General features: G+C 46.2%; 105 protein-coding genes (2 of these 105 cut by a window edge). 81 read left to right on the top strand and 24 right to left on the bottom strand.

Annotated features, from left to right (window positions below; all coding sequences use genetic code 11):
* Positions 1-589, bottom strand: partial view of a response regulator transcription factor gene (locus NZ043_RS05235; protein ID WP_339310911.1) — the 5' portion only. The gene continues 113 nt to the left of window position 1, outside the view; the window shows 589 of its 702 coding nt (coding positions 1-589); its start codon is at positions 587-589; its stop codon lies beyond the left edge, outside the window.
* Positions 590-800: 211 nt separating this feature from the next.
* A complete protein-coding gene (locus tag NZ043_RS05230; RefSeq protein WP_076253526.1) occupies positions 801-1631 on the bottom strand; it encodes an AraC family transcriptional regulator in 831 nt (276 codons plus the stop codon).
* Positions 1632-1829: 198 nt separating this feature from the next.
* Here NZ043_RS05230 and NZ043_RS05225 point away from each other — a divergent pair, with 198 nt between their 5' ends.
* Entirely contained in the window at positions 1830-2606 is a 777-nt protein-coding gene (locus tag NZ043_RS05225; RefSeq protein WP_036606781.1) for a sugar phosphate isomerase/epimerase, read from the top strand.
* A 55-nt stretch (positions 2607-2661) separates the two neighbouring features.
* On the top strand, positions 2662-3681 hold the full coding sequence (locus NZ043_RS05220) for a Gfo/Idh/MocA family oxidoreductase (protein WP_091038428.1): 1020 nt from the start codon (positions 2662-2664) through the stop codon (positions 3679-3681).
* 271 nt (positions 3682-3952) lie between these two features.
* Here NZ043_RS05220 and NZ043_RS05215 read toward each other — a convergent pair whose 3' ends face one another.
* Entirely contained in the window at positions 3953-4900 is a 948-nt protein-coding gene (locus NZ043_RS05215) for an aldo/keto reductase (RefSeq protein WP_091038430.1), read from the bottom strand.
* Positions 4901-4920: 20 nt separating this feature from the next.
* Entirely contained in the window at positions 4921-5925 is a 1005-nt protein-coding gene (locus tag NZ043_RS05210) for a Gfo/Idh/MocA family oxidoreductase (protein ID WP_339310909.1), read from the bottom strand.
* Between the two features lie 118 nt (positions 5926-6043).
* On the opposite strand from NZ043_RS05210, the gene NZ043_RS05205 reads away from it, so the two are divergent.
* From NZ043_RS05205 to NZ043_RS05195, 3 genes are all read left to right on the top strand, one after another.
* Positions 6044-6883: a helix-turn-helix domain-containing protein gene (locus NZ043_RS05205; protein WP_091038433.1), complete on the top strand. Its 840-nt coding sequence runs from the start codon at positions 6044-6046 to the stop codon at positions 6881-6883.
* A gap of 106 nt (positions 6884-6989) precedes the next feature.
* Positions 6990-7397: an Rrf2 family transcriptional regulator gene (locus NZ043_RS05200; RefSeq protein ID WP_017692155.1), complete on the top strand. Its 408-nt coding sequence runs from the start codon at positions 6990-6992 to the stop codon at positions 7395-7397.
* Between the two features lie 165 nt (positions 7398-7562).
* Positions 7563-8012, top strand: coding sequence for a nuclear transport factor 2 family protein (locus NZ043_RS05195; protein ID WP_074096526.1), 450 nt, complete (start codon positions 7563-7565; stop codon positions 8010-8012).
* A 196-nt stretch (positions 8013-8208) separates the two neighbouring features.
* On the opposite strand, the gene NZ043_RS05190 is transcribed toward NZ043_RS05195, so the two are convergent.
* Positions 8209-9588 (bottom strand): MFS transporter, encoded by a 1380-nt coding sequence (locus tag NZ043_RS05190; RefSeq protein ID WP_339310906.1) that lies wholly within the window; start codon positions 9586-9588, stop codon positions 8209-8211.
* Positions 9589-9796: 208 nt separating this feature from the next.
* Here NZ043_RS05190 and NZ043_RS05185 point away from each other — a divergent pair, with 208 nt between their 5' ends.
* From NZ043_RS05185 to NZ043_RS05165, 5 genes are all read left to right on the top strand, one after another.
* Positions 9797-10120 carry a helix-turn-helix transcriptional regulator gene (locus tag NZ043_RS05185; RefSeq protein ID WP_249913229.1) on the top strand — a complete coding sequence of 108 codons (324 nt, stop codon included), beginning with the start codon at positions 9797-9799 and terminating at the stop codon, positions 10118-10120.
* Positions 10121-10369: 249 nt separating this feature from the next.
* A complete protein-coding gene (locus NZ043_RS05180) occupies positions 10370-10558 on the top strand; it encodes a hypothetical protein (RefSeq protein WP_074096524.1) in 189 nt (62 codons plus the stop codon).
* An 83-nt stretch (positions 10559-10641) separates the two neighbouring features.
* Positions 10642-11562 (top strand): WYL domain-containing protein, encoded by a 921-nt coding sequence (locus NZ043_RS05175; protein WP_339310904.1) that lies wholly within the window; start codon positions 10642-10644, stop codon positions 11560-11562.
* Positions 11563-11590: 28 nt separating this feature from the next.
* Positions 11591-12589 (top strand): C39 family peptidase, encoded by a 999-nt coding sequence (locus tag NZ043_RS05170; RefSeq protein ID WP_240768313.1) that lies wholly within the window; start codon positions 11591-11593, stop codon positions 12587-12589.
* 24 nt (positions 12590-12613) lie between these two features.
* Positions 12614-13636: a hypothetical protein gene (locus NZ043_RS05165; protein WP_339310902.1), complete on the top strand. Its 1023-nt coding sequence runs from the start codon at positions 12614-12616 to the stop codon at positions 13634-13636.
* A gap of 84 nt (positions 13637-13720) precedes the next feature.
* On the opposite strand, the gene NZ043_RS05160 is transcribed toward NZ043_RS05165, so the two are convergent.
* Entirely contained in the window at positions 13721-15295 is a 1575-nt protein-coding gene (locus tag NZ043_RS05160; protein WP_091038440.1) for an FAD-dependent monooxygenase, read from the bottom strand.
* Between the two features lie 390 nt (positions 15296-15685).
* Here NZ043_RS05160 and NZ043_RS05155 point away from each other — a divergent pair, with 390 nt between their 5' ends.
* Positions 15686-16396: a MarR family transcriptional regulator gene (locus NZ043_RS05155; RefSeq protein WP_091038442.1), complete on the top strand. Its 711-nt coding sequence runs from the start codon at positions 15686-15688 to the stop codon at positions 16394-16396.
* 280 nt (positions 16397-16676) lie between these two features.
* Positions 16677-16865 carry an aspartyl-phosphate phosphatase Spo0E family protein gene (locus NZ043_RS05150; RefSeq protein WP_091038444.1) on the top strand — a complete coding sequence of 63 codons (189 nt, stop codon included), beginning with the start codon at positions 16677-16679 and terminating at the stop codon, positions 16863-16865.
* Positions 16866-16929: 64 nt separating this feature from the next.
* On the opposite strand, the gene NZ043_RS05145 is transcribed toward NZ043_RS05150, so the two are convergent.
* From NZ043_RS05145 to NZ043_RS05135, 3 genes are all read right to left on the bottom strand, one after another.
* Positions 16930-17808, bottom strand: coding sequence for a carbohydrate ABC transporter permease (locus NZ043_RS05145; RefSeq protein ID WP_017692164.1), 879 nt, complete (start codon positions 17806-17808; stop codon positions 16930-16932).
* 34 nt (positions 17809-17842) lie between these two features.
* Entirely contained in the window at positions 17843-18763 is a 921-nt protein-coding gene (locus NZ043_RS05140; protein WP_091038596.1) for an ABC transporter permease subunit, read from the bottom strand.
* A gap of 307 nt (positions 18764-19070) precedes the next feature.
* The gene (locus NZ043_RS05135) at positions 19071-19349 is read right to left on the bottom strand and encodes a hypothetical protein (protein WP_339310897.1); all 279 of its coding nucleotides are present in this window, start codon (positions 19347-19349) and stop codon (positions 19071-19073) included.
* 161 nt (positions 19350-19510) lie between these two features.
* On the opposite strand from NZ043_RS05135, the gene NZ043_RS05130 reads away from it, so the two are divergent.
* From NZ043_RS05130 to NZ043_RS05120, 3 genes are all read left to right on the top strand, one after another.
* Entirely contained in the window at positions 19511-21271 is a 1761-nt protein-coding gene (locus NZ043_RS05130) for a histidine kinase (protein WP_339310895.1), read from the top strand.
* The gene (locus NZ043_RS05125) at positions 21246-22838 is read left to right on the top strand and encodes a response regulator (RefSeq protein ID WP_339310893.1); all 1593 of its coding nucleotides are present in this window, start codon (positions 21246-21248) and stop codon (positions 22836-22838) included. Before NZ043_RS05130 ends, NZ043_RS05125 begins: the two co-directional genes overlap by 26 nt.
* A 142-nt stretch (positions 22839-22980) precedes the next feature.
* On the top strand, positions 22981-24633 hold the full coding sequence (locus NZ043_RS05120) for an extracellular solute-binding protein (protein ID WP_289390421.1): 1653 nt from the start codon (positions 22981-22983) through the stop codon (positions 24631-24633).
* A 121-nt stretch (positions 24634-24754) separates the two neighbouring features.
* Here the strand turns inward: NZ043_RS05120 and NZ043_RS05115 are convergent, their stop codons facing one another.
* Positions 24755-24997: a hypothetical protein gene (locus NZ043_RS05115; protein ID WP_339310890.1), complete on the bottom strand. Its 243-nt coding sequence runs from the start codon at positions 24995-24997 to the stop codon at positions 24755-24757.
* A 298-nt stretch (positions 24998-25295) separates the two neighbouring features.
* Here NZ043_RS05115 and NZ043_RS05110 point away from each other — a divergent pair, with 298 nt between their 5' ends.
* The 3 genes from NZ043_RS05110 (at position 25296) to NZ043_RS05100 (ending at position 28846) form a co-directional block, all read left to right on the top strand.
* Positions 25296-27011, top strand: a complete 1716-nt coding sequence (locus tag NZ043_RS05110) for a DUF6138 family protein (RefSeq protein ID WP_339310888.1) — start codon at positions 25296-25298, stop codon at positions 27009-27011.
* A 90-nt stretch (positions 27012-27101) separates the two neighbouring features.
* Positions 27102-28154, top strand: a complete 1053-nt coding sequence (locus NZ043_RS05105; RefSeq protein WP_339310886.1) for a hypothetical protein — start codon at positions 27102-27104, stop codon at positions 28152-28154.
* A 35-nt stretch (positions 28155-28189) separates the two neighbouring features.
* On the top strand, positions 28190-28846 hold the full coding sequence (locus NZ043_RS05100; protein ID WP_339310884.1) for a hypothetical protein: 657 nt from the start codon (positions 28190-28192) through the stop codon (positions 28844-28846).
* A 121-nt stretch (positions 28847-28967) separates the two neighbouring features.
* Here the strand turns inward: NZ043_RS05100 and NZ043_RS05095 are convergent, their stop codons facing one another.
* Complete coding sequence (locus NZ043_RS05095; RefSeq protein WP_249913215.1) at positions 28968-30077, bottom strand: stalk domain-containing protein; 1110 nt, start codon at positions 30075-30077, stop codon at positions 28968-28970.
* 189 nt (positions 30078-30266) lie between these two features.
* Here NZ043_RS05095 and NZ043_RS05090 point away from each other — a divergent pair, with 189 nt between their 5' ends.
* Positions 30267-31151 carry a phosphotransferase gene (locus NZ043_RS05090; RefSeq protein ID WP_339310880.1) on the top strand — a complete coding sequence of 295 codons (885 nt, stop codon included), beginning with the start codon at positions 30267-30269 and terminating at the stop codon, positions 31149-31151.
* 2 nt (positions 31152-31153) lie between these two features.
* On the opposite strand, the gene NZ043_RS05085 is transcribed toward NZ043_RS05090, so the two are convergent.
* On the bottom strand, positions 31154-31360 hold the full coding sequence (locus NZ043_RS05085; protein ID WP_339310878.1) for a hypothetical protein: 207 nt from the start codon (positions 31358-31360) through the stop codon (positions 31154-31156).
* A 331-nt stretch (positions 31361-31691) separates the two neighbouring features.
* On the opposite strand from NZ043_RS05085, the gene NZ043_RS05080 reads away from it, so the two are divergent.
* The gene (locus tag NZ043_RS05080) at positions 31692-33320 is read left to right on the top strand and encodes a copper amine oxidase N-terminal domain-containing protein (protein WP_339310876.1); all 1629 of its coding nucleotides are present in this window, start codon (positions 31692-31694) and stop codon (positions 33318-33320) included.
* 62 nt (positions 33321-33382) lie between these two features.
* On the opposite strand, the gene NZ043_RS05075 is transcribed toward NZ043_RS05080, so the two are convergent.
* Positions 33383-34015 (bottom strand): nitroreductase family protein, encoded by a 633-nt coding sequence (locus NZ043_RS05075; RefSeq protein WP_339310874.1) that lies wholly within the window; start codon positions 34013-34015, stop codon positions 33383-33385.
* Positions 34016-34140: 125 nt separating this feature from the next.
* On the opposite strand from NZ043_RS05075, the gene NZ043_RS05070 reads away from it, so the two are divergent.
* From NZ043_RS05070 to NZ043_RS05020, 11 genes are all read left to right on the top strand, one after another.
* Positions 34141-34491 (top strand): winged helix-turn-helix transcriptional regulator, encoded by a 351-nt coding sequence (locus tag NZ043_RS05070; protein ID WP_339310871.1) that lies wholly within the window; start codon positions 34141-34143, stop codon positions 34489-34491.
* Between the two features lie 126 nt (positions 34492-34617).
* A complete protein-coding gene (locus NZ043_RS05065; RefSeq protein WP_339310869.1) occupies positions 34618-35067 on the top strand; it encodes a disulfide oxidoreductase in 450 nt (149 codons plus the stop codon).
* Positions 35068-35086: 19 nt separating this feature from the next.
* Positions 35087-35530 (top strand): FixH family protein, encoded by a 444-nt coding sequence (locus NZ043_RS05060; RefSeq protein ID WP_339310867.1) that lies wholly within the window; start codon positions 35087-35089, stop codon positions 35528-35530.
* A 91-nt stretch (positions 35531-35621) separates the two neighbouring features.
* On the top strand, positions 35622-36602 hold the full coding sequence (locus tag NZ043_RS05055) for a LacI family DNA-binding transcriptional regulator (protein WP_339310865.1): 981 nt from the start codon (positions 35622-35624) through the stop codon (positions 36600-36602).
* A 161-nt stretch (positions 36603-36763) separates the two neighbouring features.
* On the top strand, positions 36764-38092 hold the full coding sequence (locus NZ043_RS05050; protein WP_339310863.1) for an ABC transporter substrate-binding protein: 1329 nt from the start codon (positions 36764-36766) through the stop codon (positions 38090-38092).
* A 146-nt stretch (positions 38093-38238) separates the two neighbouring features.
* Entirely contained in the window at positions 38239-39123 is an 885-nt protein-coding gene (locus tag NZ043_RS05045; RefSeq protein WP_133387189.1) for a sugar ABC transporter permease, read from the top strand.
* Positions 39123-39950 carry a carbohydrate ABC transporter permease gene (locus tag NZ043_RS05040; RefSeq protein ID WP_133387188.1) on the top strand — a complete coding sequence of 276 codons (828 nt, stop codon included), beginning with the start codon at positions 39123-39125 and terminating at the stop codon, positions 39948-39950. The genes NZ043_RS05045 and NZ043_RS05040 overlap by 1 nt, the downstream gene beginning before the upstream one ends.
* Before the next feature lie 42 nt (positions 39951-39992).
* Positions 39993-41555: a glycoside hydrolase family 32 protein gene (locus NZ043_RS05035; protein ID WP_339310860.1), complete on the top strand. Its 1563-nt coding sequence runs from the start codon at positions 39993-39995 to the stop codon at positions 41553-41555.
* 81 nt (positions 41556-41636) lie between these two features.
* On the top strand, positions 41637-43133 hold the full coding sequence (locus tag NZ043_RS05030) for a lipase (protein ID WP_339310858.1): 1497 nt from the start codon (positions 41637-41639) through the stop codon (positions 43131-43133).
* Between the two features lie 26 nt (positions 43134-43159).
* The gene (locus NZ043_RS05025) at positions 43160-43561 is read left to right on the top strand and encodes a MerR family transcriptional regulator (RefSeq protein WP_339310856.1); all 402 of its coding nucleotides are present in this window, start codon (positions 43160-43162) and stop codon (positions 43559-43561) included.
* A 156-nt stretch (positions 43562-43717) separates the two neighbouring features.
* Positions 43718-44773 (top strand): serine hydrolase domain-containing protein, encoded by a 1056-nt coding sequence (locus NZ043_RS05020; RefSeq protein WP_249913211.1) that lies wholly within the window; start codon positions 43718-43720, stop codon positions 44771-44773.
* Between the two features lie 88 nt (positions 44774-44861).
* Here NZ043_RS05020 and NZ043_RS05015 read toward each other — a convergent pair whose 3' ends face one another.
* The 4 genes from NZ043_RS05015 to NZ043_RS05000 all read right to left on the bottom strand — a co-directional run bounded on the left by NZ043_RS05015 (position 44862) and on the right by NZ043_RS05000 (position 48201).
* Entirely contained in the window at positions 44862-45539 is a 678-nt protein-coding gene (locus NZ043_RS05015; RefSeq protein ID WP_133387184.1) for a succinylglutamate desuccinylase/aspartoacylase family protein, read from the bottom strand.
* A 96-nt stretch (positions 45540-45635) separates the two neighbouring features.
* Complete coding sequence (locus NZ043_RS05010; protein WP_249913255.1) at positions 45636-46604, bottom strand: ATP-binding cassette domain-containing protein; 969 nt, start codon at positions 46602-46604, stop codon at positions 45636-45638.
* 23 nt (positions 46605-46627) lie between these two features.
* Positions 46628-47428, bottom strand: coding sequence for an ABC-2 family transporter protein (locus NZ043_RS05005; RefSeq protein ID WP_105601914.1), 801 nt, complete (start codon positions 47426-47428; stop codon positions 46628-46630).
* Positions 47425-48201, bottom strand: coding sequence for an ABC-2 family transporter protein (locus NZ043_RS05000; protein ID WP_249913209.1), 777 nt, complete (start codon positions 48199-48201; stop codon positions 47425-47427). Before NZ043_RS05000 ends, NZ043_RS05005 begins: the two co-directional genes overlap by 4 nt.
* 305 nt (positions 48202-48506) lie before the next feature.
* Here NZ043_RS05000 and NZ043_RS04995 point away from each other — a divergent pair, with 305 nt between their 5' ends.
* The 10 genes from NZ043_RS04995 (at position 48507) to NZ043_RS04950 (ending at position 57556) form a co-directional block, all read left to right on the top strand.
* Positions 48507-49358 carry a DegV family protein gene (locus tag NZ043_RS04995; RefSeq protein WP_133387181.1) on the top strand — a complete coding sequence of 284 codons (852 nt, stop codon included), beginning with the start codon at positions 48507-48509 and terminating at the stop codon, positions 49356-49358.
* A 152-nt stretch (positions 49359-49510) separates the two neighbouring features.
* Entirely contained in the window at positions 49511-50227 is a 717-nt protein-coding gene (locus NZ043_RS04990; RefSeq protein WP_339310852.1) for a response regulator transcription factor, read from the top strand.
* Entirely contained in the window at positions 50224-51156 is a 933-nt protein-coding gene (locus tag NZ043_RS04985) for a sensor histidine kinase (protein WP_249913208.1), read from the top strand. The genes NZ043_RS04990 and NZ043_RS04985 overlap by 4 nt, the downstream gene beginning before the upstream one ends.
* Before the next feature lie 127 nt (positions 51157-51283).
* Positions 51284-52207, top strand: coding sequence for an ABC transporter ATP-binding protein (locus tag NZ043_RS04980; RefSeq protein ID WP_249913207.1), 924 nt, complete (start codon positions 51284-51286; stop codon positions 52205-52207).
* Positions 52200-52898, top strand: a complete 699-nt coding sequence (locus NZ043_RS04975; RefSeq protein WP_339310849.1) for an ABC transporter permease — start codon at positions 52200-52202, stop codon at positions 52896-52898. Before NZ043_RS04980 ends, NZ043_RS04975 begins: the two co-directional genes overlap by 8 nt.
* Positions 52899-53003: 105 nt before the next feature.
* Positions 53004-53816 carry a bifunctional hydroxymethylpyrimidine kinase/phosphomethylpyrimidine kinase gene (gene thiD, locus NZ043_RS04970; RefSeq protein ID WP_017692191.1) on the top strand — a complete coding sequence of 271 codons (813 nt, stop codon included), beginning with the start codon at positions 53004-53006 and terminating at the stop codon, positions 53814-53816.
* 248 nt (positions 53817-54064) lie between these two features.
* Positions 54065-54745 (top strand): response regulator transcription factor, encoded by a 681-nt coding sequence (locus tag NZ043_RS04965; protein ID WP_105601904.1) that lies wholly within the window; start codon positions 54065-54067, stop codon positions 54743-54745.
* Positions 54742-56490 (top strand): HAMP domain-containing sensor histidine kinase, encoded by a 1749-nt coding sequence (locus NZ043_RS04960; protein WP_091038487.1) that lies wholly within the window; start codon positions 54742-54744, stop codon positions 56488-56490. The genes NZ043_RS04965 and NZ043_RS04960 overlap by 4 nt, the downstream gene beginning before the upstream one ends.
* Before the next feature lie 21 nt (positions 56491-56511).
* On the top strand, positions 56512-57057 hold the full coding sequence (gene pssA / locus NZ043_RS04955) for a CDP-diacylglycerol--serine O-phosphatidyltransferase (protein ID WP_091038489.1): 546 nt from the start codon (positions 56512-56514) through the stop codon (positions 57055-57057).
* A 13-nt stretch (positions 57058-57070) separates the two neighbouring features.
* Entirely contained in the window at positions 57071-57556 is a 486-nt protein-coding gene (locus tag NZ043_RS04950) for a DedA family protein (RefSeq protein WP_062836407.1), read from the top strand.
* Between the two features lie 484 nt (positions 57557-58040).
* Here NZ043_RS04950 and NZ043_RS04945 read toward each other — a convergent pair whose 3' ends face one another.
* Both NZ043_RS04945 and NZ043_RS04940 read right to left on the bottom strand, forming a co-directional pair.
* Positions 58041-58694 (bottom strand): transcriptional regulator, encoded by a 654-nt coding sequence (locus tag NZ043_RS04945; RefSeq protein WP_339312660.1) that lies wholly within the window; start codon positions 58692-58694, stop codon positions 58041-58043.
* Positions 58695-58893: 199 nt separating this feature from the next.
* Positions 58894-60084: a cation:proton antiporter gene (locus NZ043_RS04940; RefSeq protein WP_289390406.1), complete on the bottom strand. Its 1191-nt coding sequence runs from the start codon at positions 60082-60084 to the stop codon at positions 58894-58896.
* 376 nt (positions 60085-60460) lie between these two features.
* Between NZ043_RS04940 and NZ043_RS04935 the strand changes: the two genes are divergently transcribed.
* The 6 genes from NZ043_RS04935 to NZ043_RS04910 all read left to right on the top strand — a co-directional run bounded on the left by NZ043_RS04935 (position 60461) and on the right by NZ043_RS04910 (position 64100).
* Positions 60461-61033 (top strand): DUF420 domain-containing protein, encoded by a 573-nt coding sequence (locus NZ043_RS04935; RefSeq protein WP_017692198.1) that lies wholly within the window; start codon positions 60461-60463, stop codon positions 61031-61033.
* A 73-nt stretch (positions 61034-61106) separates the two neighbouring features.
* Positions 61107-61850 carry a 2,3-diphosphoglycerate-dependent phosphoglycerate mutase gene (gene gpmA, locus NZ043_RS04930; protein ID WP_249913203.1) on the top strand — a complete coding sequence of 248 codons (744 nt, stop codon included), beginning with the start codon at positions 61107-61109 and terminating at the stop codon, positions 61848-61850.
* A 172-nt stretch (positions 61851-62022) separates the two neighbouring features.
* The gene (locus NZ043_RS04925) at positions 62023-62193 is read left to right on the top strand and encodes a hypothetical protein (protein WP_176873103.1); all 171 of its coding nucleotides are present in this window, start codon (positions 62023-62025) and stop codon (positions 62191-62193) included.
* Between the two features lie 180 nt (positions 62194-62373).
* A complete protein-coding gene (locus NZ043_RS04920; RefSeq protein ID WP_339310844.1) occupies positions 62374-63282 on the top strand; it encodes an aldo/keto reductase in 909 nt (302 codons plus the stop codon).
* An 85-nt stretch (positions 63283-63367) separates the two neighbouring features.
* Positions 63368-63694, top strand: coding sequence for a thioredoxin family protein (locus tag NZ043_RS04915; protein WP_017692202.1), 327 nt, complete (start codon positions 63368-63370; stop codon positions 63692-63694).
* Between the two features lie 223 nt (positions 63695-63917).
* Positions 63918-64100: a hypothetical protein gene (locus NZ043_RS04910; RefSeq protein WP_091038496.1), complete on the top strand. Its 183-nt coding sequence runs from the start codon at positions 63918-63920 to the stop codon at positions 64098-64100.
* Positions 64101-64369: 269 nt separating this feature from the next.
* Here the strand turns inward: NZ043_RS04910 and NZ043_RS04905 are convergent, their stop codons facing one another.
* A complete protein-coding gene (locus NZ043_RS04905; RefSeq protein WP_047841678.1) occupies positions 64370-65155 on the bottom strand; it encodes an undecaprenyl-diphosphate phosphatase in 786 nt (261 codons plus the stop codon).
* A 238-nt stretch (positions 65156-65393) separates the two neighbouring features.
* Between NZ043_RS04905 and NZ043_RS04900 the strand changes: the two genes are divergently transcribed.
* From NZ043_RS04900 to NZ043_RS04880, 5 genes are all read left to right on the top strand, one after another.
* Positions 65394-66026 carry a TetR/AcrR family transcriptional regulator gene (locus NZ043_RS04900; RefSeq protein ID WP_091038498.1) on the top strand — a complete coding sequence of 211 codons (633 nt, stop codon included), beginning with the start codon at positions 65394-65396 and terminating at the stop codon, positions 66024-66026.
* A gap of 114 nt (positions 66027-66140) precedes the next feature.
* Complete coding sequence (locus tag NZ043_RS04895) at positions 66141-66992, top strand: transporter substrate-binding domain-containing protein (protein ID WP_091038500.1); 852 nt, start codon at positions 66141-66143, stop codon at positions 66990-66992.
* A gap of 32 nt (positions 66993-67024) precedes the next feature.
* Positions 67025-67669, top strand: a complete 645-nt coding sequence (locus NZ043_RS04890; protein ID WP_017692207.1) for an amino acid ABC transporter permease — start codon at positions 67025-67027, stop codon at positions 67667-67669.
* 16 nt (positions 67670-67685) lie between these two features.
* On the top strand, positions 67686-68432 hold the full coding sequence (locus tag NZ043_RS04885; protein ID WP_133387173.1) for an amino acid ABC transporter ATP-binding protein: 747 nt from the start codon (positions 67686-67688) through the stop codon (positions 68430-68432).
* 278 nt (positions 68433-68710) lie between these two features.
* A complete protein-coding gene (locus NZ043_RS04880) occupies positions 68711-69133 on the top strand; it encodes an OsmC family protein (RefSeq protein WP_036606882.1) in 423 nt (140 codons plus the stop codon).
* A gap of 97 nt (positions 69134-69230) precedes the next feature.
* On the opposite strand, the gene NZ043_RS04875 is transcribed toward NZ043_RS04880, so the two are convergent.
* Positions 69231-69842, bottom strand: a complete 612-nt coding sequence (locus NZ043_RS04875; protein ID WP_091038503.1) for a TetR/AcrR family transcriptional regulator — start codon at positions 69840-69842, stop codon at positions 69231-69233.
* A gap of 142 nt (positions 69843-69984) precedes the next feature.
* Between NZ043_RS04875 and NZ043_RS04870 the strand changes: the two genes are divergently transcribed.
* The 24 genes from NZ043_RS04870 (at position 69985) to NZ043_RS04755 (ending at position 104840) form a co-directional block, all read left to right on the top strand.
* A complete protein-coding gene (locus NZ043_RS04870) occupies positions 69985-71163 on the top strand; it encodes an MFS transporter (RefSeq protein WP_339310839.1) in 1179 nt (392 codons plus the stop codon).
* Positions 71164-71381: 218 nt separating this feature from the next.
* Positions 71382-73172, top strand: a complete 1791-nt coding sequence (locus NZ043_RS04865; RefSeq protein ID WP_091038507.1) for a histidine kinase — start codon at positions 71382-71384, stop codon at positions 73170-73172.
* Positions 73165-74763, top strand: a complete 1599-nt coding sequence (locus NZ043_RS04860; RefSeq protein ID WP_339310836.1) for a response regulator transcription factor — start codon at positions 73165-73167, stop codon at positions 74761-74763. Before NZ043_RS04865 ends, NZ043_RS04860 begins: the two co-directional genes overlap by 8 nt.
* 174 nt (positions 74764-74937) lie before the next feature.
* Positions 74938-77847, top strand: a complete 2910-nt coding sequence (locus NZ043_RS04855) for a sugar-binding domain-containing protein (RefSeq protein ID WP_339310834.1) — start codon at positions 74938-74940, stop codon at positions 77845-77847.
* Positions 77848-78125: 278 nt separating this feature from the next.
* Positions 78126-79109 (top strand): sugar ABC transporter permease, encoded by a 984-nt coding sequence (locus NZ043_RS04850; RefSeq protein ID WP_036606891.1) that lies wholly within the window; start codon positions 78126-78128, stop codon positions 79107-79109.
* A 15-nt stretch (positions 79110-79124) separates the two neighbouring features.
* Positions 79125-80027 carry a carbohydrate ABC transporter permease gene (locus tag NZ043_RS04845; protein WP_036606894.1) on the top strand — a complete coding sequence of 301 codons (903 nt, stop codon included), beginning with the start codon at positions 79125-79127 and terminating at the stop codon, positions 80025-80027.
* 187 nt (positions 80028-80214) lie between these two features.
* Positions 80215-81903, top strand: coding sequence for an ABC transporter substrate-binding protein (locus tag NZ043_RS04840; RefSeq protein WP_249913195.1), 1689 nt, complete (start codon positions 80215-80217; stop codon positions 81901-81903).
* 377 nt (positions 81904-82280) lie between these two features.
* The gene (locus tag NZ043_RS04835; protein ID WP_339310832.1) at positions 82281-83984 is read left to right on the top strand and encodes an ABC transporter substrate-binding protein; all 1704 of its coding nucleotides are present in this window, start codon (positions 82281-82283) and stop codon (positions 83982-83984) included.
* Positions 83985-84317: 333 nt separating this feature from the next.
* The gene (locus tag NZ043_RS04830; protein ID WP_026081466.1) at positions 84318-86003 is read left to right on the top strand and encodes an ABC transporter substrate-binding protein; all 1686 of its coding nucleotides are present in this window, start codon (positions 84318-84320) and stop codon (positions 86001-86003) included.
* Between the two features lie 190 nt (positions 86004-86193).
* Positions 86194-88575 (top strand): glycoside hydrolase family 95 protein, encoded by a 2382-nt coding sequence (locus NZ043_RS04825; protein WP_133387169.1) that lies wholly within the window; start codon positions 86194-86196, stop codon positions 88573-88575.
* A gap of 16 nt (positions 88576-88591) precedes the next feature.
* A complete protein-coding gene (locus NZ043_RS04820) occupies positions 88592-89953 on the top strand; it encodes a GH1 family beta-glucosidase (RefSeq protein ID WP_133387168.1) in 1362 nt (453 codons plus the stop codon).
* A gap of 359 nt (positions 89954-90312) precedes the next feature.
* A complete protein-coding gene (locus tag NZ043_RS04815; protein ID WP_091038518.1) occupies positions 90313-90576 on the top strand; it encodes a hypothetical protein in 264 nt (87 codons plus the stop codon).
* Between the two features lie 318 nt (positions 90577-90894).
* Entirely contained in the window at positions 90895-91869 is a 975-nt protein-coding gene (gene cyoA, locus NZ043_RS04810; protein ID WP_339310829.1) for a ubiquinol oxidase subunit II, read from the top strand.
* A 21-nt stretch (positions 91870-91890) separates the two neighbouring features.
* Positions 91891-93861, top strand: coding sequence for a cbb3-type cytochrome c oxidase subunit I (locus NZ043_RS04805; protein WP_091038522.1), 1971 nt, complete (start codon positions 91891-91893; stop codon positions 93859-93861).
* Positions 93862-94482 carry a cytochrome o ubiquinol oxidase subunit III gene (gene cyoC, locus NZ043_RS04800; protein ID WP_091038523.1) on the top strand — a complete coding sequence of 207 codons (621 nt, stop codon included), beginning with the start codon at positions 93862-93864 and terminating at the stop codon, positions 94480-94482.
* Positions 94483-94812 carry a cytochrome o ubiquinol oxidase subunit IV gene (gene cyoD / locus NZ043_RS04795; protein WP_091019256.1) on the top strand — a complete coding sequence of 110 codons (330 nt, stop codon included), beginning with the start codon at positions 94483-94485 and terminating at the stop codon, positions 94810-94812.
* A gap of 222 nt (positions 94813-95034) precedes the next feature.
* On the top strand, positions 95035-96018 hold the full coding sequence (locus NZ043_RS04790; RefSeq protein WP_133387167.1) for a zinc-dependent alcohol dehydrogenase family protein: 984 nt from the start codon (positions 95035-95037) through the stop codon (positions 96016-96018).
* A 397-nt stretch (positions 96019-96415) separates the two neighbouring features.
* On the top strand, positions 96416-97255 hold the full coding sequence (gene kduI, locus NZ043_RS04785; RefSeq protein ID WP_091038526.1) for a 5-dehydro-4-deoxy-D-glucuronate isomerase: 840 nt from the start codon (positions 96416-96418) through the stop codon (positions 97253-97255).
* 260 nt (positions 97256-97515) lie between these two features.
* Positions 97516-98274 (top strand): DeoR/GlpR family DNA-binding transcription regulator, encoded by a 759-nt coding sequence (locus NZ043_RS04780; protein WP_165980415.1) that lies wholly within the window; start codon positions 97516-97518, stop codon positions 98272-98274.
* 77 nt (positions 98275-98351) lie between these two features.
* Positions 98352-99104, top strand: coding sequence for a 2-dehydro-3-deoxy-D-gluconate 5-dehydrogenase KduD (kduD, locus tag NZ043_RS04775; RefSeq protein WP_062836432.1), 753 nt, complete (start codon positions 98352-98354; stop codon positions 99102-99104).
* A gap of 37 nt (positions 99105-99141) precedes the next feature.
* A complete protein-coding gene (locus tag NZ043_RS04770) occupies positions 99142-99987 on the top strand; it encodes a sugar phosphate isomerase/epimerase (RefSeq protein ID WP_074096473.1) in 846 nt (281 codons plus the stop codon).
* 237 nt (positions 99988-100224) lie between these two features.
* On the top strand, positions 100225-101532 hold the full coding sequence (locus NZ043_RS04765; RefSeq protein WP_036668035.1) for a homocysteine synthase: 1308 nt from the start codon (positions 100225-100227) through the stop codon (positions 101530-101532).
* A 350-nt stretch (positions 101533-101882) separates the two neighbouring features.
* Complete coding sequence (locus NZ043_RS04760) at positions 101883-103898, top strand: heavy metal translocating P-type ATPase (protein ID WP_339310825.1); 2016 nt, start codon at positions 101883-101885, stop codon at positions 103896-103898.
* Between the two features lie 132 nt (positions 103899-104030).
* Complete coding sequence (locus NZ043_RS04755; RefSeq protein ID WP_133387164.1) at positions 104031-104840, top strand: alpha/beta hydrolase; 810 nt, start codon at positions 104031-104033, stop codon at positions 104838-104840.
* Between the two features lie 122 nt (positions 104841-104962).
* Here NZ043_RS04755 and NZ043_RS04750 read toward each other — a convergent pair whose 3' ends face one another.
* Positions 104963-105694 carry a ZIP family metal transporter gene (locus tag NZ043_RS04750; protein ID WP_036606933.1) on the bottom strand — a complete coding sequence of 244 codons (732 nt, stop codon included), beginning with the start codon at positions 105692-105694 and terminating at the stop codon, positions 104963-104965.
* A gap of 256 nt (positions 105695-105950) precedes the next feature.
* Between NZ043_RS04750 and trxB the strand changes: the two genes are divergently transcribed.
* From trxB to NZ043_RS04735, 3 genes are all read left to right on the top strand, one after another.
* Positions 105951-106892, top strand: coding sequence for a thioredoxin-disulfide reductase (gene trxB / locus NZ043_RS04745; protein ID WP_036668032.1), 942 nt, complete (start codon positions 105951-105953; stop codon positions 106890-106892).
* Between the two features lie 62 nt (positions 106893-106954).
* Positions 106955-107185: a glutaredoxin family protein gene (locus NZ043_RS04740; RefSeq protein WP_036668031.1), complete on the top strand. Its 231-nt coding sequence runs from the start codon at positions 106955-106957 to the stop codon at positions 107183-107185.
* 247 nt (positions 107186-107432) lie between these two features.
* Positions 107433-109412, top strand: a complete 1980-nt coding sequence (locus tag NZ043_RS04735; protein ID WP_339310823.1) for an AraC family transcriptional regulator — start codon at positions 107433-107435, stop codon at positions 109410-109412.
* A gap of 891 nt (positions 109413-110303) precedes the next feature.
* On the opposite strand, the gene NZ043_RS04730 is transcribed toward NZ043_RS04735, so the two are convergent.
* Positions 110304-110501 carry a hypothetical protein gene (locus NZ043_RS04730; protein ID WP_017692236.1) on the bottom strand — a complete coding sequence of 66 codons (198 nt, stop codon included), beginning with the start codon at positions 110499-110501 and terminating at the stop codon, positions 110304-110306.
* A 147-nt stretch (positions 110502-110648) separates the two neighbouring features.
* Complete coding sequence (locus tag NZ043_RS04725) at positions 110649-111815, bottom strand: ROK family protein (RefSeq protein WP_289390393.1); 1167 nt, start codon at positions 111813-111815, stop codon at positions 110649-110651.
* A 198-nt stretch (positions 111816-112013) separates the two neighbouring features.
* On the opposite strand from NZ043_RS04725, the gene xylA reads away from it, so the two are divergent.
* The gene (gene xylA, locus NZ043_RS04720; RefSeq protein ID WP_036606941.1) at positions 112014-113330 is read left to right on the top strand and encodes a xylose isomerase; all 1317 of its coding nucleotides are present in this window, start codon (positions 112014-112016) and stop codon (positions 113328-113330) included.
* A gap of 703 nt (positions 113331-114033) precedes the next feature.
* Positions 114034-115343, top strand: the 5' portion of a protein-coding gene (gene xylB / locus NZ043_RS04715; protein ID WP_339310820.1) for a xylulokinase. 184 nt of this gene lie beyond the right edge of the window; only the first 1310 of its 1494 coding nucleotides appear in the window; its start codon is at positions 114034-114036; its stop codon lies off the right edge, out of view.

The following is a 115343-nucleotide window of genomic DNA, read 5'->3' as shown; positions in this document are numbered from 1 at the left end:
TTTCATCGCCGTAGGTTGCATATCCCCAGATGGCGTCAAGCAACTGGGCTTTGGAGAACACCTGATTCTTATGGCTTGCCAGATAATGAAGTAATTCGAATTCTTTGGCGGACAGAGAAACTTCCGATCCGTTCAAAGTAACTTTATAGGCTTTTTTATCAATCACCAGGTTTCCAAGATGCAGTAGATCTGTTCTGTCCCGATCTGATGTCATACTGTCATAACGCCTGAAGTGGGCATTAATCCGTGCTAACAATTCGCTGAGCGAAAAGGGCTTCGTCATATAATCGTCTGCTCCAAAGCCAAGACCAAGTACCTTATCGGTATCACTGCCTCTGGCACTCAGAATAAGGATGGGGATATTATTGCGCCGTCTAATCTCTCGGCAGACCTCAATCCCGTCCATGTCAGGAAGCATAATATCCAGAATGATGTAGTCTGGTTGAATAAGCTCCATGATCTGAAGCCCGTCTAGTCCAGTGGCTGCGACGGCGGCTTCATATTGATTTTTGGTTAAATAATCTCGCAGAATGCGCGAAATATCTGGTTCATCCTCGATGATGAGGACTTTGCGCTGGTGGTTTAACATATGTATCGCTCCAGTATGATAGATGTTAATCGAATATATATGTATGAATTTGTAAAATGACTGTCTCTATAATTGTACAGTCTTGTTCTGTGGGAGTCACATAAAAAAATATTGAATTGAACTTCATTCTTATAAAAATGGTCTGACTTCTATTCGCACTAAAAAATAACCCATGAACCTCTTTAAGGTCACGGGTTTCTGATGCTGAATATCATACATGCTCCAGATCATCGATAGGCTCATGCTGTCTGGATTTGAGATACTCCGCCGGAGACACACCGAAGTGCGCCCGGAATACCCGGTGGAAATAGGAGTAGCTCGCAAAACCGCAGGATTCGGCAATATGCTCCAGTGTCATTTCACTGTATTTCATTCGTTCCAGCGCTGCATTCAGACGGATCTCAATCGCATATTGAATCATGGTCTGATTGTAGTGCTCCTTAAATAAACGGACTGCACGTGACAGACTGAGTCCTGCATAACGTGCCGCTTCATCAAGCTTGAACGTAACCGTGGCATGCTCCTCTATAAAACGTTTTAACTTCAGCGCAGAGGACACTGCCCGATCGGTCTGAATATTTTCTTTAATTGCCCGGTCGATATACAGACATAATCCGCGCAGTAACGCATCCTTTAGCTCCGCATTTTCCTCAAGAGGTCCGCGACGTTTCTCAAGTAACATATTTCTCCACAGGCTGATGAGTTTATCATCAAGTCCAATTCGGCTCACGGTAGATCGATGCTGCCTTTTCCACCAGTTTTCGATCCAGCTGCCCTCGCAGAACAGATAATAATCTCCGCTGGACAAGCGTCCTTCCTTATGTGGTTCATCTACAACGAGATGGTAGTCATCACCAGGCTTTAAGAGCAGCAAGTCCCCGCTTGTCATCCTGAATTCCTCATCCTGTACATACACCTTGCACGAGCCTTCAGTCTGCAGACGGAACAGATAGGTTTGCAGCTCGCCCTTCATATTATGTGTGAACGCCTTATAGTGGTATGAGTAGTCACAGATCAGTACAGATGTCTCTAACGTATCCAAAGATAAAATCCCCCAATATGTACATCCTGCATGCATTCAAATGGGCTACATTCAATAGATGCAAAATGATGGAAATAAAATTTGATCAGATAGTTCATGTTCTGACTATATTGTATATGTTCATTCTAGCCTGTTTTGCGTTAGGATGATACCAGATAGAGCAATGAAAGCAAATTTGAGAACAGAGGTGTATCCTACATGAAAAAACTTAATATTGGTTTGCAATTGTTTACACTCCGTGATGAAACTGCAGCAGATTTTCGTGGTACGTTGCGTAAGGTAGCGGCCCTTGGATATGAAGGTGTGGAGTTTGCCGGATATGGTGATATTCCAGCTGAGGAAATGAAAGCGCTACTAGATGAACTTGGACTGAAAGGATTCAGCAGCCACGTTTCACTACATGCGATGCGCGAAGACTTGCAAAAACAAATCGATTACCTGAAAACAATTGGTGCACAATATATCATTTGTCCTTACCTGATGCCAGAAGATCGTCCTGAGAATGCAGAAGGTTGGACCAAGCTATTCGCTGAGTTACAACAATATGGAGCTGAAGCAGCGAAACAAGGATTGATCTTCGGATACCATAACCATGACTTTGAATTCCACGGCCAGGTTGGCGATGCCAATGCCTTTGATGCCATGTTCGCTCAAACATCACCGGAAGCGGTAAAAGTGGAAATGGACGTATGTTGGGTACAATTTGCGGGACAAAATCCGATCGAGTATATTAATAAATATGCGGGTCGCTTGCCGCTGCTTCATCTGAAGGACTTCAGCAAAGACGAACAGGGCCAGATGAAAACACTGGAATTGGGACAAGGTTCGGTTGACCTGCCAGCTGTTATTGAAGGCGCTACGAATGCAGGTGTAGAATGGCTGATCGTGGAACAAGACGTATGTCAGAACCCTCCGCTTGAGAGCGTATCCAACAGCTACAACTGGTTGAAAGAAAACTACCTGAACCAATTCTAATGGGCCATCGAACCATGAAAAATGCTAATCTATTTGTCAAAGGAGACTTATGTACATGAGTAAAATTAAAGTTGCTGTATTCGGCTGTGGAGCCATTGCCGAGCGCAGACATATTCCAGAGTACGCTGCCAATGAGAACGTAGAACTTGTCGCTTTTGCCGATCCGATTGTGGAGCGTGCGGAGAAGATGGCCGAGACTTACGGCGGTAAAGCGTATTCCAATTACGAGGAATTGCTTGCAAACGAAACGGTGGATGCCGTTAGTGTGTGTACACCGAACTATCTGCATGCCCCAATGGCGATTGCTGCTGCAAATGCAGGCAAGCATGTATTGGTTGAGAAACCAATGGCAGTATCCACTGAAGAAGGCGAGCAAATGATCGAAGCTGCCAAGAAAAATGGCGTGTATCTGATGGTTGGACACAACCAGCGCTTGATGCCTCCTCACGTAAAAGCAAAAGAAATTCTCGACTCCGGCAGACTTGGAAAAGTTCTGAATTTCCGTACATCATTCGGTCACCCAGGTCCGGAAGGATGGAGTGTGGACGGAGCTGAAAGTTGGTTCTTCCGTAAAGAAGAAGCTATTATGGGCGCTATGGGTGACCTGGGCGTGCACAAATCAGACTTTATCCGTTACTTGCTGAATGATGAAGTATCTGAAGTGGCTGGTTTTATCAGCACACTGCACAAGGAAGGTACTCAGGTTGACGATAACGCAACTTGTTTGCTGCGCATGAAGAGCGGAGCGATCGGAACGCTGGTAGCGAGCTGGACACAATACAGAGCTGGAGACAACAGTACTGTTCTGTGGTGCGAGAATGGTGTCATGAAGATCGGAACAGTTGAAGGCGATGAAGTTATCGTTGAACTGACCAATGGCACAGTTGAGACGTACAAAGTTGGTGCCATGGCTACCAACGAGAAACAAGTGCCGAGTGGTGTAATTGACGCATTTGTAGAGTCAATTGTAACTCAAACCCCTCCAGCGATTTCCGGAGAAGAGGGGTTGCGTTCCCTGCAAGTGATCTTGGCAGCATTCGAATCCGAGAAAACAGGTCAGATCGTTAAACTGTAATCCATACGAATGACAGTGCAATTTCTAACATTCTATATGGCTTAATCTATGATATAAGGGACTTATCTTCAGAGAAGTGTTCTGGGGTAAGTCCTTCTTTATTTGTTCCCGGGCAAGTGGGGGGGAACGTGAACAGGGATACGGTAATTGTGCAATAGGGTTTACAATAGTGGATCGCTTTTGCATAACAGAAAAGGCTGATATTATGCGCTACCGCGTAATATCAGCCCCTTAGAGTCATTAAAATTAATGATATAATGATTAACTTTCTTTAGATGCCAGCCGGTACATCACTGCCCAGATCCAGCCATGTTATTTCAGCAGGAGTCAGCGTGATGCGGGAACCTTCGTCACAGGACAGCAGCTCCGCCTGATTCTGGGCACCGATCAGGGCACAGGTTGGGAACGTTTGATTCAATACATAAGCGAGTGCAATCTGAATAGGTGATGTTTTCTTCGAATTAGCCAATTGTTCAGCCCGGCGCAACCGTTCCCAGTTGCCATCACTGTAGAATACACGCACCAGGTCTTCGTTATCCCGAACTTCAGGTGTGAATCGTCCAGTGAAGAAACCACGCGCTTGAGAGGACCAGGATAGCAAGGGCAGCTTGGTTTGGTCATGCCATGCCAGCGTCTCTGCATCTGCTGACACACAACCTTCCCAGAAAGGTTCGTTTGCTTTGGCGAGACTGAGATTTGGACTGCTGAATGTGAAGCCCTTCAAGCCGTTTGCCGCAGCGTACGCATTGGCTTCCTCGAGTCGCTGCCAAGTCCAGTTGGAGGCGCCAATTGCGCCGATTTTACCGGATTCAATATGTTCGTTTAATGCTTCAAGAATGACACTGACAGGGGTATTGGGATCATCCCGGTGCAGGGCATACATCTCTACGTGATCTGTCTGAAGACGCTCCAGACTTTCCATCAAGTCACTGCGGATGGCATCAGCGTTCACACGTGGTCCATTCTGGTCATGATGCGCGCCTTTGGTGAGAATGACGATCTGGTCGCGGTTACCACGTTCTTTCATGTAACGACCAAGGACTTCTTCACTCTGTCCACCACAATAGATATGTGCTGTATCTACGGTGTTACCGCCAATCGACAGAAAAGCATCCATGTTCGTAGCTGCTTTATCGTAGGCATTATGCACGAAATAATCGGTTCCTTTAATCAATCTGGAGACACGTTTACCTGCACCAGCAATTTCGATATATTCCATAAGTCAGTTCATCCTCTCAATTATAGTGTAATTCGTGTACGTTCTTCCGCTGAACGAAGGCAAGCTTCCAGTACTTTCATATTAGCTACTGCATCGGAAGGGGCGAAGCGCAGATCCTTGCCCTGAAGTACAGCACGTGCCATATCATCTCCCTGCAATGAGTAGTGGTTCACTTGCGGGACTTCAATCTCTATGCGTTCACCACCAGCCGTTACATAGAAGTTGGAACTGCGGTCCTGTCCGCTGATAAATGCGGAAGGGACTTCTATAATCCCGTCGGATCCCAATACCTCCAGCGTGTTGCGGAAGGCTGCCCACATGCTGCTGTCAAACGTCACGCCAACGTGATTATCGAATTCCAGCAGTCCGGAAGCCATCATATCGACTTGATCATGTTGTGGGGAGAACATGCCAATCACGGTAACTGCACTTGGTTCTTGACCAAGCAGCAGACGTGCTACGCTGATGGAATAACATCCGATATCATACAGTGCACCGCCACCCCACTCTTTCCGAAAGCGGACATTGCCGGATGCATTGGAGTTATTAAATGAAAATGTGCTGTGAATACCACGGATCTCACCGATCTCACCACTGGCAATGATATCCCTGATCTGCTCATATCTTGGATGATGGCGGTACATGAATGCTTCCGCGAGATGCACACCTGCATCTGCACAAGCTTGAACCATCTCCTGAGCTTCCTGCTCTGTCAGAGCCAGTGGTTTTTCGCACAAAATATGTTTGCCTGCTTCAGCAGCCCGGATCGTCCATTCCCGATGAAGATGATTCGGCAGTGGGATATATACGGCATCAATGGAATCATCAGCGAGCAAAGCTTCATAACTGCCATAAGCCTTGTCGATCCCAAGTTGTTCAGCCGTTTGCTTGGCTTTATCTTCGTCTCGACTAGCAATCGCGGTTACTTCATTCAACTCGGATTGCTGCAGGCCTGGAATGACGGATTCCACAGCAATGCTAGCGCTACCAAGAATGCCCCAACGCAATTTTTGAACTGAATTCATGTGTTGTATCCTCCTGTGTATGAATGTATATTGTGATTATAAAGAATAGATCAATGAATTAAAATGATAATATATTGAGGTTAGTTAACACAATATTGTTGATCAAGGAGAACCGGCTATGATGAGACAAACCGTATTGCTTACCCTGCAGGATATTCCATATTTTTGTTATCCCGAGTCCGTTGGACATTATATGGACCACGTCCAGCATTCCGTGTTGCGGGAGGCAGGAGCACTGAACAACTTTAATATTCACTACGTCGCTGCGGGCAAAGGGTACGTGGAAGTGGACGGGGTGGTGCATGAGCTTCGCGCAGGTCAGGCGGTTCTATATTTCCCGCAGCAGCGACAGCATTATTATAGTAGTGAAGATGATCCGTGGGATGTACGATGGGTTCATTTTTACGGTGAACGTCTACATGATTATATGATCGAGCGGGGGTTACATCGCAATCTATTATGGACACTGCGGCAACGCAGCTCTTGGGAAGAGGCTCATCTGGCCTTGCTGACTGAAGCGGAACAGAACACGATGCTGCGTCCGGCTCAGCTATCTACATTGACCTATGCCGTACTCGCGGAGTTCGTGCAGCATGCAGTACCTTTAAAGAGTACACGTACCACAAGTAAGGCGGAGAGTCGGGTTCTTGCACTTCTTCCACAGATGCAGCAAGAGGCCTGTCAACCTTTCCTGTTACAGGACTGGGCGGATCTCGCAGGTGTGAGTTCGTATTACTTTTGCAAAATGTTCAAGAGTGCTGTGGAGATGACGCCTATGGAATTTATCACTCGTTCACGACTACAGATGGCGAAGCAATGGTTACTGGAACGGCCTGCGGCCAACATTGGACAAATCGCGGAGGAAGCGGGGTATCCCAATGCCAGTTATTTTAACCGCCAGTTCATGGCCCATGAGGGGATGACACCTACGGATTACCGCGGATTGTATCACAATTAACCCGTATCCTTTCGATGTTGCCAGTGTTTGAAATGTAGTGGTTTGACAGAGAACTCAATCAAGTCTATTATGGATAAATTAAATCCGTGTATAATGAGGTGCCCTCATGAAATATTCAAAAGCGACAAATTATGCTTTGCATACGATGCTTCATCTTGTAAGCACTGCTCCTGAGCAGCTGGTTAGTGTACACCAACTTGCAGAATTGCAGAAGGTATCACCAACCTACCTGTCCAAAATTTTGACCAAATTGGTTAAGGCGGGCATGATTGAATCTACTTCTGGTGCCAATGGTGGCTACCGACTTAGTCGTAAAAATCCGGACCCTTCTTTCCTGGAGATCATTCATGCGATTGAAGGTCAGGCGTCCCTGTTCGAATGTTCCCAGAATCATAACGCAGGCTGTTTGATCCAGCAGGTGATGGTGCAGGCGGAAGAAGAGATGGAAAGTTTTTTGAACAATAAAAAAATGTCAGAACTGGCTTCCCAGATGAAGGGTGCACATTCCCTGTAACTTGCACTAGAAGTGATCTTTCCCCAACCTCGTGAGAGGTAAGGAAAGATTTTTTTGTATCGTTGTACCTAATAGAAGGCGAATGGTACAATAAGGAAGGTATAGTATGCATACATACATGATCCTAATCTTACATCACATTTTACATCTCTGGAGGGACAACACATGAGCCAATCAACGATCACAGGACTGGAACAATTGCTCGCGCTTGAAAACATTCGGAACACCAAGGCGCGTTATTGCCGCTATATTGATACGAAGCAGTGGGATACCTTGGGTGATGTGTTTGCTCCGGATGCAGTGGCCGATTTCAGCACAGAGGGCAATCCAATTCCGGTATTAACAGGCCGTGATACGATCGTACAAGTATTCCGTGATCTTGTGGATGTTGCCGTAACTGTGCATCATGTTCATAGCGCCGAAGTTGAATTTGTATCTGAGAACGAAGCAAAGGTCATCTCCCCAATGGAAGATTGGGTCACGTTCCCGGAGGGCAATGAGAACAAATCCTTCCACGGATTTGGGCACTACCACGAGACTTTTGTCAAAATCGACGGCCAGTGGTACATCAAACATACAAGTCTGAAACGTCTTCGTTTGGACCTGTTTGAATAGTATAATCAGTGTAGAAGAATATAGAATTTGATCAACCGTAAAATAATAGCCCCGAGGAGCGTGATGAACGCATTCTTGGGGCTGTTTTGTGTTTGTGGGAGAGGGCAGCTGACACATGCACAGAAAAATGGGATAGAAAAAAGCCAGGTTCAGAACCCGAGGGTCCCTTCCTGACTTCTTTTGCTTAAATGAGATGTTAGATCCGGTTACTTGTTTCCGTAACTTTCCGTGACTGCATTCTCAGATACACCTGAGAGAAAATAACGGATGCCAGTGCAACTACGGTCATACCCCAGAAAATATTGGTGTACGCCGAGGATAGCGGCATGTTTTGCATCGCAGTTAACGCTACACCAGTGACAGCAACGCTGAAGGCACCGCTGAAGAACTGACTAAGTTGGAACAGTCCCATACCTGCGCCCACCTGATCCATGGTCAGATTGCCAGACAATTCATTGGACACGCTGGTGGTTAGGGAAGAGAAGCCTACGCTGAGCAGGACATACACGGCCATGATGGCGTATATGCTATTGTCTGCAAATAAGGCGAATAGCCCGGCAGCGGCCAGTAGCAACCATGGTGCAAATTTCAACAGCAACGTATTGCCATGTCGGTCAATCATACGGCCGATCCGGTTGGACAGCAGCATGGACACGACTGCACCCGGGAAGATGACGAGTCCCGATTGAGCAGGGGTCAGTCCATACAGATGCGCCAAAATTTGAGGTAACAGGAACAACGTTGAGAAGTTATTGATGTACGATACAATCCCCAGCGAGCTGAGCATCATATATTTTTTGTCTTTGAACAAAGCAGGTTGAACAAATGGATCTGCCGCGCGCCGAATTCGGAGCCAGAACAGAAGCAGTGCTGCAGCACCGATAACAAGCGTGAACCACTGACGGGAAGTCAGGAATAACAGCACACCCGTAGTACCAATGGCAAGAAGCACAGCACCCAGCAGGTCAAATGAACCTTTTTGCGGTGTTTCCCGAGGAAGCAGTTTGAAGAATACAGGAATCAAGAATAACGTTAATCCTGTAACGATAAACAGATCATGCCATCCCAGGAACTGGGTAATACTTCCGCCGATGACGGGACCAAGTCCAAGACCCAGTGAACTGGCGGACATGATGACAGCCATCGATTTACCCCGGCGATCATGTGGAATGTACCGGGTAATCAGCACAATGGCAAGCCCCGGAACTGATGCAGCACCCGCAGCCTGGATCAGACGTGCAATGAGCAAAATGATGAAATGATTACTGAAGAACCCGAGAACCGATGCCGCACCAAGTAAGGTAAGCCCGGTCGTGAATAATGTACGAATAGGTATGAAATCCGATAGACGTGAGAACGTAATCGAAGAAATGGCAAATACAATGGAATACCCTGTAACAATCCATGAGGAAGCGACGGATGTAAGCATAAATTCGGCTGCAATTTTGGGCAGGGCCAGATTAAACATCATTGTATTCATAACAACGAGTACAACGGTGAAACCAAGCAAGCTTACAATTAAACCTTCCTGTATTCCGGTCCGTTCCCCTGATGATGCGGTTGCGGTGTTGTTCATAAAAACCTCCTAAAGTGATGATGTGTATTTCGCAACATTTCAGAAACGGTGTGTAACATTTGCAAAATGTAGTATGATGTCAATCCCGTGCCTAACAGCAGGGGTTACATAACGAAATCATTAAAGTTCGATTGGTGTCGAACATTAGAAATATATCATGGATCTGTGTTAAAATACAATGGATAGTCTGATAAAAGGAGACTACAGTATGAAAATTTTACATCATCCACAGGTGTCAGATATTGAACTTTCCTCCGTATTGTATGCGTTAAGCGACCCGACCCGTCTTGGGATTGTTGCGGAAGCAGCGAGAAGCGGGGAGCAGCCGTGCAGTCATTTTCATGCACCTGTTGTGAAGTCAACGATGTCGCACCACATTCGCACCCTGCGGGAAGCCGGAGTTATTCGGGTCAGAGTGCAGGGCACACAGCATTTTCTCACCCTGCGATCTGATGATTTGGAAACGCGCTTTCCAGGACTCCTGCAACCGTTATTGCAGGCCGCATCTCAGTCGAGCACAGATCCTTCCTAAATGTTGTCCTTTCTTCAGGTCGAAGAGGGGACATTTTTATTTTCTGATACTGCATGTTCAAAAAGTTAACGATTTAGCACCGAGAAGGTGAACGCAAGATTCGATGTCGAGTTCGCTTCGTGGGCTACTTCGTGATCAATTGGGGACTTTTTGAACAACCTTTAAAACTGATGCGACATTCTGTGTCGTACCATGCCCTATATAATAACGGTGAACACACAAACCATATCGAAAAGAGGTTCACAACCATTGGCAAAAACTAAAAGAGGACGCGTCTTGTGGAGTCTTCCTTCCAGAGGCCGGGGAACATGCCCGGTGTGTAGCAGTACCCGAATTAAATTGTTGTATACGCAAACAAAAACAGACGGTACAAGTCTGAAAGTATGCAAGAAATGCTTCAAAGCCGTGCAATCCAGAGTGGATAAGGCACATGTATAACATAACTGGCCTGTTCTTCGGAACGGGCCATGTCTTTTGATATAATCGAATATATTAGGGATGGATGAGATGGGGGCGGGAAGATGAGTAACATGCATCGGATTCACTGGTTTGACGAACAGATTCGGGGTGGACGTTTTCCGAATAGCAGCTGGCTTGCCCGTGAGTTTGAAATCTCCCGTCGTCAAGCTCAGCGTGATATTGAATATATGGCAAGTTCCTTGCGAGCCCCTTTGGTGTATATGGCAAAATATCGGGGCTATTGTTATGAGGATCAGACTTTTCGATTGCCCCACTTGTATATGACCGAAGAAGAGCAACGAGTGCTGAAATATCTGGCGCATCGATATCGACATTACGATTATGATCAATCGGACGCGGTGAAACGTGTAGCGCATTTGCTGGAGCGTTTTACGTTGGAGGAACAGCAGATGGGGAGTAGCGAGCTTCCGGTATTTTCGGCGCAACCGAAGCAACTGCAATTCTTTGAATTATTGTCCCATGCCGTAACTGACTTGCGCAGAGTACATATTCATTACAGGGATCACGATGGAGAACGGCAGTTTTCCTTGTGTCCATTAAAGATGATATCCCAGTTTAACGCCGATTACGTGGTAGGTTATGAAGCAGACCCTGTACAGCAAGTGGCCATTCGCTTGCAAGGCATTGTTCATGTATCGATCTTGAATGAGAGATTTGAGTACAGGTCAGATGCTCTCCTAGGTGGATGGGAAGAACCACTGCCTGTGCGTAAACCGTTTGTAGCTGAGATTCGCTTGAAGGAATTGCAGCAAATGGACCTATGGCAAGGGTATCGTATCCAGGCTAGGCAAGATCAGATTTATTCAATTGAATTTTATGACACGGACGCTTTCTTGCAGCATTTGTTTATTAGCGAATGGGAGGAACTTTTGTCTCCTGGGTGGCTTAGACGCAAGCTTCAGCAAAGCGCAGAAGGATTAATTGACAGGCTCGTGATACAACGTAAGCAAAACGTGGAATAAAGCAGCATAGAGAGGAGAAGATACTTCCTTGGCTGAGAATATTTTAGATAACCTCATTATGAAGCGGGAGTCCAAATCGTACGTGGATAGTCTGCATGCGATACTCACCCATACAGGCCAGTTTAAAGGTTCCAAGGTTGTACTTGCCGGATATACGGGCATGGCTTTCAAGCTGTCGATACATCGCAGACTACTTCCCATGTCGGTTACAGCGTATGGACAATGGGGGGAGGCACATCGTCCCGGAGTCGATAACCTGGGGATATTCACGATTTGGGATGGGGGACGTACACGTCATTCCACGTTTGGTTATTACCAGCAGGATGCAGTGAATTGGGTGAGACGGAGTATTGATGAAGGCACTGGTGTGATTTACTGGATTCCTGAGTTCGGTGTTATTCATGGATATGATGACAGTGACCGCATCTTTTATGTGCAAGACGGATGGAGCAAGGAACCGCAGATTCTGTTGTATGACAATTTCGGCTTAAACTTTACCGGATTTTGGTATTGTCAGGTGTTTGGTGATCAGGTCCGCATTCCTGAACAGCAGATGCTGCTGGAATCCCTGCGACTGGCGATTGAGGATTGGGATATTCCCTATCGTCTGTTACCTGATCAGAATATTGCCTCAGGTAAAAAGGCATATGATGTGTGGGTGGAGGCCCTGCGGAGTGGGGATTTCGATGAATCCGGTGCAGGTTATATTTTGGAATCCTTCTGCCATTCGCGAACCGAAATAAGAATGTATTTGCAGGGTGTTCGAGGGATATGGAACGAACTGGACCAGGCTTGTGCATGTTATGAAAAGCTTGGGACGTTAATTGACCAAATGAAAGGATATATAGTTCAGCAGGAAAATAGACGTGTCTTGCGATCAGATACGACAGAAGATCTAGCACAGGTACTAGTGAAGGCAAAAGCATTGGAAGAGCAGGCTATTGATTATTTTCGAGTGATATCCCGGAAGTATCCTGACCGTAAAAGGTCCACTATACCACGGTGGGGAGCACATTCCGCGCGATAGGATGAGAGAGGAAGGGAGTGAAGGATGATGGCGACAAAAGTAGTATTGCAGGACTGGATTCAATCCCCGCAAGCTGTGAATTTTGCTGATGAATATAGATCATGGAGCGGTATGAGCGCGTATACAGATGCGTTGTATCGCATTTTATTACATAAACAGTGGACGGTTTTCCCACACCACATGATTGCAGGTATGACAGCAAGTGCATTCAGACTAGTGGTGGACCGGCGTCTGACGTCAGAATCAATTTCGACACACAATTGGATGGCAGAGAACTTTGTCGCAGCAGACTTCATTGGTGTGACGGCGAGCCAGGCAGCGGGCTTTTCGTTCGAACCAACCTTTCCCCTGTATCAGAAGCAGGCTCTGCTGGACATTAAAGCTTCCATTGACCGGGGAATAGGTGCGATTCTCTGGCACGATCAATTTGTCATTGTTACTGGATATGATGAGGTGGAACGTGTGCTGTTCATCTGTGAAAGTAAAGGTAATGAAATCATTCGTCTGCCCTATGATTCGTTTGGGAGGAACAGTACACCCTACTGGTATTATCAGGTTCTGGAAGCCTGTGCACCTATAGATCTATGGGAAGTCTGCAAGGAATCGTTAATACAGGCCGTCTACAAATGGGAAACCCATGACTATATGCTGCCGCCCCAAGATTATGCCTGTGGGGCGGCTGCGTATGCCGCTATTGCTGGTGCTTTGCAGTCAGGAACATATGACGCAGAACAAGCGGCAACAGTTCTTCGCTATTATGCCAAATCAAGATGGGATATTGCCTCTTATGTGGCAGGACTTAAGCATCTGTCCATTCAAATGGATCAGGTCATAGACGAGTATGAGCTACTCGCAAACCTGTATACAATGATCGTTGAGGAAATAGACAACTCCATCTCTTGGGATTCGAGAGAACCGGAATGTGTGCAAAGGGTAATTGAGCTTATATGGAAGGCAGGGGCTACGGAACAACGTGCCATTGATGCCATTAAACTTGCCTTTCCAGAGACGATAGGCAATCGTTTTAAGGATGTTGGATTAAGATAAATATAACAAGTAGTTTATCTGATGTGATACCCCCCGGGTCGAAGTTCCATTTGATGCTAGAAGCGCAGTTTAAATATTTCTCACTTAACTTGGCGGGGTAACCATGCTGACCGCATTCTCAAATTCCGCCTGCCAGTCGCCCTTGATGATGCTGCCGATGTAACCATCGGGTCGAATCAGTACCAGCGTGTCGCTGTGAATGCCATAGATTTCGGTCAGTTTTTTGGTGGTATCGTTGATAACATTCTGTTCGGCTTCATTGCCGGTACTAACGATGTATCTGTGCAATTCGGCACCGCTGGTTGGCCAGATCAACTCTGGGAGAATATGAGCGGTATTGGCTCCAAAGGCAAGCAATGTGAATTGTGGTCCACGAAGGATCTCAAATAGTCGTCTTACACCGCCTGGGCCGATGCATGGAGCATCAGGTGCTCGGTCTCCGACCTGAAGTGACTTGGTCGCTGATGCATGCTCAGAGCTAAGTGGACCACCATGATACGATAGTGCGAGCTGTCGTTCTTCGTCACCGCGTTTGAGACTGGCGAGACGTTTATTATCGAGCTTGGCGTACAACTCGCTGGATTTCCCAAGAACGCGTGCGGCAACAGGTTGACGTTCAGCTTCATAGGTGTCAAGCAGGCGATCGGGTGCGCCAGCAATGACCTGACCTATCTTCCAGCCGAGGTTGTAAGCGTCCTGTACACCGGTATTGAGCCCTTGCGCACCGGCTGGGGTATGGACGTGGGCTGCGTCGCCTGCAAGGAAGACACGGCCCGACCGATAATGCTCAGCAAGTCGCACGTTGGGACGGAATACGGAACTCCAGGTAATGTCGTAGAGTCGTAAACCAGTGAGCTTGTAGAACTGAGCGGCAAGTACAGCCTCGTCCAGATCTGGGTTCTCGTCTGCTCCCAACCTGATCATGACCTGAAACTGGTCGGAGTGTGGCAATGGGCATGCTCCTACAAATTTACCTTTTGTGCGGGGCCACATATGCCAACGATTGCGAGACAAGCCATCGATTGTACCATCAATGATGAGCATACGATCTGATTCGTTGGTCTCTCCAACAAATCGAATACCTGTACCTTTACGAACGGTGCTGGAACCCCCGTCTGCCCCCACCAGATATCTGCTGCGAATCTTTTCCCCTGAAGAGAGCGTCACCGTCACCCCAGCGTCATCCTGTTCAAAAGTATCTACCGCGTTGTTAAATCCAATATTCAGCCCCTGACGTTCGAGTAGGCGGTGCAGGATGGCATCCGTGCGGTGTTGAGCCAGCAGAAGAATATTCGGATAGGGCAGATCTGGTGTAGGTTTATTTCGCTGCTGCATGCGCCACGGCACAGTGATCGGACCTAGATGGATACCTGCGAGCGGGTAAGAACTTCCCTCTGTGTGAGCATCACTCAGCACGCCTAGATCTTCAAAAACCTCCTGGGTACGCGGCTGTACCCCCTTGGCACGAGAACCCTTAAAGGCATGGGGAGCCTTATCGACCAGCCGGACACGAAGGCCGCGGCGCAACAGATCTGCTGCTAATGTAGATCCGGTCGGGCCAGCACCTGCAACCAATACGTCGATATCGTAATCTTCCCTTGATGGACTCACATCCGGTTGTTGCTTCTCTTGCGATGGCTTGAATCGTATATCTGTCATTTGTAATGTTCCTCTCTGAATTATATAAATTGAACTAAAGATTATTTACACAGGCACTACGATGACAGAACAACCTTCCAATCGCTGTTATCCCCGGATTTTTTCGATTCCCTTTCTCAAGGGGAAATCTGGTGATAAAGAAGAAGCGTATGCTTCCGAAGTAGCTTTCTTGCAGAAAGTTTTTAGCTTCGCTTTTTCAGGTTTTTTCTGTCCTCTTCGTTATCGTGTAAATGATTAGTTCAACTTATTGTTTCTCAGAAACAATAAGTTTCCTTGCAACAATAATAATTTAAATTCTATTCTTTTGTCAATATTGTTTCCTGGAAACTTTAATTATGAACCTGTCCTTGATATACTGGGATGAAGTTCATTAGTGTTGGAGGAAAAAGGATGATCAAGCCATCAAACTATCACAATAAAGAGCACCTGATTGATGAAGTGCTGGAAGCTGTGAAAGACATACAGATTAAATTCCAAGCGGAAGATGACGAAGAGAAGGAATGGCTGCTTAAGCACAGCCCTGATCCGGAAGTTCAAGAGTTAATCGAAGAAATGACGGTTACGATGTTACATGTGCTGGATGCTATCGGAACACTTGAACCTGTAAATGGGATAACCATTTCAAAGCAATTTGGCTTTTCCAAAGGCACGGTTTCCAAAATCACCAAGAGGCTGGTACAGAAAAATATCATTTTGCCTGAATACCTGCCGGATAATAAAAAAGAAGTATTGTTTCGCATGACAGAACAGGGTCAAGACATCTATCGTTTACATCAAGCCATGCATCAACAAATTGATCTTGGCGCAAATCGTTTTTTGCAGCGATATACCGAAGATGAATTGCAGTTCTTAGCGCATGCTCTCCGTGATACGGCACAGGCGTCCTGGTTCAATTCGGAAAAAGATGGGCCATCCATCGTTTCTGGTGATGGGGGGGCTTATCCTGAAGAAGACTCAGAACTTAATGAGACCACAGGGGAGTTAACCGTTAACGAGGAAATGAATGAAATTATGGGGATGCTTCATACACTGAATACCCGTGATCTGAAGAAGGCCAAGGCCGTTCTTGAGGATGTTTTCTTTACGAAATATGAGGATTAACGTAAGTAAGCTGTTGAGCCTGCTCATATTCATCTCGGCATACGAAATTGTTCTGCAATAAATAAGCGCTATAAAACCGGACAGGCTGCAGCCGATCCGGTTTATTTGCTTTGAACATATATGCACATCAACTCATGTGATCCACGCTAATCATAACTTTTACAAGAAAAAATAACCAAAATTTTAATTTTGGGGTAATCCAAATCCCCTCTTGTTCCGAATATTATATTAGATGGTCTTTTTTGGATGATGATATTCAAGGACAACAGGGGGCGGGAGTATGGTACATAATCCGGAAACCATTCAGGAATGTATCGAACATGCACGGCAAAGGCTCTACCAGATTGCTGATCAATATGCGGAACTGTGGCATCCGGAGGTTATTCGCCAATCCATGGTGCTGGATGAGTTAATTAATGAATATAACAACGCAACTCGCGGAAGAACGAATTCGAATCAACTGAAATAATGAACGTATAGAATGCACTTATAAAATGAAGAAGAATTCCAAGAAGGGATTCCGTGTGTTTGCCTTACTCTTTTACCGCCCCGAGCACAATTCCCTTTACGAAGAAACGCTGCAAGAACGGATATACGAGCAGAATCGGCAGAGCGCCAATAAAGATCTGAGCCGCGTTAACCGTACGCTGAGACATGTTCTGAAGCTGCGTTGCATCCACGTTCATGTTGGAGAAATCCTGCTGAACGATAATGGTCTGCATTAACGTGGCTAGTGGATATTTGGAAGCATCATTCATATAGATCAACCCGTCGAACCAGGAATTCCACTGACCTACCATCGTGAATAAAGAGATCGTCGCAATGGCGGGCATGGATACAGGCAGATAAATTTTGAACAGGGTCGTAATATGGTTGGCTCCATCGATAAATGCGGCTTCTTCCAGCTCTTTCGGCACATTACGGAAAAAGTTCATCATCAGAATCAGGTTCCAGACAGCCACCGCTCCTGGCAAGATCAGAGCCCACATCGTATTAATCAATCCAAGCTTCTGAATCAAAATATAGGACGGAATCAATCCCCCGCTGAACAGCATCGTGAAGATGAAAAACCATGCATATAACGAACGTCCCTTGAAGTGCAGACTCTCCTTGGATAATGGATAAGCCGTCAGGAAGACAAGTGTCATACTGAGCAAAGTACCCAAAACCGTACGCTGGACTGAGATCCAGAGTGCACTGAGAAAGTTACTGTTACCAAATGTTTTGGTATAAGCGTCCACCGTAAAATCAATCGGCCATAGTGTCACCAGATTGGCGGATGCTGCCGCTTTACCACTGAAGGAAACGGCCAGAATATGGACCAGCGGCAGGATGCACAGGATCGAGACGGCCGCGATGAATATCAGGTTGAAACCATTAAATATACGGTACCCGGTTGTTTTGTGATACACCTTGATTCCTCCTTAATGCGTTATGCTAACTCTTTTAGAAAATGCGGTAATTGGCGATTTTGTACGCCATCCGATACGCAGAGATGACCAGGAACATCGCGACAAATGATTTGAATAGTCCAACGGCAGTCGCAAAGCTCATTTTGCCATTCAGAATTCCCATCCGGTAGACAAAGGTATCGATAATATCACCTTTCTCATATACCAGCGGATTGTACAGATTGAAGATCTGGTCAAAGCCTGCATTCAGGATATTGCCCAGCGATAACGTACCTACCACGATAATCATCGGCACAAGTGCAGGCAGGGTAATATGCAGTGTCTGTCTAAGTCGTGTTGCTCCATCTACCTCCGAAGCCTCATATAATGCCGGGTTTATACCCGCAAGTGCTGCCAGAAATACAATCGTTCCGAATCCAAACTCCTTCCACACATCACTGACAACCACCGTTACACGGAACCAGTCTCCATCTCCCAGAAAGAAGATCGGTTCAACGCCAGCCGCCGCTAACACCTGGTTTACCAGCCCGCCTTCCGGTGATAACATATCGAGCAGAATGCCGCCCAGGACAACCCAGGACAGGAAATGGGGCAGATACACCAAGGTCTGTGAGAAACGTTTGAACGTAGAGTTCCGAACCTCATTCAGCAGAATGGCGAATACCACGGGGGCCACAAGTCCGGCCACAATTTTCATCGAAGCGATCAGTACCGTGTTCCAGATGACCTGAACGCTGTCGGGATATTCGAACATGAATTGGAAGTTGTCCCAGCCGACCCATTTGGAGCCAGTGAACCCCAGCCACGGTTTGAAGTCTTGAAAAGCAATAATAATGCCGCCCATGGGCACATAGGCGAACAGCAATGTGAGCAGTACAGCAGGCAGCAGCATCAGATGCAGCGGCCACGTGCGTTTGAAATTCCAGCGGGTACGTTTGCGTGGATGGGGTGTCATTTTTCGCACCGGCGTATTGGTTGTTAACGGTTGTTCCATAGCCATCAGGGTCCCTCCTTTATCTCGTCCAACCCCGACAACATGAGGCGAGTTAGCCTCTGCACAGAGTGGAGCAACTGAATTATAGCAACGGAAAAGGGCGGACTATAGAACAACATTTCAATGCGGATGTTGAAATATTAACTTGTTGATGGAAACAGCAAAAAAGAGCATCCGACTGTAAAGTCCAATGCCCCTGTCTTCAGGTTGTGCTCCTGCCATATGTTATTTTGCTTCCGATATGCCCTTCATGCTGAACGTGCCTATATTATTTCACAATCGAGCCATCATACTGCGCATCAACGGTACGAACCGCTGACTGCACCTCGGCCACTAAACGTTCCCGTTCTTCATAGAGGGGGGATTCCTCTGCCTCAAAATCAAACTGAATCGCTCGTACGCTACCTTGTGGCAACGTTAATCCCTGAAGCTGTAATTCAAACAATAATGAAGCATCAAAGGCCATGCCATCCAGGTCCCTGTAACAGTATAAGCTAGAAATATCATCTTCTTTAATATGCAAAATGCCTTGTTCTGTCAGTTGCATCACAGAGCCCCCTCACGAAATGTTGATTCACTCCCAGTATAAGGGGATTACAAGTTGCAGGAAAGCAGGCGAATATAAAATCATATAGAAATGTAAGGGTTTTCAATATAAAATAGGACTTCGGTGTAGAAGGACTTCAAATTCAGGAACAGGGTGAAACGATGAAATTCACAGTATTTGCGAAGACGGTCATTCTTTTAATCTGCCTGCTGGTACCCATTCTGCTGCTCTATACATACGCGAACCAGGCAAATGTGGACATGGTCGTTGAAGAGAAACAGCAGTCGAGTCTGAACCAGTTCAATTATTTCAGCTCCCAGGTGGATAAAAATATCGAGCAGCTCTCGCTGTATGGCCTGACATTGCTGCGAGATCCGAGTATTCTGCATTACCGTTACATGACGGACTCCACCAGCCAATATGAGAAAAACAGCATCTATCTGGATATTCTCGACAAATTATCATTGTACCAGTCCACCAGCCGCTGGAAGAACGATATTACGATTGTCCTGCCACAAGCGGAACTGGTGTTATCCACCATGTCCAGCCGGACAGTCTACGATGAGAAAATGTTGACGTTTCCGCAACCTGGACAATGGCAGCTGGAGCAGGGGAGTTTCACCTACTTTTTCACAGATAACTATGAGTGGAATGAAAAACCGGTGAACACAGGTGTGCGAACCGTGATGGAGATTAATTTTGACCCGATGAACGTGGTTGCCATGTTGGATGATTTTAAAGAAACGCAGGGAGGAGATCCTTTCTTGCTAGTACCGGGCAATGATCCGTTGCTGAACCGTACGGCAGACCGCGAACTGGTCGAAGCGATTATGCGAGATATCCCCTTTGACGGACCGGAGAGGGAAGGTAATCATCAGCTGGAGGTGGGTGACAAACAATATTTGGTCAGTTACGTGCACTCCAAACAACTGCAAGCGGTATACGTGAACCCGGTGGTATTGGATGATTTGTTAACCCCGATGGACAAGAGCCGAAATATGTTTATTACCTCCATTCTGTTACTGCTCGTGCTGAGTATCGGGGCTGCACTGCTTTTGTATCGAAAAGTCCAGGTGCCCATCCATCGTTTGATGAGAGGGCTGCAACAGATTCGCAAAGGCCAGTTGTCCACTCGGATTCCAGTCGATCACTCCCGTGATGAATTCGCGTATCTCACCCAGAGTTTCAACCATATGGCGGAACAGATTCAGGAATTGATCGAGAAGGTATACGAGGAACGTATCCGCTCACGGGAAGCCACACTGAAACATCTGCAATCACAGATCAATCCGCATTTCCTGTACAACTGCCTGTTTTATATCAAAAATATGACCCAGCTTGGCAACCGTGAAGCGGTTATTGCCATGTCGCTAAGTCTGGGAGACTACTATCGCTACATTACGCGGGGCGAGAATGACATGACGACAGTAGAAGAAGAGATTCGGCTGCTGGACCATTATCTGTCCATTCAACAGATGCGGACCAACCGACTGACCTACGAGATCGCGGTACCGCAGCAACTGATGCAGCTTCACATTCCGCGACTGCTCATTCAGCCCATCGTAGAGAATGCGGTGATCCATGGCATTGAGCCGATGGAAGGCAGTGGGCATGTCGTCGTAACGGGGATGGCGGTACCCGAACATATTGAGGGTCGGAAATATACAAGATATAGCCTGTTTGTTGATAATGATGGTGTCACGCTGACAGCGGAAGAGATTGCCGAATTGGAACGGGAGATCAATGAACCAATGGGTGAGGAGATTGGAACAGGAACGTGGAATGTGCACCAGCGTCTCGTTACGCGATATGGGTTGTCGTCGGGGCTTCATTTTGGAGCGATTCCCTATGGTGGACTTAGTGTAGAAATTCGATGGTTTGAGGAGGAACAAATGTATGATGAATCTGATGGTCGTGGATGATGAACATTCGGCAGTGGAGTCGATCGCTGTCTCGATACCGTGGAGAGAACACGGGATTGGTCAGGTATTCAAAGCCTATTCAGTCAAAGAAGCCCTGGAGCATATGGCATCACATCAGGTCCATATTATTATCACGGATATCCGCATGCCGGGTCTGTCCGGTCTGGATCTGGTCAGTCACATCAGGCAAAAGTGGGAACAGACGAAATGTATTATTTTATCGGGGCATGCCTCCTTCGATTATGCGAAGCAGGCGCTCAAACATGGGACGGTTAGTTATCTGCTCAAACCGGTCCGGGATGAGGAACTGATCGAATCCGTGCAGCAGGCTGCAGTGCAGATTCGCCTGGAGGGTGAGAAACAATTGCTGCATCAGCGGGCCATGTATTCGGTAAGGGAACATCTGCCTGAGAAGCGGGCGGAGCTGATGAAGGATGTACTGTTAGGGCATAAATTTGCGGATGCTGAACTCGAAGGGAAGCTGGAGCAACTGGAGATCGGGTTCCGTCCACAAGATAAAATGCAACTGCTGCTCATCCGGTATGATGACCATCAACCTACACATAAAGCGTTTCGATTGATGAAGTACGCCATCTCGAATGTAGTGGAAGAGATCTACGGCAGTACCTATCATCTCTGCCATACGGATGATGCCTATGATGATCTGGTCTTCATGGCCAGTCCCAAACAAACTCAGGCCGAACCTGAAATGTTAATGGGCCGACTTGGAGAGCGGTTGATCCACAGTGTGAGGCAGTATCTGAACGCGACCATTTCCCTATCCGTTAGTCGTATGGGGCGTTTTCCAGATCAGGTGCCGCAGCTATATCATCAAGCCGTCAGTGCACTTCGCAAGCAGGCCGAGGCGGGCAAAGGATTACATCTGAATGCGGCTGCGGGAACCAATGGGGCCACGTTGAAGTCACTTGCAGCACTGTATGAACCGCCGGGTCTAACGGCGTTGCTGGAAGCCGGGCGCATGGAGGATGCACACCGCAAGATTGATCAGATCTTTGCCGAACTGTCGAACAGTGTGTTCCCGGAGCATGTGTATGTGGCCTTTCATTATCTGGCGGCGGCATTCTCATATATGGCTCATCGGGAAGGAAGACAGTTAGCCGAAGTGCTTGGCGAGCAGTACCAGCAGTTGCTCAAGGATGGTTATGGCATCTCGCTGCGCAGTCTGGAAACGTGGACCAGAAGTGTGATGCAGCAGTGGGCAGAGAGTACAAGCGATGCGGGACAGGATGCCGGATCAACGCTGATCCGGCAGGTTCAGCAATGGATTGACCATCATCTGGGTGAGGATCTATCGTTGCAGGTCATTGCCGGAGAGGTGCATTTGCACCCCGTATATCTGTCGAAAATGTACAAACAATCCACAGGTGAAGGCATTAGTGATTATATTATCCGTTCCAGAATGGAACGTGCGGTTCATTTGCTCAAGCATACGGCAATGAAGATCTATGAAGTCGGTCAGGAAGTGGGGTACAATAACACGCCTTATTTCATTCAGGTGTTCCGCAAACATTATGGACTGACCCCGCAGGATTTTCGGAACGGTTAACAAATCAATATGAACATTGAAATTGTGATATATGTTTGCCTCCCCGGCTGCACTATCCTTTTCATGTAAGGTGCATAATGCCACATGCAGAGGTGCATTTGGCATATAAGGGTATCCAAGTTACCTGAGGAGGGGTTAGTTCATGTATAGAAAAATGATGACGGCATTACTCGCAATAACGATGGTTGCTGTAACGGCATGCAGTTCGGGGGCCAAGGAAGAACCGGCCAAGGAAGCCGCTGCACCACTTGCTCTGCAAGACGGGAAATATGAACCGGCGGTACAGATGAGTTATTTGCGGGCCTGGAATGATGATACGAAATTCAAGAATGGGGAAACGGCACAGAACAATGTGCATACCAAATGGGCCAAGGAACGACTTGGCATCGATCTGACCACGCCGTGGGCTGTATCGGTGACCAATGATGCATTTTACACGAAATTACGCTTGTCGCTGTCTGCTAACGAAGAACTGCCGGATATCGTATCCATTCGGGGAGACTACAATCTGGTACGGGAATTAATTGAGTCCGGCAAGTTTGCGAATGCAGGCGAGCTGTTTGACAAGTATGCTTCGGACACATGGAAACAGGCATCTGAATCGGCGCCGGAGGAATGGTATCCGTACATGTATGAGGGCGAGCGTTATGGCATTCCAATCTTCGATTATGCCTACAACGGCGATTCGGTCATGTTCATTCGGGAAGACTGGCTGAAGAAATTGGGACTGGAAGAACCAAAAACCATGGATGAGCTGGTTATGGTCATGGATGCTTTTACAAATCAAGACCCGGATGGGAACGGCAAGAAAGATACGTATGGTCTCACTGTCGGCATGAAGAATGCGCTCAATACGTGGATGACGGAATCGGGCTGGATCTTCGGCATGTACAACACGATGCCTGGACAGTGGAATGATGCCGGAGACGGAACACTGCAATATGGCTCCATCCAGCCAGGTGTGAAGGAAGGCCTTGCAACGATGAAAGATTGGTTATCCAAAGGTTACCTGCCGAAAGAAGCAGGCGTCTATGACGAGATCAAGGCAGCAGAACTGTTCACCGCAGGTAAAGCTGGCATTATCGTAGGGCCGCACTGGATGCCAAACTGGCCGATTGATGATGTGAAGAAAAATGTGGATGGTGCCACGTATAAGGCCATTGCCTTACCTACAGGACCAACAGGCGAGAGCCATCAACATGGTTCTGGTGCAAGCAACGGGGTGGTGCTGATTAACAAAGACATGGCGAACCCGGAAATTTTCTTCACGTATCAAAATTATCTGTTCGACAACTTTGCCAATCCGGAAGTGGGCAGCGAGTTCGAACATGGCTTCGCGCAAGGATATGACTATGATATTGTGGACGGTGAAGTGGTTGGTGAAGCTGAAGTGAAGGATGGCGTATCACCACTCAAATATACAATTACGTATGATGGTGCCCGAATTCCGAATCTGATGATGGAGACGCTGGCGGAACTTGCGAAGGGCAAAGAGCCGGAGACTCCTTTTGAGAAAAATACGAAAATTGCCAACAAACCGGAAGTGTTTGTAGCCGCTGAGGTGGTCGTTGCGAATAAAGATAATGCCATCAAGAACAAGTTCACGGGAGCACCAACCGAGACGATGAAAATGAAGAAGGACGCGATCGACAAGCTGGAGAAGGATACGTTCAGCAAGATCATCTATGGTCAGGTGGGCATTGAGGAATTTGATGCGTTTGTGACGAAGTGGAAATCCATGGGCGGGGATGATATTACCGCCGAAGTGAACGAGTGGTATAAGACAGTCAATTAACAATCAAAGCAGGGTAGAACGGATGAATTCATCAGTCTACCCTGCTTTTTTTGTCTCGAATAACATTTATGGTCGTAGAGCCTCTGGAGTTATAACTATTAATCTATATCGTATAGATCGATTATGGCTCGCAGCGCACAAAAGTTACTTGTTTTCCTAGAATTACATTCTCAACCTTCCATCCGGCATTTAACCAAGATAATGCCTGTGTATGATTCATGGAATTATTCACCCACCATTGTTCGCGATTATACGCTGTAGGGGGTAACTTAAATCCGAGAATTTCCTCAAGCTCTGCATATGTAAGGGTGATTGAAACCTGATTCAAATAGTTTTCCAAGGGGAAGTATTTGCTGTAGCTCATTTATTCGAACCTCCTGAAAAGGAATACAATGATTATACAACGTCGGGATGATGATAGCGAGGGCAAGCCGAGAGCGTACATAGATATGAAAAAAAAGGAATCCGTAGATCTCTCTTACTAGCAAGCAACCGTGCGTAAGCCTTATTGTTCCGATTGTACTTGAGAGAGTAAAATAATAGGTAATATACGAACATCAATACGTATTTATAACATAGATGTCCCGGATTGATCCGGGATTCATAGAGGTTCAAGTGTGGTTGATGAATATCATAAGATGCATGGGGAGGCAGGAGATTAGATGAGTACACTTTATAACCAGGCGATGGAAGAGATGATCACGACGATCCATGAATGGTTTGATGAACAGGAAAAGCGGGATGATTTGGAAAGTGTTGTGAAGCGAACCACGCTGCAAATGGGTATTTTTAATGATATTGTACTGGATTACAAACCTGGACGGACCACGGTAGACAGCCTGGATCTGGGTTTGGATGATGATGTGAAATCAAAGCAGGCAGGAGCCTTTACCGAGGAACAGGTACGTAACGAGATTGGGCCTAAGCTTGTAGAGGTTGTTCAGGGAAGATTGGACAAGCTGGCAGATACTCCGTTGATTGACTACCGCTTCACCTTCCGCGGGAAATTTCCAACAACCGAAGGCAAGCTGCAACTGACTTTATTGGAATGGATAAACGATGAGAAAAGACATCTGCTCCTTGAGCGTATTCATACCTATGTAGACAAGAAGCTAGAACACGGTACATATCCAACGAAGCCATTGGAATCCTTCTTTTTGACGAGTCATCTGCTCGATCCAAAGCTGTTCCCGGAGTTGGATGTAGCATGGACCATCAGGCAGTATGACCGGATTCAAGAGTTGAATCAGGGTCGTCCGGAGGCACTTGCGGAACATCGTGGTGAGATCACTCGTGCAGTGACGGCATGGGCGGAGAATCAGTTTTTGCCACAGTATTATGATGTTCAGTCTTCGCCTTATCGTACCAATGAATACTCACTAAAACCAGGAGCAACGCTGGAGTCGAACGTTGAGACACAGGCAGTCCAACGTTTGGACGAGCATGAGAAGGCGCAAACATCCGGGACTCAACCAATCGATCTGCTGTTATACGCGGCGGTCATGATTCTGCGTTTTGAGCCGAGTTATAGCAAATCCAAAGGTGTGACTTTCTTGGAACTCGCGAAGCAACTCGGTAGCAAACGTGCAGCAAGCATGATGACAGAAGGTAGCGGAACGTATGCGAAGGACGATATTCATGTGAAAACGGAAGAAGTTGAATGCAAAGCAAATGATGTATTTGCTCTGATGACCATTCACATTCGCAAGGAAGAGCCGGGTGCCTATCAACAGGCACTTACCTTTATCACGCATTTATTGAAAAAGGGCTTTCCGAAAGGTTATAAGATCAAGCTCAAGTCCAGCGTAAAGCAGTATTTGCCGATCAAGGGACTCGCGAAGTCGGATACCCACCGATTCTTTGCCAATGCACTGGAGTACCCGGAGTTGCATCCACTCCTGGAAGAGTATGCGCGTGAGGCTATCCAGGAGTTCGAGTTTTATGAGGATACCGAGGGAGAGAAAAGCTGTATGCCAGGCAGTTATGCAACTTTTGGGCTGGGGCTTGTGGATGAGCGGTATTTCCCGCTGGTTGAATATTACATGGGTGAAGTGGATGATGAGCATCAGTTAATACAGGATAAGTTCATTGCGGCATTTGTGGAAAAACAGGGTGTAACGACTCAATCGATACCTGCGTTAATCACCAGTTTGCGTCGTTCGACGGACAGTCTGAAGCTGAAGATTCAGTCCGAGCTGGAGAATGAGGAGATACTCGAACTGTTGGTTAGGCAGATTCAAGAACTTGAGCATTATGAAGCGGAACGTGTACTCTATCCGATCTTTGGCAAGGTGGAGAAGCTCACAACGCTCGCTCGCAAAGCGGAGGGAAGACGGAAGGAATTATTGCTGGAACTGTTGCAAGCCGCAGGGAAATGAAGATGTACACAAGACAAATAAGATTGTGCTGTGCGAGCCAGTAAAGCATTTTAGAGAAGTGAAAGTGTATAAGGAAAGGTGGGGAGAGTTATGGAAACATTGAGACGAGACATGTGGCAGGCGTTGAACGCTCAGGACAAAGAGGCTTGGATGCGTAAGCTTGTTCGTCAGTTACCAGACGGTATGGTATATGAGGGTCTCGAGACATTTGAACGATTCGGTCAGCGGATGGAAACAGGTGTATTTAGGGAGGATGGGCTGAGATTTGTGTTTGTGCCTGGAGATCAAGTAACACTCGGCTGGGATCGTTGGCAGCATGGTATGAACGAAGAGACATCAGCCGACCTGCATGAAACGGTCAGTGAGTATGGTGTTGAGGACGTGGATTCGTTTCTGGCGAGTCAAATGTCACCTGTGAGAGAAGTTACTATTGCGCCGATGCTCGTGGAATGCGAACTGATCTCGCTTGGCTGGATTGAAGTGTCCGAGGAGGAAGCATTTGCACAGGAAAATCCTGATTTCCCGTCAGCCCTGGAGCAATTTAAGCAATCGGAAATACGTGAATATGAATTGCATCAACAATTTCGTCTGATTCGCCAAAGTGAGAATGGAGTCCGAATCCTGTGGTTCAACGAAGGAATCGAGTTGGAAGACGTCGTGAGGGAGGAAGCTGCGGCGGGTTTTGGTTTACTGACCGAAGACGAATGGGAGTATATCTATGGCGGCGGTTGTCGCACGTTATTTCCCTGGGGTGACAGCTTCGACTATACGATGAGATTGAAGCACTTTGGAAGTCTGGAAAACATGGATGAGATTGTGGAGGGATCGGCAGAGACGGCCTCTTCGCAGGTTGAAGAAAAGGATGATCGTCCTTATGATCTGGAACTGCCAAATTTCTTCGGGGTGCAATTTGCTGGGGATCCCTACAAATATGAGCTTACACTGGATTCGGGTGGAGACGTAATGCCCAAAGGAGGAGACGGCGGTAGCCTGATATGTGGTGGTACAGGGCCGCTGGTTGGTTTCTTGCCTGCTGCTACGGTCTATTATCGAGACGTTAATGCCAGTGAACTCGATTGGGAGGATTTGATGGATGCGATGGTCTATCGCAGGGTTGTTCGTTTGGCTGACCTGGCATTCTAGTCATGACGAAACGTATCTATCAAGGAAGAGTTATAATGGCGAACAATAAACGTTCAAATCCGTATGAGGATTCACCTTATGTCATCTATGCGGTAGATAGTATTCGGCTGAGTGCAGGCATACTTGTCCTGTTTTTTCTTAACGTATTTCTGCTTATTCCCGTGTTCAGTGTCCCGTTCCAATCGCTGTATGCGTATATTCTCGTGCCACCGCTAGCCTTTATGAATATATGGGCGATTGCCCTGATTGCTGCCCCACGCAGACTCCAACTGAATTATGTATTGTTCCGAGGCGTATTTGGCATCGTTTGTTCTGTGGGATTTATGGTGATTATACAGAAGTTTGCCTACGGGACACTTGGTCTGTCGACACCTTGGTACGCCATTGGATCATTTGTGGTATATAGTTTTGCTTTGTTCCAATACGTGAAGTTTCGTTTGCGTAAGCTGCAGCAGCCCCCTCAGCGTAAAAAAAGAGATAAAAGCACAGGTATGCCTGTTGCCACATTAACGATGATTACGGGCGGAGCATATCTTCTGGCCAATATTTCACTGGCCTTTGTTACACAGCAGACTGTGGCTGTTGTGCTAATGTGTGTGTACATTATGTTGGCTTTTGTCGTGTTTCATTTTATCATGGACTTGCATCGGTATTACTGGCTTCGCCAGGTCATGAATAAGTCAGAGAGTTAATTGCAGGATAGGGACAGACGAACAGGAAGAGGTCTTTGCAGCAGAGTTTGAGCATACAAAACACACATCAAATCAGCCCCAGCTCATAGAGGGGACCGAAATGATGTGTGTTTATTTTTGTTTATTTCACTTTTTGTACGGAGACCGCCATTTGCTCCAGTTGGGTGTGAGTCAATTGGTTATTTGGCGAGCTGAGTGTTACATAACGATCATCCAGCTTGAACGTGAGCATATCCGTTTGGTCTGGTGTGTACCATTTGGCTGATACGCCACTAGGCAGTTTTACCGTTTTGCCATCATAGCTGAAAGAGTAGTCTTTAGGGGATACCGTGACATTCATACGATTGAAAACAAAGTTTACACCATCACCGCCTGCACCTACGCTTTTGAACGTATCTCCAGCAACCATATGTTGTGGAGCATAGGCTGTGGTGAAACCGTCAAACTTCGCAAATGCCTTACGAATGTTATCCAATTGTTGTTTGCTATAATTCACATCTGCAAATGCAGTGATCCCTTGATCGTTGTTGCCAGTTGCCTTCTGAACAGAGACAGCGACTTGTTGCAACTGAGCTTGGCTCAGCTTATGATCCGGTGAGCTTAGGGTAACGTAGCGATCATCCAGTTGGAACGTGAGCATGCCCGTTTGATCTGGTGTATACCATTTGGCGACAACACCATTGGACAGTTTCACGTCTTTGCTTGTATAACCGTCCGAATAATCTCTTGGAGATACATCCACTTTCATATGGCTAAAAATAAAGCTAACACCATCGCCACCCGCACCTACACTTTTGAACGTGTCACCCGCGATCATCTGCTGAGGGGCATAAGCGGTCTCGAACCCATCGAATTGTGCAAAAGCCTTTTGAATGGCCTCTTTTTGTGCTGCACTATACGTTACATTTGTCAGAGCTGATGGATTGCTCGTAGCTTGGCCGATAATGACCTGTCCTTTTTTGCCGTCATAGGATACTGGTACATGCAGTGCATCGGCAAGCGCACGTACAGGCAGATAAGTGGAGTTGTTATAGGTAATTGGCGCAAGTTTGTTGCCATTGCCATCCGTTGGTGAGTAAGCCGCGCCATCAACATTAAAGCTGATTCCATGGTTAAGATATGCGGAGATTTTCTCCAGCTGCGTTCCGGCGAATACGCCCGTTGCTCCAGTTAATGTCATGCCCAGTACCATCATCGTTGCTACGGATTTCTTCATGTTTTTTTTCATCATATATCTCTCCTTCAAGTTGGGGTTTGGTTTGTTTAATGGGCTCGCTGTCCCTTATGGCTTTATATTAAACCCCGAACATATCCAGAATAATTCTGAATTATCTCCAACTTGTAAACATGTGTATATAGACAGGAGACTAGCATCTGTCTGTTGAATAGATTGCTTAGGATCAGGAATCGAGGTGAAGGCATGACAATTTTTGATTACGTGGCTGTTCATTATGATATTGGGAACATTGTAGGATTTAGTGCCATAGAACACGGTAATAGTTCTAAAGCGATGTTAATCGAGTCTACACAAGGTAAGTTCGTTTTACGTAAATTGAGGAACGAACAACAGGCGTGGATTGAGTATGAAATGGTTCAGGCATTGGCATCCGTAAACATTTCACCATCCATGGTACAGACAAAATACGAGATTCCGTATATTACATATAATAATGAGATTTATAATTTGCAGATCTACATAGAGGATTTGCTTCCCCGTTCCCAAAGCAACATTGACTTTGTTCGGTTAGGTCAGGTGATCGGTCTTTTTCATCGTATGACGAATCATCTTAAGGTTGCTGGTATGGAAGATCGTTTCGAGTTATCTCAATTATGGCGTGAGGTTTCTAATGTAGTGTTAGCCTCTTCATCTGAACAAATTCGTATGTTAGCGCAGCTTACAGAGGAGTGTCTGAAATTTCGCAAGACGAACCATTCAGTCATTCATGGGGATCTGGGCATGTGGAATTTGTTGTTTACAGAAGAGTCCATCTACATTATTGATTTCGGTGAAGTAAGAATGGACGATCATCATTTCGATCTGGCAGCTGTACTGGCTTCTACAATTCCCTCATTAACACATAGCCAAGAACTTGGAAAGATTATGGCTGACTTTGAAGATGGTTATGTGCAGGAGAATGCTGATTTTAACAGGAGGCAGCTTTACGAACAGTTACAAGTATGGATGTTACGCGGATTTTTGGCGGTAATCAGGGAGAGGGGAGGCGGCCCCTCAACCATTGGATATGTAAAACGAAACATGAAGCTGCTTGGCGTGTTTGAACGTATTCTTTGCCGAATCGAATAATTTCAGTTAAAAAGATAGAGGATTAGTCCGCCAAAACCAAGGACAATCGCACCAACGTATACATAGGAAAGTTTACGGAGGTTTTGCTTTGTGCGGCGGTCATATTCGGGGTTGCTGGTCTGATTGGCTTTGGAATTTCCGATGATCATGGTAGCAATACCTCCAAATAAGGCGATTCCCACAATTAAAACATAAGGCAACCAGGTCATGAATGGACCTCCTTCGCGAATAATATGATAATGTCTTTATTGTACTTCAAGTTAACCTTTGATGTAAGATTCATTTGAGAAAATAAGGGAAATGAAGTATTTGTCTTACAGTATGTATGTAGTCTTGGATCGGAAAGATCACTATAATTTTATTATTTTTTAATATTAAAAAACCTTGATACAACAGGCACTCGCAGCTTTCTTCACTGAAGGTTGCGATTTTTTTTTGCCCACAGAGTGATCCAGAATAGAGAACCCTGCGTTACACCCTATGAAGACAACGACGAGGAAAGAAATTATACACAAAACATAATCGAGGAGTGAACACGTAATGAAAATGAAAATGAAGAAGTTTATCGCACCTGTACTTAGCTTGACACTGTTGATGCCGGGGATCGCTGGAGCAGCTTCCGCACCACAGACACCAATGACAATGATGAAAGCATCCGTGAACACACCTGCGGCTGACCTGAGAGCGAACCTGGACCACCTGCTGTCCGAGCACTTTGCACTCGCAGTAACAGCAATGGCAAAAGCATATGACGGAGCAAAAGATGCAGATGCAGCTTACAAAGCACTCGACCAGAATGCACTGGATATGCAACCAGCCATCGCTTCCCTATACGGGGAGGCAGGTGCCAAAGAATTCGAACGCATCTTCCGTGCTCATAACAAATACACAGATGATCTGGTGAAAGCAACCAAAATGGGCAACCAGGCTGGAATCAAACAAGCACAAGCAAACATCAACGGTTTTGTGGATGAGTTCTCCACATTCCTGAGCACAGCTACCGAAGGCAAGTTGCCAAAAGCAGCAGCCAAACAGGCGCTGCAAGTACATGAAGATCTCGTGCAAAAAGTATTCGATGAGTATGTAGCTGGAGATTACGCTGATGCATACAAGGCTTACCGTGAAGGTTTCAAAGAAATGTTCGACGTAAGTAAGGCACTCTCCACAGCCATTACTACACAAATGCCTGAGAAATTCGAAAATACCAAAGCGGATACAAAAGCAGCCGATCTGAGATCTGCACTCAACCACTTGGCTTCCGAACACTTTGCGCTTTCGGCACTGCAAATGCAAGAGGAATTTGATGGACGTACAGCCGCTTCCAACGCACTGATTACAGCTGAAGCTGGAAACACAGCTGACTTCAAAGCAGCCATTGCTTCCGTTTACGGTAACGATGGTGCCAATGCTTTCGAGAAAATTTGGGTAACCAATCACGTTAATGCGCAAAGCGATTATGTAAAAGCGGTTAAAAACAACGATGCTGCGGCTCGTGCAGCAGTAGAGAAACGTATTGATGGATTTACAACAGAATTCGCTACATTCCTGGATTCGGCAACAGCTGGCAATCTGCCAAAAGCAGCAGGACAACAAGCACTGACAACGCATGAAAATCAAGTGCAAAACGTATTGAATCAATATGCAGCAGGGAACTATGATGCTTCTTACACAACAAATCGTGAAGGCTTCAAAGTGATGTTTGGTGTAGGTCAAGCCCTGGGTAACGCAATTGTGACTCAATTCAACGACAAATTCCAAGAGCCAGCAACACCTGCACCAGCGCCAGAAATGACAACGGTGTGGATGCAACTGAACAGCAAAATGCTGAAAATTAACGACAAAACAACCAACATGGACACCACACCAGTGCTTTGGAAAAACACCACATACATTCCACTGCGTTTCTTGAGTGAAGGTATTGGTGCAACGGTGAAATGGGACAAAAAAGCACAACAAGTAACGGTAATGGCTGGCGATGATACCCTTGAATTCTGGGTGAACAACAACGTTATGGAAGTGAATGGCGTGAAGAAAAACGTGGGTGCAACTGTATTTGTAAACAAAGATGGACGTACGCAAGTACCCCTGCGTTTCATTGCTGAACTTCTGAACTGGGACGTGAAATGGGCACAAAAAGATGGTTCCATTACACTGACGAAATCCATGTAATAGTAAAGTGAAATAAGATTAAACCAAAAAGAGCTGCCCCATACGGCAGCTCTTTTTGTTCATCATAAGTGGGTCATTGTGTTTCGATACATAATTTGATGAACGGGGTGACGTACCGTTTGATGTCCATTTTTCGTACCTTTACCAAGAGCGATCAGCATGACATCCAAGTATCTATCAGAAATATTCAAGCTGGCTTTTAATTGAGCGGAATCATAACCTGACATCGTGATGGTTTCGAAACCAGCCTCATTGGCGAGCAGAATGAATGACATGGATGCTAGGCTTACATCTCGGGTTAACTCCAACGTCAGCTCTTCATCCGATTTATTTGCATAGTATTGTATTGCCGCATTCGCCAGATAATCTCTGAGTGATGCATCAAAATAGCCCGATTGAAAGCCTTCTTCGTGAATGTTGATAATATTATCCGCTTCAAATGCTCGATAATCCCCTAACATGACGATCAAAGCGGAAGCATCCATCACCTGTTGTTGATTGTAAGCTATAGGTAGTAATGCGCTCCTTAAATCAGGGTCATCAATAATAAGATACCGGGTCGCTTGAATATTATTCCCATTGGGTGACTTGCTTGCAGAAGCAATGAGTGAAGTCAAAGTCTCTGGCTGTATCGTATAATTTGAATCAAAATGTCGAACGGAACGCCTTTGTTCCAAAACGGATTGTACACTCATGGGATCATCTCCATCGTTGTTATTTATGACTCCCTTGAATTATAGTAGGCATTAGCAAATGAGAAAATAACGCACAAAAAGGTGGGATAGCCACTTTAAAGTATCTATTGGGGAGGGACGGCACATTGGTTAAATATAATACCGGAATAAATATTTTCATGGATATCGCTGGCGGGAAATGGAAGTGTCTTATCCTTTTTTTTCTGAGTCAACAATCGGTTCGAACTAAGGAGTTCTATGAATTGATACCTGGAATTACACAAAAGGTCTTAACCGACCAATTGAAACAGTTGGAGAGTGATGGCCTCGTTCATAGGGAAATATTCAAGGAAGTCCCGCCAAAAGTAGAATATAGTTTAACTGATCTCGGACGATCCTTCGTTCCCGTCTTGAACACGATGTGCGACTGGGGCAATACGTACGCAAGGACCAAAGGTATGGATCAGGATGAACATATTCAATGTGACCATGAATGAACCCAAAAGTTCAAATATTTGGTATAATCATCGGGTAATGACCTACATAACAGCTGGAATAGCCGATGGAGTCTAGAATGAGGTATGATAATTTGGTATAAGCAAAATGAAAAGGGGGACAGAGGAATGAGTACATCATCAAAATCGGAGCGTCCAGCGAGAAATGTGGATACCCGGTTATTTGTTGCTTGGGCCGTTTCTGTTATTGCAACAGGGGGGAGTCTCTACTTTAGTGAGATCAAGGGATATATTCCATGTGATCTGTGCTGGTACCAGCGCATATTCATGTATCCACTAACCATCTTGCTGGGCATTGCCTACTTTAAGGATGACGTGGGCATCAACAAATACGTACTCCCACTTAGTTTTGTCGGTGGTGGTATTTCGTTATATCATGTAACGATCCAGCGTATTTTTTCGGCTACAGGTAATGCCGTAGCGTGTGGCAAGGTTCCATGTTATACCGACTATTTGAACTGGTTTGGTTTCATCACCATTCCACTCCTGGCACTGATTGCTTTTATTATCATCATCGTGATGCTGTGGGGTATCGGCAAAACACCAAAATCTTCTTGATAAGAAAGGACAGATGGTGATGAGCGGACAAGCTCGTTGGTTCATGCCCTTCATAGTTCTGGTCCTCCTGACAGTGGGATGCTCTTATGAGGAACAGTCACAATCGGGCGAGATGCCAGAGATGATCAAAGTGAAACTTGTCGTTCCAGAGAAGGCTTCTCTTCATAAACCAATACAGTTGCAGGTGAAGCTTACACAGGGAGATGCACCGTTAAGCCATGCCGACCATGTGCAATTTCAGGTCTGGAATGAGCTTGATGATCCGCCTTCTGTATCTCCGGAACAAGGTATGATGACAGCGGACGAACTGGAGAATCAGGGGGCTATTACTGCCAATGAGACAGAGGAAGGGCTGTATGAAATCCAGCATACCTTTGAAGAATCAGGCACGTATGTGGTACAGGTCCATGTTACGCACGGAGCTATGCATAGCATGCCCAGAGCAAGAGTTGTAGCGGAATGAAGCAGCGGGCGGATACCGAGGTTTGGTTCAGGGTTAGCAATAGGTTTATAATAATATCTGTATGAAGAATGTTGTAGGAAAAGAGGCTGTTATGGCAACTATTCATGATGTTGCACTCAGGGCAGGAGTTTCTGTAACTACCGTCTCGCGTGTATTAAACAACCGGGGATATATCAGTCAGAAGACTCGGGATAAAGTGTATCAAACCATGGACGAACTGAACTATCGACCCAACGAAATTGCCCGTTCTCTTCTGCGTAAACAATCCAATGTTATAGGCTTGATTATTCCCGACGTATCCCATCCGTTTTTTGGAGAACTGGCTAACTATGTTGAGTACCATGCATACCAGAATGGATTTAAAATTATGTTATGCAATTCCCACATGGACCCTTCCAAAGAGCGTGAATATGTGGAAATGCTCAAGGGTAATCGCGTGGATGGCATTATTATGGGAAGTCATACACTGGAAGTTGATGAGTATATGAATCTGCATTCCCCAATCGTGACCTTTGATCGTAAGATCGGTGAAGATATCCCGTTTATCTCATCTGATAACTATCAGGGAGGGGTTATGGCTGCTGAATTGCTGCTCTCGAAGAACAGACGGAATCTGGCACATATCTGCGGTAATTTGGAATTGCAAATGCTGTCCAATCGCCGGACGACAGGTTTCGTTGATACATTGCAGGCTCATGGAGTCAAGCCGGTCATGATTCATGAAACCGATCTGAATGTATTTGATCAGCATCAGTATACGGAATTGGTGGATAAGCTGCTTGCACAACACCCGGAGGTGGATGGGCTCTTTGTAACGAGTGACCTGATGGCGGTGCATGCGCTGAAGCAGATCGTGTTAGGTGGGCGCAAGGTACCCGACGATATCGCTATTGTTGGTTATGATGACAGTCGTGCGGCAGCGTATACGGTGCCTGGCATAACAACGATCAGGCAGCCGGTGGAGGACATGGCTAAGCTGGCGATTGATCTGATTCGGCGCCAGCTCGCGGAAGAGAAGATCGGAATGGAGCATATTTTGCCGGTTACCATCGTGGAGAGAGAGACGACCTGATACAGGTCGTTTTTTCCTATTCGTCCTTTTGCCACGAAAAAATCAAGGCGCGATATTTTTTTTGAAATGGTATGTCAAACGATTGACATGTCAAACCTTTGACATTATAATTCGACTTGTAAGCGTTTCCTTTTAAACTATTGATCGGGGGCCATAACAAGATGAAAAGAGAACAGAGATGGATGATGAAATTATCGGTATTGTCTTTGATTATGATGCTTGTATTGTCGGCATGTGGAAGTAAAGCAGCGACGGAGTCCAACTCCTCCTCGGAGGGGAGCAGCAGTGAGAGTGTCAAAATCACGATGCTCAATTCCAAATCGGAAATTAACAATCAGCTTGAGCAAGCGGCTAAAGACTTCCATGCCGAAAATCCAAATATCACACTCGAAATTGTACCTGTAGGCAGTGGACAGTCTCCGTTTGAAAAAGCGTCTGCTTTGTATGCCTCCGGCAGCCCTACAACGATGATGATGCTGGACACAGGGGATGTCGAGAAATTCAAGGATCGTGTTCTGGATCTCACATCCGAGTCTTGGATGAAGGATGCTGTGGAGAACAGCACAGCGGCTACAACGTTTGATGGCAAAAATTATGCCTTCCCGTTCTCTATTGAAGGATATGGATTCATCTATAACCAGAATGTATTGGATCAGGCAGTAGGTGGGACATTCGATCCAAAGTCTGTACAGACCACCGCACAGCTTGATGAGCTGTTCCAAAAGATTGCTGCTACTGGAAAATCACCTTTGATTGTATCTCCGATGGATTGGTCGCTTGGTGCGCATTATCTGGGGCTTGCATATGGTGGGCAGTCGGCGGACCGTGCGAAGGTGGATCAATTCATTACTGATCTGAAGGCTGGTCAAGTGGACCTTGCTTCCAACGCCGTGTTTAATGGCTTGTTAGATACATTTGATCTGATGAAAACCTACAATATTGACAAGGCTTCTCCATTGTCCGGAACTTATGAGCGTGGACCTGAGGTGCTTGGCAAGGGTGAGGTTGGCATCTGGTTCCAGGGCAACTGGGCATGGCCACAAATTTCAAGCTTTGATACAGCAGATGGAAATTATGGCTTCCTCCCAGTACCTGTGAGCAATAATCCGGATGATTTCGGTAATACGCAAATCTCTGCTGCTGTATCCAAACGAATATTGCTGGATAAGGAAAAGAGCACACCAGCGCAGCAGGAAGCGGCGAAGAAATTTTTGGATTGGATTGTTTATAACGAAAAAGGTCAGGATTTCCTGGTGAATCAAGCCAGTATTATTCCGGCATTCAGCAACATTACACTGGAGCCAACCGATCCGCTTGGCAAATCCATTAGTGAATACATCAAGGCAGGCAAAATCGAGGAATCAATGAGCACACTTCCTGCGGATCACTGGTCCAAACTGGGTGCATCCATGCAGAAATACTTGGCTGACGTCATTGACCGTGCCGGGCTTGCCAGCGAAATTCAGGCATACTGGAGCAACGTGAAATAAAGGAATTAATCTTAGCCCTGCGCAGCACATAGAGAGAGACTTGCGGTAGCCGGAGATGATGAATGTACAGCTTCCACATGAGGTCTGTTCAACTTGTTTCCGGCATAACCGTTAGGCTAATCATTTGGATAGAGTGGAGGTTGACAATGCTGACCGAAAAAGGATTATGGACACGTCTGCGCACCCGCCTGATCTTTACTGGCCCGACATTATTTGCGTTTGCTACAGTGATGATTATTCCATTTTTGTATGGTATTTATTTGACGTTTACGAACTGGGATGGCATTGCCATCGATCAAAGCTTTGTTGGCTGGGATAATTATATCAGTGTGTTCAAGGACACCGTGTTCTGGAAATCATTCGGGATGACGCTGGAGTACGTATTTATTACCGTTGTGCTGACCAATGCGGTTGCCTTCCTGCTCGCTTACGCTGTAACTCGGGGAATGAAGGCACAGGGCTGGTTTCGGGCCGGATTTTTCCTGCCGAATCTGGTGGGCGGAATCGTGCTTGGTTTCATCTGGCAGTTTATTTTTAATCAGGTACTCGTTTTTACAGGACAAAAAATGAACCTTACTCTGTTTTCCACCTCCTGGCTGGCTGACCCGGATAAAGCATTCTGGGCACTCATTGTGGTGACCGTTTGGCAATATGCCGGCTATATGATGGTTATCTACATTGCAGGACTGATGAATGTGCCGAAGGATGTTATGGAGGCAGCCAGCATTGATGGGGCAAGTAGTCGCAAAATGTTGGCGCGCATTGTATTGCCACTGATGGTTCCTTCGTTTATTGTATGCATCTTTTTGTCACTGCAACGGGGATTCATGGTGTATGATCTGAACGTCTCCCTGACCAGTGGCGGGCCCTTCAAGAGCACAGAGATGGTATCCATGCATGTTTATGAGCAGGCATTTCTTGCTCGTGACTACGGATTGGGTCAGGCAGAAGCCTTTGTTCTGTTTATCCTTGTAGCCGCCATTACATTGCTCCAGGTCTATTTCAGCAAAAAACTGGAGGTCGAGGCATGATGGCTGGACAATCACGCATTCTCAACTGGATGAAGTTTATTGCATTAATCGTTGTGATGATTTTGTTTGTATTTCCTTTTGTACTTCTGATCGTCAATTCGTTCAAGGCTAACCAGGCAATTACCTCCGATCCGCTGGGCTTGCCAAGCTCCTTTCAATTTGATAATTACGTCAATGCGTTTGACAAAATGGGATATGTATCCGCCTTCAGCAATTCGTTGCTCATTACAGTTGCAGGTGTATTACTGATTGCTCTTTTTGCGGCGATGACAGCCCATTACTTTGTTCGTCACAAAAGCAAGGTGAATCAGTATCTCTTTTTCCTGATGGTAGCTGCGATGATTATTCCGTTTCAGGCCATTATGATTCCGCTGGTTAAAATATACGGCTCGCTCAGCCTGCTGGATAACAAGTGGTCGCTGATCTACATGTATATTGGCTTTGGCAGTCCGCTTGCCGTATTTATCTACCATGGCTTTATCAAAAGTATTCCCCTGGAGCTTGAAGAAGCGGCTCTAATGGATGGCTGTGGCAGAGTGCAAACCTTTTTTCGCATCGTACTGCCGGTGTTACTGCCAACAACCGTAACCATTAGCGTGCTGAATGTATTGTGGATATGGAATGATTTTCTGCTGCCTTCCCTGGTGCTGACTTCATCCGAGCAGCGTACGCTGCCGCTGTCCACGTTTTATTTTTATGGGACATATACCGTGGATTACGGCCCATTGATGGCTGGTCTGGTGTTGACCCTGCTGCCTGTACTGATCGTTTATCTGTTTGCGCAGAAGTACATTATTCAGGGGGTCATGCAAGGGGCTATCAAATAAGTTTAGTTGGGTGATATAGAGAGAGACAGGAGTGAAGGACATATGAATCAGGAACGATACGAGAAACAGGAAATAGATACAAGGCAAGAGACAGACCTTGGACTGACGAGTTCTTCGGCTCAAACGAAGGAGAGTTATACACTCGCCCGGGCCAACGCATATATCAAGGAGCATCGACATCAGGTTGATCCAACCTATCGAATGGCCTATCATTTGATGCCAGAGGTGGGCTGGATGAATGACCCCAACGGCTTCATATACTTCGGTGGGATGTATCATATGTTCTATCAGCATTATCCCTACGAACCGGTATGGGGGCCGATGCACTGGGGCCATGCGGTGAGCCGTGATTTGGTTACGTGGTCTTATCTGCCTGTTGCCCTTGCACCTGATCAGAGCTACGACAGTGGAGGTTGTTTCTCCGGAAGTGCAATCGTGCAGGATGGCAAGTTGGTGCTGATGTACACGGGGCATGTCGTGACTGGACCCGACAAGGATAACGATTACTTGCAGACACAGAATATCGCTGTCTCGGACAATGGAATTGATTTTGTCAAAAGCGCGATGAATCCGGTTATTCGGCTGGATCAAATCCCAGCGCATACCAGTCCCAAGGACTTCCGTGATCCAAAAGTGTTTGAACGAAACGGTGTGTACTATTGCGTCCTTGGCTCGAATGATGCTGCGGGCAAAGGTGTCATTCTGTTATACCGTTCAACGGACTTGCTGGATTGGAGTTATGTTAACATTATGGCCCAGAGTGACGGGACGCTTGGTGACAATTGGGAATGTCCCGATCTGTTCACACTGGATGGCCGAGATGTGCTGATCATGTCTCCGCAGCGCATGCCTGCTCAGGGAGATAACTATCGCAACTTGCATTCGACCGTTTATATGATGGGAACGCTGGATGAAGACCAAGGTGTGCTGAAGTACGAGCAGTACGTTCCGCTGGATTGTGGCTTCGACTTTTACGCGCCCCAGACGATGGAGGATGCACAGGGACGACGAATCATGGTGGCCTGGATGGATACGTGGGAAACGGAAATCCCGACACAACAGTCTCATGCCTGGGCTGGAGCGATGACGTTGCCGAGACAACTAATTCGCAGGGGACAACGATTGATATTCCAGCCGCTTCCCGAACTTATACAGTACAGGTCGGAAGGAAACGAGCAGTATGGTATACATTTAAATGGTGATGAACATGATTTTGATCTTGGAATCAGCGGAGACCGTTATGAACTGTATGCTGTATTTGAAGCGGAACAGGCACGACACTTCGGGTTGAAGCTGCGCACGGGTGAGGATGAAGAAACCGTGATTTCTTATGATGTAGAGCAGCGTCGTTTATGTTTAAATCGCGAGCAGGCCGGACAAGGGCCGGGCGGAGAACGAGCTGCGACAGTGGAACTGCTTGAAGGGAAACTGGAACTTCATATTTTTATGGATGTCAGCTCCGTTGAGGTGTTCATTCAGCAGGGAGAGCAGGTAATGACAGGGCGAATATATCCTGGGCCGAACTCAACAGGTATTAAGGCTTTCTCGTCCGGAACGTGTACGTTGACCGAACTTTGCAAATGGGATATACGAATTCCTCGATAAAATGTTTTCTATAATACAGCCTTGACCTTGAAGTATACTTCAAGGTTTATTCTTGATTCATCAAGGAATATTGGAGGCTGAATGATGAAATTAATGGAATGGATATTGGTACTTGTAACGATTGCCGCAGCGGTGTGTATACCCATGTATTCGAAGCGTCGGAAGCTCGTGGCAGGCATGTTTGCTGCCATGATATTGGCAGTGGCACTTCACGGCATACTGGATTCGTTTCGCGTGATGCTGCTGCCAACGTATCTTGTTGCAGGCATAATCTTCATCGTATTAATCATTAAGTTAGTGAAAGGGTATCGTAACAGAGTCACTGGGCAATTTGCAGAGAAGCAGAAATCGAAATGGCGTTCGTGGCTTCAACTCACGCTGGTTGGGATGCTGGCTCTGGTCTCTGGCGCCGGATCAGGACTGCTCACTTGGTATTTTCCAGATTTTACAATGCCTGAGCCTACGGGGAAGTTTGCTATCGGTACGTTTTCGCAACAATTGGTGGATGAAACCCGTGAAGAGACGTTTTCTCCCGAAAGCGGGGACAAACGGGAACTGATGATTAACGTGTGGTATCCGGTAAACCCGGAGGATGCGAAGGGAGTATCTCCTGAGTCTTACCCGTCTGAACTCGGAGAAGCAATTAGTCTGGTATTTGGCATCCCGCCTAAGGTGTTCAGCTACCTCGATACCATTCCGACACATGTGGTTAAAGGCGCAGCCATGTCAGACGCAAGCCGTTTTTATCCGGTGGTGCTGTTCTCTCCCGGTGTCCGTTCTGCCCGTTTCCAGAGCATGACTGCTGTCGAGGAACTGGTCAGCCATGGCTATATTGTTGTAGGTATGGATCATCCTTATACCTCAGCTCGCGTTACCTTCCCCGATGGGCGTAAAGTGTCTTATGAAGCCGGGCCTGAATTTGCAACGTCAGAAGAACTGTATCAATATAATGTGGAGGGGGTAGGTATTCGTGCAGCAGATGCACGTTTTGTACTCGACACGCTTGAACAGTGGAACCTGAATGATCCCAATCAGGTGCTGGAGGGCAGGCTTGACCTGAATCATACAGGCATGATGGGGCATTCTTATGGCGGGGCTACAACAGCCGAAGCACTCGCACAGGATGAACGTTTACGTGCAGGACTCAGTCTGGAAGGCGGATTCTGGGGATCGGTATCCACGACAGCCCTGAAACAGCCGTTTATGTATATCATGTCTGGCGAAACGGCTAAAAGCTTCGATCCGAATGCTTCAGCCAAAGATAACGTGTTCTACCCTGAGTTTGAGCCTGATCTGGATCGAGTAATGACGAGTAGTCTTAATGATACCTATTATCTGATGGTGGAGAATTTCTTCCATCAGAGCTTTACGGATATTTCATTAATCTCACCGAAACTATTTGCCAGAGGCATGACGCCAGAACATAATGTGGATATAACAAGATCCTATGCGCTGGCATTCTTTGACCGTTATCTGAAAGGGGAAGAGCAGCCATTGCTGCAAGGATCTTCAGCACAATTTCCCGAGGCCACCTATGATGCCACATATACCAAGATACGCAACGAACAAACACAATAAATCCGCAGAAGGGTGGAGGCGTAGGCATGGAAACCATGACAAGAGGAACGTTGGCTAAGCGTACTGGTGTGAGTATGGCAACCCTCCGTTATTACGAAGATAGTGGAATTCTGCCTGCTCCCCGTCGTTCCTCCAACGGATATCGGGTGTATACCGAGGATTATCTGGTCAAAATTAAGTTCATTAAGGATGCCCAGTTGCTGGGTTACTCCTTAAAGGACATACAAGAGACCCTGCAACTGCTCAGCCAGGAAGACATGGAAAAGGATACGTTAAAAACCATTGTTCGCGAACGCATCGCTGACATTCAGAATCATATTGATCACCTGGAACAGATGCAGATTCATCTGGCACGACTGTTGCATACACCGGAGGACGATATCGACAATTATATTCAATCGTTCAGGGTGCAAAAGAAAGAGCCGTAATCGCGGCTCTTTTCCTGTTTAGGAGAAAACAGGCGTGGGATATTGAGCAGGGAATCGGAGATTTAAAACGAATACATAGTGTAGTTTGCCAATACATAATGATGGTTAACGTGATTTCAATAATGAACTCACACCACAAAAGGAGTAACATTTTCTATGAGGGATTTACAAGGTTTTGTATCCGATTACATTAAGGGCAAGAAACATCTGCATCTTGAGATTGGCGTTATTACAAAGGAAGATATCGAATATCATTCATTAGGCAATCCCAAAAAGAAGAGCGCGGCTGCTCCTGAACACAGATTGTTTGAAATCGGCTCTGTAACCAAACTTTTTACATCGATCCTTCTGTTAGAATTGGAACGTGAACAGCAGCTTTCCACGGATGACACAGTTGGCAAGTACATACACAACGGTAAAAACGATTATTTGAATAAGGTTACCTTAAAAAGTCTTGCGACGCATACCTCTGGATTACCCGGAGTTGCCACAAACCTGTCCTCGAAGAAAAACCGATACAATCCGTATTCAAATTATACGGAGGATGATTTACTTGCTTTTTTATCGGATGCTGACTTTACGGATCAGATGGGTTCATTTGAGTATTCCAATACCGGCGTAGGCTTACTGGGTTATATCCTATGTAAAGTATCAGGAAGTACATATGACGATCTGCTGAAAAAATATATCACAGGTCCATTAAACATGACGGAGACAGCTGTTATGCTGAATGCAGACCAGAACGGCAGATTTGTGGATGGACATACGTCAACGGGGAAAAAGATGCCTCACTGGGATACTGGTGTACATGAAGGGGCAGGAGCGATCAAGTCATCTCTTCACGATATGTGTTTATTTGTACAGGCCAATCTGAATGAAGATCATCCGCCAGCCTCTGCAATACAACAAAGTCACATGCCTGTGATGATTGGAGATTCAACCCATCATTACGCCTGGTTTAGTGATCATATCTCAGATCAGAATATTCTCTGGCATAACGGTGGCACATTTGGTTTCTCCAGTTATTTGGCTATAAATAAGGAACAGAGTATAGGCGTTGTACTATTGTCCAATTATTGTTTTGGATCAGCCTCTATTGTGGATGAGTATCTGGATGCAATATTCAAGTTTATAACTAAAAAAGACCTTTATCCACTCATGCCGCTAGACCCTGTGGGTAATAAAATACTGGAAGTCATGATGCAGAGATAAAAAAACACCACGAACAGAGAGCACCCGAGGATGTACTTCGGGCGTTCTCTGTTCGTGGTTTCTTTTCGTTCTATTTTAATGGTCTTGATCATGACATACCCGCTTCACGCAGAAAATGGTGCACAATCTTCGTCTGATACTTGATACGGGTTGAGCGTTTCAGACTCCAACAGGTCTCCACCGTGACGGAACGGGCTTGTAATAGTCTTGAAGCCGCTGTACGGGCAGATCCAGGCAATTCATGCTGCTTGAGGTTAAAATGACGATCACGAATGGCAATCGACCGATTCATCCGTTCGATAACTCTTCTGCAAGCTGGAATCGTCCGACTGCCGGGATTGGTGATCAACGTCTGTCCAAGTACTCGTGAACTCAGTTGAGACAGGCCGTTGGCTTCATGCAGATCGAGCCACCAGTCGGCCCGATGTTCACGCGCCAGCTGAAAAACTGCCGCAGCGAGCGGATGTTTGGCCTTGCCTGACATACGGCGTGGAAACGTACGATTCAGATCTGGCTTGCCTCTGATTTTCTTTGCGTAGGCTTGCTGGTTCACGCGTGGCACGATAATTAACAGCCCTCGCTGAATGGCGTGACGACCTGTCGCAATATCATCTGCGAGTTTTTGCGCAGCGGCCATACTCGCCGTTTCATTCCCGTGAACCCCGGATGTAATGAACATCACGGGTCCCGGCATCATGCCACGTACGATGAAGTAGGGAGTAGCGTGTACGCTGGATGCTAGAAGGACATGTTTGGTCACAAGCATGACGCTTCACCTCCGTTATTACAGTACGCCATGTCCCTCTTTCATGTAACGGCGTAAGAACAGGTCTTCATCCTATTTACTCACAAAATGGGCCGACTAATACACCCGATGAATGATATCTTCGAAATCGGGTTCTTTCATCTCTACATCTTCAATCTCACCCCAGTGCTCCAACTGTTTCAGAATGTCCATTGTGCTCCATTCCTTCCGGTTCACTTCCACGGTGACAATCTGCCCTTCCACTCCTGTAATGTGTATCGCGGACGACACAACATCCGGGATGTGAAAAGCTCCTCGGAACGTTACCCGTATCAACGTAGGCAGTCCGATGGTTTCGCGAAGTGATGAGATCGTGCCGTCATATGTCAGTTGACCATGGTTAATCACCATGACCCGGCTGCATAACTGCTCAATGTCGTCCATGTCATGTGTGGTCAGCAAAATTGTTTTGCCAAACACCTCATTTAATGTACGTAAAAATTGACGAATATTCCGCTTTGCGTTCACATCCAGTCCAATTGTTGGTTCATCGAGAAAAAGCAGTTCGGGATCATGCAGCATGGAAGCTGCGAGATCCGCACGCATGCGTTGTCCAAGTGAGAGCTTACGGACAGGCGTGGCCCAGAACGATTCAAGGTCCAGCAGCTCGGCGAACTGGGACAGCCGTTTCTTTTTATCCTCGGCACGGACGCCGTACATCTCGGCCAGAATATCATATGAATCTTTCACGGGCAGATCCCACCAGAGCTGACTGCGCTGTCCAAATACAACGCCCAGTCGACTAACGGTTCTGCGCCTGTCCTGATGCGGATTCATACCGTCAAGCCTTACCTCACCCGAGGTTGGGTGCAGGATACCTGTCAGCATTTTGATCGTGGTAGACTTGCCAGCCCCGTTTGGACCGATGTAACCCACAAACTCACCTGGGCCGATATCAAAACTGATATCGCGTACCGCTTCCTTGGACACATACTCACGTGAAAATAACGTACGTAACCCAGAGAAACGTCCTTCGCGAATAACAGGGGTCTTGAATTCCTTTTGCAGATGCCGTGCTGTGATCATATTCATGATTCGTTTCCGCCTCCTTAGCTACCTGTACTTTGATATTTGGTCATGCCGAATTGCCAGAAACGCAGACTTGCAGCCAAGCTCAGTACGGCAACCGCAGCAACAGCAACAAGAATCCACGCTCCTCCTTCACCACGTAGCAGGTAGAGTGACGGAATGTAGTTGACGAATCCCACGGGAATCACCGTTAGCAGAATGCCAGACATCCATTTGGGATATAACGTTAGCGGATATTGGGCAGCCGTTCGTGCGGCATCTTCAGTGATCGTCTGTAATTCCTCGATACGTGTGGTCCAGAATCCGAGTGTGGCAGTAGCGAGTCCGATGGAAAAAAGAATGACTGCGCCCGTCAGGATAATGAGCAGGGAGAAGGGAATGGCAGTCCAGCCGATCTGTCCGCTGTGCATCATGCCTGCCAATGACCAGCAGAGAATGAACCCGCCTTGCAGGACTTCCCCAGCCATGATGCGGAAGTTTTGCGGCAGCAGTGCCAGCAATACGGGCATGGGACGTGTTAACAGTTGATCAAGCTCACCATTGACCAGATATTTTTCCAGATGATGAACTTCGTTTCCGAATGTTCGATACAGTGTTTTGGATAACGTCATGATGGCAAAGAGATAACCGATCTCATGGAGGGACCAGCCTTTAATGGCTCCGAATTTGTGCAGCACCAGAGCAACCATCAGAAACTCGGAGATCTGAATTAAAGCGGCCAGTACGGACGCCATGATGAAATTGAACTTGTATTGCATCCGGCTGCGGATGCTTGTTCGAATCAGCATTTTATATAAATTGAACCAGGAAGTTCGCTTCATCCGCCTTGTACCTCCACTTTACGACGTAACACTTGGGTAATCGCAAGACAGATCAACGTCATAAAGACGCACCAAAGCAAGGTTCCCCATAACAAGGAGCCATCTTCGAAACCAAGATAGATTCGGGTAGGTACATAGAGCAGGAAAGGGTAGGGTGATATCCAGGCAAGTTGTTCAAGCCAGTTCGGTAGCCATTCCAGCGGAATGAAAAAACCAGCCAGCAGATTCATCATCGCGTGATTGCCCCAGTGAAGCCAGGAGGACTCCGTGGTCCACATCGACGTGGCACCAATAATGTAGTTCATACAGATGGACAAGTATGCGGCGCCGGCAAGACCAAGTGCGGCATAACCAAATGTTGAAACGTCTGAGGGCCAATGTAGGGAAAAGACAATGGAGAAGAGCAGGTAGATCGGAATACTTTTGTACACGAACTGGTAGGCAATCTGCCCCCATTCGCGTGCCATCAGGTGGGTGAACAGATGAACAGGCCTCATCAGGTCCAGTGCGATCTGCCCTGTCCTGACGGATAAGGGAATACCCAATCCATTCGTGAGAAAACCTGAGATCCAGAGAGAGGATTGCGTGAACGCAATGTAACTAATCATCCCCTGTGTCCCGTATTCTCCGAGATTATGGTCGGCCCCGATGCCGATCCAGAGGCAGGCATACATGTAACCAAACATGGCGCTTGCCAAGTTATGTACCATGTGTGCCCCGCGGTATTGCAGATTCCGGGAGTAGGCTTTGGAAGCCAGAGTGAAATAAAGCATGTGACACCTCCGATAAGTGGATTGAACGGCGTTTCCGTTCACTTCAGTCAAGGCGAAAAAGAGAGAAGGACAACAGCATACCAATTTATTCCTTCACAGGCAAGACATTTTTTTAGCTAATAATGGTATTAATAGGGGTGTTCATGATTGCGCCACAAGACAACGGTCTGTACGTTCATTTATAATTGAGAGGTAGTATCGCAAACGTTTACAATGTGAAATATTCAAATTTTAAATAAACCGCCGGGCTTGTGCCTGACGATTGAGGATACAGAACGAACAATCCGGCAAGAGAGAAGGATGTCATGAAGAAAATTGCATGGGTCACCGATAGTACCAGTACACTGGATCCCGTTTTTGCGGAGCAAAATCATATCTACATCGTACCGCTGCGCATCGTATTTGGAGAGGAATGTTACCGGGAAACCGATGACATTACATCTGAAATGTTCTATGAGAAACTTGCGGAGGCTTCACGTGCGAGCAGTTCGCAGCCACCCATTGGCGAATTCATTGAACTGTATGAGTCGCTCAAAGACAAGTACGATGAGATTATTACGATTCATTGCTCTACAGAGCTTAGCGGAACGCTGCATACGTCTATGCAGGCTGCAGAGATTGCAGGAGTGACGGTGACCGCAATTGATTCAAAGGCAGGTGCTTATCCTCACCGTGAGATGATTATGCAAGGACTGGAATGGCAGAAGCAGGGATGTTCAGCTGCCGAGATCAAAGTAAACATTGAACAGATGATTGATAACATGTCCTTTTACCTCATACCGGCCAGTCTTCAACATCTTCATCGCAGTGGACGGGTGTCCGGCACACAGCTGATCATCAGTCAACTGCTTAAGATCCATCTGCTGCTTCGATTTGAAGAAGGTAAAGTGGTTGTGAATGAGAAGATTCGCACGTTCAAGCGGACGAAAGATCGCATGCTGGATATGCTCAAGCTGGATATGGAAAAAGTAAAGCATGTGTGCATTATGCACGCGAACAATCAGGAAGAAGCCATTACAATTAAAAAACAAATTGCAGCTCTGCTGCCTAGATTAAAGACCGAAATCATGCCGTTTATCCCTGTGGTGAGTATCCATGCAGGTGCAGGAACCATTGGACTGTGTTGGATTCACAGTGAGAACGGATATAGAGAATAGAAGCACCAGCATTTATTTACAGACACTCATAGACCTGGCAGGAAACACACTTGATGTCAAAGTGTTGCTCCTGTCAGGTTTTTTCGTATGTCATTGCCAATTCAAACAAACTGTGAGGTAATAAAGAAAATGTTCATGTGGGAGGGAAACATGTGTTAAGTCACCGCTTGTTGCTTGTTGAAGATGATCGTTCAATTAGTGAGATGGTCGGGCCATACTTGGAAAAAGAGGGCTACGACGTCACTTATGCATATGACGGCTTAGAGGCAGAACATCAGTTCAGCCAGTCACAACCGGGGTATGATCTGGTTATTCTGGATCTGATGCTGCCCCGCAAAAGTGGGATGGATGTGCTGCAAACCATTCGGGCAGTCAGTCTGGTGCCTGTGCTCATTCTGTCTGCGAAGGATGGGGAGGTGGACAAAGCGTTAGGTCTGGGCTTCGGCGCAGATGATTACTTGAGCAAACCTTTCTCGTTAATCGAACTGACTGCCCGCATCAAAGCTGCGATTCGCCGCGCCAATTATACCACTCCGCCTGTGGCTGAAGCGGCTAAAGATCAACGTATTCACATTGGAGGACTCGTAGTTGACATGGAGACGTACGAGGTGGAACGTGAAGGTACACCCGTCAAGCTGACATCCAAGGAATTTGGCATCCTGAAGCTGTTCGTTACCCATCCTGGCAAAGTGTTCACGAAGGCTCAGATCTACGCTTCCGTCTGGAACGATCATTATTATGGAGACGAAAATATCATTAACGTACATATGCGTCGTCTGCGTGAGAAACTGGAGGTAGATCCTTCGGCTCCCCAGTATATCAAGACACTCTGGGGCATCGGGTATAAGCTGGAGGCGGAGCAGGGATGACACTGATTTTTGCCATCACAACGGGTATTCTGGCCATTGCCTTCATTGTATTGTGGTTGAAATTCCGGAAACGCAGTCAACACTTGACCTATATTCATCAGAAAATATCCGATATTTTGGATCAAGGCACCTTTGAGCGCTTGCTTGTATTCAATAGTGATGACCAAGTCAGTCAGCTTCTGAAAGACATGAACCAGCTGCTGGATCATGCGCACCGCGCTAAGGCCGGTTATGCGAATCAGGAGAAGGAGATGCGTAACATGCTCTCCAACATTTCACATGATCTGAAAACGCCACTCACGGTGGTGCTGGGTTATAGTGAGACCCTACTGCACAGCCCATCATTAACCGATCAGGAACGGAAGATTATGACGGAGAAAATACAAGATAAGGCGCAGGAAGTGCTGCGTTTGATCCATTCCTTTTTTGATCTGGCAAAGCTGGAATCTGGAGACACGGAGTTAGTGCTTAGTCGAGTGAATATAAGCGAATTATGCCGGTTGAAGATGCTTTCCTTTTATGAAATGTTGACGAATCTGGGGTTGCACGTGGAGCTGGAGATACCTGATGGTGATATCTTCGTGCAAGCGAATGAAGAAGCATTGGACCGTGTGCTGGATAATCTCATTACTAATGGAATGAAATACGGGGCAGAGGGTAAGGTACTGGGACTTTCACTTGATCATTCAATAGGTGGACCTGTGACGCTACTGATCTGGGACCAGGGAAAAGGAATTCCTGAGAGCGAGCATAGTCGTGTGTTTGAACGCATGTATACACTGGAGGATTCCCGCAATCGACTCTATCAAGGCAGTGGCCTGGGTCTGACCATTACGAAACGGCTAGTTGAGCGGATGGGTGGAAGTATTCACTTGCATAGTGTGCCACATCAACGGACTGTATTCTCGGTTACCTTTAAGACTTGGTAGACCCTGCATTGGCATGTCCGGTCAGACTTAAGGTTTTTGTAAGATTTGATTAATAAAAAAGAAGACTTTTCTCTTTACAATATAGATATAGGAACCCGGACAGGGGACGTAAAGGAGAACAAGGACGATGAATTATATCGCACGAACAATAGATGTGACCAAAGTATATGAAGGGGTGGAGGTTGTATCCAACGTCAATATGAATATTAAGCAAGGTGAGATCTATGGATTCCTCGGTCCGAATGGTGCTGGTAAAACAACCATCATGAAGATGCTCACCAATCTCGTCAAACCAACCACAGGGGAGATTGAACTGTTTGGGGAGAAGCTTACGCCGACCTCTTATGAAGCGCTGAAGCGAATGGGCAGCATTATTGAATATCCTTTTTTCTACGATAGACTGTCTGCTCGCGAGAATCTGGAACTTCACTGTGAATACATGGGGTTTCACAACAAAAAGATCATCGACAATACGATGGAAATGGTAGGGCTGAAGGATACGGGCAAGAAACCGGTCAAGGACTTCTCCTTGGGCATGAAGCAAAGGCTGGGACTGGCTCGTGCACTTATAACTACACCTGAACTGCTCATTCTGGATGAACCGATCAACGGATTAGATCCGGTAGGGATCCGGGAAATGCGAGATTTGTTCAAGCGCCTTAGTAATGAGTATCGCATTACCCTGCTGGTCTCCAGTCACATTCTTGGCGAGATAGAGCAGATTGCGGACACAGTTGGTGTTATTCGCGGCGGTCGCTTGGTGGAGGAAGTATCGATGGAGAGCATTCGTGGAAGTCAAAATGAGTACATTGAGTTACAGGCGGTGGATATCCGCAAAGCGACCTATGTCATTGAACACCAGCTTGGTTTGAGTAATTATAAACTGGTTGATGACCAAACGTTACGCATCTATGATCCGGGAATCATTCCATCGGAATTAACCACCAAGCTGATTCAGCATGGCATTGAGATCGAATCGATATCCAAACGGGCTCATTCCCTGGAAGAACACTTCATGAAGCTTGTGAAAGGGGATGAAGACGTTGCTTAAACTAATCAAACTTGAGATGCGGAAGCACCGTTTTGCACGTAATTTTGCAGGTGCAGGTATTGCCAGTATAGCCATTCTTCTTTTCCTGATCATGATTGGATTCGTGGATGTGGGAGCAGAAGATTATGCCTATGCCGATTACCAGACCGCCTTTATGATTATCGATACGTTTGTGAGAGCGACCTTTATCATATTTGCAGGAGCTTTATTATCCAAGCTGGTGATCAGTGAGTATAGAAATAAAACGATGAATGTCATGTTCACCTATCCCATCCAGCGTCATAAAATCATTGCTGCCAAATTGATTATCGTGTTTGGTTTTACATTTGTAATGATTATGGTTACCGACCTGTTGATGGGTTCACTGCTGTTGATTGTTAATCAATTCTACTCCTTCATTCCTGAATCACTGAGCAATCGGGATATGTTGGGACTTCTGGTGAAGTACAGTATCAGTTCTTTATCGGCTGCGTGTATGGCACTCATTCCCCTATTCTTCGGTATGCGTAAGCATTCTGTTACAGCGACAATGGTCTCGTCCATTTTGCTAGTTTCGATTGTCTGCTCCGGATTCAACGGGTCGGAAGTTTCCATTCATTCGCTTATTATTATCCCTCTGACCCTTGGAGCAATAGGGATATGGATTGCTTCGATGTCCATGGTTCGTCTGGAGACAAAAGATGTGAACTGAATCATTCGGAAAACCATGCTCTGTATGGCTTCAGATGCCATTGACATCCGCTCGTACAAGGGATAGGATAATGTCAACTGAGACACGAAGGAGAATGCAACTACCATGACGATTCCAAAAACATTAACAATAGCTGGTTCGGACACGAGCGGCGGTGCAGGTATTCAAGCTGATTTGAAAACTTTTCAGGAGCTGGGTGTGTATGGCATGACCGTACTGACTACGGTTGTGGCAATGGAACCCGAAACATGGGATCACCAGGTCTTTCCTGTTGAATTAAATGTAGTTGAAGCACAGCTTCGCACTGTTCTGGACGGCATCGGTTTTGATGCCATGAAGACAGGTATGCTCGGTTCTGTAGATATTATTGAACTGGTAGCAAAACATATTCGCCGCAGCGGTCTGCCACAGATCGTTATCGATCCGGTAATGGTCTGCAAAGGTACAGATGAAGTACTGCAACCGGAAAATACGGAAGCGATGATCGAATTCCTGTTGCCAGGTGCCGATCTGGTTACACCTAATTTGTTCGAAGCATCCCAACTGGCGAAGAGTGGACCGATTCGCTCCAAGGAACAGATGGAAGCAGCGGCAGCAGCAATTCATGCCCATGGCTCGAAACATGTCCTGATTAAGGACAGAGGTGTCATTAGCCCGGGTAAAGCAATGGATCTACTCTATGATGGAACCAACTACGAATGGTTTGAAGCCGATGTTGTCGGCTCCGGATATACGCATGGTGCGGGCTGCACAACGTCTGCGGCGATTACCGCAGGATTGGCTCGTGGTCTTTCAGTGAAAGAGGCTGTTCGTGAAGGTAAAGCCTTCGTGACCAAAGCGATTGCTGGCGGATTCCCGCTGAACCGTTTTGTTGGTCCGACACTGCATGTGGCACACCGTCTGGAGCAACAACGTTAAGTGTTGCCAGGGAGCGCGCAGTAGCGCATCAATTCTGGATAACACACTTCGATTTCATTCAAGTAGCTGTCAATGAGCAGGAGCTTGCTCGTTGATGGCTTCTTTTTTATGCGAATTTTTATAAAAATTAGTAACTTTTGGCTTATATTAATCGTATATATCATGGGAGCATTCCAAAACGTATGGACACATGAACGACACATGGAATAGGTATGTTATCATCAGAAATCTAAAAAGGAGAGTCGGCCATGATCAGAACAGTGCTTCTGGTGGAAGATGAAAGCCGCATTCGTGAGATTGTGGCCGATTATTTCATAAAAGAACAATGGAACGTCATAGAAGCAGAACATGGAGTACAGGCATTAGAACTGTTGGCTCTGCATGAGGTGGATCTGGTTATTCTGGATGTTTTGATGCCTGAAATGGATGGATGGACGTTATGTGGGCATATTCGATCCCAATCCACCGTACCTATTATCATGCTGACTGCACGGTCTGAGGATGACGATAAAATTCATGGATTTCAGCTGGGCGTAGACGATTACGTTACCAAGCCGTTTAGTCCACGTGTGCTGGTTGCACGTGCAGAGACATTAATGAAGCGTGTTGAAGGTGCATTTGGACGAGAGCAGGGTGTGATTCGCTTCGGACAGGTAACCCTTGATCCATGGGCCAGACGCCTGGAGAAGGACGGAATTGAAGTGGAACTTGCACCAAAGGAATATGATCTTTTGCTTTATTTGGTACGTAATGCAGGCATTGTGTTGTCCCGGGATGCCATTTTGAATCGGATCTGGGGATTTGATTTTGAAGGGGACTCACGTGTTGTAGATACTCACATCAAGAAGTTGCGCAGCAAATTGGGTGATGAAGCCAGGTGTATCCGGACGGTGATTGGTACTGGATATCGTTTCGAGGCAGAAGCATGAGAAGAAATGGCGTAACGATGAAGCTTTTCCTGGTCATGGCAGGATGTCTGGTTCTTCTATATGGGACGACGGTTTTTGCCCAGTTGGTCTGGTTCCCCGACTTCTATCAGCATCAAAAGGTCAGCAGTATGAAGAAAAAGCTGTCCAAGTTCGAACAGCAATATTCCAATGGACACTGGAGTGATTTACAGCTAGCCAAGGAGACCGGGAAGTTCATGCGTCAGAATCAGTCACATCTGGTCATTCTGACGAATACCGGAAGACTGGTTAATGACCCGTTCCACATTACGTTGCTTCAAGAAGATGGAAGTCACGTAAAGGTGTCCTTGTCCTTGTTTATCAATAGTGAGAATGCTGGCTGGATTACATCCCATCTGAAATATGGGCAAGAACTGACGGTGAGAGGTCCGGCCAGCGAGTCCATGGTCTATCCATTCAAAATTCAGGATGCCACTTCTGCCGCATGGGGAACAGAAAGCTTTCAGGAATCAATTGAACCGGTAAAGGAATGGTCCGGGGTATTAACCGAGGTAGTTCTTCCCAATCTGGCAACGTGGAGTCAGAGGCAGGGACTGCTGGTGCAAGCACTGGATAGCCGGTTCCCGTTGTCCACCGAAGACCAACTGGCCTTGGCGAATGGCAAAATGCTCAATGAAGAATGGATGGATAGCTGGAGCGGTGTTCGCAATGTCATCACCATTGCTCCAGTGCATCGTTCCGGACCCGAGCAGCAACTGATCTTCTCGCTCACCTCTCTACAGGAGATGAGGGAAGCGAATGAGGCAACACGTTTGTTCTATGCGTATTTTGGCATAGGGGCATTTATATTGATTCTGTTGCTGGCGTTACTCCTGTCCCGAATTGTAACGAAGCCGCTCTTGGCCTTGAACCATGTCGCGAAGAAAATGTCTACGCTGGATTTCACGGTGAAATCACCCATCCGGCGTAATGATGAAATCGGCAGTTTGTCTAACAGCCTCAATGCCTTATCGGGAACCTTGGGTCAGACACTGGAAGAGCTGAGGCAGGCCAACACGCAGATGCGTACAGATATGGAAATGAAGCAGGAGATTGAACAGCGTCAGCGCAAGTTTTTTGCCGATGCATCACATGAACTTAAGACACCAATCAGCATTATTAAGGGATATTCTGAAGGGCTGAAGGATGGCGTGAGTGAGAGCAAACGGGAGCGTTACATTGAGATCATTGCCGATGAGGCGATCAAAATGGAAACGATGGTTGAAGAGATGCTGGATCTGGTGCGACTGGAATCCTCAGCGGTTCAATTGAATACGGATGCTGTTGCACTGGCTGACATGATTGAAGATATCGCCGGCCGTCTGGGTCCGCAACTGAAGGACAAAGGATTGGATGTGGTGCTTGTATCCACAACAGAACAGACGGTTGAGGGTGACCGAAGCAAGCTGGAGCAAGTTATTTTCAATATCATGATGAATGCTATACGTCATGCGATACCACATACCGATATAACTATTGAGATCAGCAGGCGTGAAGGTTTTGTCCATATTTCTATTGAAAACAAGGGCGAGCACATTGCTGAAGCTGAGCGGCAGTATATATGGGAGAGGTTCTATCGGGTAGAGCGCTCACGTAATCGTAAAATGGGGGGGACCGGGCTTGGTCTGGCCATTGCGAAGCAGATTCTTGATCTGCATGGGTGCAGTTATGGAGTGGAGAATACACCGGATGGAGTCCGTTTTTATATTATTTTTCCTAAAGCCTAGTACGAAAGGGAGTCAACTCTTATGAAGTCTTTACCATCGATTTTAACCTTGGGGAATCTGAGTTCAGGCATGCTGGCAGTCATTATGGCTATTCATGGTGAATTTGCCCTGGCTGTGATGATGATATGGGTAGCGATGTTCTTTGATCTGTTTGACGGATTTGCGGCTCGTAAATTGCATTGTGAGGGTGAGTTCGGCAAGTCCCTGGACTCGCTTGCGGATGTAGTTTCATTCGGAACAGCCCCTGTGCTGATTCTGTACTTGAATTCCATGATTGAAGTGAGTGTGCTGGGGATGGCCCTGACTGCATTGTTTCCGGTTTGCGGTGCTTTGCGTCTGGCCCGTTATAACTGTCAGAAGACACCAAGCAGTGGTTTTGTCGGGATGCCAATTACATTTGCGGGAGGTCTGATGTCCTTTTTCGCACTCTGGAGTCCTTATTTCACACATGGTGTAGCTTATCTTGTCATTATTGTATTATCCGGTCTCATGGTGAGCCAAATCCGATTCCCGTCTCTAAAACAAGTGCTAGCCTCACATGAGAAGGATATTGTGGAACCGAAATAAGGAGCGAGTCAGTATGGAATTTGCAAAAGAATTTATTGGTCAATATGGTTATTTCGCAATATACGGACTACTGGCTCTTGGCGTTATTGGCATGCCGATTCCGGATGAGGTGATGATGACTTTTGTCGGTTATCTCGCCTCCATCTCGGTATTGAATTACTCCGTATCCATCGCCGTCAGTTTCGGTGGCGCTTTTACCGGAGGGCTGCTTAGCTACATGATTGGCAAGAAAGCGGGCAGGCCGCTGGTTGAAAAATACGGCAAGTGGGTCGGCGTGAATGCCAAACGATTCAGCAGGGTGGAGTCGTGGTTCCTCAAATATGGGTATTGGTCCATCATCCTGGGTTACTTCATTCCAGGTATTCGTCATCTGATGTGCTGTTTCTCCGGTATTAGCAAGATGGCAATGGGCAGGTACGTTCTCGTATCGGGCATTGGTGCATTTGTATGGTGTGTTGTCTTTATCTCGATTGGTTTTTATGTTGGCGTGTTAACTTAAAATGGGACAGCCTGTTGGAACAACAGGCAAGGATGGAAGACCTCTTGAGTGTAAGGTGGTCTTTTTTTGTTTTTCTATATATGGCTGGAGACCTCATTCTAAGAAATTTAATCGACTACAAGTAACTTACCCTTGGAACTGTAGGCTAGCCCGCAAGCTATTTCAAGTAAATTCAAGCTCAGAGCTATTCCTCCGAGCAATTCTCCATGTAACTCGTTAGTGACCCAAGTATCTGATACTCCAGTATCTAAAGTGGTTCGCAATTAGGTAACTCCAAAAGTTTCGATGTCATTTCCAAAATTCTAACGAACTCAGGTGAGCTTATTATCGAGATAACAGGCATGTTGGAATTCTAACGAATCTCAGCAATCTTATTTCACGAAAAGGCCCGAAAAAGTGCCCTCATCTACTCCATATCATCACAATAAGGTATCCTGAGTTCGTTAAAAAATGGATATGTACCATATCGACGAAATAGAGTGTCTCATGTTCGTAAGATATACGTTCGATATCGTCGAGTGCCACTAGCGACATGTAATACTTGTTGATCAATCAGGCTGTGAAGAACTCTTCGAGCATGCTGATCCGTGATTCGCAGGTGCGTTGCTAGTTCCGAGGGGGCGAATGGACGGATGATGCGTCTGGCATAACGTACAGTCTCGGCTTCAAGCCAATTTAAGGATGTCGGAACGTCCGTAGCAATGAATTTTCCCATAAAAGAGAGCACAAGCTGTTGGCACCGTTTCGGTTCGTCTTTAATGGAGAGATAAGCGATCGGCAGAAAAATCCAATCTTCAAGCGTTAGCAGACAATGCCGCCAGCATAAATCTTTAAAACGCCGTACATCCAGATCACGGGCATGTGGCCCGTATCCTTGGATTTCAATACCTCCCTTAACGCCGTTACCTGGCATGTATGCAAGATCCAGATATCGATAGCCGTTATGAAAGTCACGTACCTCGCATTCGGGTTGCAGATGGTTAAAGTTTTTCATCACCGGAAACCAGACTGAACGCAAAAATTCCAATGTACTATGTTCAAGTCCATTTTCTAGTCTGGACAGCACTCCGGGGTTGGTTTCCTTATCCAAAAGGGAGTGCATCCAAACTTTGTAAGCCTCGTCAAAATCAATGCTCATCATCTTCATCTCCTCTAAAAAAATAAACGAACGTTAACGGGGCTTCAGGTCGTTATGTAAAAACACAAAAAAAGCCGCTCTGACCATTTCCAACCTTCGCGTTGAAGGGGAGAATGGATCAAAGCGGCGTGTGCTTCACGACCGATATATTACATTTCTAGATCAAGTATAGCTTTAAATACGGAATGATTTCAATACTTTACCCGTTCAAATAGGATTCCTCAATCCCTTTTTCAACTTGCTTTTCCCCTTTTTTGCGTGCAAAGGTGATTTTGAGGAGTGGCGGAGTGACCAGTGTAGTAACAATAACCATGATCACAACGCTGGTAAAGTACTCCGAATCGAGCAATCCTGAAGCAAGCCCCGTTGAAGCGATAATCAGAGCAACTTCCCCTCTGGAGATCATGCCTGCCCCGATAGCCAGCGAAGAGGAACGGTTGAATCCCGTCAGTCGTGCACCGGCTCCTCCACCAATAAGTTTGGTTACAATAGCGATGATACTGATAACAACAATGAACCAAATTTGTGAACCCACACCATCAAAGGTGACATTTAAGCCGATACTAACAAAGAATACCGGGACAAAAATTCCGTAAGCAATCGGCTCGATTTTAGTTTCAACCTCATGTTTGAAGTTAGTTTGGGAGATGGCGATACCAGCGGCAAATGCTCCAATAATTCCAGCAACACCCATCCACTCTGCAAAGTAGGAGAAGCCAAAACAAATAATCAGTCCCGCAGTAATGACGGTCTCCGTTACCTTCAGTGGTGCCATCCACTTCATGATGCGTGGAACAAGGAACCAGCTGGCAGCGATAATAATAACAAAGAATAACAGCTTCTTGCCAATAAGCAGAGAAATCGAAGTGTCTCCTCCACCTGTGCCGAGCAAGCTCATCATGACGGCGAGCAGAACCACGACGAGCACATCATCCACAACGGCTGCACCCAGGATGGTGGTACCCTCCCGTGAACTCAGCTGATTCATATCCTTCAACGTCTGAACTGAGATACTGACGGAAGTAGCACAGAATAAAAGTCCAAAGAACAGCGCGTGTGTCTGTGACATACCAAATGCTATGGCCGAACCGTATCCCCCGACAAAAGGTAAAATAACACCACCGACGGCCACAGCAAAGGCCGCCTTCCAGTTTTTCTTCAACTGCTCCAGATCCGTTTCCAATCCGGCGATGAACATCAACAACAGTACCCCGATCTCAGCCATATAATGTACGAAATCACTTTGCTGAACCCAACCGAGCAGGGCAGGGCCGAGGATGACACCCACAATCAGTTTCCCCAGAACCGATGGCTGACCCAATCTTACGGATAGATCACCAGCAAGTTTGGTAAAGATTAAAATAAGTGCAAGAACCAAAATAAATTCCATAGGTGTTCTTCCCTCCAGTAATAGCGTCTATAGGTTAACCAACCCAAGGGCGATCCATTCTCCGTTTTAAACAGATAAAAAGGCACAGAACGGCATCTGGAAAAGTGCCGTTCTGTGCCTGAAAAAGACAAAGAGGGGCCCTTGGTGACAGGCTCCTCCAGTTTCAACGCGTATGTGATTAATTGCATTAATTATACCACAAATGTGGACTCGGGTAAATGGGAGCCGGTTTGAATTTGATTGAAAAAGGCCGTAAAGGGGCATTTTATAGGGGAGTGCAGCGGTTTTTGTTCAGAGTGTTGTCACTTAACAGCCCGGAATTGCCGAGATATAATGATATAGAACATAGAAGTTAGGATATGAGGAGGATTTTGCATTGGGCAAAAATAACAAAGGGGAGCCGAACATTCCATCCCCGACGAGTAATAAAAATTTCGCAGGCATCATTATCACGATTTCCATTCTCGCTAATGTCATTATTTTATTATTGTTCTTCGCACCGTCGATTGGTTACAAAGGTGATGTAACCTTTGATATTACGGTGTTGCCGCGGTTTAATGCCGTGTTTAACAGCTTTACCTTCATCTTCCTGCTCGCAGCGCTTATTGCTATTATCAAGCGAAATGTGAAGCTGCACAAACGATTTATTCTTGCTGCATTCTCAACAACACTGTTATTCCTCGTGACCTATCTGACGTTTCATTACCTCTCACCAGAGACGTCCAAATACGGCGGCGAGGGCATCATTCGTTCGATCTATTTCTTCATTCTGATTACCCATAGTATACTGGCAGCCCTCATTGTCCCATTGGCGTTGTTCACACTTGTGTGGGGTTGGACGAATCAATTAAAGAAACACCGCAAAATTGCGCGTTGGACGATGCCAATCTGGCTGTACGTCAGTTCTACAGGTGTCGTAGTATACCTGATGATGGCACCATATTATTAATGTGATGAACGTTTCACTGTGCTAATTAGTTTGACTTGCGGGTAATGTTTCCATGGAAGGAGGGTTCACTTTTATGTACAGAGTTGTTTTGATTCGCCATGGACAGAGCATGTGGAATGTAGAGAATCGTTTTACCGGATGGACAGACGTGGATCTGACGACGGATGGTTACTCCGAAGCTCGTAAAGCAGGGAAGATCATGAAGGAACAGGGATTTGATTTTGATTACGCCTATGCATCCGTGCTGAAACGTTCTATCCGGACACTCGATATTGCGCTGGATGAAATGGACCTCATGTGGATTCCCATTACGAAGACTTGGAAGCTGAATGAACGCCATTATGGTGCGCTGCAAGGACTGAATAAACAGCAGACTGCTCTGAAGTATGGGGAAGACCAAGTAAAGGAATGGAGACGATCCGTTAACGTATCTCCCCCCGCACTGGAAGAAACCGATGACCGATATGTGCAGGATCTGGACAAGTACAAGCGGCTCGGATGTACCATCCCTTTTACGGAGAACCTGATGGATACCTCGAAGCGTGTACTGGAGTACTGGAATGCGGAGATTAAACCGATGGTGTCTGCTGGCAAAAGAGTGCTGATCTCTGCGCATGGTAACACGCTCCGTTCACTCGTCATGCATCTGGACCAATTGTCCGAAGCAGACGTGATGGCGCTCAATATCCCGACAGGCATTCCGCTTGTCTACGAATTGGATGAAGATCTGCATCCCATCGGACACTTTTATCTGACCGCCGATGGTTCGACCTACAAACATGAAGAAATGACCCATGTCGCAACGCCGTCCGATTAATTGGATGGTGAACGTCTAAGCCTCAACAGAGCAAGTGAAAGATGACCGCTGAATTGAATTCGGAGGTCATCTTTTTTTCTGCGATCAAGCCTGTACTTCGTTTCGTTTTGCTCCCACAGGGTAATTGTCAAACAAGACACGATGTACATTTATCCTGAAGGAGGAGAAGCACATGTCTAAAAGAAGAGGAATTATCATGACGGCTATCGGCGCAGGTGTGACTTATCTGATGAGGAACAAACAAGCAAGAGATAAGCTGTTTAGCACTGTCTCGGGTATGATGAAAAGCTCCAATTCGTCCAATGGAACAAGTAAAACCAGACCACGTGTGGAAGTGAAATAGATTGCGATAGTTCGTTTATCGCTTGATTTTAAATGATGATCATGAGAAACCTGGAGATGAAGTCGTTCCAGGTTTTTTTGTGCAGTTGAAAACTACCTTTTGTTTCCGTGAGGCATGCGATTTTTGGCAGCAAGAATGATACAATGGATACTTGCAGAACGTATGGAGGGAGATGCACATATGAAGAAAAATCGTCTGGGTACATCTGAACTGATGGTGTCTGAGATTGGGCTGGGATGTATGTCACTTGGAACTGAAATGGAGCACGCTGTGGGCCTGGTTCATGAGGCTCTGGATCATGGGGTCAATCTGCTGGATACAGCCGATCTGTACGACGCAGGGCGTAATGAAGAGATTGTAGGACAAGCTATTAAAGGGCGTCGGGACCAAGTCATTGTGGCAACCAAAGTAGGTAATCGTCGTATCCCCGGCAATGAGGGCTGGTCGTGGGACCCGTCCAAAGCCTACATTAAGCAGGCTGTACATGAAAGCCTGAAGCGGTTGCAGACTGATTACATCGATCTGTATCAGCTGCATGGCGGGACCTTGGACGACCCCATCGAAGAGACGATCGAAGCGTTTGAGGAACTGAAGAAGGAAGGACTTATCCGATATTACGGAATTTCCTCCATTCGTCCCAATGTGATTCGGGAGTATGTAAAGAGGGCATCCATCGTCAGTGTGATGAACCAGTACAGCATTGCTGACCGCAGAGCGGAAGAAGAAGTGCTGCCTTTATTGGAACAAAAGGGGATCAGCGTAATTGCCCGTGGGCCCGTAGCTAGCGGTGTGCTTGCCGATTCCGGATCTGCCAAGGCAGACAAAGGTTATCTGGACTATACGCCAGAGCAACTATATACCATTCGGCAAGGGCTAAGTCGTCTTGTTACAGACCAACGCAGTATGGCTCAGACGGCTATTCGTTACGCGTTATCCCATCCTGCCGTAGCAGCTGTTGTCCCTGGTGCCAGTTCAAGAGAACAGTTACTGCACAATATTGCAGCTTCGAATTCGCCTGAACTCACCGCTGCGGAAATTCAGGAAATACGAGAGCTCAGTCCCGCTAATCTGTACAAGCAGCATCGTTAACTCTATTAAGCCTATTTTCAATTGTAACTATACGAGGTACAATGAAGATCAGCCAAAAAAGGAACATATAAGGGAGAGAAGACATATGGAAAGAATTCAAAGTGAACAACAGTATTTGGATACAATTAACTCTGATGGTTTTACCGTCATTAAATTTGATACAACCTGGTGTCCGGATTGCAAAAACCTGGATCGTTTTATCGGGGATGTTATCGATCAACATACGGATAAAACCTTCTATGCCCTGGATGCAGAGAAGTTCCAGCCGTTTGCCGAAGAGAACGGTGTACGCGGCATTCCAAGCCTGCTCGTCTTCCAGAACGGCAAGAAAATTGCACATCTGCATAGCAAATGGGCTAAAACACCTGCTCAAATCTCCGAGTATCTGGAGACGCTTGAATCCAAAGTTTAAGCGTACGAAGGCTCAGCAGTTTGGTTAATTAACTTAGCTAAGGAGACCTCTTCTTGTCCTGCGACAGGAAGGGGTTTTCCTGGTTCATTCCAGCATGCATGATGTGCATTCAAATGTGCATTCGAAAAACTGAAGTTGAGAAACAACGCTTGTTTAGAATTTGTTCAGTGCTCCCATGTATACTGTGAGAACAAACTGAATATTTGGAGTGAACAAGTTCCGTATGAAGAATGAAATTTTTGAAGAAATGCACCAATTAAGTCACAATGATGACCGGAGATATCGATTGTTGATGATTGGAGTGAAACAACTGCTGCAGGAACAAAAGGAGAATAGATATAATCTGCGTGAGAGATTGAAGAGTCGAAAGAAACTCCGGAACATTCAAGTAAAAGAGTGGTACTAGCCAGACTGCTTTTCAGAAGTGAACATAAATATGAATGTCCATGATACATAGTAAACCTATTCGGTATCACTGATGATCCAACTCAGCAAAGAAGGAAGTAATGAAGAGTTAGACTTCTTCTAATTACAGATATTCCTGTCTCTGAAGCAGCAACAGAATCGTGAAGCAACAGAAACATCGCCCAGAATATAAAATATGGCGGCCTCGCTTCCCAAGGGAATGTGAGGCCGCCATTGATTTTGCCTGTCTAATTACTTGAATTGTAATGCTTACATCAAAATAATAAAGAACACGGCTGCCAAGACAAAGCGATACACAGCAAAGACGGTCAGGCTCAATTTTTTCAAAATGGACAGGAACGTCTTGATCGCAAGCATGGCGACGATGAAAGCAGCGATGAATCCAATCGCAAAGATTGGGAAATCACTGCCGTTCAGGTGATCGATACTTTTGTACAGGTCATATCCCGTAGCACCAATCATAATTGGCACAGACACGAGGAATGTGAACTCCGCAGCGGCTACACGGCTTACCCCTGCAAAGAGACCGCCTGAGATCGTTGACCCGGAACGAGAGAAGCCTGGCCACAATGCCAAGATCTGAAATATACCCACCGCGAATGCCTGTTTGTAGGAAATATCATCGACATCATGGGTAGTAATCCGCCCACTCTTACGGCTCCAGCGTTCGGCCACGATCATTAATATACCACCTATAACGAGGCTGTACAGCACTGTTTCCGGACCAAACAAATGTGCTTTGATCCAGTCGCGGAATACAAGTCCGATGACTACGGCAGGAACCATCGCCAGGAAGATATGTCCCAGATTGAGGCGGCGGGAGTAAGGTCTGCTCCCTCCGGTGAAGCGGAACATATCAATGAATTTGTTCCAGTACAGTACAACAACAGCAAGTACAGCTCCGAGTTGAACAACCACCTCAAACGTTTTGACTGACTCGTTGTCCTCCGATAAACCCAGCAAGTGGGCAGTCAGAATCATGTGTCCAGTAGAGGACACGGGCAAAAACTCAGTCAAACCCTCGATGATGCCCATAATAATGGATGATATAATGTCCAATTCTCTTCCTCCTTGAAATGCAGGTGACAGCACAGGCTGTCCTGCTTGACCATGCCTGTTCATTTGAACAAGGCTATCACCTATTATGATCACAAATGCACTCAACTTCAACTTATGCTTGTAACCATTTGTTTAAAACTATATTGACAAAAACCTAGTTATCCCATAGGATATAACTTAACTGACTGACTGATCAATCGGGAGGGTTACGTGAATGACCAAAATCAACGGTTTGGAACCCGGTGAAGAACGCCGGGACCAAATAATACGCATAGCGATGGAGCGTTTTGCAACCCAAGGCTACCATCAGACGAAAATTTCCGATATCGTCCGCGAGGCTGGTGTGGCGCAAGGGACGTTCTACTGGCACTTCAAGAGTAAAGAAGCCATTGCTTCGGAGATTGTCTTAACGGGCAAGGAGGAGTTGCTTGAGGCGATTGGACAAGGGTACCGCAAGGATGCCGGATCGGTAGAGGATATGGTGAAAGCATCGGAAAGGCTGTTCACCGACATGTTTTCTTTTGCTGCAAAGAACCGTTATTTTATGGAACTGTTGCTCAAAGGTATCGTGACGGAAGAATCCGTACAACGCCTGGTCGAGGAGACACGTAATGCTGTCGAAACGGCGTTTCGTCACAATATGGAACGTGCCATCGAACTCGGCATGTTGCCTAAGGGCATGGATGTACCGCTTCGAGCAGCACTACTGGTAAGCATGATTGAAGGCATGATATCACGCTGGTTGTTCGGTTCCGATGAGTTGCACAGCAAGTTCTCAGCCATGACAGCTTCATCGCTGGCAGCTGAGGCAGCAAGCTTTGAGTTTTACGGACTGCTAGGCACATAAGATTCACATGATTAAACAAATAGCAGGGAATAATGGGTACAACTGCGGTTTAGTCACAATAAAGTAACCAAATGTACACCCAGATTAATACACGACTGAGAGGAAGTTAACGTAATGAACAAAACATATGGATCGAAAACTCGTAAAGGCTGGTCTTTGACAGCAATTCTGCTGATGACCGTGCTGGTACTTAGTGCTTGTGGAAGTAAGGCAACAGATGGTGGAAGCACAAATGGTGCACAGGCAAGCAATGAACTGGAGCAGATCAAGTCTGCTGGCGTTATCAAAGTGGGCATGATGGGCACATACGCACCGTACAACTTCCTGAACGATAAGAAAGAAATGGACGGCTACGATGCCGATATCGCACGTGAAGTTGCGAAGCGTCTGGGTGTAGAGGTTGAGTTTGTATCCCAAGAGTTCTCCGGTCTTACACCAAGTCTGCAAGCGAAGAAGCTTGATGCCATTATCAGCCAAATGACGATTACCGATGATCGTAAGAAAGTACTGGATTTCAGTGATCCGTATATTACGAACCAAGTTAAAATTATTGTAAAAGAAGACAATAACGATATTACCAAGCTGGAAGACTTCAAAGGAAAAACGATTGGCGTAGGTCTGGGTACAAATGATGAATCATATCTGCGTAATGAAGTGTTGCCAAAAGTGGGAGACTTCACGATCAAAACTTATGACGATGTCATCTCTTCACTCAAAGACCTGAATGCTGGGCGGATTGACGCAACAATTAACAATATGTATGCTCTGAAACCGATTGTGGATGCCAACGGATTGAATATCAAAGCTGTAGGTGAAGCTATTAAGAGTGACCAGGCAGGTATTGCTGTTCGCAAAGACAATCCGGAACTCGTAGCAGCACTGAATGATGCTCTCAAAGGCATGAAAGATGATGGCACGTACAATACCATTTTCAAAAAATGGTTTGGTGAAGAGCCTGCGCAATAATGAACCTGCAAGGCGAAGGGAAGATTTGACCCATGGAACTGGTATTTGAGAATATCCCCTTCTTTCTGAAGGGGGCTTACTATACGCTGTATGTAACTGTGATCTCCATGTTTTTTGCGTTCATCATCGGGGTGCTTGTTGCGATTGCTCGTCTGAAGGGACCGATGTGGCTTAGGTTGATCGCAAGGTTTTATGTATCCATCATGCGGGGAACCCCGCTGCTGGTGCAATTATTCGTTATTTATTACGGATTGGTCGATTATGGAGTGACCTTGGGATCACTCACGGCTGCCTGTTTGGGACTGAGTCTGAACGCAGGTGCATTTCTCTCAGAGACCTTCCGTGGAGCTATTCAGGCTGTACCAAAAGGACAGACAGAAGCTGCATATGCAACGGGAATGACCCCGGCTCAAGCAATGAGACGGATTATCTTCCCGCAGGCTGTGCGTATTGCCATCCCGCCGATGGGTAACACCTTTATTGGCATGTTGAAGGAAACATCACTTGTGGCGGCCATCGGTGTTACCGAGTTGTTGCGTTCAGCACAGCTGCTGGTATCACAATATGCATTGAACATGCCATTTTATCTGGCCATCGGTGTGATCTACTGGATTATGAGTATCGGCTTCTCGGCCATTCTGGAACAAGTGGAGCGCCGGTTGGCCCGGGCTTACTGATAGGAGGAGAGAACCGATGATTACAACAACTGGACTTACCAAACGTTTTCAGAAAAATGAAGTACTTACGAACATCGATCTTCATGTCGATGCCAAAGATATTGTTGTATTGCTCGGACCGAGTGGCTCCGGCAAGAGTACCTTACTGCGCTGCCTGAATGGACTGGAAGAGTTGTCTGGAGGACAGATTGAAGTGAACGGTGTTGTGGTTAACAGCGCAGATCCGTTGCGAGTCCAGCGTGCCCGGGTACTGGAGATTCGTCGCCAGACCGGCATGGTATTCCAGCAGTTCAATCTGTATCCGCACAAGACAGTGCTGGGCAATGTGATGGAAGGTCTCGTTACGGTGAAAAAAATTAAGCGTGACGAAGCGGCTGAACGCGGTCGGATTCTGTTAGATCGGGTGGGCTTGTCGGACAAGCAGGATGCGTATCCATCCCGATTATCCGGTGGACAACAGCAGCGGGTCGCCATTGCACGTGCACTTGCAATGGAGCCGGAAGTGATGCTGTTTGATGAGCCCACTTCAGCTCTTGATCCTGAGTTGGTCGGAGAGGTGCTTTCCGTCATGAAGGAGCTGGCAGAGGAAGGCATGACGATGCTGGTCGTGACGCATGAATTGAAGTTTGCCCGTAATGTGGCGAACAAAATCGTCTTTATGGCGGATGGATCAATTGTGGAAGAGGCGAGTCCACAGGCGTTCTTTGAACATCCAACGCAAGAGCGCACCCGCCGTTTCTTGCAACAAATTACTGAATTTTGATAAAGATAACAGCAATCGGAAGAACGAACGTACCCGGAGCGGGTATTTAAGGTCGTGAACGATATCAGTTCAACTAAACTTTTTGCACAAGAACGGAGAGGACAGAAGAAACCTGAAGAAGCGGAGCGTGCGCCTTTATCTCCTGATTTTCCCCTTGAAGAAGGGAATCAAAAAAATCTGGGGATAACAGCGATCGGAAGGTTATTCTGTCATCGGAGTGGCAAGTGCAAACCTTTTTCGCTTGAACTTAAACTATTGTAAGAAAGAAGGATAACATCATGAATGTAACAACCGTATGGAAAGGCAAACGCGCGTTTACTTCCGAAGGACCCTCTGGCTACGCTGTTGGCATGGATGCCACTGCTGCTTATGGTGGTGACAGCAAGGGTGCGACCCCGATGGAATTGTTACTGGCTGGTCTCGGCGGCTGTATGGGAATCGATATCACAATGATTCTGGACGCTTTCCTGGACAAAATTGAGTCGATTGAGATTGAAGCGCAAGGCACACGCAGTGAAGAGATGCCTAAAGGTTTCACATCCATTGATTTGATCTTCAAAGTCGATGGGGATATTCCGGATTATCGCATCTGGAAAGCCATCCAGATGGCTGAGGAAAAATATTGTGCAGTCTCCGCTTCGCTGAGTGCCGATATTCATCCTAAACTGATCCTCAATGGGGTAAGTACACCTCGTCCTTAATAGCACACATACAGATTCTATTCTGAGAAGGCACTTCCAATCGTGGGAGTGCCTTTTTTTTGGCTTTTCTAACCTATCAAAAGTTCGTAGGTTTAAGTCAGGCTGGATGTTGAACAAGGTTCCAGATGCCCATGAATTCCGTGATAGCCTGATCGATCGTTGCATGAGGAACACCGTCGCGGGCTTGTGTAGATATGCCTTGCATAAAGGTATCAAATACGGTGGTCAGCATGTGTACATTCGTGGAAGCGGGGATTTCACCGACATCCACAGCGCGCTGGATGCAATCCTGCAGGCGGTTGCGAGTCAGCTTTCTTTTCTCAGCGGCAATGTCACGGATATGATTGTTTTTGGAAGAACATGTGCTGGCTGACAGCACAATTAAACAACCAGATGGATGTGTGCTGTCTGTTTGCATTTTTGCGGTACTTCTTAAAGTTGTTTCGATTGCTTCTCTGGGTGACAGCGTGAGATCCGAGAAACTTTCCGTCACACGTCCAAACGTATCCATATAGCGTTCTACTGCTTCTTTATACAGCGCTTCTTTGGATTCAAAGGCTGCATAAAAGCTGGCTGCTGAAATATCCCCCATGGCTGCTCGAAGCTGAAGTAATGAAGTGGCCTCGAAACCTTGCTCCCAAAAGAGCATCATCGCTTGTAATAGGGCTTCATCCCGATCGAAAATTCGCGGACGTCCCGTTCTTGCCATAAGAGTTCCCCCCTCTTTTTTCTTAATTATATACTAATCGATCCAAAAGTCATTGACAAGGTGATACGGTCTGAATAATATAAGGAATGATCGATCCATAATTCGATTCTTGTTTTACACTATCTTAAAAGGAGCTGCACAGATGTCGGATATATCTTCTCATCGTTTTCCGTGGTTGGGGTTGCTGGCCCTGGCTATGGCGGGTTTCATAGCCATTATGACCGAAACACTTCCTGCGGGGTTGCTGCCGCAAATAAAAGAAGGGCTGCAGATCTCTGAGGCAGGGGCGGGGCAGCTTGTCACCTTTTATGCTGTTGGGTCGCTGGTTGCTGCCATACCTGTGGCGGTGTTGACAAAGGGGTGGCGGCGGCGTCCGCTTTTACTTCTGTCTATTATCGGTTTTCTTGTCTTCAACACCATTACTGCCCTCTCATCAAACTATGTACTGACACTATTCGCTCGTTTCTTGGCCGGTGTTGCAGCAGGTGTCTCCTGGGGCCTAATTGGTGGTTATGCATTACGCATGGTACCTGATCATCTCAAGGGAAGAGGCATGGCTGTGGCTATGATTGGAACGCCGATTGCCTTATCATTTGGTGTTCCGGCAGGTACGCTGCTTGGTTCATTTATGGGCTGGCGCTCAGTGTTCTGGCTGATGTCGTTGCTGGCGTTTGTACTGATTTTCTGGGTGCTCTGGAAAGTACCCGACTATCCGGGGCAGTCAGCGGATAAGCGTATCTCTGTCAAGCAAGTACTGTTCACCCCCGGTGTAATACCCATTTTAACTGTCGTTTTGGCCTGGATGTTGGCTCATAATATTTTATACACGTATATTGCTCCTTTTCTCGCCGATGTTGGTTTGGAATCCAAGGTTGGACTCATTTTACTTTTATTTGGCCTGATGGCATTGGTGGGCATCTGGATTACAGGTATTTTCATTGATCGGTGGTTGCGTATGCTGGTTCTCATGAGCCTTGCGGGCTTTGCCTTGATTTCCCTGGTATTAGGTCTTTGGAGTGAGCACATTGTTGTCGTCTTTGGTTCTGTTGCGCTGTGGGGTCTGACATTTGGCGGTGCGGCTACCCTGTTACAGACTGCACTTGCTCAAGCTACTGGGGAACAAGGTGTGGATCTCGTCATGCCGATTAATACCACCGTTTGGAATCTGGCTATTGCCCTTGGGGGAATGGCGGGAGGTGTTCTTCTGAATCAATGGGGAGCTTCGTCATTTAACTGGGCCATCTTGGCTTTAACATTGGTGGCATTGATTGTTGCATGGCGTGCCAAAGGATATGGATTTCGCCCATCTAGGAGTCACTGAACTTCTGTCAGTAGAAAATAATTCGGTAAGCCCGGTCGCCATGTTAATGGCGGCCTCTTCTACTAGAGATAGGCTGGCTTGTTGCCTGGCAATATATTACCCATTGGAATGACAATCCGAATTCTGGCGGTTATGTGGTATGATTAATTCTGAGGACAGTACATCCTGATCCTGCTGTTTATATGTAAGCGCTTATACAGATGACGGAAGGTGCAGACATGTTTAAAAGGCTGATACGAACCACTAATAATCTCAAATTAAAGCATAAATTGCTCATTTCCTATGTACTGGTTGTCATGATTCCGGTCCTGATTGTTGGTCTTGCTGTGACCAGTTATTTTCGCCAGCAAGCCCTGGACAATGCAATAGGACAGACGATCATCAATGTGGACAAGATCAAGAGCCAGACGGCAACCATGCTGCGTGTACCAACCGATATATCCAATCTTTTAATGTTTAATGCTGATCTCAAGGAGATCGTGAATAAGCGGTACAAGAGCGTTGTGGAGTTAACCTCAGCGTATCTTGCATACAAAGACTTTCAGGAGTACAGGCGTTTGTACCGTGAGATAGCGGGCATTCGTTTTTACTCAACTAACCCAACATTGATCAACAACCTCGAATTCATCCCGGTAGACAAGCAGACGGAAGAGAGCTACTGGTACCAACAGGCACTGAAAACAACCAGCATCGGGTGGTTCTACATTCCGGACAAGGAAGATAATCCTGTACACAAGCTCAGCCTGGTGCGCAAAGTACCTTTTGCCGAGTATCGGACAGAGGGCGTATTGATGATTGTGATCAATCAGGATGAGCTGAATGGATTGTTACGTCAGGAACAGTTCGAGACGATGATTACGGACGAGCAGGGGTATGTGGTTGCAGCCAAGAATACCGAGCTTGTGGGTAAAACGCTGGATGAGCTTGATTTTGGCGTTGATCTGCAGAATCAGGCAAAAGGCACCATAGAGGGTGATTTCCGGGGGGAACCATCTAATATTGTTATTGATGAGCTGGGCCCTGGATCGAGCATGAATAGCCTGAAGGTGATTTCGGTTTTTGCCACCAAAAATATCGTCAAAGACGCCAACACCGTCAGCATGATCGGCATGATTTTCATTATCCTTGTGCTGGTTATCGCCCTATTATTCGTATATATCATCTCGTTCCTCACTTCGAACCGATTGCTCCGGCTGAGTAAACACCTCAACAAGCTTGCATTAGGAGACCTGAACGTGACTTCGCGGATTGATGGAAATGATGAGATTGGGCAACTGTCACGACAGTTCAACTATATGGTGAAAAGTATCAATGAACTCATGACGCAGGTGGTAGAAGCGACCGAACAGAACAATCAATTGGAAATCGCCCAAAAAGAGATTAAACTGAAAATGATGGCGAGCCAGATCAATCCACATTTCTTGTTTAATGCACTGGAGTCCATTCGGATGAAAGCGCATATTAAGGGAGAAGCAGAGATTGCCAACATCGTCAGGCTGTTGGGCAAGCTGATGCGCAAGAGTCTGGAGATTGGCAGTGGAAAAACAACCTTCCGGGCTGAACTTGAAATGGTACGTTCCTATTTGGAAATTCAGAAATTTCGTTACGGCGACCGCCTTGCATTCCAGATCCATATCGATCCCGAGGTGGAGAAGATGTACATTCCGCCTTTGATTATTCAACCTTTGGTTGAGAATGCCATTGTCCATGGTCTGGAGAACAAAGAGGGTACAGTCCGTGTTCATATAAGTATTCGTTTAGTAGAGAACATTGTGCAGATCCGTGTGGATGACAATGGTGCAGGCATAACGCCAGAACGACTGGCTGAGGTGATGCAGTTTATCTGTGGACCGGAGGAACAGGAGAAGAGTCGGATCGGCATGCGTAATGTACATCAACGCTTAACATTGACGTACGGGGAGCCATATGGATTGCAGATTAAGAGTGTATATGGGGAAGGAACCGAGGTTTCTTTCACTTTGCCAGCAGGAGGGGACCAACATGTATAAAGTGTTTTTGGTGGATGACGAACCGAGCATACGTGAGGGACTGACAACCATTATCGAATGGGAAAAATACGGATTCCAGGTCATTGCTACAGCTGCCAGCGGGCGTGAGGCCATCTCTCGGTTTGAGGAATTGGAGCCTGATCTGACGATTATTGATATTCGCATGCCCGGTATGACCGGGCTGGATGTGATTGAAGAAGTGCGCCGGAATCATCCGGATTCGCACTTTTTGATATTGAGTGGTTATGCGGATTTTGATTATGCCAAGAAAGCCATCAGTTTTGGTGTGGATGGTTATCTGCTCAAACCGGTGGATGAAGAAGAGATCATTGGTGAACTTGAGCGGATTGCTACGATCCTGACCCGTGAACGGGAGACAATGGCACGTCAAGCTGGTGAGGATACCGTCTATCGGGAGCATCAGATTGAGGCTTTGCTCTTTGACAGTCTGGAGGGTGCGGGCAGCATGGAAGAAGATAGCCTGGGACTGCACTGGCCTCACTATCAGATTGTACTGTTTGAGATGCATGCGGCCCCCGACCTGCAACGGGGAAGTGTTATGAAACGCAAACTGATTGAAGCATTTGACCAGAAAGAACGAGGCATTGTATTCTCGTTCCATTCAGGTCTGGGACTGTTAAGTAAGGAAACAATCACATCCGAGTCATCTGCAAGAAATCTGTATGATGAGCTGGAAGGACTTCTTGGAGAATGGGAGGTTCACATGTATGGTGCTGCAGGTGAACCCGTACATTCCACTTCTGAAATTGCCCGGTCATACACGCAGGCGAATCGTATACTCGGTGAACGCTTTTTGTTCACGGAGAAACGTATCATGTTGTGGACTGAAGGTAGCGAAGGCGAAGACGTTGTTAAGCCAGGAGTTGAAGCTGTGGACGGAACACATGAGCCAGTTGAGGACGAACTCGCGGACAAGCTGTATTATGCGTTAGATATCCGCAGTAGTGAGTCAGTCATGCGGGTACTGGGTGAGATGGAAGAGCGCTTGGTCCCATATCACCGAACAGAGCAAGCCATCAAAACGGCCTTCTCACAGGTGTTTTCTCTAGCGTTCAACAAGCTTGCAGCGACGAATCAACATATGCACTCCATTATGCAGGAACATTCGGTTCTGATTAATGAAGTCTATCATCAATTGACGATGTCTGATCTCAAAGTTATAGCAGCGGAACATTTTAATCGACTTATTCAACGTATGGGTGGGGGAAGCAAGGATACTGTATTGAAACAGATGATTGAATTTATCCAGCGTAACCCTGGCGAAAATCTCAAGCTAGAGGTACTTGCTGAAGTGTTTAACTATAACAGCAGTTACTTGGGTAAGTTGTTCAAGAATCATACTGGAGAGTATTTCAATGCATTTCTGGACAAGGTTCGTATGGAAAAAGCCAAGGAATTGCTGGATGAAGGACTAAAGGTCCATCAGGTCGCGGCTAGAGTGGGGTATGCAAATGTGGACTACTTCCACGGTAAGTTCAAGAAATATGTAGGGGAATCCCCTTCCGCTTACAAACAGGCCAGAACCCAATCTTCGTCGAAAGGAACGGCTACGGATACAAACGAGGAATAAGTAAGGAGTGCTGGGCCTTGCCCTTGCCTCTTATGTAAAACGTTTTCGGTATTGCAGAGGAATTCCAGATTCATCATATTGTCCATGCACTTCCCATGATAAGCAATGGTCACGGAATGTTTCACATCTTAGACTGGATTTACAAGAATCCAGATGAAGGGATGGTTGTACGATATGAATTTGTCTGATACAAGTGCTGTACGTCATACATTGAACTTAAATGGAACATGGCAGTTTCGTTTGGATCGGGAGTCCGATGAACTCGTTGAACAAGAGATATCACCGCCTTCACAATGTGAAAATACATCATGGGAGACCATTCAGATTCCCGGTTCATGGGAAGAGCAAGGATACGGAGATGAGCCTGAATATGAAAGGCTCGATACCTGGACCAAGGTTCGCGAGTATGAAGGCTCAGCCTGGTATGCTCAGGATGTTCATGTTCCATCAGACGACCCCGGATGTCACTATGTATTCAGATTGGAAGGTGTCCGATGGACAACGAATCTCTGGATCAATGGACAGTATGCCGGGCAGCAGGATAGTCTGCTGAATCAACAGAAGTGGGATGTTACCTCTCTGGTGAAGCAGGGAGAAGTGAATCGGGTGGAGATCTGCGTGGATAATACGATGAAACTTCCGCTGGCTGGTAGCCATATTCATTCATTGCATACGGCCACAGCCTGGGGGGGAATCACAGGTGGTGTTTATCTGGATATTCTGCCCCCATGCCGATTACAGACATTACGGATTCAACCAGATGTTGAAAATGGAACCCTTCTGATTGATTGTACTGTAAGCGCTCCCTCAAATGAATCAGCCAGATCAATGCAATTACATGTGGATATCCAGCATCCAGACGGCACATGGCTTGATCGATCTAGTTGTAATGTGAATCTGAGTGTTCAAGCGCATGTGGATATAAGCTCAGCAGGTGTAACTGAAAGCAACGCTTTAATAGATCAGTGGCGATTGGAACTGGGGACAGGCAACTCTATCGCAAGATGGTCGGACGAATCCCCTGAATTATACAAGGCAGTGATTCGTCTGTGTAACGGTGAACAGGAACTGGATCGGCTGGAGCAATCATTTGGTGTTCGCTCCTTTGCAACAAACGGGAAGCAGCTTGAATTGAATGGGACACCAGTATATCTGCGCGGGTACGTCGATTGCTGTATCTTTCCACTGACGGGTTATCCCGTCTGGGACAAGGGGCATTATCTTCAGCAATTTCGAATCGCCAGATCGTATGGCTTCAATCATGTCCGACTGCATGGGTGGAGCGCGCCGGAGCCTTTCTGGGAGGCGGCTGATGAAGCGGGCATGTTGGTACAGGCAGAACTTCCACATTGGTCTCGTTTCTTTGAGCAATCGGATCAGTCTGCGCCAGCTGAAGTGTTGTCCTATCTGACACAAGAACTGGACAGGTTGCTCCAGTCGCTGCATAGACATCCTTCATTCGTCATGTTCTCCATGGGGAATGAACTCATTGGTCCGAATGGCCACCCTGAACTCAATGCATTGGTATCGAGGGCAAGGGATACAGACCCGACCCGCTTATATACGGACAATACAGGTTTTGGACAGCTTCCGGCGCAAGGCCGGGAAGGTGATTATTATATTCAGTCGTTGAACTGGCATCCCCCGTTGGAATCCGCATATTCTGCTGTACCGGATACCACGCTGGATTATCATGCAGTCACCCGGCTTGCGGAACATCCCGTCATTGGGCACGAGCATGCACAATACACGATGTATGTGCGTCCTCAAGAGCGAGCCAAGTATACGGGCGTATTACGCCCTAGCTGGTTACGGCCGATTGAAGAATCGTTGACAAACAAAGGGATGATGGCGGATCTGGAGCATTTTCAACAGGTCAGTGGTACACATCTGGTACGTTCCTTAAAAGAAGCGATGGAGCGGATTCGACGAACACCGGACGCTGCGGGCGTACAGCTGCTGGACATTCGTGATTTTCCAGGGCAGGGACATGCAACGACGGGTATTCTGGACGTATTTTGGGATGATAAAGGCATTACAACACCAGATGAATTCATGCGATTCAACGCAGATGTGGTGCTGTTGTTAAGCTGCAAGGAGCGTACATTTTACGCCGGAGAACCCATTCATGTTGATGTACGCATCTCTCACTACGGTAAGGAGCCGCTTGAGGACGCGGTCATTCAGTGGAGGTTAATAAGCAATGATGTGATACTTAATGAAGGGGAATGGAAGACCGGAAATATCCAATGTGGGTCTGTCATGTCACTGGGAAGTATCGTCGCTACCGCTCCTCATGAAGGGGCAGCAGCTTTTCGGATCGAAGCGGAGCTGAAATCAGGCGATTTGGAAAGAACTGTAGCGAATGTATGGCATGGCTGGTCGTTTCCTTTTTATCAGTCTCATCCGAGTTCGAATCGGTTCTGGAATACCGTGGCAGAGTTGAAGCCATTCCTGGGTGAAGCGCATGATGATTGCGTAGATCGTATCGATGGATTTCAGTTGTTGAAAAATCGGGAGATTGACTTGGTTATCGTTCAGTCGTTAACACCCAATGTCGTTGATTATGTGGTCAACGGGGGAAGTGTTTGGCTACAGCCAACCGCAGAAGGGTTATATGATTCAGTGGAGACCAAGTATCTGCCTGTATTCTGGAATTACCTGATGTTTGCTACGCAGCCTGGTGCAACGATGGGCATGTATCTGAGAGATCGGCTAGCACTACTAGGCTCCTTCCCGCATGATGGGGCTTCGGACTGGCATTGGTATCACTTGGTGAACGGTACACCAGCGATATGTTTGGATACGTTGCCCGGGGTTGAGCCGCTGATCGAAGTGGTGGACCATTTCCATCGGGCCAAACGACTCGCTTATGCCTTTGAGGCAAAAGTAGGGAAGGGCAAGATTTTGGTATCCTCACTTCCGTTTGCCAATCTGGCTGTAATGAAGCGTCCGGAAGCCGCCTACTTATTTAAGGAGATACTTGCCTATCTGAATGGAGATCAATTCCGTCCAGCAACCTCCATATCCGTAGCGCAACTACTCGGGATCGTTAAACTGCAAACCATTCAATTTACATTGTAATCATAGGGACCCGAAAGGGTCCTTTTTGCATGACATGTAGTTGAAGTAAACGATTACTATAAAACGTTTTTGATATTTACCACTTCCAATAGTATTTTACCTTAATATTACTTTTGTTTCATTTAAAAGTAGAATTTATCACTGATTTTAACGAATTAATGTCTGATTATATATGTCTATATCTAATTTTTATATGATTTTCTCTAAAATCCAGATGGTATTTTGAAAACGCTCTATCGAGTATGATTATTTTATAAAACAGAGGAGGGGGAACGGAGATGGAAACGCTAACAAAAAAATCCGCTTCCGCGAACAGAAGCAGTGACCCCAAACCGCCTTTAAAGAATCGGCGGAACGGAATTTGGGACAGAATGAAACAGCAGAAATATCTCTATCTCATGTCATTGCCATTCGTAGCTTGGGTTTTCGTATTTAACTATCTGCCACTATGGGGATGGACGATGGCTTTCCAAAATTATAAACCTGCCAGATCATTTGGTGATCAAGAGTGGGTTGGTTTTAAACACTTTGTAGAGCTGTTCAGTGATGATCGTTTCTATCTGGTACTTCGAAATACGCTTGCAATGAGCCTGATGGGACTGGTTGTCGGTTTTATCGTGCCGATATTCTTCGCTATTCTCCTGAATGAAATGAGAGGCATGTTCTTCAAACGTGCCGTGCAAACGGTATCATATCTGCCTCACTTTGTATCATGGGTCGTTGTGGCAGGTATTATCACCAAGATGCTCTCCACCGATGGCGGGATTATCAATGATCTATTGGTAGGACTGAATATTATCGATCAGCCGATCCAATTCATGGCCAAGGGGAACTTGTTCTGGTACATTGTAACCGCTTCAGATATGTGGAAGGAAACCGGTTGGAATGCCATCATCTATCTGGCGGCGATTACAGGTATCGACAATGAGCTGTATGAAGCTTCCCGTGTAGATGGAGCCAACCGCTGGAGACAGATGTGGCATATTACGCTGCCTGGCATACGGACCACGATTTCCGTACTTTTCATCATGTCAATTGGACATCTTATCAGTATCGGTTTCGAGAAGCAGTTCTTGCTTGGCAACAGTCTGGTCACAGACTACTCGGAAGTACTTGATCTATATGCGCTCAATTATGGTTTGAATATGGGACGATTCTCATATGGTACAGCCATAGGTATATTCAACTCCGTTGTCAGTATCATCCTTCTGTTTACTGCGAACGGCTTGTTCAAAAAATTCACTAAAGAAAGCATCATGTAGGGAGGGGACGACATTATGGCGAACAAAGCATTCAATGCTACTCGGGGCGATAAACTGTTCGATATATTCAACATCCTCGCGATGACCATGGTGCTGGTTGTAACACTTTATCCATTCCTTAACGTACTAGCCATCTCACTCAATAACTCGACAGATACAGTACGTGGCGGAATTTACTTGTGGCCTCGCGAATTCACATTACAGAACTACAAAACGATTTTCCAATATGATGGATTGCTACAAGGTTTGCAGATCTCCATTCTGCGTACCCTTGTAGGTACCGTGCTCGGATTGATCAGTTCATCCATGATCGCCTTTACACTGAGCAGACCTGATTTTGGACTTAGAAAATTTGTTTCCACAACGCTCGCACTCACGATGTATTTCTCCGGTGGTCTGATTCCGGTGTACATTCTGATGCGTGACTTGAACCTGATCGGTACATTCTGGGTATATGTATTGCCTGGCATGATCAGTGCATTTAACGTCTTCATCATCCGTTCATTCATTGATGGCCTGCCATACTCATTGCAGGAATCCGCGAAGCTGGACGGAGCAAATGACTTTACAATCTATTACAGAATCATCTTGCCACTGTGTAAACCAGTGCTTGCTACCATCGCATTGTTCCTGGCTGTAGGTCAATGGAATGCGTGGTTCGATACGTACCTGTATAATGGTTCAAAGGCACATTTGACCACGCTCCAATATGAGCTGATGAAAGTACTGCAAAGTACACAGCAAGGCTCAGGTGCTGGACGAAATGCCAATGATATGGCGCAGCAAATGACACAGATTTCACCGGAATCGATCAAAATGGCGATTACGATCGTTGTAACGGTTCCAATCCTCATTGTATATCCATTCCTTCAGAAGTACTTTGTTGGCGGTATGACACTGGGCGCAGTAAAAGGTTAAACAAGTGGGTACAGGCTGCCAAATAGAGCGGCCGTACATCTACAAATGAAGCATCAGGATACCCGAAGCGCAGCCATTTGGTCTGCGCTTCACCGTATAGGGCTGCGGTGTGGTATTCATGAAGCTATAGACAGGGACAAAAAAATCCCGGATAAGACAGACATATGAAACAGGGAGGATTACCATTATGGCAAGTTCCAAAATGAAGATTGCACTGGCACCAGTGCTTGCAATGTCTTTACTCGCAGGTTGCGGTGGAGGAAGCGGCGGTGATACGTCGTTCAAGGATACAAGCGCAGAGACAACTCCACTTACTTTTGATTTCTTCAGCGTTGACCCCAGTCCGAACTGGAATGGCATGAAGGATGAAGTAGGTAAAGTCCTTACGGAAAAAACAGGGATAACCCTTAACGGTGAGTTTGCCGTTAGTGGTGGTCAAGATAAAATATCCTTAATGGCGGCGAGTGGAGACTATCCGGATATCGTCTCCCCCAAAGGAGAACTCAGCAAACTGGTGGATGCCGGAGCAATGCTCGATCTGACAGATCTGATCGACCAATATGCTCCCAATCTGAAGAAGCTGTATGGTAATTACATGGACCGGTTGAAATACAGTAATGAGGATCAGGCTATCTATGTGCTGCCGACGTATTATGCGGTAGACCAGAAGTACTTTGATGCAGGTGGTGGATTTGGGATTCAGCATCGTGTACTGAAAGAACTCGGATACCCGGAAGTGCGTACACTTGAGGATTACGAGAATGTACTGAAGGCGTACAAAGAGAAACACCCAACAATTGATGGTCAGCCAACGATCCCGTTAACACTGGACGCGGATGATTGGAGAATCATGATTACCGTAACGAACCCTGCCTTCCAGGCAACAGGAGCTCCGGATGATGGTGAATACTACATTGATCCAGAGACGTATGAAGCAAGTCTGCATTACAAACGTCCAGAGGAAAAAGAGTACTTCCGCTGGTTGAACCATATGTACAATGAGGGACTGCTTGATCAGGACAGCTTCATCCAGAAAACAGACCAATACAAATCCAAAATTGCAAGTGGACGTGTTCTGGGTGTCATTGACCAGGATTGGGGTTATTCCGATGCAGAAAATGCACTGAAATCTGCGGGCAAGGATGAAGCAACGTATTCACACTTCCCGGTAACCCTGTCCGAGGATATCAAGGATCATGCCTACCAAGACCCTGGTTTTGTATCCGGTTGGGGTGTAGGGATTACAACATCGAATCCTGACCCGGTTCGTACGATCAAATTCTTCGATTACCTGGCTTCTGAAGAAGGGCAAGTGCTGATGAACTGGGGAATTGAGGGCAAACAGTACGAAGTGAAGGATGGCAAACGTGTCATTCCTGCCGACATTCTGGATCAGAAAACCAATAATGCAGCCGTATTCCAGAAAGAAACGGGTATTGGACTGTACACCAATATGTCCGGTCACTATGGAGACGGTGTGAAGGATTCAACGGATAACTACTACACTACGAATTTCCCTGAACAGATCGTGGCAGCATATTCCGATGCAGAGAAAGAAACACTCAAAGCCTACGGTGCTACGACGTGGAAAGATCTGTTCCCGAGTGAAGACGAGTTCCCAATCAAACCATGGGGAGCAGCATACAATCTGCCAACACCAGGTGACTCCAACTACAACGTCATCTTCAAGAAAACACAGGATATCATTCGGAAACGTATCCCGGAAGCCATTCTGAGTACTCCTGAACAGTTTGATGCAATCTATGATGGCATGATTGCAGAAGTGAACCAAGCAGGAGCAGAGGATATGGAGAAACAATATACAGAACTCGTTCAAAACCGTGTTCAATTGTGGAGCGGTGAAGAGGCTAAATAAACGTTTAGCAATTCAAATCTAAAACGAAAAAGAACCCAGAATATCTGGGTTCTTTTTTTATCTAAAACGTTTTCTAAAAAACGTTTTCAATTTTACAAATTCACTATTGACAAGGGATATAGGAGCGATTATTATTCAAGTATGAAAGCACTTACATTTGCTTGTACACCACGTGGAATATACCTGAATCTCAAAGTTAACACTTACAGGAATGAAGAGGAAAAGGGTAAGAAAAGAACATTTTTTTATTTTTAAGAAAACGCTTCTAATGTTATAAAAACAAGAAAATTACATTCGTTTCATCTGGTCATGGTATTTGCAGGTCAGCCTGTTATACAAATATACAGCTTCATTAATATCCATAAGGGGGATTACACATGAAGGGCAAAACACCAAAAACATTCGCAATGCTTCTGTTAGCCAGTGCACTTGCAATTACAGCAGGATGCAGCGGCAATGGAGGAGGAACTAACGCTTCAGAGAAACCGGTTGATTCCGGAGATACAACCAGTCCAGTGACCTTTACATTCTTTGGTGCAGACGCGAGTCCGAACTGGAATAACATGAAGGATGCTGTCGGTCAAGAGATTACTAAGGCAACGGGAGTTACAATTGAAGCTGAGTATGATGTGAATAATGGTGGTGACCAAAAGATTCCTTTGATGGCTGCCAGTGGTGATTACCCTGATATTATCTATCCTAAAGGCAACTTGTCTAAGCTTGTGGATGCAGGCGCGATGCTGGACCTGACCGATCTAATTGAGGAGCATGCTCCCAATTTGAAAAAAATCTATGGTGATCAGATGAACCGTCTGAAATACAGTTTGGAAGATCAAGCCATTTACACGATTCCGACTAATATGGGTGTAGATAACGTTGCGTTTGATGCTACGGGCGGATTCGAAATTCAACAAAGAGTATTGAAAGAGCTTGGCTACCCTGAAGTAAAAACGCTTGAGGACTACGAGAACGTACTGAGAACGTATTATGAAAAACATCCAACGATTGATGGTCAACCGACTATTCCGTTAACATTGAATGCAGATGACTGGAAAATTATGATTACGGTAACGAACCCTGCATTCCAAGCTACGGGTGGACCGGATGACGGTGAGTATTATATCAACCCTGAGACGTATGAAGCCGTTCTACACTACAAACGTCCTGAAGAAAAAGAATATTTCCGTTGGTTGAACAAAATGTACAATGAGGGTCTGCTTGATAAAGATACATTTGTTCAAAAGGATGACCAATACAAATCCAAAATTGCCAGTGGCCGTGTACTCGGTCTAATCGACCAGGAGTGGAACTATGGTGAGGCGGAGAATGCTTTGAAATCGTCTAATGGTGGAGATAAAACATATGCCCACTTCTCCGTGTCCTTGAACAAGGATATTGTGGATCATACGTTCCAACCGACGGGATTCGACGGTTATGGTATCGGAATCACGACTTCGGCCAAAGATCCGGTACGTATTATCAAATTCATGGATTGGCTTGCTTCCGATGAAGGTCAGGTCCTGAGAAACTGGGGCGTTGAAGGCCAACATTACCAAGTCGAGAATGGGAAACGCATCATTCCGGCTGACGTACAAGATCGCAAAACCAATGATAACTCTGCTTTTACCAAAGAATCAGGCGTAGGCATGTATAACATATTTAGCGCCAGATACGGTGATGGTGTGAAAGATGCCACGGATAACTACTATACAACGAACTTCCCTGAACAGATTCAAGCTGGTTACACTGCTGCTGAGAAGGAAACGTTGAAAGCGTATGGTATCACAACATGGAAAGATTTCTATCCTTCCGAAGAAGATCTGAAGCTGAAAGATTGGGGCGCAGCATACAACATGCCTGTACCTTCTGACACGGATTACAACGTAACGTTCCAGAAAACACAGGATATCGTCCGTAAACGTATTCCAGAGGCTATCCTTGCCAAACCAGAGAACTTCGACAGCGTATATGATGGTCTTCTGGCTGAACTCGATAAAGCGGGTGCAGTGGAGATGGAGAAACAATACACGGTTTGGATCAAAGAACGTGTAGCTCTCTGGACTGGAAAAGATGTGAAATAAGCTTGAAAACCAAGCATTAAAGTTAAGGATTTTCATAGCAAAAAAAGCCCTTGAGAAAGGGCTTTTTTTATTGTTGACGTGAGGAGATGGATAGCCTATAATCTATCATGTAAGCACTTTCAGTAAGCGGTTTATTCCATTTACGAAAACGTTTTACGTCTGTTAGAAGAAGAATCTTTCTTTTTGCAGAATCGAAACGTCAGCTTTAGTAAAGACGTCGGAATGAACGATACCGAAAGCGCATTCAAAAAAAGTGGTATCCTCAGGCATAAAGCCTGTTATACAGATAAAACCTTCATAAATAATAGGGGGAACTAGACAATGAGAGGCAAAATGAAAGGCAATACACCCAAGACGTTTGCAATGTTGATGCTCGCAAGTGCAATGTTGGTTACAGCTGGCTGCGGGAATTCGGGAACCAAAGAGACTTCGGAGTCCAGCGGAACTGAACCGATCACAGTTACATTCTTCGGGGCGGATGCTAGTCCAACCTGGAACAAGATGCAAGATGCTGTTGGTAAAAAGATTACGGAGCAAACTGGCGTTACCATTGAAGCAGAGTATGATGTAAACGATGGTGGTAACCAGAAGATTGCGCTAATGGCTGCCAGTGGTGACTTTCCTGATATGATCTACCCTAAAGGTAACTTATCTAAGCTTGTGGATGCAGGCGCGATGCTGGATCTCACGGATCTGATTGAGGAGCATGCTCCCAATTTGAAAAAAATCTATGGGGAACAGATGAACCGTTTGAAATACAGTTTGGAAGATCAAGCGATATATACGATTCCAACCAATATGGGTGTCGATAATGTTACGTTTGACGCTACAGGTGGATTTGAAATTCAGCAAAGAGTATTGAAAGAGCTCGGATACCCTGAAGTGAAGACACTTGAGGATTACGAGAATGTACTCAGAGCCTATTATGAAAAACATCCAACCATTGATGGTCAACCAACCATTCCATTAACATTGAATGCAGATGACTGGAAGATCATGATCACGGTAACGAACCCGGCTTTCCAGGCAACAGGTGCACCGGATGATGGTGAATATTACATTGATCCTGAAACGTATGAAGCAAAGTTGCACTACAAACGTCCAGAGGAAAGAGAATATTTCCGCTGGTTGAATAAAATGTACAATGAAGGCCTACTGGACAAAGATGCCTTTGTTCAAAAGGATGATCAATACAAGTCCAAAATTGCCAGTGGCCGTGTCCTCGGTCTGATTGACCAAGAGTGGAACTATCAAGAAGCGGAGAACGCGCTCAAATCATCGGGTAAGGATGATGCGACATACGCTCACTTCTCTGTATCACTTAACGATGAGATTGTGGATCACACGTTCCAACCAGCCGGATTTGACGGTTATGGCATCGGGATTACAACTTCTGCCAAAGATCCAGTGCGTATCATCAAATTCATGGATTGGCTTGCTTCCGATGAAGGACAAGTTCTGAGAAACTGGGGTATCGAAGGTGAACATTACAACGTAGAAGATGGTAAACGCGTGATTCCAGATGACGTTCAGGACCGCAAAACGAATGACAACTCCAATTTCAGTAAGGAAACAGGAATTGGGATGTATAACGTATTTAGTGCAAGATACGGTGATGGTGTAAAAGATTCTACGGATAACTACTACACAACAAACTTCCCTGAGCAGATTGTAGCTGGTTACACAGCTGCAGAGAAAGAAACGCTGAAAGCATACGGTATCACGACTTGGAAAGAGTTCTATCCGGCTGAAGAAGATCTGCCAGTTAAGGATTGGGGCGCAGCGTATAACATGTCCGTACCTTCCGGTACAGACTATGAGGTAACGTTCCAGAAAACGCAGGATATCATTCGTAAACGGATTCCGGAAGCTGTTCTGACTACACCAGCAAACTTTGATGCAACCTATGATGCTTTACTGGCTGATTTGGACAAAGCGGGTGCAGTTGAAATGGAGAAACAATTTACGGTTTGGGTTAAAGAACGTGTCTCTCTGTGGACAGGAAAAGACGTAAAATAATATGGATTGTCTGTGATCCATGGTTACGCAAGGAAAGGGCCCCATATAGGGTCCTTTTTTTGTGGAATGATGTGATGATTTGCATTGACGCAAATTTTGAAATCACATATAATTTTATTATTGTAAGCACTTACCGAAAACGTTTTATGTCATAAGAAATATACAGTTGATTTAGGAACAGGAGCTAATCATGTCCCAACACAATAAACAAACTAAAATCAATCGTCTATGGTATCGACAACCGGCGCAACGCTGGGAAGAAGCATTGCCCATCGGAAACGGCCGTCTTGGAGGCATGGTGTACGGTGGCGCAGCAGATGAACGAATTCAGCTCAATGAAGATACATTATGGTCAGGGTTTCCACGGGATACGATTCAATACAGCAGTCAGCGGTATTTGAAGCAGACGCGAGAGTTGATCATGTCTGGACAGTATGGTGAAGCTGAGGATTTGTTGAACCGTGAAATGCTTGGTCGTGATGTAGAGGCCTACCAGCCGATGGGTCATTTTCTATTGCACCATGAGGGTCTGGATGATCTTTCATATGGTGCATTTGAACGGGAGCTTGATCTGGAATCGGGTATTGCAACCACAACCTACTCATTGGAAGGAACTCAATACGTACGTGAAGTGTATTCCAGTGCTTCGGATGATCTAATGGTCTGCACATTGACTGCTGATCAGAAGGGCGCTGTGAGTGTAAGTGTTACGCTAGATAGTCCCCATCCTTATCGCATTGAGACTTCGGGAGATGCTCTAACCATGTTCAGTCGGTGCCCAAGTCATGTGGAGTCCAATTACTTCAGGGATCACCCGGAATCCGTCCTCTATGAAGAGGATCGGGGGACGGCTTATGCTGTCCGTGTAGCGTTTACGGCATCTGGCGATCAGGTGAAGGTCTCCAATCTGGAAGGCAAGTTACATATTGAGGGTGCTGATCAGGTTGTGTTTTATCTGGCAGCAGCTACGTCCTTTGAAAGTTATGATGTTTTGCCTGTGAAGGATCATCTTGTATTGGAAGAGGAATGCAAGGAGATGATCTCCAAAGCGACCACACATGGCGCGGAAGCGCTTCGTGACCGACATATTCAGGATCATAGCGCGTTGTTTAACAGAGTCTCTATTAATCTGGGGGTATCGGCTAACGCCGAATTACCTACAGATGAGCGGCTGCAGGCTTATCAGGCAGGGCAACAAGACCCTGGACTGGAGGCACTTTATTTCCAATATGGAAGATATCTGTTAATGGCTAGTTCGCGTCCGGGCAGCCAGCCTGCCAATCTGCAGGGAATCTGGAACCATCAGGTAGAGCCGCCATGGCACAGTGATTACACAATCAATATCAACACGGAGATGAATTACTGGCCGGCAGAAGTCTGCAATCTCAGTGAATGTCATGAGCCGCTGTTTGATATGCTGACCGATCTAAGTGATACAGGACGAAGAACGGCGCGGATTCTGTATGGAGCTCGTGGATGGACTGCTCATCATAACGTGGATATCTGGAGAACCTCTACACCGACAGGTGGAGATGCAAGCTGGGCTTTCTGGCCGATGGGTGGCGTATGGTTAACCTCGCATCTATGGGAGCATTACCAATTTACCGGGGATCAGCGTTTTCTTGAGGAACGTGCGTATCCCATCATGAAAGAGGCGGCGCTGTTCTGTCTCGATTGGCTGGTGGAAGGGCCCGATGGTTATCTGGTTACGATTCCATCTACTTCACCTGAGAACAAGTTTCTCACAGATGCTGGGGAGGCACGCAGTATATCCATGGCTTCAACGATGGATATGACGTTAATTCGTGAACTGTTCAGCCGCTGTATTGAGGCCGCGAAGCAATTGAATCTAGATGAGTCATTGGCGAGCGAGTGGGGTGAGGCTCTGGACAAACTCTATCCATTCCGAATTGGAAGCGAAGGACAATTGCTGGAGTGGTTTAAAGATTTTGCTGAATCTGAACCAGGACATCGTCACGTCTCCCATCTGTATGGGTTGTATCCGGGGGAGCAGATCAATCGAGTACACACACCGGAATTGGTAGAAGCAGCACGGGTATCACTTGAACGTCGTATCTCACAAGGTGGCGGGCATACAGGATGGAGCTGTGCATGGTTGATTAATCTGTATGCACGACTGCTGGATAGCAGCCAGGCACATCAGTTTGTGCGCACGTTGCTGGCCCGGTCCACACATCCGAATCTGTTTGATGACCATCCACCATTCCAAATTGATGGTAATTTTGGAGGCACGGCTGGAATCGCGGAGATGTTATTGCAGAGCCACTTGAACGAGTTACATTTACTTCCTGCACTGCCTGAACTCTGGACACAAGGTCGTGTTGAAGGGCTTCGTGCAAGAGGTGGTTATACGGTAGCAATAACGTGGACGGACAACAAGCTTGTGTCAGCGGTTATTAAGGCAGATCAAAATGAGTCGCTGACCCTTCGCAGTGTTTATCCGCTGCGTGTGGAAGGAAACGAACAAGCCAAGGCAGAGCTTACGCCTCAGGGCGATTATGTAATTATTTTAACCATGACCGCAGGACAGACGATCCGCGTGTCATCATGAGACGGAGGAGCCAACCATGACCATTTTTAAATTTCCGCAAGATTTTCGCTGGGGTACAGCAACAGCTTCCTATCAAATAGAAGGAGCGGCACAGGAAGGTGGACGCGGGGTATCCATCTGGGATACGTTTGCGCGCACACCTGGCAAAGTATATAACGGAGATAATGGAGATGTCGCGTGTGATAGTTACCATCGGTATGAGGAAGACATCGAACTGATGAAGAAACTCGGGATTAATACATACCGGTTCTCCATTGCCTGGCCACGTATTATTCCTGACGGAGATGGTGAGATCAATCGGGAAGGTCTGGACTTCTACCACCGCTTCGTGGATGCATTGATCGAGGCTGGAATTGAACCATTCCTCACACTGTATCACTGGGATCTTCCGCAAACGCTGGAGGATGACGGAGGCTGGGGCAACCGCAGAACTGTAGACGCTTTTGTGAAATATGCCGAAGTGATCTTCAAAGAATTCTCTGGCAAAATCAACTTCTGGCTGACATTCAACGAACCATGGTGCATCGCGTTCCTGTCAAACCTTCTCGGGATTCATGCGCCAGGAAACAAAGACTTGCAGACGTCAATCAATGTTGCTCATGGATTGCTGGTCGCTCACGGTAAAGCCGTTCAATCCTTCCGTCGCTTGGGAACAACGGGTCAGATTGGTATTGCTCCGAACGTATGCTGGGCTGAGCCGTACAGCAAATCTCCTGAGGACCAAGCTGCGTGTGACCGATCGATTGCACTTAATACCGATTGGTTCCTTGATCCAATCTACAAAGGTTCATATCCGCAGTTTATGGTGGATTGGTTTGCAGAAGCGGGTGCTACCGTACCAATTCAGGAAGGTGATATGGAGATCATCTCACAACCGATCGATCTGCTCGGTATTAACTATTACACGATGGGGATCAATCGGTTCAATCCGGAGGCAGGTGCTCTGCAATCGGAAGAAGTTGATATGGGCCTCACCAAAACCGATATTGGCTGGCCCGTGGAATCACGTGGTTTGTATGAATTCATGCATTATTTGCAAAAGTACGGCAATGTGGATGTGTATATCACGGAGAACGGTGCCTGCATCAATGATGATCTGGAGAATGGCAAAATTAATGATGATCGCCGGATTGCATATTATGAACAGCACTTGGCTCAGATTCACCGCATCATTAACGACGGCATTAACCTGAAAGGATACATGGCGTGGTCACTGATGGATAATTTCGAGTGGGCAGAAGGCTACCGCATGCGTTTTGGTCTTGTTCATGTGGACTATCGTTCACTCGTGAGAACGCCGAAGGAGAGTTATTACTGGTATCAGAACGTCATCAAGAATAATTGGTTGGAGACACGGAACGAACATAATCCCCAATAGTTTAGGTGGCAGGTTTTAAGGGAAAAGCAGGTCCTCATTATATATGGTTCCCTTATTGAAGTTGAAAAAGACGGTAACATTGGAGTATTCCAATATGCCGTCTTTTTTGTATTTCTACCGTTGGAAATGAGTAGTTCATAAAGGTTTCATAAGGTCAAGTGCAGTTCCTGTTATGAAGAGACGTTTTTTGGGTTATAAGAAGTATGAATGAATTGAATAATGTTTTGTCAACGGTCGAAATCAAAATAAAGTGTCCAAATTGCGAATAAAATTTGAACATTTGTTGACTAAAAATCATACTGATGTGGTATATTGGTATAAGGAAAGCACTTACAAAAAGGGAAAAGGAAGTGTTTACTATGGCATCGAAGACAGCAATGGTTAGCCAATTGGAGCGCAAAGACAAAAATATGCGGCGCGCCGTCTTGACGATGACAGTTCTGGCATGGGTCGCACTCATTACGGGAGTGGTCATGTGTCTGATCAATCTGAACGACTTTAATGATCGTAATCTTGGCTTGATGGTTGGTATTGGATTCCTTGTAGGTAGTGTGTTTATTTACGTTATTGCCAAAGCGATTGGCCTTGTTCATACACGCCGGGAAGACGAAGGCGCCGATTGATTATAATCCTGCGTTAATTCGTTCATAATAAGACTGGATAAGTTCCCGGAATCCAGTCAAGAAAGCCCTTTGCGGATTCGTTGACACTGTTCAACGGGACTGCAAAGGGTTTTATTTTGTGACTTGAAGTGTAAAGATTACGAAGTACAAATATCAAGCATGCAAGCGATTTGTGAGAAAAAATTCACACATTTAAGGTGTAAAATCGACAAATTTGTTAACAAGAACAAAAAAGTTGTTCATTTCTGATATCTTTAGTAGGAAGAGAGTAGTATACTGATTTTTCAGTATGAGCGAATTTAAGGAGAGGGGATCAAAATGAACAAGAAACCTAGGTCGCTAATCCGGATTATCATTCCGGTTGTCCTGACGTTGGTTACAATTGCATTGATTGTCTGGCCAATGCTGGCAGGCGGGCAGTACGTTGTTCTGGATCCGAAGGGGCCAATTGGCGCTTCGCAGAGAGATTTGATTGTCATCTCGACAATTTTGTGTGCTGTCATCATTGTGCCAGTACTCATTTTGTCTGCCGTAATCGTATGGCGTTACCGCGACAAGCCGGATAACAAAGCTGCTTATGAGCCTAACTGGTCTCATAGTACGAAGGCGGAGGCAATCTGGTGGACGGTTCCAATTATTATTATTGGAATACTTGCAATTGTAACGATTCGTTACACGTATGATCTGGAGCCTTCGAAGCCGTTGGCTCATGAGAAAGAACCAATTACCATCCAAGTGTCTTCACTGGACTGGAAATGGCTGTTTATGTATCCTGAGCAAGGGATTGCAACGGTCAACACGCTGAATATTCCGGCAGACCGGCCCGTGAAATTTGAACTCACTGCGGATTCACCGATGAACTCATTCTGGATTCCGCAACTTGGAGGACAGATTTATACGATGTCGGGTATGGCGATGACCTTGTATCTGCAGGCAGATCATGAAGGCAAGTACTGGGGTTCAGGCGCTAACTTCACAGGTGAGCATTTTGGAGAAATGCGTTTTGATGTGAATGCTACATCGGACGAAGATTTCGACAATTGGGTAGCTGAAGTGAAACAGAGTTCTCAGGCGTTGACTACAGAAGGTTACAAAGCACTGGCTGAACCAGGAACAAGCAATGTTGCTTATTATTCTGCCTTCCCAGAAGGATTGTTCCAAAATATTGTGACCAAGTATGTTGTAGATGGTCAAAGTGCTCACAGTAAGCATGGAAGTTCAAGTGAAGCTTCTGGAGCCATTCAAAGTCCAACCGATGTGTCCAATCAAGATGAGGACAAGAGTGCTAACTAAAGATTCGAAAGGAGGCCCCCAATGTTAGAGAGACTTAAAGAGTTTGCATCGGAGTTTTTCGTAACTGGCGACCCGCTGATCTATGGAGCAGACGTGGCCATCGGTATTACGATGATTACTATCGTAACGGTGCTGACTTATTTCAAAAAATGGGGCTGGCTCTGGCGTAACTGGTTAACTACCGTCGATCATAAAAAGATCGGTATTATGTATATCATTGCTTCCATTATCATGTTGTTCCGTGGTGGTGTGGATGCATTGATGATGCGTCTGCAGCTGGCTATGCCTAACATGGATTTCTTACATCCTGAACATTATAATCAGGTCTTTACAACTCACGGCACAATCATGATCTTGTTCATGGCGATGCCATTTATGTTTGGTTTATTTAACGTTATCGTGCCATTACAGATCGGAGCAAGGGACGTTGCCTTCCCGTTTCTGAATGCATTGAGCTTCTGGTTATTCTTCCTGGGAGCAATGCTGTTTAACCTGTCCTTCGTTATCGGTGGTTCACCAGACGCGGGATGGCTGAGTTATCCACCTCTATCGGAGCTGTCACACAGTCCGGGGGTCGGACAGAACTTCTATATATGGGGTATACAGATATCGGGTATCGGTTCCCTGGCTACCGGTATCAACTTCCTGGTTACCATCATTAAAATGCGTGCGCCAGGCATGAGATGGATGAAAATGCCGATGTTCACATGGTCGGTATTCTCCACTTGTATCATTATCTTGTTTGCTTTCCCGATCTTGACCGTGACACTTGCATTGTTATTCCTCGACAGGTTTGCCGGGGCGCATTTCTTCACACTTGATCTGGGCGGTAACCCAATGATGTATATCAACTTGATCTGGATGTGGGGTCACCCTGAGGTATACATTGTCGTCTTGCCGGCATTCGGTGTGTTCTCCGAGATTGTAAGTACCTTCTCTCGGAAAAAACTGTTTGGTTACAAGTCAATGGTATTTGCAATGTTAATTATCAGCTTCCTGTCCTTCTTTACATGGGCGCATCACTTCTTCACGATGGGTTCAGGAGCGGACGTGAATGCATTCTTCGCCGTAACTACGATGTTGATTGCTATTCCAACAGGGGTTAAGATATTTAACTGGCTGTTTACCATGTATCGAGGAAGGATTCGCATGGCGACTCCGATGATGTGGACACTTGCCTTTATCCCGTGCTTTATTGTCGGGGGTATGACAGGCGTTCTGTTATCCGTTGCTCCTGCTGACTTCCAGTTCCACAACAGTTACTTCCTGATTGCCCACTTCCACCAAGTATTGATCGGTGGCGTTGTCTTCGGATACTTCGCTGGTCTGTATTACTGGTGGCCTAAAATGTTCGGTTTCCAACTCGAAGAGAAACTGGGCAAATGGGCATTCTGGACTTGGAATATTGGTTTCTATGTCTGCTTCATGCCGCAGTACGCTGTCGGTCTGATGGGTATGACACGTCGTCTGAGCACATACGGCTGGGATACTGGCTGGTGGGAATTGAACTTCGTATCCACAATCGGGGCGTTCCTGATGGGTGTCGGATTCTTGTTCCAAGTTGCACAAATTGCAGACGGTATTCGCAAATACAAAACACTTAAAGCTTCCGGCGATCCATGGGATGGTCGTACGCTCGAGTGGTCGATTCCTTCACCAGCTCCTGAATATAACTTCGCTGTTACACCGCGCGGAGATGATATTGATGAGTGGTGGGAAGAGAAAGAACGTCGTGCCAAAGGCATCTATCCGCCTGAGCAACCGCTTGAGCCGATTCACATGCCGAAGAATTCTTCGATTCCGTTCATCATGTCTGTCTTCTGGTTCGTTGCTGGTTTCGGCTTCGTATTCGGTTGGCTGTGGATGGCGATTCTCGGACTTGCTGGCGTAGGCATCTGTATGATCGCCCGTTCATTCTCTTACGATACGGATTATTACATTCCGGTCGACGAAATTAAGCGTACCGAAGCGTCGTTAAGGGGGTCGGTATAGATGGCTCAAGCAGCCGCTAAGCACGGTGAGAATCATGCGCATGGTCATGACCATGGCCACCATGATCCACAGGAAATGAAAATTCTCGGATTCTGGTTCTTCCTGATTTCCGACGTTATCTTGTTCTCCGTATTGTTCGCAACCTTCATTGTGTTGCGTGACAATTCGGCGGGCGGACCGATTTTGTCCGAACTGATCAAAATGCCTGGCGTTATCGCCGAGACATTTATCTTGCTCACGAGTTCATTTACGAGCGGACTTGCCGTTCTGGCAATGAACCAGGGTAAAGTGAAACAATTGATTAACTGGCTGATTGTTACAGCTGTTCTGGGTGCAAGCTTTATCGCCCTGGAGGTTTACGAATTTGTTGAGATGGTTCACGAAGGTTTTAGTTACACGACGAGTGCGGCTTCTGGTGCATTCTTCACCCTCGTGGGTACTCACGGACTTCACGTATCGCTTGGTCTGATCTGGATGATCGGACTCATGTTCCAACTGAAAAAACGTGGGATTACCGACGTTACTCGCGGTAAGATCAACGTCATCAGCTTGTATTGGCACTTCTTGGACGTCGTATGGATCTTCCTCCTGTCGATCGTCTATCTCATGGGGGTGATGTAGATGGCAGAGCACAACTCACATGATTCCCACGGCCATGAACAACATGGCTCACTGAAGTCTTATGTCATCGGCTTCATTCTGTCCGTCGTACTGACAATCATTCCACTTGTGGTGGTTTTGAACGACATGATGGGCAAAACAGGTACACTCATTGTGATTCTTGGTACAGCTGCACTTCAGTTTGTGGTTCAACTCTTCTTCTTCATGCATATCCGTGAAACAGAGAAACCACGCTGGAATGTCATGGCCCTTATTTTCGGATTACTGATTATGATGACCATCGTAATTGGTTCGATCTGGATCATGCTTAACAATGCTGTTGCACATTAATTCATATGATGAAGAGCTTCACGACCTTGGAATTCAAGGTTGTGGGGCTCTTTTTTTTTCTAAGCAGAAGTTATCGCATATTTTAATGAAAAAAAGTTGTAAATATCATAATAAGTCATTGATGAAATAATTTACCATTGATACTATTGTTATACACTCTGTCAATATATTCAATATTTTAGCTAGAGCTATTTTAGCAAAATTATTTTAGGAGATGTACCAATGAAAGCTAGGGTAATCCGTTATTATCGTTTTGGCAAACCATGTGAAGTGTTAAGTATGGAAGAAAAAGATGTGATACCCCCTGGCCCCGGTGAATTAGCAGTGAGGATGTATGCTCGGCCTATTAATCCCTCCGATATCATTCCTGTTCGAGGAGCTTACCCGCATCGTACCCGTTTACCAGCTGTTCCCGGGTTTGAGGGTGTGGGGATAGTAGAAGCAGTAGGACCGGGAGTATCCAATCAAATGTTGGGGCGCCGTGTCTTGCCGCTAAAAGGTGAGAATACTTGGCAGGACGTCGTGAAGACTTTGGAGCAACATACGATTATTGTGCCGAATGATATCGATGATCAATCAGCCAGTCAGCTCTATATTAATCCGGTGACGGCTTGGTTGATCTGTACAGAGGTGCTTAAGCTTACGTATGGTGATACCCTGATTGTGAATGCAGGGGGATCTGCGATCGGACGAATCTTTGCACAGATCTCAAAAATCAATGGATTTAAGTTGATTGCGCTTACGAGAGATGATCGTCATACTGCTGAACTGTATCGTCTTGGAGCAGTTTCTGTTATCAATACGACGAACGAGTTGCTACAGGCTAGAATTACGGAATTAACAGAGGGGTGCGGTGCTGATGCAGTCGTGGATTGTATTGGAGGGACAGACGGGGAACAGTTAGTCAGTTACCTTAAACCAAATGGGACGGTCATCAGTGTAGGACTGCTTTCGGGTATCACACCTTTATGGCATGAAGTAACCCGGGGAACACAAGTTCAAGTGAAACTTTTCTGGTTAAAGCATTGGGTGGAACGCTGTTCGCAAGAACGCTGGGAACAGGTATTTCATGAGGTGATAGAGCTGGTCAGAGCAGGGAGACTTGTCATGGCAAACATTGGGGCGACGTATGAACTAACGAATGTACACCAGGCTATTGCAGCGGCTGAATCGGGTATCGAAGGGAAGGTTCTCTTATTACAGTAATACATAAGACATAGAAAAAACTCAACATAAAGAATGCGTAATTAACAACTAATTCATATTGGGTGCCTTGTTGTGAAGATTAAAGATATAATGTTTACTGCGATTATGGCAGCCGTTATTGCAGTACTTGGACTGTTACCTCCGATTCCACTACCATTTTCTTGGGAGGAGTAGATACTCCGATCCACGATTGGTAATCCATAGCTTGCATCTCCTTTGACTGACCATGTCTTGTATTAGATCGAAGACAGTTAGAATCATAAATGTTTTATCGCAGAAAATTATTTTTTCGAAAATAAAGGTACACAAAAGATACATAATGAACTAAAATGAACTTATATGAACATTATCAAACTCAATACCAACTAATTTAAATGACGAAAGGAATGGATTAATAATGGAAAATCGTTATGCTGCACATCCCAATGAAGTGAAAACGTATGATACATCTCGCCTGCGTGAGGAATTTTTGATGGAGCAACTGTTTGCAACCGATGAATTGGTAACGGTGTATTCTCATGTGGATCGTTATATTGTGGGAACGGCTGTACCTGAGAGTAAGGACATTACCCTTGAAGTGGACCTGAAGGATATCGGAACGAACTTTTTCCTGGAGCGTCGTGAAATCGGTATCATTAATGTCGGTGGTCACGGAACAGTGACAGCGGACGGACAAGGTTATGAGATTGGAGCGAAGGAATGTCTCTACATCGGTAGAGGTGTGAAGGAAGTTGTTTTCACGAGCAGTGACAAGGCTCAACCTGCCCAATTCTATTTTGTATCCACACCGGCTCATCACACCTATCCAACAGTAAAAGCAACACAAGAACAAGCTCAGCCGAATCATCTGGGCAGCATCGAAACTTCCAATGAGCGTACGATCTATCGTTACATTCACCAAGGAGAAGGTGGAATTCAGAGTTGTCAGTTGGTGATGGGTATTACCGAACTCGACAAGGGTAACATGTGGAACACGATGCCTGCACATACCCATAACCGCCGTTCCGAAGTATACTTGTACTGGAACTTGCCTGAAGACGGTGTTGTATTTCATATGATGGGTGAGCCAAACGAAACACGCCATCTGGTTGTACGTGATCGCCAGGCGATCATTTCCCCAAGCTGGTCCATTCACAGTGGTGTGGGTACAAGCAATTACACCTTCTGTTGGGCGATGGCTGGTGAGAACCAGACGTTCGAAGATATGGACGGCGTAGCGATGAAAGACCTGAAATAATAAATTACAGATGTCTGAGTTAAATTGACAGGGTAGACACTAGGCCGGAGGGGACAGAAAGGACCTGAAGAATCGAAGCTAAAAGCTTTCTGGAAAGAAAGCTGCTTCGAAAGCATAAGCTTGCCTTTATCACCAGATTTCTCCCTTTAAATAAAGGATCAAAGGAAATATGGGGATAAGAGTGCTCGGAAGGTTTTCTGTACCCGAAGTGTACGTGTGAAACTGCTATTTGACTCAGGTAATATAGGAAGTTGATTATGATGAATCCATTGAAAAGACATGAAAAAATTATGGAGGCTCTGCTGGAGCGCCAGGAAGTAACCGTCAGTGATCTGAGTGAGTTGCTGCAGGTGACTGGGAAGACTGTGCGAGAGGATCTCGACAAGTTGGAGAGTATGGGGTTGCTCGTACGTGTCCACGGTGGTGCTATGCTGGCTCAGAATGATCAGTATGGCATCTTGAATAGCCGCGGAGTTGCCGAGAAGCATCATCCGGAGAAGACGGAGATTGCTGAACGTGCCCTTACTTACATTCGACCTGGAGATATCGTTGCCCTCGATGGTGGCAGCACCACGCTGGAGATGGCCAAACGTCTCGATAATCAACCACTGACGGTGGTGACCAATGACCTGTTCATTATTGCGGAGTTGACCAAAAAGGAGCAAGTGCGACTGGTTGTGCCTGGCGGGGCGCGTGTACGGAATATGTTGGTTGGGGATGATACGGCTGCGTTTATATCCAGTCTTAACATTCATAAAGCCTTTATATCCACGACAGCCCTTCATCCCGAATTTGGATTATCCATATACACGGGAGATCTGGTTCCTTTGAAAAAAGCAATGATATCTGCCTCGCAGCAAGTATACGGCGTTGTGGATCATTATAAATTTGGACAATTTGCACTTCGGACTTTTGCCCAGTGTTCGGAACTGGACTACATTATCAGCGATAGTCGTTTGGATGAAGAGACGGCTGCCTTATACGAGCAGAGCGGTGTCACAGTGGATTATCAAAGTTAACCTCATTCATTATTCATGGGATTAAAGAACGGACGGCTCTAAGGATTGCATATCAAAACCATGCGGAGGAATCATTCATGAACCCATTTGATTTAAGCGGACAAGTTGCACTGGTGACAGGTACCTCGGGAGGACTTGGACAAGGGATGGCCATTGGTTTGGCAGAAGCAGGTGCTGATGTGGTGCTGGTCTCTTATTCCAAGCCTGCGGAAACGGCAAGTGCCATTGAAGCACTCGGACGCAAGGCTTATGTGATTGAAGCGGATTTAAGTCGTGAAGATGAGTTGTCGGCTGTGTTCGAACAGGCGCTTGCGTTCCAGGGCAGAATTGACATTCTCGTCAACAATGCCGGAATCATCCGTCGCACACCTGCGGCTGATCATGCAGGGCAGGACTGGCATGATGTAATTGGTCTGAACCTGAACACTGTATTTTTCCTAAGCCAATTGGCAGGCAGACATATGATTGAACGCGGAAGTGGCAAAATCATTAATATTGCTTCCATGTTGTCCTATCAAGGTGGGATCAACGTGCCAGGATATACAGCCAGTAAACATGGCGTTGCCGGTTTAACCAAAGCACTCGCCAATGAATGGGCAGGTAAAGGAATCCAGATTAACGGTATCGCACCTGGTTATATGGAAACCGATAATACTACCCAGATCCGTGCGGACGAGAATCGGTACCGGGATATTACAGCCCGTATTCCTGCGGGGCGTTGGGGAACACCAGAAGATCTGAAAGGCCCGGTTGTCTTTCTGGCATCTGCCGCTTCGGATTACCTGAATGGTCATGTGCTGAATGTCGATGGAGGCTGGATGGCACGTTAATCGTTTGATAATCGGATTAGCATAAGGAGGCAGTGAGATGAAACTTGGTATTCTGGCACATACATTTGGCAAACAGCCTACAGCACAGCTTGCACAGACGATTGCGGATAACGGATTTAATTCCGTACAGCTGGCGCTGGCCAAAGCATTATCAGATGTGGACTCATCAAATGGCAAGCTGAGCCCCGGACTGGCAAATGAGATCGGAGATCAATTTGCACAGCGCGGGGTGAAGATTGCAGTACTGGGCTGTTATATTAATCCGATTGACCCTGATCCAGTAAGACGACGTGCGGACATTGATCGATTCAAGGAGCATCTGCGTTATGCCCGGGATTTTGGTTGCAGCATGGTAGCAACGGAGACCGGGGGCTTGGACACCTATCAGGATACACATCCGGATGGATATGAAGAGAAGGCGTGGAGTGTGCTGAAAGAAACGGTTGAGGAGTTGGCTGAGGAAGCGGAGAAATGGGGCGTGCATGCGGCGATTGAGCCTGTGTCCACACATACCCTTCATACGCATGAACATATGACACGTTTGTTTGAAGAGATTCCTTCATCGAATCTGGGGATGCTGTTCGACCCGTGTAATTTGATCAAACAGCCACATGCAGCAGATCAAGGGGCTTTCTTGCGTGAGGTGATGGAATCGCTGTATCAGCGCATGATTGTGATCCATGCGAAGGATGTAGCCTTTGATGCACAGGGAGAGAAGTTCAACCCAGTACCTGGGGCAGGAATACTGGATTACCCGTTATTTTTTGAATTGCTAAAAACGTATAAGCCACATATCGATATTTCACTTGAAGGCGTAACTGCGGAGGAAGCTGTACCTGCAGCCAAACATTTGCGTGAAGTATGGAGTGCAGTTCGGGTCTAACAAAACCCTGGCTTCGGTATTGCATACCTAAGCAAAGTAGCTGAAAAACCTTTGCGAGGGCAAAGGTTTTTTTAGTACAGAAATAAATAGTGTACATATTTAATTTTTCTTATCGGAACAATCGGAAATAAGTCTTTTCAAATACGACATCTTGTGAGAGAATATGGAAAACATATGCCACCATGTGAAGACATCAGGAACTTCAAGAACGTATATATCGAGGGAGGATTCAGATTTATGTCAAACGAACGTGAGCTTTCATTTGAAACATTGGCAATTCATGCAGGCCAGGAGATTGATCCAACCACCAACGCACGAGCTGTACCCTTGTATCAGACAACATCCTATGGATTCAAGGACACCGAGCATGCAGCTAACCTGTTTGGTTTGAAAGAGTTTGGCAACATCTATACCCGTTTGATGAATCCAACAACCGACGTGTTTGAGCAACGGATTGCAGCGTTGGAAGGCGGAGCTGGCGCGCTGGCTACAGCTTCTGGTCAAGCAGCCATTACGTTTTCACTTCTGAATATTGCTGGTGCAGGCGATGAGATCGTGTCTTCGGCGAGTTTGTATGGAGGTACATACAATCTGTTCTCGACGACTTTGCCAAAATTGGGTATAGACGTGAAATTTGTGGATTCCAGTGATCCTGAGAATTTCCGGGCAGCGATTACGGAGAAAACGAAAGCATTGTATGCCGAAACGATCGGTAATCCAAAGGGGAATGTACTGGATATTGAAGCGGTAGCAGCTATCGCTCATGAACATGGAATTCCTTTGATCGTGGATAATACGTTCCCAAGTCCGTACCTGCTTCGTCCCATCGAACATGGCGCAGATATTGTCGTTCACTCTGCAACGAAATTTATTGGGGGTCATGGTACATCCATTGGTGGCGTTATCGTGGATAGCGGAAAATTTGACTGGAAAGCAAGTGGCAAGTTCCCTGGATTGACGGAGCCGGACTCCAGTTATAACGGTGTTGTATATACGGAAGCGGTTGGACCGATTGCTTATATTATCAAAGCTCGTGTACAGCTATTGCGTGACCTGGGTGCAACGATCTCTCCATTCAACTCCTGGTTGTTGCTGCAAGGACTGGAGACGTTACATTTGCGCGTAGAGCGTCATAGTAGCAATGCCCTTGCAGTTGCGGAATTCCTTGAGAAACATGAGGATGTGTCATGGGTAAGTTACGCAGGTCTGCCGAGCCACGGTTCTTACGAGCTTGCACAGAAGTATCTGCCAAGAGGGCAGGGTGCCATTCTGACCTTTGGAATCAAAGGTGGTGCGGACGCGGGGCGCAAATTGATTGAAAGTGTCAAACTGTTCTCTCACCTTGCGAACGTGGGCGATTCCAAGTCACTGATTATTCACCCGGCAAGTACAACTCACGCGCAGTTGACCGAAGATGAACAAACCGCAGCAGGGGTTAATCCGGAGTTGATTCGTCTGTCTGTGGGTACGGAGAACATTCAAGACATTATCTATGATCTGGAGCAAGCCATCAAAGCAAGTCAGGGAGCAAGTGTAGGCGCGTAAAAATAAATAATCTGGTAGTCGCCATCCTTTAAGGACTGGCGGCTTTTATTTATCTATTTGCAGAATATCAAGAAAATACCCATTTACAAATGAGGATCACAGGCATATACTGATTAAAAGTTGTATTGGGTAAAAATAATTGCACAAGTACAAAAATGATTATCATTCTCATTCGAGATTATTGTAAAATCATTCACAAAACCATGCTGCTGCGGGATTCCCGCAGCAGCATGTGTCATTTTTAGGGCATTAACAATGGCTCTCATTCTCAATACAACTTCATTTCTGGAAGCGGAACTTGAGCACATTCACTATCCGCAAACCTACCATTCGAAAGGAACGTGATTCATATGCAAGCGATACATCAACCTCTACACAGACAGAAACAAGCAGAACAACGCTCATCCCAAACACCCGGCCCCAATCGGGGCAAGAAACCTGATTTTAAAGCCATGATGCAGAATAAAGAGATGCAATCTGCATTGGGCAGCGGGCTGTTGATGCTGATTGCCTGGGGAACTGCACCGTATTTTGGTACCTTATCCATCATGCTCTACATTGTGGCGTATGCCGTGGGCGGTTGGACCAAAGCGAAGGAAGGTATCGAGACACTGGTTAAGGACCGTGATCTGGATGTAAATCTGCTGATGATTGCCGCATCCCTTGGGGCAGCAGCCATCGGTTACTGGAATGAAGGCGCGATGCTTATCTTTATTTTTGCACTCAGTGGTGCGTTGGAAAGTTATGCGACAGAGCGCAGTCATAAGGATATCTCATCGTTGCTCGCACTTAAGCCGGAGACTGCACTGCGTATTGAAGATGGACAGATGAATCTCGTGGCTATTGATGATCTGCAGCCGGGTGATCTGCTGTTGGTCAAACCGGGAGAACTGATTCCTGCGGATGGCGTGGTGTACCGGGGGAGTTCTTTTATCAATCAGTCGTCCATTACTGGAGAATCCCTGCCTGTGGACAAAGTTGCGGGGGATGAAGTCTATGCAGGTACGGTAAACGGGGAGGGCGCCTTATACGTAGAGGTTACAAAATCGGCTGAAGGGTCACTGTTTGGCAAAATCATTAAAATGGTGGAAGAAGCGCAGGCAGAAGTGCCGGATTCCCAGCGTTTCATGGAGCGGTTTGAAGGAATTTACGCACGTATTGTTGTAGGGGTGACTTTACTTGTCATTGCAGGAACTCCGCTGCTGCTTGGCTGGACATGGAATGAGGCATTTTACAAAGCGATGGTATTTCTGGTGGTTGCTTCGCCTTGTGCATTGGTGTCTTCCATCATGCCTGTTATGCTGTCCGCGATGTCCAGCAGCGCCCGCCGGGGCATTCTTTTCAAGGGAGGTGCCCATATGGAGAATATGGCTCGCACGCAGGTCGTGGCTTTTGACAAAACAGGTACATTGACCATGGGCACCCCGCAAGTCACCGATATTATTACGGCTGAACATGTAGATCGTACCCAGCTGTTAGCTGCGGTAGCGGCGATTGAGAACATCTCCATGCACCCCTTGGCTCGTGCCATCGTAGATCAGGCGAACAAGGAGAACATTACACTTCAGGAAGCGGAGCACGTACAGGCTCTAACAGGCTGGGGTATCGAAGGAACTATAAATGGTGTGGTCTGGAGTATTGGCAAAACAGATGTAATGGAATCGATGCAGTCAGAGGAGATGAAAGACAGCAACGTTGATGATCCAGATAAACAGGGTGTTACCCCTGTGAAGGTGTCTTCTGAGTGGGACGATGTACGCTCTCATCTTGAGGGGGAGGGGAAAACCGTATCCGTTGTTATGGCTGATGGTGAATTAGTCGGGCTGATCGCCATGCGGGATACGGTACGGCCACAGGCAGCAGCTGCAGTGAAAAAGCTTGAAGTGATGGGTGTAAAAGTTGTCATGTTAACAGGAGACCGAGCCAGATCAGCTTCTGTAATTGCCCGTGAAACAGGAGTAAGTATGGTCTATGCAGATTTGCTGCCTGAAGATAAAGTGAAGCAGGTTCAAGGCCTCCGCAAAAAGTATGGTCCTGTGTTAATGGTAGGGGATGGTGTCAATGATGCACCAGCACTTGCAGCAGCTACTGTTGGTATGGGGATGGGATTGTCGGGTAGCGGAACTGCATTGGAGGTCGCTGATGCGGTACTGATGAACGATAACATTGAAGAGATCGCTTGGGTGATTGGGCAGGCCCGGCGAGCACAGCGCACGGTGAAGCAGAATATGTTTTTTGCCATTACCGTTATTCTGGCTTTAATTGCTGGAAACTTCCTCCAAGACGTTGCATTGCCTCTGGGTGTGGTAGGTCATGAAGGCAGTACAATTCTGGTTATTTTGAATGGGCTTAGGCTGCTACGGTAATCAGATTTGGAGAGAAAGATGGTTAATTGGTTTCGCTGGTAGTATGCGGCTGGTTGAACAGCTTACGATTGAACCTTGGGTCAGCGGGTAATGATTCGAAGAGACGATTCGATAATAAGGGAGCTGTGAAATATGGGACGTTATGTACAAGTGGAACCAAATGTAAAAGTATATGTTGAAGATATTGGCGAAGGAACCCAGGTTGTCTTTTTGCACGGCTGGCCTGTTAATTATAAAATGTTTGAATACCAATTGAATGTACTGCCGAACCATGGCATTCGTGCCATCGCGATAGATTTTAGAGGATATGGCTTATCAGATAAACCTTCCACAGGATATGATTATGATCGCATGGCAGACGATGTTCGTGCCGTTATCGATGATCTGGAGCTGAAGGACGCGGTACTCGCAGGATTCTCCATGGGTGGAGCGATCGCAGTACATTACATGGCTCGCCATAAGGGACATGGTGTCTCCAAGCTGGCCTTGTTATCTGCGGCAGCCCCTGTGTTCACACAGCGCGAAGGTTATCCATATGGATTGACTCCAGAGCAGTTGAACGAGCAGATCATTGAGCCGATCTTTGCAGATCGTCCGAAGTTGCTGGAGACGTTTGGCGGCATGTTCTTTGCGAAGAAACACAGCCAGCCATTCATGGATTGGTTCCACGCGCTTGGCATGGAGGCTTCATCCTATGGTACCATTCGCAGTGCAATTGCGTTGCGGGATGAGGACTTGCGTGGTGACCTGAGTTCGATCCAGGTTCCAACAGCCATTTTGCACGGGAAAAAGGATGAGATCTGTCCGTTTGAATTCGCCGAGCAGATGCACCAAGGTATCGCTTCGTCTCAACTGATTGCTTTTGAAGAGAGCGGTCATGGTGCATTCTATGATGAATTGGAAAAATTCAATTCGGAACTGATACGTTTCATCCAATCCTGATCAGGAGAGGGCATAATGCCTCTGACAGGCGGTTCCAGTAATTTCATGGAATCTTCATTTGTGGCTAAACAAAGAAGTCGGTCGACAGTCTTGGACTGTTCGCCGGGTTCTTTAGTCTTCAATTAAAACAGTTCGGTCAGACCAATCATCGTGATGAGCCCGAGCAAAAAGGACATCGTCGCCACACGTGCATTGCCATCGCCGTGACTCTCGGGAATAAGTTCCTTATAAACAATGAACATCATCGCACCGGCTGCAAAGGCCAGACCATAAGGCACAAGACCAGCTACGAGACTGCTCAAGGTGTAACCAATCATAGCTGTAATAATCTCTACCGCTCCGGTCAGGGTGGCAATACCCAGTGCTTTGAAGCGGCCAATGTTCTGGTTCACAAGAAAGAGGGCCACCAAGAATCCTTCCGGTGCATTCTGCAATCCGATGGAGAAGGCAATGAGATTGCCCAGGTTCTCATCCGAGCTTGCATAGCTGACGCCAACGGATAACCCTTCCGGCAGGTTATGCATGGTGATGGCTGCAATAATCATGAAGGCTTTGGTTTCAATTTTAAAAGGCATTTTCTCGGGATTCTCCAGATCGACGTGTGGAATCTTCATCTCCAGCACCAGTAGAACCAGGCTACCAAGCATAATACCAAATGCAAGTACAAAGAGATTCGATTGGCCAAGCGCTTCCGGAATAAGATTATAAACCGAGGCCGAGGTCATAATACCTGCGGCGTATGCCAGCAAGATATCACGCAGACGGTGCGATATTTTGCGCATAAATAGAATTGGTACGGCCCCTAGGCCGGTAGACATGGCTGATATAAAACTGCCAATGAGTGCATCGTTCATGCTTCCATTTTCCCTCCTGATGAAGACTTCTTCATAATCGCTGCCGAGCATTGACACCGTACATAAAAGAGATCATAATGAACAACAGATTAGAATGATTATAAATTAGAATTCCGTTTCTGCATAGGGCCATTGTCATTTCACAGGCAGGTCTTGTGGACATGATGTGGGCTTTTCGTTCTAGTGTATGCAAAAGCCTAAGCTTTTGATGCCGGAGGGTCTAACCTTTTTGCAGAACCCGGGGGAGGAACTATACATGTATAAATCAATTATTATTGGAACAGGCCCTGCAGGGCTGACAGCAGCAATCTATCTGGCACGTGCCAACTTGAACCCACTCGTTATTGAAGGACCACAACCTGGTGGCCAACTGACAACAACGACTGAAGTGGAGAACTTCCCAGGTTTCCCTGATGGGATTATGGGTCCTGAACTGATGGATAACATGCGTAAACAAGCCGAGCGCTTCGGTGCTGAATTCCGCACAGGCTGGGTGAACAACATCGACATGAGTGAGCGTCCATTCAAGATTCAAGTTGAAGGTATGGGTGAACTCGTATCCGAAACATTGATCCTGTCTACAGGCGCATCTGCTAAATATCTCGGTATTCCTGGCGAAGAAACGAACGTGGGCCGCGGTGTCAGCACATGTGCAACATGTGATGGATTCTTCTTCCGTAACAAAGAAATCATCGTCATCGGCGGTGGCGACTCTGCTCTTGAGGAAGCAAGCTTCCTGTCCCGTTTCGGTTCCAAAGTAACACTGGTACACCGTCGTGAAGAACTGCGTGGCTCCAAAATCATGCAGGATCGTGCACGCAGCAACGAAAAAGTAGAAATGGCTTTGAACCGTACACCACTCGAAGTACTTGCTGGCGACAACGGTGTAACCGGACTGAAAGTGTTGAACAACGAAACAGGTGAAGAAGAAGTGATTCCGGCAAGCGGCGTATTCGTAGCGATCGGTCACACACCAAACACTGGTTTCCTTGGCGGACAGATCACTACGGACGAACATGGATATATCCTGACTACACCAGGTACATCCGAGACAAACATCCCAGGCGTATTTGCATGTGGTGACGTTCAGGATACACGTTACAAACAAGCGATTACAGCTGCAGGTAGCGGATGTATGGCTGCCATGGACACAGAGAAATACATTGAGAGCTTGGAGCACAGCGCAGTTGTTCTGTAATAGAATGAGCTGATTCCAACCAAACTATAGATTAATATAAAACCATATGAGGTGAATTAAACATGGAAAACGTAATTGTATATACATCAACGAACTGCCCGAACTGCAAATCCGTAAAAACGTTCCTGGCTGACAAAGGTATCTCTTATGAAGAGCGCAACATCGAAACAAGCGATGAATTTGCACAACAAGTATGGGACATGGGTGTACGTGCCGTGCCATTGACTGTAATTGGTGAACACCGCATTCTGGGTATGAACAAAACTCAATTTGCCAAAGCATTGGACGCTTAAATCAGGCTGATTATGTGAATCATCATGTGTTGAAAGAAATTTTCGATTCATATGCAATTCCGGTTTTCGCGAGCCGTTAGGATATAGAAAGAACCGTACCCGGAAGGGTACGGTTTTTTGTGCGTTTTCTTTGAGTGAATCGGATGAAGTGGTATCTGGTCGCAAACATCATTCGGAATTGTCCGATGTACAGAAGTGCGATATCATTTTCTTAAGTCGCAGAGCATAATTGAGGTGAACACGCAGCATGATTATAGATCAGGAGGAGCATTTTCCCTTCTGGGAACAGGCGAGTATACGAGATATTCATGTTGAACGAGCTATTCTTGCAAAGGGTGAAAGAACATTATTCACGATGCAGTCCAGCAGTTTTTTCTGTATAAAGAGGGGGAACTTACTGGTATTGCTCAATCAGAAGACCTATTCCATCCATCCTTTTGAGATTATTCATGCTCCTTCCAAAAGTCTGTTTGAAGTTAACGCAGGTTCAGACGGAGCAGAGTATATACTGATTTCGTATAAAGCAGAACGACGGTCAACGTCCGGTGATGAGCCGCTGTTTGTAGATGAACGCAAAGATCCAACTTACAATACATATCGTGTGACACTAACGCAGCCAATGATGTTATATGAAATTGCAGATCGTATGTTAGAGACCCAGCAGCAGGAGGGACCTTGGTTTCCGCTTCAACTTAAGGCATCTTTCTATCAATGGGTTTATCATATGGTGGAACAATACAATCTACAGTCTCTGGTCGTCAAAACAGCTAGTCCAGTCGAGTTGGTCATACAGACTCTGGAGTACCTGTTGCAGAACTATGCAAAACCGCATACGTTGGATTCTTTGGCTGGAGTGATGGGGCGGAGTCCGGGTCATCTCTCGAATTGTTTCAAACAAGTGCTTAATCGTGGACCGATTGACTGTCTAATCCGTCTAAGTATGCAAAAAGCATATAAACTATTGGCCGAGACGAAGCTTCCGTTACGAGTAATTGCTTCATCTATCGGATATCAGGATGCATATTATTTCAGCAATGCCTTTAAAAAGTACAACGGAATTTCTCCACAGATGTATCGGAAGCAAATCAAGGAGGAAGATGTTATATCCTTAGCAGGAAGAAATCATATTGTTGGCTCTCCAGACCCGTGTTATATTCCATTTTATGATAATGATAATTATTATCAATATTTAGATGGAGGGTCTGAAGACATGTTAAGAAATATAAAGAAAGTACCGATCGCACTGCTCCTGGCATTTGGATTACTGCTAAGTGCATGCAGTGGGGGTTCTTCGGTACATACGGGAAGTGCAGCAGGAGATGGTAGTACGGCTCAATCGGAAGCAACAGCTGGTGAGGCGAGCAATTCAAACGAAAATAATACAAATCAAAATAATCAGGCCACAAAACGCATAGTTAACACTTCTATGGGTGAGGTAGAGGTACCAGCGAGTCCTCAACGTGTCGTAACGGACTTCTTTTTGGGGCATATTCTGGCACTGAACGTTAAGCCCGTGGGTAGTAATGGCTTGTTTATGCAAAATCCTTATTTAGAGGGACAAGTCTCTGGTATTGAGGATGTTTCGGACAATCTGGAGGCAATCACTGGTCTGAATCCGGATTTGATTGTTACAGGTGATGCCCAAAGTTACGAGGCTTATTCCAAAATTGCACCAACCGTTTATCTGGACAACTCAGCACCAGTTCGTGATCAGGTGAAGGAACTTGGAGTCATGCTTGGTAAAGAGGCGGAAGCATCGGCATGGCTTATCGAGTTTGAAAAGAATTTGGCTTCAGCCAAGGAACGTTTGAGCGGTATTATCAAAGAGGGAGAAACTGCTACGGTTTTTGCCGGGGGAATTGTCAAAAACATCACGCTCTATGGTAATGCATATACAGGCAGAGGTATTCATGGCGAATTGGGTATTCCCATGAACGATAATGTGCAACGCGAGGTTGATCCGAAAGTGGGTTGGGCTACAATCTCAAGCGAGATTGTGGAGACATACGCCGGTGATCGTGTGTTTATGGCCGTGGATGCCAAAGCGGAATCGTTTGACTATGCAAGTGATCCGGTGTGGGGAACGCTAGACGCAATCAAAAACAATGAGTTATACGAAATTGATGGCTACAAATTCTATTTCTCCGATCCGATCTCAGTCATGGGTCAGATTCAGGATATTGTCGACATGATGGAAGAACGCGCTCTAGAGAATTCTAAAAAATAGTGATCTAACCTAGGTAACGTGAAAATCCCCTTACCGTTGTAATGTGGAGCACATGGTAACATGAACTCCAGGAATTACTGCGAAAGGGGATTTTGTATTTTATACAGGTGAGTTTACTTTAGAATAGAGTAATTTGTAGTAATCTGACGGGTTCACATACTAGTTAAAGCAATTGGAATTAAGGCCATTATAATAATAACCGACATTACTATTTTTTTAGTTCGGGATTTGATCATTATTTTTCGTGAGGTATACCAATTTCCAAAATTATAAAATCTAGAATGAATAAGAAAAGTTATCAAACAATTAATTACAAAGAGTATCAAAATATAATCTTTTGGATTAACACTCATCATAGGATAAACTTGCAGTTCTATACCCCATAGTAGGGTTATACCAATAAAATAAAGGATAGAACAAAGTATAAAATCAAACAGGAATCCAGATGTCTGTTTGAGCATATTAAAGCTCCTCTCTGATCAAGTGCAAACAATATTAAATTCTAATTAACGATAATTTTACATTAAAAAGTAAAAAAACATACTGGTTTAACTACTTTTGTTCCGTTAACTAGGATTAAAGAGTAAGTCAAAAAACTCCGTTGCCTACCTTCTTCAGAGGTCGGATCTCGAAACAAGGTAAAAGTATTAAATATATAGGTACCCAACCTCAAAGATTGAAATTGTAAATCCTGCATGGATCCAAGATAGCATTTATATGATGGAAGAACGAAATTAAGAGAATTTGATTTGTCCATAATTCAACATCCATGTTGAGAATGGACTCATGGCAGCTGAAAAATCCCCTTGCGTAAATAATTCAGAGTACATGATAACGTGTACCCATGAATGACTGCGAAAGGGGATTTTGCATGAAAACAAATAATTACATCTAGAAAAAAATACTCATGAAAGTCTGAAATACAACATACACCAGCAATCCTGACAGCATGTACATGAAACCAGCCTTCTTTTTGCTCTGGAACAATCGGAGTATGCCAAGGCTGAACAGGGGCGCAAGCACAATCAGGAACAGGAGGACGGTGACAAACATTTGCGCCGAGATATCTGAAGTATCCACGTAGGTCACGCTTTTTTTCACTCCGTTTCGTTATCGGAATTAACACAGCTTGATTCACACAGCCATGACAAAAATCACATAACCCCATTATACATCTGGATTTCTTTAACAAAAAGGGAGGAAATGGGGCGAAATGATGTCAATTTTCATCTGTTATTAGACAGATACCCTAATTTTACCTAAAAACTGGGATATCGCAGAGTAAGCGGCACCAACGCGGGTGGAACGGCTGCCCAGAGCTGCCCATTCAATCTGCAAACTGCGGCGATGATAAGGTAATGTACGTTCCTCGACAACTTGTTTTAACGCTGTTTCAATCCAAGGACCTGCTTCAGAGAGCGGACCGCCAATGATAATACGTTCCGGATTGAAACTGTTAACGATATTGGTAATGCCAATCCCCAGTTTGCGTCCAATCGTGTTGTATAATTCCTGAACAGCATCGTGGCCTTGCTCCGCATAATGAATAAGCTCGCGTGTGGTATGAGCAGGTAATTTTAGCTGATGGTCCGGGTGCTCGTAGGCTTTTTCCGATGCGTATAACTCCCAGCAACCACGGTTTCCGCAGGAACAGGGAAGACCTTCCGCTTCAATGGACATATGGCCTGTTTCCCCTGCGTAGCCCCACGCGCCTTTGTATAATTCACCATCTACCATGATGCCTGAACCAATCCCCATGCCTGCACTGATGTAGATCATGTGACGGACACCGATACCTGCCCCAAAATTCAACTCTCCATGAGCACCAGCATTGGCTTCATTATCAATCGTTACAGGCAGTTGAAATTCTTCTTCAAGCATCGAGCGCAGAGCTACCTTCTCCCATCCCAAGTTGGGTGCAAACAGGACCGTTCCTGCCTCATCCACCATGCCGGGCACCCCGATGCCAATACCAATGACTCCATGAGGGGAAGCAGGAGCTGCTTCAATGAGCTGTTTTGCTGCCAATTTCAATTGCTCCAGTACAGAGGACACGTCATGATGTTCCAAGGTCACTGCGTACTCTGTAATGATGTGTCCTTCGAGATCTGTAAGCACGCCTTTCAAATGGGTCACACTGAGTTCCAGACCGACTGCATAGCCTGATGTCCCTCGGAACAGCAGCATAAGTGGTTTACGTCCGCCGCTGGATTCCCCAGGGCCGATCTCCTGCACTAGGTCATCACTGATCAGATCAGCAACCAGGTTGGATACCGTTGCTTTGTTCAGCCCCGTAACCTCGGACACTCGTGCGCGAGAAAGAGGGGCATGGCGCCGGATCGTATCGAGAACGATCGACTTGTTTATTTTTTTGACCAGCATCTGGTCTCCGGTAATTTTCATATGGTTAAGGCACTCCTATTCTTCTGATAAAAGGGTTCTGACCCACATCCGAAACAAGTTATTCGACTATTATAGCGTAAACAAACATGTAAAAAACAATTTTATTTTACTTTGTTTAACCAATAGACAAAGTTTATTTGATGTGATAGGATAACAGTGTAAACGATTTCTTAAAACTATTGAGGAGGCATTTTACACATGGCCTATTTTGAATCCGTTAATAAAATTGCATTCGAAGGTAAAGATTCCAAGAATCCTTTTGCTTTTAAACATTATAATCCAGAAGAAGTGGTAGCCGGCAAATCGATGGAAGAACATTTCCGTTTCGGCATGGCTTACTGGCATACATTAACTGCAGGCGGCAGTGACCCGTTTGGTGCGGAGACAGCTGTTCGTTCGTGGGATAAATACTCAGGTCTGGACCTCGCGAAAGTACGCGTGGAAGCGGCATTTGAATTTTTGGAAAAAATGAATCTCCCGTTCTTCTGTTTCCACGATGTGGACATTGCACCAGAAGGCAACAACCTGCGCGAGTTCTACAGCAACATTGATACAATCGTTGATCTGATTGAAGATCATATGAAATCCAGCGGCAAAAAACTGCTCTGGAACACGGCGAACATGTTCTCGAACCCACGCTTCATGTTTGGTGCAGCTTCCACTTGCAACGCAGACGTGTATGCTCACGCTGCGGCACAGATCAAGAAAGGTCTGGAAGTGGGTAAACGTCTGGGCGCTGAAAACTATGTATTCTGGGGCGGTCGTGAAGGTTACGACACATTGCTGAACACAGACATGCAACTGGAGCAAGACAACATTGCTCGCATGTTCCACATGGCTGTAGACTACGCGAAGGAAATTGGCTTTGACGCACAATTCCTGATTGAGCCTAAACCAAAAGAGCCAACGAAACACCAATATGATTATGATGCAGCAACTTCCATTGCATTCTTGCAAAAATACGGTTTGGACAAACACTTCAAACTCAACCTGGAAGCGAACCATGCTACACTGGCTGGTCACACATTTGATCACGAAATCCGCGTTGCTCGTACAAACGGTATGCTCGGTTCCCTCGATGCGAACCAAGGCGATATGCTGATCGGTTGGGATACAGATGAGTTCCCGGTTGACATGTACGATGCTACGTTGACAATGTATGAAGTATTGAAAAACGGCGGTATCGGCCGCGGTGGTGTGAACTTTGACGCAAAAGTACGTCGTGGTTCCTTCGAAGCAGACGATCTGTTCCTGGCACACATCGCAGGTATGGACACGTATGCAAAAGGTCTGAAAGTAGCAGCGAAGTTGATTGAAGATCGCGTATTCGATGACTTCATCGAAAAACGTTACAGCAGCTTTAGCGAAGGTATTGGTGCAGATGTGGTTGCAGGTAAAGCAACACTTGCTTCCCTTGCTGAGTATGCACTCAACAACGAAAGCCCACGCAAAAACCAATCCGGACGTCAGGAATTGCTGAGAGCACAACTCAACCAGTACATCCTGGCTGACTAATATCGGATAGGCAGGGTGGGTGCATGTCAACCACTGATGGTTACTCAACTCATATGTGTTGGACATTAGTATCCAAACTAGCCTATGCACAAGATTAGCTTGTACCATGGAACGCCTGAACAAGCATGACATTCGGACCGTCCCCGACTTTCCCTTGGGAAGACGGGGGCGGTTTTTAAATTTTTGATATAAATGTTTGTCTAAGATGGTGCATGCAAAACGGAGTGAGAAGAAAGGACTCGAGGAAGCAAAGCGTTCGCTAAGAGCTTTCTGAGAGAAAGCTGGCTTCGGAAGCATAGGCTTATCCCCGGATTTCACCCTTGCTAAAGGGTATAAAGGAAATCCGGGGGTAACGGCGATCCGAGTGTTTTCTGATCACGGAGTGACCACATGAGAATCAAGGTTTCATTATAACCAATGACGAATCAAGGTCATTGGATCAATCTTTCTGTTATAAGAACGAGTACGTTTTACTCGTTTCATATCCATGTGTGTCCAGGATCATGCATGCAAAACGGAGTGAGCAGAAAGGACCCGAGGAAGCGAAGCGGTCGCATTTATCCCCGGATTTCTCCCTTGCTAAAGGGTATGAAGGAAATCTGGGGGTAACGGCGATCCAAGGGTTTTCTGATCACGGAGTGACTTTCATGCGTACTTGGATCTTTCGTGGATATAACCTGTGATAAACGAGAGGAGTTAACCTATGAGTTACGTAATTGGTGTCGATCTTGGAACCAGCGCGGTCAAAACCGTGTTGGTCAATCGTGAAGGAAAAGTGGCATTTGAAGCATCCGAGGCATATCCGTTGTACCAGCCCAAGGCTGGATACAGTGAACAAAATCCCGAAGATTGGGTAGAGCAGACGATTGTTTCCATGCGTAAATTGCTCGAAGTGTCTGGCGTGCAGCCTTCGGAAATCGAAGGACTGAGCTTCTCGGGCCAGATGCATGGACTGGTCTTGGTGGATGCAGAAGGTAAACCGCTGCGGAATGCAATCCTGTGGAACGATACACGCACAACGGCTCAGTGCCGCCGGATCGAAAAAGTACTGGATGGCAAGCTGTTAAGCATTGCCCGGAACCGTGCATTGGAAGGCTTTACCTTGCCAAAAATTTTGTGGGTTCAGGAAAACGAGCCTGAATTGTTACAGCAAGCATCCTTGTTCTTGTTGCCAAAAGACTATGTTCGTTATCGCCTGACAGGGGATTATGCCATGGATTATTCCGATGCAGCGGGTACCTTGTTGCTGGACGTAGCAGGCAAACAGTGGAGCAACGAGATTGCAGAAGCATTCGAGCTGCCAATCTCCCTATGTCCACGTCTTGTGGAATCGTTTGAGGAAGTGGGCACCTTGTTGCCGGAGATTGCGGACCAAACGGGTCTTGCGGCTGCGACAAAAGTATATGCAGGTGGCGCGGACAATGCGTGTGGTGCCATTGGCGCAGGCATTCTGAGTGAAGGACAGACGATGTGCAGCATCGGAACGTCCGGGGTTGTGCTTTCCTACGAAGAGCGTAAAGATCTCGACTTCGAAGGCAAAGTACACTTTTTTAACCACGGAGAGAAAGATGCCTTCTATATTATGGGGGTAACGCTTGCCGCAGGATACAGCCTGTCCTGGTTCAAGGATACATTTGCAGCGGACAAATCATTTGATGAGCTCTTGCAGGGCATTGATCAGATTCCGGCGGGCAGCAACGGATTATTGTTCACACCGTATATCGTTGGGGAGCGTACACCTCATCCGGATGCTAATATCCGTGGCAGCTTCATCGGTATGGATGCGGGGCACAAGCTGGAGCACTTTGGACGCGCGGTGATGGAGGGCATTACCTTCTCGCTGCGCGAGTCCATTGATATTCTGCGTGGTGCAGGCAAAACAGTCAATGAAGTCATCTCCATTGGTGGCGGTGCCAAGAACGAAGCTTGGTTGCAAATGCAGGCTGATGTCTTTAACGCCACGATTGTGAAGCTTGAGAGCGAACAGGGTCCTGCGATGGGTGCAGCAATGCT

It is taken from the genome of Paenibacillus sp. FSL k6-2145, from assembly GCF_037976585.1.
Classification (GTDB): Bacteria; Bacillota; Bacilli; order Paenibacillales; family Paenibacillaceae; genus Paenibacillus.
This window is presented reverse-complemented; position numbering and strand designations above follow the sequence as displayed.

Bases quoted from the DNA above. Each gene is read 5' to 3' on its own strand.
- NZ043_RS05225 (WP_036606781.1), top strand. From the start codon at position 1,830: ATGAAAAAACTTAATATTGGTTTGCAATTGTTTACACTCCGTGATGAA.
- NZ043_RS05220 (WP_091038428.1), top strand. From the start codon at position 2,662: ATGAGTAAAATTAAAGTTGCTGTATTCGGCTGTGGAGCCATTGCCGAG.
- NZ043_RS05215 (WP_091038430.1), bottom strand. From the start codon at position 4,900: ATGGAATATATCGAAATTGCTGGTGCAGGTAAACGTGTCTCCAGATTG.
- NZ043_RS05210 (WP_339310909.1), bottom strand. From the start codon at position 5,925: ATGAATTCAGTTCAAAAATTGCGTTGGGGCATTCTTGGTAGCGCTAGC.
- NZ043_RS05205 (WP_091038433.1), top strand. From the start codon at position 6,044: ATGATGAGACAAACCGTATTGCTTACCCTGCAGGATATTCCATATTTT.
- NZ043_RS05200 (WP_017692155.1), top strand. From the start codon at position 6,990: ATGAAATATTCAAAAGCGACAAATTATGCTTTGCATACGATGCTTCAT.
- NZ043_RS05195 (WP_074096526.1), top strand. From the start codon at position 7,563: ATGAGCCAATCAACGATCACAGGACTGGAACAATTGCTCGCGCTTGAA.
- NZ043_RS05190 (WP_339310906.1), bottom strand. From the start codon at position 9,588: ATGAACAACACCGCAACCGCATCATCAGGGGAACGGACCGGAATACAG.
- NZ043_RS05185 (WP_249913229.1), top strand. From the start codon at position 9,797: ATGAAAATTTTACATCATCCACAGGTGTCAGATATTGAACTTTCCTCC.
- NZ043_RS05175 (WP_339310904.1), top strand. From the start codon at position 10,642: ATGAGTAACATGCATCGGATTCACTGGTTTGACGAACAGATTCGGGGT.
- NZ043_RS05165 (WP_339310902.1), top strand. From the start codon at position 12,614: ATGATGGCGACAAAAGTAGTATTGCAGGACTGGATTCAATCCCCGCAA.
- NZ043_RS05160 (WP_091038440.1), bottom strand. From the start codon at position 15,295: ATGACAGATATACGATTCAAGCCATCGCAAGAGAAGCAACAACCGGAT.
- NZ043_RS05155 (WP_091038442.1), top strand. From the start codon at position 15,686: ATGATCAAGCCATCAAACTATCACAATAAAGAGCACCTGATTGATGAA.
- NZ043_RS05150 (WP_091038444.1), top strand. From the start codon at position 16,677: ATGGTACATAATCCGGAAACCATTCAGGAATGTATCGAACATGCACGG.
- NZ043_RS05140 (WP_091038596.1), bottom strand. From the start codon at position 18,763: ATGACACCCCATCCACGCAAACGTACCCGCTGGAATTTCAAACGCACG.
- NZ043_RS05135 (WP_339310897.1), bottom strand. From the start codon at position 19,349: ATGCAACTGACAGAACAAGGCATTTTGCATATTAAAGAAGATGATATT.
- NZ043_RS05130 (WP_339310895.1), top strand. From the start codon at position 19,511: ATGAAATTCACAGTATTTGCGAAGACGGTCATTCTTTTAATCTGCCTG.
- NZ043_RS05125 (WP_339310893.1), top strand. From the start codon at position 21,246: ATGATGAATCTGATGGTCGTGGATGATGAACATTCGGCAGTGGAGTCG.
- NZ043_RS05120 (WP_289390421.1), top strand. From the start codon at position 22,981: ATGTATAGAAAAATGATGACGGCATTACTCGCAATAACGATGGTTGCT.
- NZ043_RS05115 (WP_339310890.1), bottom strand. From the start codon at position 24,997: ATGAGCTACAGCAAATACTTCCCCTTGGAAAACTATTTGAATCAGGTT.
- NZ043_RS05110 (WP_339310888.1), top strand. From the start codon at position 25,296: ATGAGTACACTTTATAACCAGGCGATGGAAGAGATGATCACGACGATC.
- NZ043_RS05105 (WP_339310886.1), top strand. From the start codon at position 27,102: ATGGAAACATTGAGACGAGACATGTGGCAGGCGTTGAACGCTCAGGAC.
- NZ043_RS05100 (WP_339310884.1), top strand. From the start codon at position 28,190: ATGGCGAACAATAAACGTTCAAATCCGTATGAGGATTCACCTTATGTC.
- NZ043_RS05095 (WP_249913215.1), bottom strand. From the start codon at position 30,077: ATGATGAAAAAAAACATGAAGAAATCCGTAGCAACGATGATGGTACTG.
- NZ043_RS05090 (WP_339310880.1), top strand. From the start codon at position 30,267: ATGACAATTTTTGATTACGTGGCTGTTCATTATGATATTGGGAACATT.
- NZ043_RS05085 (WP_339310878.1), bottom strand. From the start codon at position 31,360: ATGACCTGGTTGCCTTATGTTTTAATTGTGGGAATCGCCTTATTTGGA.
- NZ043_RS05080 (WP_339310876.1), top strand. From the start codon at position 31,692: ATGAAAATGAAAATGAAGAAGTTTATCGCACCTGTACTTAGCTTGACA.
- NZ043_RS05075 (WP_339310874.1), bottom strand. From the start codon at position 34,015: ATGAGTGTACAATCCGTTTTGGAACAAAGGCGTTCCGTTCGACATTTT.
- NZ043_RS05065 (WP_339310869.1), top strand. From the start codon at position 34,618: ATGAGTACATCATCAAAATCGGAGCGTCCAGCGAGAAATGTGGATACC.
- NZ043_RS05060 (WP_339310867.1), top strand. From the start codon at position 35,087: ATGAGCGGACAAGCTCGTTGGTTCATGCCCTTCATAGTTCTGGTCCTC.
- NZ043_RS05055 (WP_339310865.1), top strand. From the start codon at position 35,622: ATGGCAACTATTCATGATGTTGCACTCAGGGCAGGAGTTTCTGTAACT.
- NZ043_RS05050 (WP_339310863.1), top strand. From the start codon at position 36,764: ATGAAAAGAGAACAGAGATGGATGATGAAATTATCGGTATTGTCTTTG.
- NZ043_RS05045 (WP_133387189.1), top strand. From the start codon at position 38,239: ATGCTGACCGAAAAAGGATTATGGACACGTCTGCGCACCCGCCTGATC.
- NZ043_RS05040 (WP_133387188.1), top strand. From the start codon at position 39,123: ATGGCTGGACAATCACGCATTCTCAACTGGATGAAGTTTATTGCATTA.
- NZ043_RS05035 (WP_339310860.1), top strand. From the start codon at position 39,993: ATGAATCAGGAACGATACGAGAAACAGGAAATAGATACAAGGCAAGAG.
- NZ043_RS05030 (WP_339310858.1), top strand. From the start codon at position 41,637: ATGATGAAATTAATGGAATGGATATTGGTACTTGTAACGATTGCCGCA.
- NZ043_RS05025 (WP_339310856.1), top strand. From the start codon at position 43,160: ATGGAAACCATGACAAGAGGAACGTTGGCTAAGCGTACTGGTGTGAGT.
- NZ043_RS05020 (WP_249913211.1), top strand. From the start codon at position 43,718: ATGAGGGATTTACAAGGTTTTGTATCCGATTACATTAAGGGCAAGAAA.
- NZ043_RS05015 (WP_133387184.1), bottom strand. From the start codon at position 45,539: ATGCTTGTGACCAAACATGTCCTTCTAGCATCCAGCGTACACGCTACT.
- NZ043_RS05010 (WP_249913255.1), bottom strand. From the start codon at position 46,604: ATGATCACAGCACGGCATCTGCAAAAGGAATTCAAGACCCCTGTTATT.
- NZ043_RS05005 (WP_105601914.1), bottom strand. From the start codon at position 47,428: ATGAAGCGAACTTCCTGGTTCAATTTATATAAAATGCTGATTCGAACA.
- NZ043_RS05000 (WP_249913209.1), bottom strand. From the start codon at position 48,201: ATGCTTTATTTCACTCTGGCTTCCAAAGCCTACTCCCGGAATCTGCAA.
- NZ043_RS04995 (WP_133387181.1), top strand. From the start codon at position 48,507: ATGAAGAAAATTGCATGGGTCACCGATAGTACCAGTACACTGGATCCC.
- NZ043_RS04985 (WP_249913208.1), top strand. From the start codon at position 50,224: ATGACACTGATTTTTGCCATCACAACGGGTATTCTGGCCATTGCCTTC.
- NZ043_RS04980 (WP_249913207.1), top strand. From the start codon at position 51,284: ATGAATTATATCGCACGAACAATAGATGTGACCAAAGTATATGAAGGG.
- thiD (WP_017692191.1), top strand. From the start codon at position 53,004: ATGACGATTCCAAAAACATTAACAATAGCTGGTTCGGACACGAGCGGC.
- NZ043_RS04965 (WP_105601904.1), top strand. From the start codon at position 54,065: ATGATCAGAACAGTGCTTCTGGTGGAAGATGAAAGCCGCATTCGTGAG.
- NZ043_RS04960 (WP_091038487.1), top strand. From the start codon at position 54,742: ATGAGAAGAAATGGCGTAACGATGAAGCTTTTCCTGGTCATGGCAGGA.
- pssA (WP_091038489.1), top strand. From the start codon at position 56,512: ATGAAGTCTTTACCATCGATTTTAACCTTGGGGAATCTGAGTTCAGGC.
- NZ043_RS04950 (WP_062836407.1), top strand. From the start codon at position 57,071: ATGGAATTTGCAAAAGAATTTATTGGTCAATATGGTTATTTCGCAATA.
- NZ043_RS04945 (WP_339312660.1), bottom strand. From the start codon at position 58,694: ATGAGCATTGATTTTGACGAGGCTTACAAAGTTTGGATGCACTCCCTT.
- NZ043_RS04940 (WP_289390406.1), bottom strand. From the start codon at position 60,084: ATGGAATTTATTTTGGTTCTTGCACTTATTTTAATCTTTACCAAACTT.
- gpmA (WP_249913203.1), top strand. From the start codon at position 61,107: ATGTACAGAGTTGTTTTGATTCGCCATGGACAGAGCATGTGGAATGTA.
- NZ043_RS04925 (WP_176873103.1), top strand. From the start codon at position 62,023: ATGTCTAAAAGAAGAGGAATTATCATGACGGCTATCGGCGCAGGTGTG.
- NZ043_RS04920 (WP_339310844.1), top strand. From the start codon at position 62,374: ATGAAGAAAAATCGTCTGGGTACATCTGAACTGATGGTGTCTGAGATT.
- NZ043_RS04915 (WP_017692202.1), top strand. From the start codon at position 63,368: ATGGAAAGAATTCAAAGTGAACAACAGTATTTGGATACAATTAACTCT.
- NZ043_RS04910 (WP_091038496.1), top strand. From the start codon at position 63,918: ATGAAGAATGAAATTTTTGAAGAAATGCACCAATTAAGTCACAATGAT.
- NZ043_RS04905 (WP_047841678.1), bottom strand. From the start codon at position 65,155: ATGGGCATCATCGAGGGTTTGACTGAGTTTTTGCCCGTGTCCTCTACT.
- NZ043_RS04900 (WP_091038498.1), top strand. From the start codon at position 65,394: ATGACCAAAATCAACGGTTTGGAACCCGGTGAAGAACGCCGGGACCAA.
- NZ043_RS04895 (WP_091038500.1), top strand. From the start codon at position 66,141: ATGAACAAAACATATGGATCGAAAACTCGTAAAGGCTGGTCTTTGACA.
- NZ043_RS04890 (WP_017692207.1), top strand. From the start codon at position 67,025: ATGGAACTGGTATTTGAGAATATCCCCTTCTTTCTGAAGGGGGCTTAC.
- NZ043_RS04885 (WP_133387173.1), top strand. From the start codon at position 67,686: ATGATTACAACAACTGGACTTACCAAACGTTTTCAGAAAAATGAAGTA.
- NZ043_RS04880 (WP_036606882.1), top strand. From the start codon at position 68,711: ATGAATGTAACAACCGTATGGAAAGGCAAACGCGCGTTTACTTCCGAA.
- NZ043_RS04875 (WP_091038503.1), bottom strand. From the start codon at position 69,842: ATGGCAAGAACGGGACGTCCGCGAATTTTCGATCGGGATGAAGCCCTA.
- NZ043_RS04870 (WP_339310839.1), top strand. From the start codon at position 69,985: ATGTCGGATATATCTTCTCATCGTTTTCCGTGGTTGGGGTTGCTGGCC.
- NZ043_RS04865 (WP_091038507.1), top strand. From the start codon at position 71,382: ATGTTTAAAAGGCTGATACGAACCACTAATAATCTCAAATTAAAGCAT.
- NZ043_RS04860 (WP_339310836.1), top strand. From the start codon at position 73,165: ATGTATAAAGTGTTTTTGGTGGATGACGAACCGAGCATACGTGAGGGA.
- NZ043_RS04855 (WP_339310834.1), top strand. From the start codon at position 74,938: ATGAATTTGTCTGATACAAGTGCTGTACGTCATACATTGAACTTAAAT.
- NZ043_RS04850 (WP_036606891.1), top strand. From the start codon at position 78,126: ATGGAAACGCTAACAAAAAAATCCGCTTCCGCGAACAGAAGCAGTGAC.
- NZ043_RS04845 (WP_036606894.1), top strand. From the start codon at position 79,125: ATGGCGAACAAAGCATTCAATGCTACTCGGGGCGATAAACTGTTCGAT.
- NZ043_RS04840 (WP_249913195.1), top strand. From the start codon at position 80,215: ATGGCAAGTTCCAAAATGAAGATTGCACTGGCACCAGTGCTTGCAATG.
- NZ043_RS04835 (WP_339310832.1), top strand. From the start codon at position 82,281: ATGAAGGGCAAAACACCAAAAACATTCGCAATGCTTCTGTTAGCCAGT.
- NZ043_RS04830 (WP_026081466.1), top strand. From the start codon at position 84,318: ATGAAAGGCAATACACCCAAGACGTTTGCAATGTTGATGCTCGCAAGT.
- NZ043_RS04825 (WP_133387169.1), top strand. From the start codon at position 86,194: ATGTCCCAACACAATAAACAAACTAAAATCAATCGTCTATGGTATCGA.
- NZ043_RS04820 (WP_133387168.1), top strand. From the start codon at position 88,592: ATGACCATTTTTAAATTTCCGCAAGATTTTCGCTGGGGTACAGCAACA.
- NZ043_RS04815 (WP_091038518.1), top strand. From the start codon at position 90,313: ATGGCATCGAAGACAGCAATGGTTAGCCAATTGGAGCGCAAAGACAAA.
- cyoA (WP_339310829.1), top strand. From the start codon at position 90,895: ATGAACAAGAAACCTAGGTCGCTAATCCGGATTATCATTCCGGTTGTC.
- NZ043_RS04805 (WP_091038522.1), top strand. From the start codon at position 91,891: ATGTTAGAGAGACTTAAAGAGTTTGCATCGGAGTTTTTCGTAACTGGC.
- cyoC (WP_091038523.1), top strand. From the start codon at position 93,862: ATGGCTCAAGCAGCCGCTAAGCACGGTGAGAATCATGCGCATGGTCAT.
- cyoD (WP_091019256.1), top strand. From the start codon at position 94,483: ATGGCAGAGCACAACTCACATGATTCCCACGGCCATGAACAACATGGC.
- NZ043_RS04790 (WP_133387167.1), top strand. From the start codon at position 95,035: ATGAAAGCTAGGGTAATCCGTTATTATCGTTTTGGCAAACCATGTGAA.
- kduI (WP_091038526.1), top strand. From the start codon at position 96,416: ATGGAAAATCGTTATGCTGCACATCCCAATGAAGTGAAAACGTATGAT.
- NZ043_RS04780 (WP_165980415.1), top strand. From the start codon at position 97,516: ATGAATCCATTGAAAAGACATGAAAAAATTATGGAGGCTCTGCTGGAG.
- kduD (WP_062836432.1), top strand. From the start codon at position 98,352: ATGAACCCATTTGATTTAAGCGGACAAGTTGCACTGGTGACAGGTACC.
- NZ043_RS04770 (WP_074096473.1), top strand. From the start codon at position 99,142: ATGAAACTTGGTATTCTGGCACATACATTTGGCAAACAGCCTACAGCA.
- NZ043_RS04765 (WP_036668035.1), top strand. From the start codon at position 100,225: ATGTCAAACGAACGTGAGCTTTCATTTGAAACATTGGCAATTCATGCA.
- NZ043_RS04760 (WP_339310825.1), top strand. From the start codon at position 101,883: ATGCAAGCGATACATCAACCTCTACACAGACAGAAACAAGCAGAACAA.
- NZ043_RS04755 (WP_133387164.1), top strand. From the start codon at position 104,031: ATGGGACGTTATGTACAAGTGGAACCAAATGTAAAAGTATATGTTGAA.
- NZ043_RS04750 (WP_036606933.1), bottom strand. From the start codon at position 105,694: ATGAACGATGCACTCATTGGCAGTTTTATATCAGCCATGTCTACCGGC.
- trxB (WP_036668032.1), top strand. From the start codon at position 105,951: ATGTATAAATCAATTATTATTGGAACAGGCCCTGCAGGGCTGACAGCA.
- NZ043_RS04740 (WP_036668031.1), top strand. From the start codon at position 106,955: ATGGAAAACGTAATTGTATATACATCAACGAACTGCCCGAACTGCAAA.
- NZ043_RS04735 (WP_339310823.1), top strand. From the start codon at position 107,433: ATGATTATAGATCAGGAGGAGCATTTTCCCTTCTGGGAACAGGCGAGT.
- NZ043_RS04725 (WP_289390393.1), bottom strand. From the start codon at position 111,815: ATGAAAATTACCGGAGACCAGATGCTGGTCAAAAAAATAAACAAGTCG.
- xylA (WP_036606941.1), top strand. From the start codon at position 112,014: ATGGCCTATTTTGAATCCGTTAATAAAATTGCATTCGAAGGTAAAGAT.